This window comes from Rhodococcus sp. As11, from assembly GCF_048957735.1.
GTDB classification, from domain to species: domain Bacteria; phylum Actinomycetota; class Actinomycetes; order Mycobacteriales; family Mycobacteriaceae; genus Rhodococcus; species Rhodococcus gordoniae.
The window spans coordinates 1-115,343 of sequence record NZ_JARDJE010000014.1 but is presented as its reverse complement, the minus strand read 5'-3'; the positions used below and the strand labels follow the sequence as shown (position 1 = coordinate 115,343).

At 66.8% G+C, this 115,343-nt stretch carries 103 protein-coding genes (1 of these 103 running past the window's edge); 50 read left to right on the top strand and 53 right to left on the bottom strand.

Features of this window, described 5'->3' with window-relative positions; all coding sequences use genetic code 11:
- The 3 genes from PV766_RS17095 to PV766_RS17085 form a co-directional block, all read left to right on the top strand.
- Positions 1 to 247 carry the 3' end of an NADP-dependent oxidoreductase gene (locus PV766_RS17095; protein ID WP_255162593.1) on the top strand. It extends 677 nt beyond the left edge of the window, so 247 of the gene's 924 nt are visible here — the last part of the coding sequence; its start codon lies off the left edge, out of view; it ends in the stop codon at positions 245 to 247.
- A gap of 67 nt (positions 248 to 314) precedes the next feature.
- Entirely contained in the window at positions 315 to 1,004 is a 690-nt protein-coding gene (locus PV766_RS17090) for an HNH endonuclease family protein (RefSeq protein WP_245207815.1), read from the top strand.
- Between the two features lie 112 nt (positions 1,005 to 1,116).
- On the top strand, positions 1,117 to 1,935 hold the full coding sequence (locus tag PV766_RS17085; RefSeq protein ID WP_064063645.1) for a shikimate 5-dehydrogenase: 819 nt from the start codon (positions 1,117 to 1,119) through the stop codon (positions 1,933 to 1,935).
- A 122-nt stretch (positions 1,936 to 2,057) separates the two neighbouring features.
- Here PV766_RS17085 and PV766_RS17080 read toward each other — a convergent pair whose 3' ends face one another.
- Positions 2,058 to 2,897, bottom strand: coding sequence for a sulfurtransferase (locus PV766_RS17080; RefSeq protein ID WP_421097498.1), 840 nt, complete (start codon positions 2,895 to 2,897; stop codon positions 2,058 to 2,060).
- 183 nt (positions 2,898 to 3,080) lie between these two features.
- On the opposite strand from PV766_RS17080, the gene PV766_RS17075 reads away from it, so the two are divergent.
- Positions 3,081 to 3,554, top strand: a complete 474-nt coding sequence (locus PV766_RS17075; RefSeq protein WP_026003570.1) for an acyl-CoA thioesterase — start codon at positions 3,081 to 3,083, stop codon at positions 3,552 to 3,554.
- 4 nt (positions 3,555 to 3,558) lie between these two features.
- On the opposite strand, the gene PV766_RS17070 is transcribed toward PV766_RS17075, so the two are convergent.
- The gene (locus PV766_RS17070; protein ID WP_421097497.1) at positions 3,559 to 4,047 is read right to left on the bottom strand and encodes an Lrp/AsnC family transcriptional regulator; all 489 of its coding nucleotides are present in this window, start codon (positions 4,045 to 4,047) and stop codon (positions 3,559 to 3,561) included.
- A 166-nt stretch (positions 4,048 to 4,213) separates the two neighbouring features.
- Between PV766_RS17070 and pdhA the strand changes: the two genes are divergently transcribed.
- Genes pdhA through PV766_RS17050 form a run of 4 tightly spaced genes read left to right on the top strand, consistent with a single transcriptional unit; the run spans position 4,214 to position 8,821 of the window.
- Complete coding sequence (gene pdhA, locus PV766_RS17065) at positions 4,214 to 5,314, top strand: pyruvate dehydrogenase (acetyl-transferring) E1 component subunit alpha (protein ID WP_064063646.1); 1,101 nt, start codon at positions 4,214 to 4,216, stop codon at positions 5,312 to 5,314.
- Positions 5,311 to 6,294 carry an alpha-ketoacid dehydrogenase subunit beta gene (locus PV766_RS17060; RefSeq protein ID WP_421097496.1) on the top strand — a complete coding sequence of 328 codons (984 nt, stop codon included), beginning with the start codon at positions 5,311 to 5,313 and terminating at the stop codon, positions 6,292 to 6,294. The genes pdhA and PV766_RS17060 overlap by 4 nt, the downstream gene beginning before the upstream one ends.
- Before the next feature lie 9 nt (positions 6,295 to 6,303).
- Complete coding sequence (locus PV766_RS17055; protein WP_421097495.1) at positions 6,304 to 7,620, top strand: dihydrolipoamide acetyltransferase family protein; 1,317 nt, start codon at positions 6,304 to 6,306, stop codon at positions 7,618 to 7,620.
- Positions 7,621 to 7,651: 31 nt separating this feature from the next.
- Complete coding sequence (locus PV766_RS17050; protein ID WP_084421633.1) at positions 7,652 to 8,821, top strand: MFS transporter; 1,170 nt, start codon at positions 7,652 to 7,654, stop codon at positions 8,819 to 8,821.
- A gap of 41 nt (positions 8,822 to 8,862) precedes the next feature.
- On the opposite strand, the gene PV766_RS17045 is transcribed toward PV766_RS17050, so the two are convergent.
- The 3 genes from PV766_RS17045 to PV766_RS17035 are packed head-to-tail and all read right to left on the bottom strand — an operon-like array spanning position 8,863 to position 11,744.
- A complete protein-coding gene (locus PV766_RS17045) occupies positions 8,863 to 10,287 on the bottom strand; it encodes an NAD(P)(+) transhydrogenase (Re/Si-specific) subunit beta (RefSeq protein ID WP_064063620.1) in 1,425 nt (474 codons plus the stop codon).
- The gene (locus PV766_RS17040) at positions 10,287 to 10,616 is read right to left on the bottom strand and encodes an NAD(P) transhydrogenase subunit alpha (protein ID WP_006552916.1); all 330 of its coding nucleotides are present in this window, start codon (positions 10,614 to 10,616) and stop codon (positions 10,287 to 10,289) included. Before PV766_RS17040 ends, PV766_RS17045 begins: the two co-directional genes overlap by 1 nt.
- Positions 10,617 to 11,744, bottom strand: a complete 1,128-nt coding sequence (locus PV766_RS17035; RefSeq protein WP_129977839.1) for a Re/Si-specific NAD(P)(+) transhydrogenase subunit alpha — start codon at positions 11,742 to 11,744, stop codon at positions 10,617 to 10,619. It abuts the gene before it with no gap.
- 438 nt (positions 11,745 to 12,182) lie between these two features.
- Between PV766_RS17035 and PV766_RS17030 the strand changes: the two genes are divergently transcribed.
- From PV766_RS17030 to PV766_RS17005, 6 genes are read left to right on the top strand one after another with little or no spacing between them, the layout of a single operon-like run.
- The gene (locus PV766_RS17030) at positions 12,183 to 12,374 is read left to right on the top strand and encodes a hypothetical protein (protein ID WP_064063621.1); all 192 of its coding nucleotides are present in this window, start codon (positions 12,183 to 12,185) and stop codon (positions 12,372 to 12,374) included.
- Between the two features lie 18 nt (positions 12,375 to 12,392).
- The gene (locus tag PV766_RS17025; RefSeq protein WP_255162585.1) at positions 12,393 to 13,157 is read left to right on the top strand and encodes an SIR2 family NAD-dependent protein deacylase; all 765 of its coding nucleotides are present in this window, start codon (positions 12,393 to 12,395) and stop codon (positions 13,155 to 13,157) included.
- Between the two features lie 9 nt (positions 13,158 to 13,166).
- Positions 13,167 to 13,607, top strand: coding sequence for an HIT family protein (locus tag PV766_RS17020; RefSeq protein ID WP_129977842.1), 441 nt, complete (start codon positions 13,167 to 13,169; stop codon positions 13,605 to 13,607).
- Positions 13,604 to 14,458 (top strand): maleylpyruvate isomerase family mycothiol-dependent enzyme, encoded by an 855-nt coding sequence (locus PV766_RS17015; RefSeq protein ID WP_421097494.1) that lies wholly within the window; start codon positions 13,604 to 13,606, stop codon positions 14,456 to 14,458. The genes PV766_RS17020 and PV766_RS17015 overlap by 4 nt, the downstream gene beginning before the upstream one ends.
- 4 nt (positions 14,459 to 14,462) lie before the next feature.
- Positions 14,463 to 15,116: a Type 1 glutamine amidotransferase-like domain-containing protein gene (locus tag PV766_RS17010; RefSeq protein WP_421097493.1), complete on the top strand. Its 654-nt coding sequence runs from the start codon at positions 14,463 to 14,465 to the stop codon at positions 15,114 to 15,116.
- Positions 15,113 to 15,403 (top strand): GNAT family N-acetyltransferase, encoded by a 291-nt coding sequence (locus tag PV766_RS17005; protein ID WP_016932592.1) that lies wholly within the window; start codon positions 15,113 to 15,115, stop codon positions 15,401 to 15,403. The genes PV766_RS17010 and PV766_RS17005 overlap by 4 nt, the downstream gene beginning before the upstream one ends.
- A gap of 25 nt (positions 15,404 to 15,428) precedes the next feature.
- On the opposite strand, the gene PV766_RS17000 is transcribed toward PV766_RS17005, so the two are convergent.
- Both PV766_RS17000 and PV766_RS16995 read right to left on the bottom strand, forming a co-directional pair.
- Positions 15,429 to 16,967, bottom strand: coding sequence for a carboxylesterase/lipase family protein (locus tag PV766_RS17000; RefSeq protein WP_129977845.1), 1,539 nt, complete (start codon positions 16,965 to 16,967; stop codon positions 15,429 to 15,431).
- Between the two features lie 89 nt (positions 16,968 to 17,056).
- Complete coding sequence (locus tag PV766_RS16995; protein WP_421097492.1) at positions 17,057 to 17,455, bottom strand: non-ribosomal peptide synthetase; 399 nt, start codon at positions 17,453 to 17,455, stop codon at positions 17,057 to 17,059.
- Between the two features lie 255 nt (positions 17,456 to 17,710).
- On the opposite strand from PV766_RS16995, the gene PV766_RS16990 reads away from it, so the two are divergent.
- Positions 17,711 to 18,718, top strand: coding sequence for an alpha/beta hydrolase (locus PV766_RS16990; RefSeq protein ID WP_421097491.1), 1,008 nt, complete (start codon positions 17,711 to 17,713; stop codon positions 18,716 to 18,718).
- Between the two features lie 54 nt (positions 18,719 to 18,772).
- Here the strand turns inward: PV766_RS16990 and PV766_RS16985 are convergent, their stop codons facing one another.
- From PV766_RS16985 to PV766_RS16975, 3 genes are read right to left on the bottom strand one after another with little or no spacing between them, the layout of a single operon-like run.
- A complete protein-coding gene (locus tag PV766_RS16985; RefSeq protein ID WP_421097490.1) occupies positions 18,773 to 19,111 on the bottom strand; it encodes a 4Fe-4S dicluster domain-containing protein in 339 nt (112 codons plus the stop codon).
- Positions 19,108 to 20,730 carry an FAD-binding protein gene (locus PV766_RS16980; protein ID WP_421097489.1) on the bottom strand — a complete coding sequence of 541 codons (1,623 nt, stop codon included), beginning with the start codon at positions 20,728 to 20,730 and terminating at the stop codon, positions 19,108 to 19,110. The genes PV766_RS16985 and PV766_RS16980 overlap by 4 nt, the downstream gene beginning before the upstream one ends.
- Positions 20,727 to 20,885 carry a hypothetical protein gene (locus PV766_RS16975; protein WP_242496826.1) on the bottom strand — a complete coding sequence of 53 codons (159 nt, stop codon included), beginning with the start codon at positions 20,883 to 20,885 and terminating at the stop codon, positions 20,727 to 20,729. The genes PV766_RS16980 and PV766_RS16975 overlap by 4 nt, the downstream gene beginning before the upstream one ends.
- Positions 20,886 to 21,082: 197 nt before the next feature.
- On the opposite strand from PV766_RS16975, the gene PV766_RS16970 reads away from it, so the two are divergent.
- Positions 21,083 to 22,516 carry a T3SS (YopN, CesT) and YbjN peptide-binding chaperone 1 gene (locus PV766_RS16970; RefSeq protein ID WP_255162580.1) on the top strand — a complete coding sequence of 478 codons (1,434 nt, stop codon included), beginning with the start codon at positions 21,083 to 21,085 and terminating at the stop codon, positions 22,514 to 22,516.
- Positions 22,517 to 22,521: 5 nt separating this feature from the next.
- Here the strand turns inward: PV766_RS16970 and PV766_RS16965 are convergent, their stop codons facing one another.
- A complete protein-coding gene (locus PV766_RS16965) occupies positions 22,522 to 23,037 on the bottom strand; it encodes an O-acetyl-ADP-ribose deacetylase (RefSeq protein WP_421097488.1) in 516 nt (171 codons plus the stop codon).
- A 61-nt stretch (positions 23,038 to 23,098) separates the two neighbouring features.
- On the opposite strand from PV766_RS16965, the gene malQ reads away from it, so the two are divergent.
- Positions 23,099 to 25,222: a 4-alpha-glucanotransferase gene (malQ, locus tag PV766_RS16960; protein WP_421097487.1), complete on the top strand. Its 2,124-nt coding sequence runs from the start codon at positions 23,099 to 23,101 to the stop codon at positions 25,220 to 25,222.
- A gap of 163 nt (positions 25,223 to 25,385) precedes the next feature.
- Here malQ and PV766_RS16955 read toward each other — a convergent pair whose 3' ends face one another.
- Both PV766_RS16955 and PV766_RS16950 read right to left on the bottom strand, forming a co-directional pair.
- The gene (locus PV766_RS16955) at positions 25,386 to 27,176 is read right to left on the bottom strand and encodes an AMP-dependent synthetase/ligase (RefSeq protein WP_129977904.1); all 1,791 of its coding nucleotides are present in this window, start codon (positions 27,174 to 27,176) and stop codon (positions 25,386 to 25,388) included.
- Positions 27,169 to 27,657: a MarR family winged helix-turn-helix transcriptional regulator gene (locus PV766_RS16950; RefSeq protein WP_016933116.1), complete on the bottom strand. Its 489-nt coding sequence runs from the start codon at positions 27,655 to 27,657 to the stop codon at positions 27,169 to 27,171. Before PV766_RS16950 ends, PV766_RS16955 begins: the two co-directional genes overlap by 8 nt.
- A 174-nt stretch (positions 27,658 to 27,831) precedes the next feature.
- Between PV766_RS16950 and PV766_RS16945 the strand changes: the two genes are divergently transcribed.
- From PV766_RS16945 to PV766_RS16935, 3 genes are read left to right on the top strand one after another with little or no spacing between them, the layout of a single operon-like run.
- Positions 27,832 to 29,391 (top strand): DUF2397 domain-containing protein, encoded by a 1,560-nt coding sequence (locus PV766_RS16945; RefSeq protein ID WP_421097486.1) that lies wholly within the window; start codon positions 27,832 to 27,834, stop codon positions 29,389 to 29,391.
- Complete coding sequence (locus tag PV766_RS16940) at positions 29,388 to 30,518, top strand: TIGR02678 family protein (RefSeq protein WP_421097485.1); 1,131 nt, start codon at positions 29,388 to 29,390, stop codon at positions 30,516 to 30,518. The genes PV766_RS16945 and PV766_RS16940 overlap by 4 nt, the downstream gene beginning before the upstream one ends.
- The gene (locus PV766_RS16935; RefSeq protein ID WP_421097484.1) at positions 30,515 to 34,732 is read left to right on the top strand and encodes a TIGR02680 family protein; all 4,218 of its coding nucleotides are present in this window, start codon (positions 30,515 to 30,517) and stop codon (positions 34,730 to 34,732) included. The genes PV766_RS16940 and PV766_RS16935 overlap by 4 nt, the downstream gene beginning before the upstream one ends.
- A 62-nt stretch (positions 34,733 to 34,794) precedes the next feature.
- Here PV766_RS16935 and PV766_RS16930 read toward each other — a convergent pair whose 3' ends face one another.
- Both PV766_RS16930 and PV766_RS16925 read right to left on the bottom strand, forming a co-directional pair.
- Positions 34,795 to 35,979: a thiolase family protein gene (locus tag PV766_RS16930; protein ID WP_064063634.1), complete on the bottom strand. Its 1,185-nt coding sequence runs from the start codon at positions 35,977 to 35,979 to the stop codon at positions 34,795 to 34,797.
- A 193-nt stretch (positions 35,980 to 36,172) separates the two neighbouring features.
- The gene (locus tag PV766_RS16925; RefSeq protein ID WP_421097483.1) at positions 36,173 to 37,066 is read right to left on the bottom strand and encodes a hypothetical protein; all 894 of its coding nucleotides are present in this window, start codon (positions 37,064 to 37,066) and stop codon (positions 36,173 to 36,175) included.
- Positions 37,067 to 37,385: 319 nt separating this feature from the next.
- Here PV766_RS16925 and PV766_RS16920 point away from each other — a divergent pair, with 319 nt between their 5' ends.
- Complete coding sequence (locus PV766_RS16920; RefSeq protein ID WP_016934680.1) at positions 37,386 to 37,682, top strand: chorismate mutase; 297 nt, start codon at positions 37,386 to 37,388, stop codon at positions 37,680 to 37,682.
- A 233-nt stretch (positions 37,683 to 37,915) separates the two neighbouring features.
- On the opposite strand, the gene PV766_RS16915 is transcribed toward PV766_RS16920, so the two are convergent.
- A complete protein-coding gene (locus tag PV766_RS16915; RefSeq protein WP_421097482.1) occupies positions 37,916 to 39,340 on the bottom strand; it encodes an aldehyde dehydrogenase family protein in 1,425 nt (474 codons plus the stop codon).
- 205 nt (positions 39,341 to 39,545) lie between these two features.
- On the opposite strand from PV766_RS16915, the gene PV766_RS16910 reads away from it, so the two are divergent.
- From PV766_RS16910 to PV766_RS16900, 3 genes are all read left to right on the top strand, one after another.
- On the top strand, positions 39,546 to 41,588 hold the full coding sequence (locus tag PV766_RS16910) for an elongation factor G-like protein EF-G2 (protein WP_064063650.1): 2,043 nt from the start codon (positions 39,546 to 39,548) through the stop codon (positions 41,586 to 41,588).
- Between the two features lie 38 nt (positions 41,589 to 41,626).
- Positions 41,627 to 42,418: a PIG-L deacetylase family protein gene (locus tag PV766_RS16905; RefSeq protein ID WP_064063651.1), complete on the top strand. Its 792-nt coding sequence runs from the start codon at positions 41,627 to 41,629 to the stop codon at positions 42,416 to 42,418.
- A gap of 79 nt (positions 42,419 to 42,497) precedes the next feature.
- Positions 42,498 to 42,692: a hypothetical protein gene (locus PV766_RS16900; protein ID WP_064063637.1), complete on the top strand. Its 195-nt coding sequence runs from the start codon at positions 42,498 to 42,500 to the stop codon at positions 42,690 to 42,692.
- A gap of 7 nt (positions 42,693 to 42,699) precedes the next feature.
- Here the strand turns inward: PV766_RS16900 and PV766_RS16895 are convergent, their stop codons facing one another.
- On the bottom strand, positions 42,700 to 43,830 hold the full coding sequence (locus PV766_RS16895) for an iron-containing alcohol dehydrogenase (protein ID WP_129977905.1): 1,131 nt from the start codon (positions 43,828 to 43,830) through the stop codon (positions 42,700 to 42,702).
- Positions 43,831 to 43,945: 115 nt separating this feature from the next.
- The gene (locus PV766_RS16890; RefSeq protein ID WP_421097481.1) at positions 43,946 to 44,926 is read right to left on the bottom strand and encodes an ADP-ribosylglycohydrolase family protein; all 981 of its coding nucleotides are present in this window, start codon (positions 44,924 to 44,926) and stop codon (positions 43,946 to 43,948) included.
- A 61-nt stretch (positions 44,927 to 44,987) separates the two neighbouring features.
- On the opposite strand from PV766_RS16890, the gene PV766_RS16885 reads away from it, so the two are divergent.
- Positions 44,988 to 45,653 (top strand): NUDIX hydrolase, encoded by a 666-nt coding sequence (locus PV766_RS16885; RefSeq protein ID WP_064063639.1) that lies wholly within the window; start codon positions 44,988 to 44,990, stop codon positions 45,651 to 45,653.
- 4 nt (positions 45,654 to 45,657) lie between these two features.
- Here the strand turns inward: PV766_RS16885 and PV766_RS16880 are convergent, their stop codons facing one another.
- On the bottom strand, positions 45,658 to 46,566 hold the full coding sequence (locus PV766_RS16880) for a pseudouridine-5'-phosphate glycosidase (protein WP_421097480.1): 909 nt from the start codon (positions 46,564 to 46,566) through the stop codon (positions 45,658 to 45,660).
- A 20-nt stretch (positions 46,567 to 46,586) separates the two neighbouring features.
- Positions 46,587 to 47,147, bottom strand: a complete 561-nt coding sequence (locus PV766_RS16875; protein ID WP_064063250.1) for a TIGR03086 family metal-binding protein — start codon at positions 47,145 to 47,147, stop codon at positions 46,587 to 46,589.
- A gap of 36 nt (positions 47,148 to 47,183) precedes the next feature.
- Here PV766_RS16875 and PV766_RS16870 point away from each other — a divergent pair, with 36 nt between their 5' ends.
- Positions 47,184 to 48,089: a helix-turn-helix domain-containing protein gene (locus PV766_RS16870; protein WP_129977863.1), complete on the top strand. Its 906-nt coding sequence runs from the start codon at positions 47,184 to 47,186 to the stop codon at positions 48,087 to 48,089.
- A gap of 106 nt (positions 48,090 to 48,195) precedes the next feature.
- Positions 48,196 to 48,471: a hypothetical protein gene (locus tag PV766_RS16865; RefSeq protein WP_016933472.1), complete on the top strand. Its 276-nt coding sequence runs from the start codon at positions 48,196 to 48,198 to the stop codon at positions 48,469 to 48,471.
- A gap of 60 nt (positions 48,472 to 48,531) precedes the next feature.
- Here the strand turns inward: PV766_RS16865 and PV766_RS16860 are convergent, their stop codons facing one another.
- On the bottom strand, positions 48,532 to 49,317 hold the full coding sequence (locus PV766_RS16860) for a maleylpyruvate isomerase family mycothiol-dependent enzyme (protein WP_255162559.1): 786 nt from the start codon (positions 49,315 to 49,317) through the stop codon (positions 48,532 to 48,534).
- A gap of 201 nt (positions 49,318 to 49,518) precedes the next feature.
- On the opposite strand from PV766_RS16860, the gene PV766_RS16855 reads away from it, so the two are divergent.
- From PV766_RS16855 to PV766_RS16845, 3 genes are all read left to right on the top strand, one after another.
- A complete protein-coding gene (locus tag PV766_RS16855; RefSeq protein ID WP_006552868.1) occupies positions 49,519 to 49,716 on the top strand; it encodes a DUF4177 domain-containing protein in 198 nt (65 codons plus the stop codon).
- 90 nt (positions 49,717 to 49,806) lie between these two features.
- Positions 49,807 to 51,411, top strand: a complete 1,605-nt coding sequence (locus PV766_RS16850; RefSeq protein ID WP_421097479.1) for an MFS transporter — start codon at positions 49,807 to 49,809, stop codon at positions 51,409 to 51,411.
- 311 nt (positions 51,412 to 51,722) lie between these two features.
- On the top strand, positions 51,723 to 52,382 hold the full coding sequence (locus PV766_RS16845) for a DedA family protein (protein ID WP_421097478.1): 660 nt from the start codon (positions 51,723 to 51,725) through the stop codon (positions 52,380 to 52,382).
- Positions 52,383 to 52,386: 4 nt separating this feature from the next.
- Here the strand turns inward: PV766_RS16845 and PV766_RS16840 are convergent, their stop codons facing one another.
- The 13 genes from PV766_RS16840 to PV766_RS16780 form a co-directional block, all read right to left on the bottom strand.
- Positions 52,387 to 53,136, bottom strand: a complete 750-nt coding sequence (locus tag PV766_RS16840) for an energy-coupling factor transporter transmembrane component T family protein (RefSeq protein WP_064063233.1) — start codon at positions 53,134 to 53,136, stop codon at positions 52,387 to 52,389.
- Positions 53,133 to 55,130, bottom strand: coding sequence for an ABC transporter ATP-binding protein (locus PV766_RS16835; RefSeq protein WP_421097477.1), 1,998 nt, complete (start codon positions 55,128 to 55,130; stop codon positions 53,133 to 53,135). The genes PV766_RS16840 and PV766_RS16835 overlap by 4 nt, the downstream gene beginning before the upstream one ends.
- Positions 55,131 to 55,159: 29 nt before the next feature.
- The gene (locus tag PV766_RS16830; protein ID WP_064063231.1) at positions 55,160 to 56,215 is read right to left on the bottom strand and encodes a DNA polymerase IV; all 1,056 of its coding nucleotides are present in this window, start codon (positions 56,213 to 56,215) and stop codon (positions 55,160 to 55,162) included.
- 146 nt (positions 56,216 to 56,361) lie between these two features.
- Positions 56,362 to 57,162 (bottom strand): ABC transporter ATP-binding protein, encoded by an 801-nt coding sequence (locus PV766_RS16825; protein ID WP_421097476.1) that lies wholly within the window; start codon positions 57,160 to 57,162, stop codon positions 56,362 to 56,364.
- Positions 57,159 to 58,211 carry a FecCD family ABC transporter permease gene (locus tag PV766_RS16820; RefSeq protein WP_421097475.1) on the bottom strand — a complete coding sequence of 351 codons (1,053 nt, stop codon included), beginning with the start codon at positions 58,209 to 58,211 and terminating at the stop codon, positions 57,159 to 57,161. The genes PV766_RS16825 and PV766_RS16820 overlap by 4 nt, the downstream gene beginning before the upstream one ends.
- A complete protein-coding gene (locus PV766_RS16815) occupies positions 58,208 to 59,251 on the bottom strand; it encodes a FecCD family ABC transporter permease (protein WP_129977871.1) in 1,044 nt (347 codons plus the stop codon). Before PV766_RS16815 ends, PV766_RS16820 begins: the two co-directional genes overlap by 4 nt.
- The gene (locus PV766_RS16810; protein ID WP_421097474.1) at positions 59,248 to 60,285 is read right to left on the bottom strand and encodes an iron-siderophore ABC transporter substrate-binding protein; all 1,038 of its coding nucleotides are present in this window, start codon (positions 60,283 to 60,285) and stop codon (positions 59,248 to 59,250) included. The genes PV766_RS16815 and PV766_RS16810 overlap by 4 nt, the downstream gene beginning before the upstream one ends.
- Before the next feature lie 141 nt (positions 60,286 to 60,426).
- Positions 60,427 to 61,212, bottom strand: a complete 786-nt coding sequence (locus tag PV766_RS16805) for a helix-turn-helix domain-containing protein (RefSeq protein WP_421097473.1) — start codon at positions 61,210 to 61,212, stop codon at positions 60,427 to 60,429.
- 60 nt (positions 61,213 to 61,272) lie between these two features.
- Positions 61,273 to 63,795, bottom strand: coding sequence for a phosphoenolpyruvate synthase (locus PV766_RS16800; RefSeq protein WP_421097472.1), 2,523 nt, complete (start codon positions 63,793 to 63,795; stop codon positions 61,273 to 61,275).
- 115 nt (positions 63,796 to 63,910) lie between these two features.
- Positions 63,911 to 64,966, bottom strand: coding sequence for an AAA family ATPase (locus PV766_RS16795; protein ID WP_421097471.1), 1,056 nt, complete (start codon positions 64,964 to 64,966; stop codon positions 63,911 to 63,913).
- Complete coding sequence (pnuC, locus tag PV766_RS16790) at positions 64,966 to 65,592, bottom strand: nicotinamide riboside transporter PnuC (RefSeq protein ID WP_421097470.1); 627 nt, start codon at positions 65,590 to 65,592, stop codon at positions 64,966 to 64,968. Before pnuC ends, PV766_RS16795 begins: the two co-directional genes overlap by 1 nt.
- 124 nt (positions 65,593 to 65,716) lie before the next feature.
- Positions 65,717 to 66,595 carry a sulfurtransferase gene (locus PV766_RS16785; protein ID WP_064063223.1) on the bottom strand — a complete coding sequence of 293 codons (879 nt, stop codon included), beginning with the start codon at positions 66,593 to 66,595 and terminating at the stop codon, positions 65,717 to 65,719.
- 132 nt (positions 66,596 to 66,727) lie between these two features.
- The gene (locus tag PV766_RS16780; RefSeq protein WP_421097469.1) at positions 66,728 to 67,948 is read right to left on the bottom strand and encodes an MFS transporter; all 1,221 of its coding nucleotides are present in this window, start codon (positions 67,946 to 67,948) and stop codon (positions 66,728 to 66,730) included.
- 11 nt (positions 67,949 to 67,959) lie between these two features.
- On the opposite strand from PV766_RS16780, the gene PV766_RS16775 reads away from it, so the two are divergent.
- Positions 67,960 to 68,625, top strand: a complete 666-nt coding sequence (locus PV766_RS16775; protein ID WP_421097468.1) for a FadR/GntR family transcriptional regulator — start codon at positions 67,960 to 67,962, stop codon at positions 68,623 to 68,625.
- Between the two features lie 19 nt (positions 68,626 to 68,644).
- Here PV766_RS16775 and PV766_RS16770 read toward each other — a convergent pair whose 3' ends face one another.
- On the bottom strand, positions 68,645 to 69,004 hold the full coding sequence (locus tag PV766_RS16770; RefSeq protein WP_421097467.1) for a hypothetical protein: 360 nt from the start codon (positions 69,002 to 69,004) through the stop codon (positions 68,645 to 68,647).
- A gap of 82 nt (positions 69,005 to 69,086) precedes the next feature.
- On the opposite strand from PV766_RS16770, the gene PV766_RS16765 reads away from it, so the two are divergent.
- Both PV766_RS16765 and PV766_RS16760 read left to right on the top strand, forming a co-directional pair.
- Positions 69,087 to 69,638, top strand: a complete 552-nt coding sequence (locus PV766_RS16765; protein WP_255162552.1) for a helix-turn-helix domain-containing protein — start codon at positions 69,087 to 69,089, stop codon at positions 69,636 to 69,638.
- A gap of 334 nt (positions 69,639 to 69,972) precedes the next feature.
- Positions 69,973 to 70,977 carry a rod shape-determining protein gene (locus tag PV766_RS16760; RefSeq protein ID WP_064063219.1) on the top strand — a complete coding sequence of 335 codons (1,005 nt, stop codon included), beginning with the start codon at positions 69,973 to 69,975 and terminating at the stop codon, positions 70,975 to 70,977.
- A 4-nt stretch (positions 70,978 to 70,981) separates the two neighbouring features.
- Here PV766_RS16760 and PV766_RS16755 read toward each other — a convergent pair whose 3' ends face one another.
- From PV766_RS16755 to PV766_RS16745, 3 genes are all read right to left on the bottom strand, one after another.
- Positions 70,982 to 73,807, bottom strand: a complete 2,826-nt coding sequence (locus tag PV766_RS16755; protein WP_421097466.1) for an FtsW/RodA/SpoVE family cell cycle protein — start codon at positions 73,805 to 73,807, stop codon at positions 70,982 to 70,984.
- Positions 73,794 to 74,909: a hypothetical protein gene (locus PV766_RS16750; protein ID WP_421097465.1), complete on the bottom strand. Its 1,116-nt coding sequence runs from the start codon at positions 74,907 to 74,909 to the stop codon at positions 73,794 to 73,796. The genes PV766_RS16755 and PV766_RS16750 overlap by 14 nt, the downstream gene beginning before the upstream one ends.
- A gap of 333 nt (positions 74,910 to 75,242) precedes the next feature.
- Positions 75,243 to 75,980, bottom strand: a complete 738-nt coding sequence (locus tag PV766_RS16745; protein ID WP_421097464.1) for a hypothetical protein — start codon at positions 75,978 to 75,980, stop codon at positions 75,243 to 75,245.
- Between the two features lie 110 nt (positions 75,981 to 76,090).
- On the opposite strand from PV766_RS16745, the gene PV766_RS16740 reads away from it, so the two are divergent.
- The gene (locus PV766_RS16740; RefSeq protein ID WP_421097463.1) at positions 76,091 to 77,635 is read left to right on the top strand and encodes an HD domain-containing phosphohydrolase; all 1,545 of its coding nucleotides are present in this window, start codon (positions 76,091 to 76,093) and stop codon (positions 77,633 to 77,635) included.
- 33 nt (positions 77,636 to 77,668) lie between these two features.
- On the opposite strand, the gene PV766_RS16735 is transcribed toward PV766_RS16740, so the two are convergent.
- On the bottom strand, positions 77,669 to 79,075 hold the full coding sequence (locus tag PV766_RS16735; RefSeq protein WP_064063215.1) for an FAD-binding oxidoreductase: 1,407 nt from the start codon (positions 79,073 to 79,075) through the stop codon (positions 77,669 to 77,671).
- 383 nt (positions 79,076 to 79,458) lie between these two features.
- Here PV766_RS16735 and PV766_RS16730 point away from each other — a divergent pair, with 383 nt between their 5' ends.
- Positions 79,459 to 80,973, top strand: a complete 1,515-nt coding sequence (locus PV766_RS16730) for an aldehyde dehydrogenase family protein (protein ID WP_421097462.1) — start codon at positions 79,459 to 79,461, stop codon at positions 80,971 to 80,973.
- 49 nt (positions 80,974 to 81,022) lie between these two features.
- On the opposite strand, the gene PV766_RS16725 is transcribed toward PV766_RS16730, so the two are convergent.
- The gene (locus tag PV766_RS16725; protein WP_129977885.1) at positions 81,023 to 81,412 is read right to left on the bottom strand and encodes a PPOX class F420-dependent oxidoreductase; all 390 of its coding nucleotides are present in this window, start codon (positions 81,410 to 81,412) and stop codon (positions 81,023 to 81,025) included.
- 29 nt (positions 81,413 to 81,441) lie between these two features.
- Positions 81,442 to 81,807 (bottom strand): VOC family protein, encoded by a 366-nt coding sequence (locus tag PV766_RS16720; protein WP_016935457.1) that lies wholly within the window; start codon positions 81,805 to 81,807, stop codon positions 81,442 to 81,444.
- Between the two features lie 340 nt (positions 81,808 to 82,147).
- Here PV766_RS16720 and PV766_RS16715 point away from each other — a divergent pair, with 340 nt between their 5' ends.
- From PV766_RS16715 to PV766_RS16705, 3 genes are all read left to right on the top strand, one after another.
- Positions 82,148 to 83,275 (top strand): catalase family protein, encoded by a 1,128-nt coding sequence (locus tag PV766_RS16715; RefSeq protein ID WP_213931720.1) that lies wholly within the window; start codon positions 82,148 to 82,150, stop codon positions 83,273 to 83,275.
- A gap of 64 nt (positions 83,276 to 83,339) precedes the next feature.
- Entirely contained in the window at positions 83,340 to 85,934 is a 2,595-nt protein-coding gene (locus PV766_RS16710; RefSeq protein ID WP_421097461.1) for a LuxR C-terminal-related transcriptional regulator, read from the top strand.
- Positions 85,935 to 86,052: 118 nt separating this feature from the next.
- Positions 86,053 to 87,018 (top strand): endonuclease/exonuclease/phosphatase family protein, encoded by a 966-nt coding sequence (locus PV766_RS16705; protein ID WP_421097460.1) that lies wholly within the window; start codon positions 86,053 to 86,055, stop codon positions 87,016 to 87,018.
- A 9-nt stretch (positions 87,019 to 87,027) separates the two neighbouring features.
- Here PV766_RS16705 and PV766_RS16700 read toward each other — a convergent pair whose 3' ends face one another.
- From PV766_RS16700 to PV766_RS16690, 3 genes are all read right to left on the bottom strand, one after another.
- Positions 87,028 to 88,596 carry a peroxidase family protein gene (locus PV766_RS16700; protein WP_421097459.1) on the bottom strand — a complete coding sequence of 523 codons (1,569 nt, stop codon included), beginning with the start codon at positions 88,594 to 88,596 and terminating at the stop codon, positions 87,028 to 87,030.
- 94 nt (positions 88,597 to 88,690) lie between these two features.
- Positions 88,691 to 89,716: a DUF2235 domain-containing protein gene (locus PV766_RS16695; protein ID WP_421097458.1), complete on the bottom strand. Its 1,026-nt coding sequence runs from the start codon at positions 89,714 to 89,716 to the stop codon at positions 88,691 to 88,693.
- Between the two features lie 107 nt (positions 89,717 to 89,823).
- Complete coding sequence (locus PV766_RS16690) at positions 89,824 to 90,777, bottom strand: hypothetical protein (protein ID WP_421097457.1); 954 nt, start codon at positions 90,775 to 90,777, stop codon at positions 89,824 to 89,826.
- 691 nt (positions 90,778 to 91,468) lie between these two features.
- Between PV766_RS16690 and PV766_RS16685 the strand changes: the two genes are divergently transcribed.
- The 10 genes from PV766_RS16685 to PV766_RS16640 all read left to right on the top strand — a co-directional run bounded on the left by PV766_RS16685 (position 91,469) and on the right by PV766_RS16640 (position 101,738).
- Positions 91,469 to 91,696: a hypothetical protein gene (locus PV766_RS16685; protein ID WP_421097456.1), complete on the top strand. Its 228-nt coding sequence runs from the start codon at positions 91,469 to 91,471 to the stop codon at positions 91,694 to 91,696.
- 3 nt (positions 91,697 to 91,699) lie between these two features.
- Positions 91,700 to 92,047 (top strand): DUF1036 domain-containing protein, encoded by a 348-nt coding sequence (locus PV766_RS16680; protein WP_255162535.1) that lies wholly within the window; start codon positions 91,700 to 91,702, stop codon positions 92,045 to 92,047.
- Between the two features lie 66 nt (positions 92,048 to 92,113).
- Positions 92,114 to 92,968 (top strand): hypothetical protein, encoded by an 855-nt coding sequence (locus PV766_RS16675; RefSeq protein WP_421097455.1) that lies wholly within the window; start codon positions 92,114 to 92,116, stop codon positions 92,966 to 92,968.
- Positions 92,919 to 93,971: a DNA/RNA non-specific endonuclease gene (locus PV766_RS16670; protein WP_421097454.1), complete on the top strand. Its 1,053-nt coding sequence runs from the start codon at positions 92,919 to 92,921 to the stop codon at positions 93,969 to 93,971. The genes PV766_RS16675 and PV766_RS16670 overlap by 50 nt, the downstream gene beginning before the upstream one ends.
- 47 nt (positions 93,972 to 94,018) lie before the next feature.
- The gene (locus PV766_RS16665) at positions 94,019 to 94,336 is read left to right on the top strand and encodes a hypothetical protein (RefSeq protein ID WP_421097453.1); all 318 of its coding nucleotides are present in this window, start codon (positions 94,019 to 94,021) and stop codon (positions 94,334 to 94,336) included.
- A gap of 105 nt (positions 94,337 to 94,441) precedes the next feature.
- The gene (locus PV766_RS16660) at positions 94,442 to 96,313 is read left to right on the top strand and encodes a M12 family metallopeptidase (protein WP_421097452.1); all 1,872 of its coding nucleotides are present in this window, start codon (positions 94,442 to 94,444) and stop codon (positions 96,311 to 96,313) included.
- 402 nt (positions 96,314 to 96,715) lie between these two features.
- A complete protein-coding gene (locus tag PV766_RS16655) occupies positions 96,716 to 97,753 on the top strand; it encodes an HNH endonuclease domain-containing protein (protein ID WP_421097451.1) in 1,038 nt (345 codons plus the stop codon).
- A 125-nt stretch (positions 97,754 to 97,878) separates the two neighbouring features.
- Complete coding sequence (locus tag PV766_RS16650) at positions 97,879 to 99,750, top strand: DNA/RNA helicase domain-containing protein (RefSeq protein ID WP_421097450.1); 1,872 nt, start codon at positions 97,879 to 97,881, stop codon at positions 99,748 to 99,750.
- A 97-nt stretch (positions 99,751 to 99,847) separates the two neighbouring features.
- Complete coding sequence (locus tag PV766_RS16645) at positions 99,848 to 100,741, top strand: HNH endonuclease (protein ID WP_421097449.1); 894 nt, start codon at positions 99,848 to 99,850, stop codon at positions 100,739 to 100,741.
- 226 nt (positions 100,742 to 100,967) lie between these two features.
- A complete protein-coding gene (locus tag PV766_RS16640; protein WP_421097448.1) occupies positions 100,968 to 101,738 on the top strand; it encodes a replication protein in 771 nt (256 codons plus the stop codon).
- Positions 101,739 to 101,754: 16 nt separating this feature from the next.
- Here PV766_RS16640 and PV766_RS16635 read toward each other — a convergent pair whose 3' ends face one another.
- Positions 101,755 to 102,243, bottom strand: a complete 489-nt coding sequence (locus PV766_RS16635; protein WP_421097447.1) for a DUF2510 domain-containing protein — start codon at positions 102,241 to 102,243, stop codon at positions 101,755 to 101,757.
- A gap of 348 nt (positions 102,244 to 102,591) precedes the next feature.
- Here PV766_RS16635 and PV766_RS16630 point away from each other — a divergent pair, with 348 nt between their 5' ends.
- Entirely contained in the window at positions 102,592 to 102,957 is a 366-nt protein-coding gene (locus PV766_RS16630; protein WP_421097446.1) for a DUF4268 domain-containing protein, read from the top strand.
- A 172-nt stretch (positions 102,958 to 103,129) separates the two neighbouring features.
- Here the strand turns inward: PV766_RS16630 and PV766_RS16625 are convergent, their stop codons facing one another.
- A complete protein-coding gene (locus PV766_RS16625) occupies positions 103,130 to 103,492 on the bottom strand; it encodes a transposase (RefSeq protein WP_421097445.1) in 363 nt (120 codons plus the stop codon).
- Between the two features lie 582 nt (positions 103,493 to 104,074).
- Between PV766_RS16625 and PV766_RS16620 the strand changes: the two genes are divergently transcribed.
- The gene (locus tag PV766_RS16620; protein ID WP_421097444.1) at positions 104,075 to 106,201 is read left to right on the top strand and encodes an RNA-binding domain-containing protein; all 2,127 of its coding nucleotides are present in this window, start codon (positions 104,075 to 104,077) and stop codon (positions 106,199 to 106,201) included.
- Between the two features lie 188 nt (positions 106,202 to 106,389).
- Here the strand turns inward: PV766_RS16620 and PV766_RS16615 are convergent, their stop codons facing one another.
- The 7 genes from PV766_RS16615 to PV766_RS16585 all read right to left on the bottom strand — a co-directional run bounded on the left by PV766_RS16615 (position 106,390) and on the right by PV766_RS16585 (position 114,903).
- Positions 106,390 to 107,184 carry a hypothetical protein gene (locus PV766_RS16615; protein WP_421097443.1) on the bottom strand — a complete coding sequence of 265 codons (795 nt, stop codon included), beginning with the start codon at positions 107,182 to 107,184 and terminating at the stop codon, positions 106,390 to 106,392.
- Entirely contained in the window at positions 107,184 to 107,855 is a 672-nt protein-coding gene (locus tag PV766_RS16610; protein WP_421097442.1) for a hypothetical protein, read from the bottom strand. The genes PV766_RS16615 and PV766_RS16610 overlap by 1 nt, the downstream gene beginning before the upstream one ends.
- A gap of 214 nt (positions 107,856 to 108,069) precedes the next feature.
- Positions 108,070 to 109,938, bottom strand: a complete 1,869-nt coding sequence (locus tag PV766_RS16605; protein ID WP_421097441.1) for a hypothetical protein — start codon at positions 109,936 to 109,938, stop codon at positions 108,070 to 108,072.
- Entirely contained in the window at positions 109,935 to 110,930 is a 996-nt protein-coding gene (locus PV766_RS16600; RefSeq protein WP_421097440.1) for a PD-(D/E)XK motif protein, read from the bottom strand. The genes PV766_RS16605 and PV766_RS16600 overlap by 4 nt, the downstream gene beginning before the upstream one ends.
- The gene (locus tag PV766_RS16595) at positions 110,927 to 113,527 is read right to left on the bottom strand and encodes a Z1 domain-containing protein (protein ID WP_421097439.1); all 2,601 of its coding nucleotides are present in this window, start codon (positions 113,525 to 113,527) and stop codon (positions 110,927 to 110,929) included. The genes PV766_RS16600 and PV766_RS16595 overlap by 4 nt, the downstream gene beginning before the upstream one ends.
- A gap of 127 nt (positions 113,528 to 113,654) precedes the next feature.
- Positions 113,655 to 113,798 carry a hypothetical protein gene (locus tag PV766_RS16590; RefSeq protein ID WP_421097438.1) on the bottom strand — a complete coding sequence of 48 codons (144 nt, stop codon included), beginning with the start codon at positions 113,796 to 113,798 and terminating at the stop codon, positions 113,655 to 113,657.
- A gap of 13 nt (positions 113,799 to 113,811) precedes the next feature.
- Positions 113,812 to 114,903, bottom strand: coding sequence for a DNA cytosine methyltransferase (locus PV766_RS16585; RefSeq protein WP_421097437.1), 1,092 nt, complete (start codon positions 114,901 to 114,903; stop codon positions 113,812 to 113,814).
- Positions 114,904 to 115,343: the final 440 nt, after the last annotated feature.

Here is a 115,343-nt window from a genome sequence, read left to right as displayed (position 1 = left end):
CGCGCTGACCCGGGCGCCGGAACGGGTCGTGAGTGTCGCCGATCCTTCCCGCGCACAGGTCCTGGGCGGTTCGGGGATCACCCGGCGACGGACCCGGGCAGTGTTCGAGCAGGTCGCGGAGCTCGTCGAGCGTGGCGTCCTCACGCCTCGCATCGAGCGGACCTTCCCTCTCGGCGAAGCCGGTCGCGCGCTCGAACTCGTCGAATCCGGGCATGCGGACGGGAAGGTCGTCGTCACTGTGCCCTGAATCGCTCTGCCGCGAGCGCCCTGTCGGCGCGGTATGCCAGGATCGCCGCGTGCGTGGGGGGAACGCGATGTGGTGGGTGGTGGCCGTGATCGTCGCGGTGGTGCTGTCCTGGCTGTGGGATCGCACCGGACCGGGATCCGGGACGGTGCCGGGCAGCCCCGCCCGAGCCGAGGTGCACGCCCTGCTGGCGCAGGTGACGGTGGTCGAGGAGCGGCAGAAGGTGCCCGGTTATCAGCGGGGATGCGGCGCCGGGGAGCGATGCGTGTTCGGGCCGGCCTGGTCCGACGACCATCCCGGCGCCGGCGGGCACGACGGATGCGACACTCGCAACAACGTCCTCGCCCGCGACCTCGTCTCACCCACCTTCCGGGCGGGCAGCGACGACTGTGTCGTGATGTCCGGGGTCCTGAACGATCCGTACACCGGGGCGCGCGTGGAGTTCCGGCGTGCCGAGGCGAACGCCGTGCACATCGACCACATCTATCCTCTCGCCGCGGCATGGGATCTCGGTGCCGCCGGATGGCCCGCCGACCGCCGGCGCCAGTTCGCGAACGACATCACCTACAACCTCGTCGCCGTCGACGGGCAGGCGAACCTCGACAAGCGCGACGGCACGCCGGCGCGGTGGTTACCGCCGGCGCCGGGTTACCGCTGCTGGTTCGCGGGACGGTACCTGACCGTGGCGGTGCGCTACGCACTACCGATCACGATCGGCGACCACCGCGCCCTGATGGGCGCGGCGGAATCGTGCCCGTGACCTCTCGCGCGGTTCGCCAGGCCTGTCGGGCAGGAAGGTCGCGCGGGATCCGGTCGGGATGCTCGAGCGAGAACATCGATGTCTTCGTATGCCGTGGGGCTACGGTGAGGAAATGCTCGAGCGCATCTCCAAGGACACCCGGCTGTGCATCTCGATGTCCGGCCGCCCCAGCAACATCGGCACCCGCTTCCACAACTACCTCTACGAGGAACTCGATCTCGACTTCGTCTACAAGGCGTTCGCGCCCGTGAACATCGAGGACGCGGTGGCCGGGATTCGCGGCCTGGGTATTCGCGGAGCCGGTGTATCCATGCCGTTCAAGGAAGCGGTGTTGCCCCTCGTCGACGTGCTGCACGATTCCGCGCGCGCCATCGAGTCCGTGAACACGATCGTCAACGACGACGGAGTCCTGCACGCCTACAACACCGACTACCAGGCGGTGAGCGATCTGCTCGTCGAGCACGGTGCCGATTCCGCCCTGCCGGTCACGGTGGTGGGCAGCGGTGGAATGGCGAAGGCCGTGACAGCGGCGCTGCGCCACAACGGATTCACCGACGGAACGATCGTCGCCCGCAACGAGGACACCGGACGGCCCCTCGCGCGCAAGTACGGCTACGAGTGGCGCGCCGACACACGCGACGTCGCGCCCGGTCTGATCGTCAACGCAACCCCGATCGGGATGGCCGGCGGGGCCGAATCGGGCGACCTGCCCCTCCCCCACGATTTCGTCGCGGCGGCGTCCACGGTCTTCGACGTCGTGGCCGTCCCGCCGGACACCCCGCTCGTCCGGTTCGCCCGCGAGCACGGCATCCCGGTGATCACGGGCGACGAGGTCATCGCGTTGCAGGCCGCGCTCCAGTTCGAGCTCTACACGGGCGTGACCCCGACGCGCGAGCAGGTGCGCCGCGCGTCGGAGTACTCCCGCTCCTGATCGATCGGTGCCCCGGGGACGGCCCGTCGTCGGACGATCCCACCCTGTTCGAGGCCGTCGAGCACGACCGTGGTCTCTTCTCCGGAACACGTCTGCGCGTCCCGTTTCCGGCCGGACACCGGTCAGCCGCCGGTGGCGACCTCCCGTGCCGGATCGGCCGACCACTGCGACCACGAGCCCGGATACAGGGCGGCGTCGATGCCCGCGATCCCGAGTGCGGCGATCTCGTGTGCGGCGTTGATACCCGACCCGCAGTACACGGCGACGTCGGTGCGCTTCACGCCGAGCTTCGAGAAGCGGTGCGCGAGCTGATCCGCGGGCAGGAACGAGCCGTCCTGCCGAAGGTTCTCACCGGTCGGCGCACTGACCGCACCGGGAATGTGGCCCGCGCGGCGGTCCACCGGTTCCTCGGCGCCGCTGTAGCGCGCGTAGGCCCGCGCGTCGAGCAGAACCCCGTGAGTGGCGAAGGCCGCGGCCTCGTCCGGGCCGATCGTCGGCATGTGACCGGGACTCAACGTCACGTGGCCCGGCTTCCGCTCACCGCCCGGGCCCGCGGCGAGCGGGTGTCCGCCGGCGATCCACGCCTGCAGCCCGCCGTCGAGCAACCGCACCTCGGAATGCCCGGCCCAGCGCAACAACCACCACGCGCGGGCAGCGGCGAGACCACCGGTGTCGTCGTACGCGACGACGGGCGTTCCGTCGTCGATCCCCCATCGGCGCGCGGCGGCCTGGAAGCGATCGATGTCGGGCAGCGGATGACGGCCGAGCTCGGGTGCGGGCGGGGCGGCGAGTTCCTCGTCCAGGTCGACGTAGACCGCGCCGCTGATGTGACCTTCGTGGAATCGGTCCCGTCCGTGCTTGTCGCCGAGTGCCCAGCGGACGTCGAGTATCACCGGAGATCGACCCTGCTCGATCATCTCGGCGAGCTCGACGGTGGTGAGGAGAACGGCGGTATCGGACATGACCCGATCCTGACACGAACCGCAGACGGCGTTCCGGCTTTGGGGCGACACGCCGTGCATGCTGCGACGACCCCCTCGGCGAACACGCCCCGTACACGTCCGATTCGAGGGTTTTGCGTCTCGGTTCGGGATTGTCGTGAGGGTTGGTCTGATTTGCCGTGCCGAGAGCACTATCGTCGAGACGTGAGCAACCGCCAACCGACGAGCCCAGCCGCCCCGCCTGAGCCGGAGCAGTTCCCGGTGTTGTGGCCCATGCAGACACGTTGGGCCGACAACGACCATTACGGCCACGTCAACAACGTCACGTACTACTCGTACTTCGACTCGGCGGTCAACGGGTGGCTCATCTCCACCACCGGTGTCGACATCCGCGAACTCGACGCGATCGGGGTCGTGGCCGAGACCTCCTGCCGATATCTCGCCGAACTGTCCTTCCCCGACCGCCTCCAGGTCGGATTGGCGGTCGAACGTCTGGGGACACAGTCGATCACGTATTCGCTCGCAATCTTCCGGGAATCCGACGACGCGCTGATCGCCGCCGCGACCGGCCGTTTCGTCCACGTCTACGTCGATCCGCAGACGCGCCGTCCCGTCCCCGTCCCTGACCAGATCCGCAAGGCCGCCGCTCAGCTGGCCACCCCGAGCGCCGGCCGGTAGCGGTCTAGTCCGTCTCGCCTCCGCTGCGTCCGGCGGCCCGGGCCAGCAGCGGAGCCGTGCGCTGCGGGACGAGTTCCTGCATGACCAGCGACATGTCCGTGCGCTCGACGCCGCGGATCCTCAGGATCCGGCCGGCCAGCCGATACAGGTCGTCGGCGTCGCGAGCGACCACCTTGACCGACAGGTCGATCTGCCCGGTCAAACCGTAGACCTCGGTGACCTCGGGGATCTGGGCGAGCTCGTCGACGACCTCGTCGAGACGGTGCTGATCGACGCGGGTGGCCACGTAGGCGGCGAGCGGGTAGCCCAGGCTCACGGGATCGACCCGCCGCTCGAACGATGCGAGCACACCTTCGGCTTCCCATCGGGCCAGGCGCGCCTGGACGGTGTTGCGCGACAGCCCGAGACGCTGCGCCAACTCCACGCCCGTGGCCCGGGGTGTGCGTACGAGTTCGAGCAGCAGACGCGCGTCGGTCGCATCCAGACTGGTCATTCTTCGCAGTCTGCCAGCATCGGGCACCCGAAAACCGTGCTTTCTGCACGGTCCCGGCCGAATCGATTGCGCATACGCGACGCACCCGGATGATGTGAGGTACGGCACACATCATCCGTTCGTGCCTCACGAGGGCACGCCGGATCCGCACCGACGAGGTGATCCGATGGATGTACCGACCGCCTATCCGGTCCAGTTGATCCAGCCCGACGGGCGACGCGTCCTCGACACCGAGTACGGCCCACTCGTCGCCGACATCGGCCCCGACGAACTGCGCGGGCTCTATCGCGACATGGTCGTCGCACGACGCCTCGACTCGGAGGCGACGGCCCTGCAGCGACAGGGTGAGCTCGGCCTCTGGGCACCGCTCCAGGGCCAGGAAGCCGCGCAGGTCGGCTCCGCCCGGGCCCTCGCGCCCGACGATTACGTCTTCACCAGCTACCGCGAGCACGCCGTCGCGTGGTGTCGCGGCGTCGATCCCGCCGACATGACCCGCCTGTGGCGCGGGTGCGGGTTGTCCGGTTGGGATCCGCACTCGGTGGCCACCACCAACCCGGCCATCGTCGTCGGCGCCCAGGGCCTGCATGCCACCGGGTACGCGATGGGCGCGAAACTCGACGGAGCCGAGATCGCCACCGTCGTGTACTTCGGCGACGGTGCCACGAGCCAGGGCGATCTCTCGGAGGCCCTCGTGTTCTCCGTCAGCTGGGGAGTCGGCGTGGTGTTCATCTGCCAGAACAACCATTGGGCGATCAGCGTGCCCACCCGAGTGCAGAGTCCTGTGCCCCTGGCCCGGCGCGCCGCCGGATTCGGGATGCCGGCCGTGCAGGTCGACGGTAACGACGTCCTTGCAGTCCTCGCGGTGACCCGTCGCGCCGTCCGCCATGCCCGCGACGGAGCCGGACCGTTCTTCGTCGAAGCCCTCACCTACCGCATGGGTCCCCACACGACCTCCGACGACCCCACTCGCTACCGCACGCCCGCCGATCTCGAGGAATGGAAGGCGCGCGACCCCATCGACCGGTTGCGCCGGTTGCTCGAACGCGAAGAGCTCGTCGACGAGACCTTCTTCGACGAGGTCCGGACGGTCGCCGACGAGACCGCTGTGCGGCTGCGGCGGGGAACACTCGGGATGCCCGACCCCGAACCCGCCGCACTGTTCGACCACGTCTACGCGACCGAGCATCCGCTCATCGAGCAGGAACGTGCCGATCACGCCCGGTATCTGGCGAGTTTCGGTACCACGGACGAGGAGGCGCGACGATGACCACCACGACGATGACACTCGGCGGTGCCCTCAACGCCGGACTCCGCCGCGCGCTCGAACACGATCCCAAGGTCGTCGTCATGGGCGAGGACGTCGGCACCCTCGGTGGCGTCTTCCGCATCACCGACACCTTGCAGAAGGATTTCGGTGAGGGACGCGTGATCGACACGCCCCTCGCCGAATCCGGGATCGTGGGAACGGCCTTCGGGATGGCGCTGCGCGGCTACCGGCCGGTGTGCGAGATCCAGTTCGACGGTTTCGTCTACCCCGCCTTCGACCAGATCGTCTCGCAGGTCGCGAAGATCCACTACCGCACGGCGGGCACCGTGACGGCGCCGCTGACCGTCCGTATCCCCTACGGCGGCGGTATCGGTGCGGTCGAACACCACTCGGAGTCACCGGAGGTGTACTTCACCCATACCGCGGGTCTGCGTGTCGTGAGTCCGAGCACTCCGTCCGATGCGTACTGGATGATCCAGCAGGCCGTCGCCCTCGACGACCCGGTGATCTTCCTCGAGCCCAAACACCGTTACTGGGAACGCGGAGAGGTGGATACGAACACCGCACCCGACCTCGCCCTCACCTCCGCGCGGGTCACCCGGTCCGGCACCGAAGCAACGATCGTGACCTTCGGTGCGTTGGTCGCCACCGCGCTCCGTGCGGCGGAGATCGCGGAGACGGAAGGACATTCGCTCGAGGTCGTCGATCTGAGGTCGCTGTCCCCCATCGACTTCGACACGATCGAGGCCTCGGTACGACGGACCGGTCGGCTCGTCGTCGTGCAGGAAGCGCCGGTCTTCTGCGGTATCGGCGCGGAGATCGCCGCCCGCACGAGCGAGCGGTGCTTCTATCAACTCGAGGCGCCGGTGCTGCGGGTCGGCGGATTCGACATCCCCTATCCGCCCGCCAAACTCGAATCCCATCACCGTCCCGATCCGGATCGCATCCTCGACGCGGTCGACCGCGCACTCGCGGCGTGAGGTGCACCGATGACGAATCCCACACGCGTAGTACAGGAATTCCGGCTCCCCGATCTGGGTGAGGGACTCACCGAAGCGGATTGGGTGCAGTGGGCGGTCGAGGTCGGCGACCGGATCGAACTCAACCAGACCATCGGGGAGGTCGAGACCGCCAAGGCCACGGTGGAACTGCCCTCTCCGTATGCGGGCATCGTCACCGAACTGCTGGTCGAACCGGGGCAGACGGTTCCGGTCGGGGCACCGTTGCTGCGGATCGCCACGGAGGACGGACCCGCCGAGGCGTCCGGGGGCGGCAGCGCGTCCCGTCCGTCGGTGCTGGTGGGCTACGGACCCGGCGATGCCCCGCAGAGCAGGCGCGCGGCCCGCCGCGCATCGGCCGACACCGCTCGTGCCCGTGAAGTCGATCCACCGACCGCACGACCCGACGCGAAGCCCGGTGCACGCAAACTCGCAGCCCTTCTCGAGATCGACCTGGACACGGTGACGGGCACCGGACGGGGTGGCGTGATCACGCGTGACGACGTGAGACGCACCGCCGCTCACGGCGAGGGGCCGGCTGCCGGTCCCGGCGACGAACCCGCGGCGGCGTCTCCGCCTCCGCGCACACCCGGGCCCTCCGTCGAGCGGACCACGCGAATACCTGTCGGAGGAGTCCGCAAGCGGACCGCCGAGGCCGTCTCACGCAGCGCCTTCACAGCGCCGCACGCCACGGTATTCCTCACGTGCGACGCGACCGCCACCGTCGCTCTCGTATCCACACTGCGCGCGTCGCCGGCCTTCGAGGGTGTCCACCCGACCGCACTGAGCATCGTCTCGCGCGCACTGCTGTGCGCGATCGCCGACGAACCGTCGCTCAATGCGCACTGGGACGACGACGCGGACGAGATCGTCCTCCACCACGACGTGCACCTCGGCATCGCCACCGCGACGTCCGACGGCCTGAAGGTCCCCGTCGTCCGTGAGGCCCAGCGACTGTCGTTACCGCGATTGGCGAGCTCGATCGCCGAGGTCGCCGACCGTGCGCGGACGGGCCGGGCAACGCCGGCCGAGCTGACCGGTTCGACGGTCTCGGTGACGAACGTGGGGGTGTTCGGGGTGGATGCGGGAACCCCGATCCTCAATCCCGGCGAGTCGGCCATCCTCGCCGTGGGAGCGATCTCCGACCGCCCGTGGGTGGTCGACGGCGCCCTCGCGATCCGGAAGATCGTCACGTTGTCGCTCTCGTTCGACCATCGGCTCGTCGACGGGGAGCAGGCAGGACGGGCCCTCGCGACGATCGGTGCCGTCCTCGGCGATCCCGTGCCCGCACTGCTCGCCGGCATGTGAGAGCTGTGCGGCCTCGGTAGCGTGCATCCACGTGGTGGATACACGACGGACGGCGGACCGGCTCACGCACGCCCGGGCCGCGGTGTTCGCGATCTTCGGGCTCAACGGTTTCCTGCTCGCCCTGTGGGTCGTCCACATCCCGACGATCCGGGAGCGAGTGGGAGTCGATCATGCAGCGCTCGGATCGTTGCTGTTGCTGCTCGCCCTCGGGGCGCTCGGCGGCATGCACGTGACGGGCAGACTCGCCGATCTCCTCGGCAGCCACCGCACCACCGTCGTCTTCGCCGTGGCGCTGGCATTGACGGTGGTGGGGCCGGGTCTGGCCACGGCACCGTGGCAGCTCGGGCTCGCTCTCGCGCTGTTCGGTTTCGCGAACGGCGCCCTGGACGTGTCGATGAACTTCCAGGCGGTGGTGGTCGAACAGCGATACCGGCGACCGATCATGTCGGCTTTCCACGGGTTGTTCTCCGCAGGTGGGATCGCGGGGTCGCTGGTCGGTGCGGCCGTCCTGGCCGCCGATGTCCACCCTGCGATGACGCTCGCGGCGGCCGGGGTCGTGGCGGCTGCGGCGACGTGCTGGGCGGCACCGCGCCTCGTCCGGACGGAAGCGCCGCCCCGCTCGTCGTCACCGGTCTCCCGGGGTGGCTACTCGCGGCGGGTGGTGCTGCTCGGAGGGGTGGCGTTCGCGCTGATGCTGTGCGAAGGGGTCGCGAACGACTGGAGTGCGCTGCAGGTGCAGGAACGTCTCGGCAGTCCGGAGTCTGTGGCCGCGCTCGCGTTCGGCGCGTTCTCGGCGACCATGACGATCGGGCGCTTCGTCGCCGACCGGGTCACCGCCCGATTCGGCAGTGCCGCCGTCATCCGGTACGGAACGCTGGTGGCCGCGGCCGGGATGGGCACGGTGGCACTGTCGCCGTGGCTGGTCCTCACTCTCGCCGGGTGGGCGTTGTTCGGCCTCGGCTTGTCCGGCGCCGTACCACAACTGTTCACCGCCGCGGGCAATCTCGGCACCGGATCCCCCGGGGCGAACATGTCTCGCGTCGTCGGGCTGGGCTATCTGGGTTTCCTGGCCGGCCCGGCGTGCATCGGCTGGATCTCCGAGGCCACCTCGCTCACGACGGCGATGGCGGTCCCGCTCGCGTGTGTGCTCCTCGCTGCGCTTCTCGCCCCCACGCTGACGCCGACGGCGCCCACGCGGTGATCCGCGTGGGCGCCGTGACGGGGAGCGACGGTCCCGAGGGCCTACAGGGCCTTCAGTTCCTCGGTGACCTCCGAGACCATCTTCTTCGCGTCACCGAACAGCATCGACGTGTTGTCGGCGGTGAACAGCGGGTTGTCGATGCCGGCATAGCCGGAGCTCATCGAGCGCTTGAGCACGATGACCGACTTCGACTGGTCGACGTTGAGGATCGGCATGCCGTAGATCGGGCTCGTCGAGTCGAGGCGGGCCGCCGGGTTGGTGACGTCGTTGGCGCCGATGACGATGGTGACATCGGTGCGGCCGAACTCGCCGTTGATGTCGTCCATCTCCTTCATCGCGTCGTACTCGACGTCGGCTTCGGCGAGCAGGACGTTCATATGGCCGGGCATACGACCGGCGACCGGGTGGATCGCGTACTTGACCTCGACGCCGCGGTCCTCGAGCAGTGCCGCCATCTCCTTGACGGCGTGCTGGGCCTGCGCGACGGCCAGGCCGTAGCCGGGCACGACGATGACCTGGTTGGCGTACGCCATCTGGATGGCGGCGTCGGAAGCCGAGGTGGCCTTGACCGTGCCACCGGAGGCCGAGGCCACGCCGCCGGCCGCTTCGCCGCCACCGAAGGCGCCGAAGACGATCGCGGGGATCGACCGGTTCATGGCCTTGGCCATGAGGTTGGTCAGGATCGTGCCGGAGGCACCGACGATCATGCCCGCGACGATCATGGCCTGGTTGTTCAGCGCGAGACCTGCGGCGGCGGCCGACAGACCGGTCAGTGCGTTGAGCAGCGAGATGACGACGGGCATGTCGGCGCCGCCGATCGGGAACACCACGAACAGACCCATCAGGCCGGCCACGACGAGCAGGGCGAGGATCCACCACGAGGCCAGCGGCTCACCGTCGGCACTGATGCCGATGTAGACGGCGATCGCGATCGATGCGAGCACCAGCACGATATTGGCCAGCTGGAAGAGCTTCGCCGACGCGACCAGTTTGCGCTCGAGATTCTTGTTCAGCAGTTCCTGCAGCTTGGCGAAGGCGACGAGCGAACCCCAGAACGAGATCGAACCGATGATCGCGGCGAACAGCGAACCGACGATCATGACCACGGTGGGCTGGTCGTCGAGGGTGGTGAAGCTGGTGGACTCGAGGTATTCGGCCCACGCGATGAGTGCGACGGTGCCACCACCGACGCCGTTGAACAGCGCGACCAGCTGCGGCATGGCCGTCATCTTGGTCTTCAGGGCCGGCGGGACGCCGAGGATGATGCCGACGGCCAGACCGCCGATGATCAGGCCCCAGTTCTCCGTGTCGCGGATGTCGATGAGCACGGCGACGACCGCCAGGGCCATACCGGCCGCAGCGATGTAGTTGCCGCGCACGGCGGTCTTCGGGCCGGTCAGACCCGACAGACCGTAGATGAACATCGCGAAGGCGATGATGTACAGGACCGAGACGAGGTAGCTCATCAGGCGTCAGCCCCCTTCTTCTGAGCAGCCGGGGAGTCCTTGCGCTGCTTGAACATCCCGAGCATGCGGTCGGTGACGACGAAGCCACCGACGACGTTCAGGGTGCCGAAGACCAGAGCGACGAACAGGATGATCTTGATGCCCCAGTGGGCATCGCCGGGGAGGTGACCGAGCACGACGAGCGCGCCGAGCACGACGATGCCGTGGATCGCGTTGGTGCCCGACATCAGCGGCGTGTGCAGCGTGTTCGGCACCTTGGAGATGACGGCGAAACCGACGAATCCGGCCAGGACCAGAATCGCGATGTTCGCGAGTAGTTCGTTGTACATCTAGGAGTTCTCCTTCGACCGCGTCACGCAGGCAGCCGCGAGGATCTCGTCCGAGAAATCCGGGGCCAGGGCACCGGACTCGTCGAGGAGCAGCTCGATCAGCGCGTACACGTTCTTCGAGTAGAGCTCGGAGGCATGCTCCGGCATCGTCGCGGGCAGGTTGAGCGGCGAGCAGATGGTGACGTCGTGCTTGACGACGGTCTGCCCCGGCTCGGTGAGTTCGCAGTTGCCACCGGTCTCGCCGGCGAGGTCGACGATCACCGAACCCGGCTTCATCCCCTCGACTGCGGCGGCGGTCACCAGGCGCGGCGCCGGGCGACCCGGCACGAGCGCGGTGGTGATGACGACGTCGAAGCCCTTGATGGCGTCTTCGAGCGCCTGCTGCTGCTGGGCCCGCTCGGCCTCGGTGAGCTCGCGTGCGTAGCCGCCCTCACCGGCGGCGTCGATGCCGAGGTCGAGCCACTGGGCGCCGACCGAGCGCACCTGGTCGGCGACCTCGGGACGCACGTCGTATCCGGTGGTGCGGCCACCGAGACGCTTCGCCGTGGCCAGCGCCTGCAGACCCGCGACGCCCACGCCGAGCACCAGCACGGTCGCCGGCTTCACGGTGCCGGCGGCGGTGGTGAGCATCGGGAAGAAGCGTGTGGATTCGCTCGCCGCGACCAGCACGGCCTTGTAACCGGCGACGTTCGCCTGCGACGACAGGGCATCCATGACCTGCGCGCGGGAGATGCGCGGAATGGCCTCGACGGCGTACGCCTCGACTCCGGCCTGCGTCAGGGCGCCGATCTGATTGTCGGCGTTGCGCGGGGCGAGGAAGCCGATCAGGCGCTGACCGGAGGTCAGGCGGGCGATCTCGGCGTCGCTCGGCGGGGCGACCTTGACGACGATGTCGGCGGACCAGGCGTCACCGACGGTCGCGCCGGTCTCCTTGTACGCCCCGTCCGGAATCAGCGCGCCCTGACCGGCACCGGATTCGACGATGACGTCGAGACCCTTACCGATCAGCGCGGGCACGATCTTCGGTACGAGCGCGACCCGCCGTTCCCCGTCGTTCGTCTCACGGACCACGCCGACGGTCGGACGGCGGTGCGCTCCGCTCCCCGTGTTCGATCCTTCGGTACTCAATTCTTGACTCCTGCGTCGATGAAAGTGCGCGTCGTGCCGCGGTCGGCGGCGAAAGATGCGTTATCGAAGGCCATGTGACGGCCTGTCATGCACTGAAAGGCTTAAGCAGACCTACCGTGCCCTCCTGTGAGCCCGCAACCTGGTCGGATCATCTGAATCGAGTCCGAACAGCAAGATGACGAAAGTTTGTGAGGCAGCTCACCTCACAAATGCCATTTTCCTCCGGTGAGCAAGACCGTGGAGGACTATCGGGGTCGAGCCCCGGAACAATTCCGGGAACGTCCTTCGGAGCGAAAGGGCACCGATTGCAAAAAGATTCGCTACACGCATACCGAACGGAGCGGTGTACCGATTCAGAATGCCTCGGAATCGATTCAGAACCCCGGTCGCCGGACCTCTGCTTTGCGCTCGTGCGACAGGAAGCGTAGGAGGCCGCGGATGAGTCCCGGACCTGGAAAGAAACCCGCGAACGGGACCGCCGACGAACGCACCACCGACGACACGGGCGGCGACCCGGTCTGCTGGCTCCACCTCCTGTGCCCCGACTGTGGAGCGATGCTCACCGCCACCGACGAGCCGTGCCCGCGGTGTGGCAGAGAGCACCCCGAGCCCGGTCCCTTCCCCACCTGAGCCTTTAGCCTGAGCCCCATGAACGTGCCGGACCCCGTCCTCGACCTCGCCCGCTCGGCCCGCCGCGTCGCCGTCCTGACCGGCGCCGGGATGTCCGCCGAGAGCGGCGTGCCCACCTTCCGCGATGCGCAGACCGGACTGTGGGAGAAATTCGACGCGACCGCCCTCGCCACACCGGAGGCCTGGGCGGACGATCCCGCGACGGTCTGGGCCTGGTACCAGTGGCGGGTCGCGCTCGTCCGGGGCGTGCAACCCAATGCCGGACATCGCGCCCTCGCCGACTGGGCACACTCCGTCCGCCTGCGGATCGTGACGCAGAACGTCGACGACCTCCACGAACGGGCGGGAAGCCGTGACGTCACCCATCTGCACGGAAGCCTGTTCGCCCCACGGTGCAGCCGGTGCGAGCGGGCCGTCGATCTTCCCGATCCGCCGGAGGAGCCCGTCGCCCGTCTCGATCCGCCTGCGTGCCCCGCGTGTGGAGGCCCCGGGCGGCCCGGCGTCGTGTGGTTCGGTGAGATGCTGCCGCAGGAACCGTGGGAGACCGCGACCGAGTCCCTGCGAGACGCCGATCTGCTCCTGGTGGTCGGCACGTCGGGAGTCGTCCATCCGGCCGCCGGCCTGCCGTCGCTCGCGCGCAGCCACGGCGTGCCGGTGGTGGAGATCGATCCGCGCGAGACCGGCCTCAGCGATCAGGTCGACCACACCTGGCGGACGACGGCAGCCGTGGGACTCCCGGCCCTCGTCGACGCGCTGAAGATCCGGACCCGCACACCGCGTTAAGGTGAGCCGGTGAGTTCTTGTGTGTTCTGCGCCATAGCCGACGGCAGCGGCCCGGCAACACGGGTGTACGAGGACGACGAGGTCGTGGCCTTCCTCGACATCCGACCGATCGCGCGCGGACACCTCCTCGTGATCCCGCGCGTGCACGCGGCGCGGCTCGAGGATCTCGATCCGGTGTCGGGTGCGGCCGTCTTCCGCGCCGGACAGCGGATCGCCCGGGCGATGGCCCGTTCCGAACTTGCCACCGACGGAACCAATCTCGTCCTGAACGACGGACGAGCAGCCTTCCAGACCGTCTTCCACACGCATCTGCACGTGCTGCCCCGCTGGGACGGCGACCGTGTCCGGATGGGTATCGGTCTGGTTCGCCGTCGACTCCACGATCCGGAGACCACCGCGGCACTCGTCCGCGCCGGCCTCGAACGCCTGACCGCCGAGGAGCACCAGTGACATCGCAGCCCGACACCTCCCCCGACAGCTCCGCTGCCGAGTTCCCGATCGACACGATCCGGCCGCTGCTGCTCGAGCAGTTCGCCGCGCTCGACGAACTGCTCTCGGGAGCGACCGAGGACGCGTGGAACACCGCCACCTGCCTACCGGGATGGACCGTCAAGGACATCGCCGCGCATCTCATCGGCACCGAGTCGATGCTCGCGGGCGTCGAGGCTCCGCGCGTCGAACGCGACGTGCGGTCGCTTCCCCACGTGCGCAACGACATCGCTGCCTTCAACGAGTTGTGGGTGGAGTCGCTGCGTCCCGTCCCCGGCGCGGACGTGCTCGAGCGTTACCGGCAGATCGTCGCCCGTCGCACGGACCGGCTCGGCGCGATGACGCAGGAGGACTTCGGGAAGCAGTCGAACACCCCGGTCGGACCGGCGCCCTACGGGCGCTTCATGCGGATCCGCGTGTTCGACTGCTGGCTGCACGAACTCGACATCTGCGACGCGCTCGGCAGGACGGGCACCGAGGGCGGTCCGCGCGCCGAACTCGGGTCGGCGGAGGTCTTCGGCGCGGTTCCGTTCATCGTGGGCAAGCGCGGCAAGGCTCCGGAGGGAGCGCGGATCACGATCGAGCTCTCCGGTCCCCTCGCGCGCACCGTCCATATCGAGGTGCACGGCCGGGCCACCGAGGTACCGGCCCTCTCGGCTCCGGCCACGACGACGATCACGATGGACTCGGGACTGTTCGTGCGCCTCGCCGGCGGACGCGTGCGGGCGCAGGACCGGATCGACGAGATCTGCCTCGGCGGCGACGTCGAGGTCGGACGCCGCATCGTCGACAACCTCGCGTTCACGATCTGACGTCGTGCGACTGTTCCTGTCCTCCTACCGGTTCGGTAGCGATCCCGCGCCCTTCGTCCGGCTGGTGGGCGAACCCGGACGCATCGCGGTCGTCGCGAACGCCGCCGACGGGTGGCCGTCCACGGCCCGGGCGGCGGCGGTCACGAGCGAGATGGGGCCGTTGCGCTCGCTCGGCTTCACGCCGGAAGAGGTGGATCTGCGCGACCACCTCGACGACCCCGACTCGTTGCGGGAACGTCTCGCGGGTTTCCCCGCCGTGTGGGTACGCGGCGGCAACACCTTCGTGTTGCGAGCCCGGCTCGCGCGCAGCGGCGGCGACACCGTGCTCACCGAGCTGGTGCGCGACAACCGGCTGGTGTACGGCGGATACAGCGCCGGGGCCTGCGTCGCGACGCCGTCGCTGCGCGGCATCGAGTTCTCCGACGATCCCGGTGAGGTCGCCTCGACGTGCGGCATTCCGGTGATATGGGACGGTCTCGGCTGGGTCGGCCACGCGATCGTGCCGCACGCCGGGGAGTCGGCTCTCGCCGACGAGGGAATCCGGCAGTGCCTGAGCTACCTGCGCGAGCACGGAGTCGAGCATGTGGCACTGACCGACGACGACGCGATCGTCGTCGACACCCCTCCCGGACGGTCCCCGAGTACGGTGACATCATGACGCAGAACATCGACGGCACCGAACCCCGGATCGAGCACGACGCCGACAAGTCCCGGTTCGCGCTCTATCTCGGCGACGATCTCGCGGCGTACGCCGATTACACGCAGCACGGCGACCTGCGGGACTTCGACCACACCGTCACCGATCCGCAGTTCCGCGGCCGGGGTCTGGCCGGGATCGTGGTGAAGTACGCCCTCGACGAGACCGAGAAGCAGGGACTGAAGATCGGCACGTCCTGCTCATACGTCGAGAAATTCGTCTCCGAACATCCCGAATACCGCAACTGAGCCGGGTTCTCCCGAGCCGGGGTCCTCAGGTGAACGCCATCACCTCGGTACCCCAGATCCGGCGCATCTTGCCGTCCGGATCCGATTCCACCCTGTCCGGGGAGTCGATGAGCAGGGTCGAGCGTTCCTCCACCTCGTACTGCGGCCAATGCTTCGAACCGTCCAGCGCCGCAGGCACGCCGTGATGCGCGAACGCCAGCCAGCGCCGCTGCACACGTCCGGAGACCTCGCCGGCAGCCTTACGCCCCCCGAGCCAGAAGCTCGGATCCCGGCCGAGCGTGCCGAAATTACCGAATACATACGGCAACTCGGTCGCGTGACCGGCACCGATCCGGGCGGCCTTCAGCATCGGGGTGGCGTGGTCGAAGCGGTACACCCAGGTCGGCGAATGCGCGCTGTGCGCTTCGGCGACCCAGAGGACCGGCATGCGGAAACCGGCGTCACGCGAGAGCGCCATCGCCCCTGCAGGCTTGGGCAGGTCGGGATACGCCGCGACGATCTCGGCGAGACGCTCGGGAAGCAGATCCGTCCGGTCGTCGGCCAGGGCTGCGAACATCGCCTGCACCGCCGTGTCGTCCACGGGCATCAACGGTGACTTCATGAAACGGAAGATCGACGGTTCGTCCTTGTTCGAGCCGATGATCAGCGGGATCCGATGCGACAGTCCCTTCTGGAAGGCCGCGACCGGATATTTCGGCACGAGGTCGCGGTCGACGACCGGGGTCATGGCGAGTGTGCCCGGCACCTTCGTCGGAGTCTCGGCGACGAGCACCTCCGAGGCCTCGACCAGCCTGTCGGCCGGCATGGTGAGCAGTTCGGCGGCCCGGGACGGCGGCAGGGCGAGGATCTCGAGGAAACGCTCGGCGACCGTCGCGGCGCGTTCGCGGCCGTACACGGACGTCGCGGGCGGCGACTGGGCGATCGCGCGGTGGAACAGACCTTCGGCCCGCGGGACGGTCATGAGCGTGGTGATCGACCCGGCACCCGACGATTCACCGAAGAGCGTCACGCAGTCCGGGTCGCCGCCGAAGTCGGCGATGCAGTCGCGTACCCATTCGAGGGCGGCGATCTGGTCGCGGAGGCCGACATTGGATTCGAAACCGGCTTCGGGGGTGGAGAACGACGACAGGTCGAGGAAGCCGAGCGCACCGAGCCGGTAGTTGATGGTCACTACTACGACATCGCCGCTCTCGCACAGCATTCGGCTGTCGTAGATCTTCTGCCCGGAGTACCCGAGCACGTAGGCGCCGCCGTGTATCCACACCATGACCGGACGTCGGTGCCCGTCCGGCGGTGGTGCCCAGATGTTGAGCGAGAGACAGTCCTCGCTCAACGTCATCTCGGGATCGATTCCGATCGGGCTCTGCCGGCTCTGCGGAGCGATGGGTCCGTACCGCGCGCCGTCGAGGACTCCGTCCCACGGTTCGGGCGGCAGAGGTGACCGGAACCGCCGAGGTCCGGTCGGAGCCGCGTACGGGACGCCCTTCCAGACGTAGACTTCTCCGTCGCGATATCCGCGGACCTCGCCGTACTTGCAGGCGACGGTGAGCGTGTCGTCCTCCACGGGGCCTCCCACCCGAGCCGGTGCCGCGGTGCAGCACAGATCTCGTCGTTCGTCGACCTACCAATGATGAGGGATGGCGAGGCCGTCCGTCAGCCGGCTGCAGAGAGCGGTTCGGGTGCCACACACTCGACGAGATCGATCACGAGAGCGTCGAGCACGTCGCGCAGGTCGCCACGCGCCGTGTCGGCCAGCGCCGGGAAGACGGTCGCGAGCGCGATCGGCACGAGCGAGGCCTGGCCGAGCAGGATCCCCATGGCCGCATCGAGCTTCACGACCTCGCTGTTCAGTCGGGCGTAGGTGGTGGTGTCCGCGCCGTGGGTCACCGCGATCCGGCCGGGTTCGCATGCCGCTGCATCCGCCACCATCCGGGGCAGATCTTCCGCTGTGATCTCGTCGGCACTGGTGCCTGCAACGTCGAATTTCCGCAACATCTCGCCTTCGCTCGTCCCCCGGAGCGGCGCCGGGCCGCGCGCCGCACGTCGAAACATACAGTCAGTGTGGCCCGAAAAGTATGGAATGTGTAGAAGGTCCGGAAAACTTTTTGCACTGCCGGTACCTGACAGAAGGTACATCGCCGAGAACCCGCCTTCGCCCGGAATCATCACCCTGAGATCAGGACCACAACGATTGCTCGACAGACCCTCGCGACCTGGATGAACGGGCGTATCCTCGTAAATCCGGAGTACGTGCAGCCACCGACCGGGTCCGACCACGACTCCGCGCCGACCGAGGAGGTGCCGGTCGTGAGCGTCGCCCGCGCCGCGTTGCTCCCTCCGCCCGCGCATCGCGCACCCACGCGCGAATTCGCGGGTGTGAGCACACAGTCCCGCGCCCTGTCCTTCTCCGTGCGCCGTACCGTACGGCCCTTCATCGAGGCGTGGTCCTACACCCCGGCTCTTCCCTGGCCGACGACCATGATCGACCGCCTGGCGTTCCCGCTCGTCCCGGTGCCCGGCACGCATCGCCGGCACGTCGATCTCCCGACGTGCCCGGCGGAACTGGTGTGGGCGCCGGGTGCCACGGCCCCGGTCGGTCGAGGGGGCCTGCACGGCACCGCACTCCTGTACCTGCACGGCGGCGCGTTCCTGTGCTGCGGTCTCTCCACGCACCGCCATCTGGTCTCGCGCATCTCCGCCGTCACCGGAGCACCGGCCCTGGCGGTCGGTTACCGCATGCTCCCCCGCCATCCGATCCGACGCGCGGTCGAGGACGGACTCGACGGGTTGCGCTGGCTGGTGGCGCACGGCTGCCCGGCCGAGCGTGTCGTGATCGCCGGGGACTCCGCCGGTGGTTTCCTCACCTTCGCCGTCGCCCACGAGGCCGTGCGCCTCGGCATCGGCCGTCCGGCCGGCACCGTCGCGCTCTCACCTCTCACCGATCTCGATCCGCAGGGCAAGCTCGACCATCCCAACTCCCACCGGTGCGCAGTCTTCCCACGACGCGCGGTCGGCGTGCTGTCCACCCTCGTCGAGCGCGCCGAGCGGCTCGGCGGCGAAGGTGCCGAACCGGTCGCCTCCCCCGTCGACCTCGACCTGTCGGAGATGCCCCCGGCGCTCATCCAGACCGGATCCGAAGAGATGACCTATGTCGACGCCGAGCTGATGGCCCGGCGTCTGCAACTCGCCGGTGTGGCCGCGGAGCTCCAAGTATGGGAGAAGCAGGTGCACGTCTTCCAGGCAGCGGCGGGCGTCGTGCCGGAGAGCGGACGCGCGATCGCCGAGATCGGCCGCTTCGTGCGTGAACTACGGTGATCCGCTCCCTCGGCCGCCCTCGAATTCGGCGCTGCACACGCGCAGCACCTGCTCTCAGGGCCGGCCGGTGAACAGGTCGTTACGGTCCTGCCGGGCCCCCGCGCGTCTCCCCCGGCCCCATCCGACGACGGCCCGATAGCGTCCGAACTCGCCGGAGGCAGTGAGCGCATCGACATCGCGGTGTGATGAGTTCTCTTCCACTGCGGTCGAGTACGGAGCCACATAGAGGGCGTCGACGGGGCAGTGGACCTCGCACATGAAGCAGGTCTGGCAGTCCTCCTGATGGGCGACGACGGGAAGCCCGTCGGGTCCACGATCGAAGACGTCGGTCGGACACACTGCGATGCAGATGTCGCACGAGATGCACCGGTCGGCAACGATCACCTCGATCATCGGCTCGCTCCTCGTCGTGCGGACCGGCCCTCGGCACGGCCCGCAGGGTCACTTTCGGCACGGCCCGCAGGGTCACTTTCGGCACGGACGTCCACCCGGTCCAGACCGCTCGTCACCAGGCGGTACCGGAAGCCGGGATCGGTGTCCGCGTGATCGGCGCGCACGTGCATGCCTCTCGTCTCCGCACGGGCGAGGGCGGTGTGGCTCACCCATCGAGCCACGGCGAGAAGCGCGGCACCGGACCGGGCCCGCACCAGTTCGCGGCCCCGGCCGCCCAGCACCACCGGTGCCGCAGTCCACGCGTCGTCGAGTGCGGCGATGCTGTCCTCGAGACTCCGCGCCGTCCGCCGGAAGCTGCGCTCGAGCGGCAGCGTGTGCTCCTGCACCAGACCTATGATCGACCGGGTGGCGGCGCGATCCGGGTCGCCCACGAGGCCGACCCCGCCGATCGGTGGCGCGACGTCGGCGACACCGCGTCGACGGGCGAACCCCGCGGCGGCCGCCCCCGACCACGAGCCCGACGACATCGCCCAGGCCCCGTTGTGACTGCCTCCGCCGCTGCGTCCACCGGTGATCAGCTCGCGCGTGGCCACGTCGCCGGCGGCGAACAGACCCGGCACCGACGTGCCACAGTCCGTGCCGGTGATCCGCAGGCCACCGGTACCGCGCACCGTTCCCTCGAGCACCGCCCGCACCGGGTACATCTCGGTGAACGGATCGATCCCGGCCTTGTCGAGGGGTAGGAAGTAATTGGGTTGGGAGCGTCGCATCAGGTCGCGGTGGTCGGGATGCGCCCGGTCGAGCCGGGCGTGGACCGGGACGCCGTCGAGCAGGTACCGCATGGCGGTCGCGCGGTCGTCCCCGAGCCGCGCACCCTGATCGTCGTAGAACGTCGCGAACTGCATGAACAGGCCCTTCGTGTGCCCGCTCCAGGACGGTGCGAGCGCGTAGGCCGATGAGAACTCCATGCCCGAGAACTCGGCACCGGCCTCGGCGGCCATCAGATGGCCGTCGCCCGTGTCGACGTCGGTACCGAAGCTGCCGGAGAGGAAGGCGCATCCTCCGGTGGCCAGTACGACGGCGCCGGCACGTACCGTCCACGACTCGTATCCCTGCCGGCGGTGAACCCCGGTCGCCCCGGCCACCACCCCGTCGGCGTCGACGAGCAACTGCAGGGCCGGCGACTGGTCCAGGATGCACACCCCGGCGCGGTGGACCATGCGGCGCATCCGCCGCATGTACTCGGGCCCTTGCAGGCTGCTGCCCCGGCGCCGTCCGGTCTCCGGGTCCACGCCGAAGGGATAACGCCCGTTCACGGCCAGGTCGTCGACACGCCGGTAGGTCTCGTCGAGCACCCGGTGCATCCAGGCGGGTTCGGAGAGCAGTCCCCCTTCGGCGTGGCGGCGGTCGACGGCCGCGGCACGCTCGGGTCCGGGTGGCAGGTACCAGAGGTTGTTGCCGCCGGACGCGGTCGGACCACTCGTCCCGCAGTAACCCTTGTCGGCGAGGACCACGCGGCTCCCGGCCCGGGCGGCCGCCAGCGCTGCCCACGTGCCGGCCGGTCCCCCACCGAGCACGAGGACGTCGGTGTCGATCTCCGTCCCGTCCGTACCGTTCATATCGAGACCCGGATCGCGTAGTCCGCCAGCGCATCCGAAGTGCATACCGGCACGCCGATCGGAGCTGCGGCGTCCCACACGGACGGATCCGCCGACCGGACTCCCGGGAGACGGGTCGGCAGTGTCCGCACGAGACGGATGACGGCGTCGATCATGCGTCGATGCTCGACCACCACCGGACGGACCGACACGGTTTCGCTCGCCGAGATCGGAACACTCCGGCGAGCCGTCGCCGGCCGAGAACCACGCGCTCCGGCGAGCCGTCGCTCGTGCGACCGAGCGAAGGAAGGTCTGTCGGTGCCGGCGACTAGTCTTTCTCTCGGCTCGACCGCACAGAGAAGGGGGTCCGATCATGGCCGACGCGCAGACCCGGTTCGACCAGGATGTCGATGCGGCCTGGCGCGAGTTCCGCACGCGCCTGGCCGATCATGTCGCGGCCATGAGCGACGGCGACGGCCTCGTTCTCGAACCCTTCACCGACGAAGCCGGCGGTCCGGCGGGGCCGTGTGTGCAGTTCTACGCGTGGGGAGATCGGCTCGTCCGCTGCGAGGTGCCCTCCAACGCTCACCTCGCGCCCGACCGGCATCTCACGCCGGTCGACGAACAGATGCTCCTCGAACTCGGCCTGGAGGCGCCCTCCCGCGGACCGGACGATCCGGAGGACGGCGGATCCCCGGCCTTCTGGATCGACCGTCCGGGCAGCTGGGCCGATCAGCTCGCCGTGATCGCCGTGCGTGCCCTGCGTTCGGTGTGGGGTGTCCCCCATCCTCTCTTCCTGCGGGCCGAGACGTTCGGGACGGAACGTTCCGTCGCCGATCTCACGTCGTTCCTCGTGCCCGAGACACCGGACGCGGGTCGCACACAGGCTGCGGAGATGCCGCTCGCGGTCGTACCCACCGGAGACGACCACGTGCGCGAACTGATCGAATCCACCCTGCACGAGCGGATCGGCGATCTTCCCGCCTGGGACGAGGACGGCGATCTCGTCCTGCGGATCGGCGGGGTGCTGGTGTTCGTCGGCGTCGGTCCGGGCGGCGGCACCGTCGACCTGTTCGCTCCGATCGTCCATTCCATCACCGGGCGCACGCGGGCCGCCGAGATCTGCGCCGACCTCAACCGTCGATGGCCGCACCTGAAGTTCGTGCTGGTCGACGATCGTCTCGCGATCGTCGACCACGTCCCTGCCGCGCCGTTCGTGCCGGCCCATCTGCTCGGCTCGCTCGAGACGATCACACAGTTCCTCGACACCGTCGACGGTTCGTTCGCCGCCCATATCGGCGGCGCGTTGCTGCGCGATCAAGGATTCGACGGAGCGCAGGCGGGCGCGGACGAGCCGCCCTGGGGAGATGTCTCGCAGTTGCCCGACGCCGAGGACGATCTGCCGGTGGCTCTGCTCGCGGTGCGCGACTTCCATCTCGACGGTTCCACCGATGTCGGAGCGAGCACCGTCGCGGCGATCGGCGATCGCAATCCCGAACAGCTGCGGCGGTTCCTCACCATCAGCACCGAACTGCAGGTCTGGTGGGACGGCGAGTCGCACACCCGCGAAGCGGCGCTCAACACCGACGGCGCTCGCGAGGCCCGAGCGCGAGCCCTCGAATGGGAGGCGACGAGCCGGTCGCTCGCCGAGGCGCTGCAGTTCCTCGAGCAGGGGGACGGTCCCGACCCGGCCGGCCGGCAAGCGTCGAAGTCGGGTTCCGGCCGCGAGGCGGCGCCCGAGCAGCCCGCCCTGTTCGACAATCCCGACGAACCGACCCTCTTCGACGGTTTCGGCGACTACGCCTGAACGGACTACGACCGCGAGACGGCGCGACGGAGCGCGTCGACGGCGGCCGAGTCGAAGCCGACGAGCACGACGGTCTCCACCGCGGTCTGCGTTTCCCGGATCGTCGTGACGGCCTGCCGGGCGGCGTCGTCGAGCGGCCAGCCGTAGATACCGGCCGAGACGAGCGGGAACGACACCGTACGGGCACCGAGATCGTGCGCCACGAGCAGGCTGTTGCGGGACGCCGAGCGCAGTATCCCGGATCGGTCCTCGTGCGCCGACCACACGGGACCGACGGTGTGGATCACCCATCGCGCCGGAAGACGGCCCGCAGGAGTTGCCACCGCACGCCCCGGTTCGAGCCCGTCGGGTAGCGAGGTCGCGCGGAGTTCGCGGCAGGCCGCGAGGATCTCCGGGCCCCCGGCCCGGTGGATCGCACCGTCCACTCCGCCACCTCCGAGCAGGGCGGAGTTCGCGGCGTCGACGATCGCATCCACCGCGATGGTGGTGATGTCGCCGTGCGCGATGTCGAGAGCGCTCACCCTGTCGACCCTATGTTCCGCACGCTGCCCCCGAGCCGTTTTGCTGGCATGATTCAGGACCGTGACGTCCTCGGCGAAACTGCGCGAACTGGCCGGAAAGCACGGTATCTCCACCACCTACACCGGGTGGGGCGGACTCGACCACGATGTCTCCGACGAGACGTTGCGGCGGATACTCGCCGCGCTCGATGTCCCGGCCGGGACGGACGACGACGTCGTGGCGTCGCTCGCCGACTTCGACGACCGCCCGTGGCGCAGCATGCTGCCGCCCGCCCTCGTGGTCGTCGAGGGCGACGACCGGGCGTTCCCGGTCCACGTGCCACACGGCGATCCCGTGTCGGTGTGGGTGGTCTCCGAGGACGGCGCGGAGATCGAGGTCGAACAAGTCGACGTGTGGGTGGATCCGCGGACGGTCGACGGCCGGCTCGTGGGCCGCGCGACGTTCGCCGTTCCGCGACTGCCGCTCGGCTGGCACGTCGTGCATGCGCGCAGCAACGACATCGAGGCCACCGCGCAACTCGTGGTGACCCCACAGCGTCTGTCCACCGCCGACCGGCTGCTCGAGAAGAAGCGGTGGGGGCTTGCGGCACAGGTCTATTCGGTGCGCAGCCGCCGGTCGTGGGGTATCGGAGATTTCGCCGACCTGGCGGATCTGGCGGCGATCACGGCCGGATACGGCGGCGACTTCGTCCTGATCAATCCCGTGCACGCGGCCGAGCCGGTGCCCCCGCACGAACCTTCGCCCTATCTGCCGTCGTCTCGGCGCTTCGTCGACCCGCTGTACCTGCGCATCGAGGATGTTCCGGAGACGGCCTATCTCCCCGCGAAACACCGCAAGGAACTCGACGAGCACGCGCAGCGCGCGGCGAAGGCGAACCGGAAAGCGCGCCGTCTCGACCGCGATGCGACCTTCCGCGCGAAGCTCGACGTCCTCGAACGCGTGTACCGGGTGCCGCTCGGCCCCGCCCGGCGGGCACGGTACGAGGCGTTCTGCGCCGAGGGCGGGCAGGCCCTCGACGACTTCGCGTTGTGGTGCGCCCTGTACGAGAAGTTCGGCGACCGCGCCGACCGGTGGGCGTCGCGCGCGCCGAGCCCGGACGACCCGAAGGTCGACCCGCTGCGCGAGCGGCTCGAATCTCGAATCGACTTCCACCGGTGGCTGCAGTGGCTGTGCGACGAGCAGCTCGCGGCGGCTCACACCGCTTCGCTCGCGGCAGGTTCCGAGATCGGCATCGTGCACGACCTCGCAGTGGGTGTCGGCCCGCACGGCGCCGACGCGTGGACGCTGGGAGACGCGCTGGCCACGGGCGTCACGGTGGGTGCCCCCGCCGACGACTTCAACCGCAACGGCCAGAACTGGAACCAGCCGCCGTGGCGGCCGGATCGTCTCGCGGAGCTGGGATACATCCCCTTTCGGGATGTGGTGCGCTCGGCATTGCGGCACGCGGGTGGCGTCCGGGCCGATCACATCCTGGGGCTCTTCCGCACCTGGTGGGTGCCGGAGGGGATGTCGCCGGCCGACGGCGCGTACGTCCGCAGCGACCACGAGGCACTCGTCGGCATCCTGGCGCTCGAGGCACATCGCGCCGGTGCCGTGGTCGTGGGTGAGGACCTCGGGGTCTTCGAGGAGTGGGTGCAGGAGTATCTCGCCGAGCGCGGCATCGCCGGTACGTCGATCCTGTGGTTCGAACGCGACGAGGACTCCCCTCGCGAGCCCGAGACCTACCGCTCCCTGTGCCTGACCTCGGTGACCACGCACGACCTTGCGCCCACGGCGGGGTATCTGGCGGGCGACCACATCCGGCTGCGTTCGGAGCTCGGTCTGCTCGAGGGCGATCTCGACACCGAACTCGCCGACGCGGCAGCCGAACGCGATTCGGTTCTGGCGCTGGCAGTCGAGCGGGGCCTGCTCGACGAGGGTGAGACCGACGTCGACCGGCAGGTCGAGGCACTGCACCGGGTGATCGCGGCGAGTCCGTCTGCGCTGCTCGGTGTTTCACTGGCCGATGTAACCGGCGAGCGTCGCAGCCAGAACCAGCCGGGCACGGTCGACGAGTATCCGAACTGGCGGGTTCCGCTCGCCGATGCGCGCGGCAAGGTCGTCCTCGTCGAGGACCTCGTCGAACACGACGGATTCGCGAGGCTCGCCCGCGCGGTGTCCGGAGACATCTCACCGGTGGAGTGACACCGTCCCACGAATGCCGCGACGCGGCGGTGATGTCGCCGAATGCCGCGACGCGGCGGTGATGTCGCCGAATGCCGCGACGCGGCGGTGATGTCGCCGAATGCCGCGACCGCCGACCCGGAGTCGGATCGGCGGTCCGGCGGGAGAACACGTCCCTAGGGCGTCACTTCGCGTACAGGGCGTCGATCTCGTGAGCGAAACGTTCGGTGACGACGTTGCGCTTGATCTTCAGCGTCGGGGTGAGCTCACCGGATTCCTCGGTGAGATCGCGGTCGAGGATGACGAACTTCTTGATCGCCTCGGTGTGCGAGACGAGCGTGTTGGCGTCGTCCACGATGGTCTGCATCGCATCCCGCAGCGCGGGATCGTGGCGCAGGTCCGCGATCGTCGCACCGGCCGGCTTGCCGTTCTCGGTCTTCCAGTTCTCGAAGACGTCCGGGTCGACGGTCACGAGAGCGGTGATGAAGCTGCGACCGTCACCGACGACGACGGCCTGGGAGACGAGGGTGTGCGACCGCATGCGGTCCTCGATCGGCCCGGGCGAGACATTCTTGCCGCCGGCGGTGATGATGAGGTCCTTCTTGCGTCCGGTGATGGACAGGTACCCGTCCTCGTCCAGCGAGCCGAGGTCACCGGTGCGGAACCAGCCGTCGTCGAAGGCGCCGGCGGTGGCCTCCTCGTTGCGCCAGTAACCGTCGAAGACGACCATTCCGCGCAGTTCGATCTCGCCGTCGTCGGCGATACGCGCCGAGTTCCCGCCCATGGGGCGTCCGACGGTACCGATCTTCTGCGAGCCGGGCGTGTTCACGCTGTGTGCGGCCGTGGTCTCGGTGAGGCCGTAGCCCTCGTAGATCGGCACGCCGACGCCGCGGAAGAAGTGACCGAGGCGAGGGCTCAGGGCCCCGCCCCCGGAGATCGCGTACCAGCATTCGTTGCCCATGGCCTGGCGCAGCTTGGAGAAGACCAGCTTGTCGGCGACAGTGCGCTCGGCCTTCAACAGCAGAGTCGGTCCGCCCTGGTCGAGCGACTCGCTGTAGGCGATGGCGGTACGCTCCGCGAACTCGAAGATCGCTGCCTTGACCGGGCCGCCGACCGCAGCTTTGGCCGCTGCCGCGTCGCGCACCTTCTCGAAGACGCGGGGCACACCGAGGATGATGTTGGGCGAGTACCGCGCGAACTGCGCGGACACGGTCGAGAAGTCCGACCAGTGCGCCTGCGCGGCTCCGGCTTCGAACAGTGCGAGCGACACGGCGCGGGCGAGAACGTGTGCGAGGGGCAGGAAGGTCAGGCCCCGGTTGCCGGGCTTGGCGACCACACCGATGTCCGAGGTGAGGATCGACCGGACCTCGGCGAGGAAGTTGCGGTGGGTGAGCATGCATCCCTTGGGACGCCCGGTGGTCCCCGAGGTGTAGACGAGGGAGGCCAGTCCGTCGGAGCGGATTCCGGACAGGCGCGCGGTGATCTCGGCGTCGTCGACGTCGGCGCCGTCGGCCGCGAGGGTGTTCACGGCCCCGTCCTCGATCTGCAGGATGCGACGCAGCGTGGTGGGCATGTCGACGAAGAGCTTCTCGTGCCGCGCGGTCTCGACGACGGCGAGGACGGCCTCGGAGTCCTGGAGGATCCAGCGGATCTGTTCGGTGGACGACGAGTCGTAGATCGGCACCGATACCGCACCCGCCGCCCAGATCGCGTAGTCGAACAACGACCATTCGTACCGGGTGGCGGACAGCAACGCGACGCGGTCGCCGGGCTCGACGCCGTTGGCGATCAGGCCCTTGGCGACGGCCTTCACCTGGTCAGCGAACTGCTGCGCGGTGACCGCGACCCAGTCGTCACCCTGCGGCCGGGAGTACATCACTCGATGCGGAGTCTTCTCCGCATGGGTGAACACCGTGTGGACGACCGATTCGTCGTCACCGATGGTGAACGGGGCCGGGGTCGAGTACTCACGCACTGCAATCTCCATCGTTCTGGTCGGGAGTCCGGTCATCGGAATCGATTCCTGCGCGGAAGCGGCGCAGGAGGTCCACGAAGCGGTCGAGGTCGTTCTCGTCCCAGCCCTCGAGGCCGGCGCGCACGTCGTCGAGACGACGCACGACGGCACCTTCGAGAACCGCCGCTCCGTGGTCGGTGAGTCGAAGCGGATGACCGGCGCGTGCCGGACCCGTCCCCGCCTCGACCCAGCCCACATCGACGGCGTGCCGCAATTGGCGCGACACGGTCGAGCGGTGGACACCGAAGACCTCGGATATGTCGGTGGCACGGCAGCCCGGATTTCGCGAGATGAAGCCGAGAAGCGAATGCTGGACCAGCGAGAGACCGTTGTCCTGCGTCCGCGCTCCGGACGTCAGGAAGCGCACGAGGTGTACGAACTCCTCGTATACGCGGGCAACGCCGTCCGCGGACGGCGGCCGGGCCTGCCGATTGTGTTGCACAGGGCAACTATAAACGCGAGTGAGGCAGGGCACGAATCCACTCCGTGTCCGGCCGATCCCGGTCTGCCTCTTCACAGTCCGTGCCCGCGCTCGGCGAACTCGCCCGCCCTGCTCCGCGATCACCGGGCTAGCCTGTCTGACCGTACGGCGTCGGCACGCGGGAGAGGAGGTCGGATGGGCGGACACACCGGTCGCGACCTGTTCCGCTACCTCGTCGCCGACGAAGCGGACGAGTACCTCGCGGTGATGGACAGCTTCACCGGCCTGTTGCTCGCGGATCTGTCCGCGGACGACATCGCAGCCTCGTGCGCGGCGCGGGGCGCGACGCTCGACATCGCGGTCGTCGACGCCCGGTGTCATCGGCTGGTCCGATGGGGGAACCTCGCGCTCACGGGCCGGGCCGGGGAACGCGACGACGCGGGCACCGAGGGTGGGTCCCACCGGCGGAACGTCCGGGGCGCGGTCTCCATCGACGTCGGAGACATGGTGTCCACCGACGTCAGGGATCGTGCCCGGTACCGGCCGACGCCGGCCGGAGTGCGGGTGCACCGTGAGGTCGGCAGGTTGCTCGACCCCTCCGACGGAGTGCGCGAGGTGGCACGCGAGTCGTTCGGGTGTGTGGCCGACGCACTCGGCCGGATCGACGAACTGCTGGTCGGCGACGGGGCCGTGCTCGACCGGGACGAGTTGGCCGCGCATGTCACCGCCGTGTTCGCGCACCACCGGTTGTTCACGGACAGCGTCGCCGACTTCTACTCGCATCTCGCCGGGCTCCTCGGCCGTCTCGAAGACACAGGGGGCGTCGACGACTACACGGAGACCAAGCACCTGCTCCTCGACTACGTCGACGTCATCGGTTCGGACGTCGAGCGTCTCGCCCCACTCGTCACGAGCAGACTGGCTCGGCTGGAACCACGGCTGGACTCCCTGCTCACCGCCCTGCCCGAGTTCGGACTGCCCGGGGCCGAGCAGTCGGACACCGTTCCGGTCCGCTCCCCCGGTCGACGTCGCGCCGACTGGGAGGCACTGGCGCAGTGGTACGCGGAGGACTCCGGCCCGCGACGCATGCGCGACGCGGCGGCGTCGGCGCTGAGCCGGCTGCTCGCGCGCACACGACGGATCACGGCGAGCACGCCGGGCTTCTCGCACCGCGCGGATCTGTTGCGCCTGGCACGGTGGTTCGCCGAGTCCCCCGACGAGCAGGCCCACCGCGTGTTCGCCGCGACCTTCGGCACCTTCCCGAGCCGGCACCTGTTGCTCGGTCCCGACGAGACCGACCCTCGCGTCGGCGCAGGCACATCGTGGTGGCGGGCCGCTCCCGTCGTGGTGCCGGTGTCGCTGCGCGAACGCGGCGACAACTCGTCCCGAGGAGGTATCGGGCGTCTCCCCGATTCGCTGCCCGGTCGGGTCCGAGCGGACGAACTCGCCCGGCACGAGTCACGTCGACGCGCCGACGCCGTCGCCGAGCTGAGTTCGGCGGGCGACCTGCACGGCGCGCACCTGTCGACGCAGGCACGGGACGTAGTCCTCGGCGTCCTCGCCGCAGCACTCGCGGGCTACCGAACCGTCGAGGGGCCGGTGTACGTGGACGATCCCGATCTCGGGCTGTCGCTGACGGCCGAGCCCGGTGCCGACACGGTGGTGCACTGCCCCGACGGCGATCTCACCGTGCACGGTCTGTCACTGCGCGTTGTGGCGACAGAATCGCTCGACCCCGGCGCGGTGACCCCGTGAGCACCTCGCATCCGGGTGCGGCATCGCTGGATGCCTCCGGCCGCCGCGACGCCGCGCGAGCACTGCTGCAGCAGCCGATCGTCACCGCCGCCGGCGACCGTGAGACGTTCGACCTCGTACGACGTCACGCGCCACCCCTGAAGTCGATGTTCGCCGACCGGCTCGGATACCGCCTCGTCGTCGAACCGACTTTCGTCCGTCTCCTCAAGGCACCGCTCGAACCCATGGCACCGCACCGCGCCCTTCGGCACGCCGACGGCACCGAGTTCGGCGCGATCACCTACGCGTGCCTCGCACTCGTGTGCGCGGCACTGCTCGAACCCGGGGCCGGCGACCGAGTGTCCGTCGGTAGTCTGCTCGAACAGGTGCGCGCCGACGCGCGGGAGAACGGCATCGTGTTCGGCGACCCGGTGTCCGAGGAGCGGAACTTCGCTGCCGTCCTGCGCATCCTCGAGGAATGGGGAGTGATCACCGAGTCCGATCGGATCGACGAGGAGAACGGCGACGTTCCCCATCTCCGGATCCATCGCGACCTGCTCCCCCACCTGCTCGACGTTCCTCTGCACGAGATGCCCGGGCCTGCGGCCGCACTCACACGCCACGAGCACGAGCCCGCGGGCCGGCGCCTGTACCGGCGGCTCGTCGAGGATCCGTTCGTCGCGCGCGACGAACTGGACGACGAGTCGGCGGCGATACTCGCCCGCGACCGCCACGAACTCGCCCGGATGCTGGAGGAGGACTTCGGTCTCGTCCTCGAGGTGCGTGCCGAGGGTGCGATCGCATACGACCCGGCCGGCGCACTCACCGACGACGCCTTCCCGGGATCGGGGACCCTGCGGCATGCCTGCCTGTTGCTCGTGTCCGAACTCGTCGGACGGTTCGGGGATCGGGCGGCGGCCACACTGCACATCGACGCGCAGACCCTCGACTCGACCCTCGGCGAGCTCGCCGCCTCGCATTCCCGCACGTGGAAGAGCACCTACGTCCGCGACCTCGCACTCCTGCGCCGCGACGTCGTCGCCCTGCTCACTCGTCTCGGCTTGGCGCGCCCGCACGAGGACGGACTCGAACTGACCGCACCCTCCGCCCGTTACCGTCCCGTCTCCGCCGAAAGCCACTGTCGATGACCCACTTGCCCGACTCGTCCGCCGGCGACGGGAACCCTCCACCCCGCTTCCCGGATCGCTGGCGTCTCCACCGCGCCGGGATCGTGAACGTCTGGCACTACCTGGACGTCGAGTTCGTCCTGTCCGGGGGGCGGATGATCCTGCGCGGCACCAACGGATCCGGCAAGTCCCGCGCCCTCGAGATGTTGTTGCCGTTCCTGCTCGACGGCGACCGCAGACGCATGGACGCGACGGGTGCCGCGAAGGTCGATCTGGACGAACTCATGCGCACCGGAGCCCCGGATACGACGGATCGTGTCGGATATCTGTGGCTCGAACTGGCGCGTCCCAGTGGGCATCTCACCATCGGCGCTCAGATCCGCCATCGCTCCGACGCACGTCGCAGCGAGGCGTACTTCTTCACGACGCCCCTGCGGGTCGGCACCGACCTGCGTCTCGTCGACGACCTTCGCGCCCCCCTCTCGCGCGAGCGGCTCACCGACCTCGTCGGCGCCGACAATCTCACCCGCGACCCGGAGCGGCATCGCGAGACGGTCCGCAGACTGGTGTTCGGGCTGCACGGTGAGAGCGGACGCGACCGCTACGACGGTCTGCTCCAACTTCTGCACACCCTGCGCTCGCCCGACGTCGGCAACCGGATCGACGAGGGTCACCTTCCACAGATCCTGTCGGACGCGCTGCCACCGCTGACGGAGAACATGCTCACCGAGGCCGGAGGTCGCCTCGACCTGCTCGGCGAGACTCGTCGGGAACAGATCCGCCTCGAGACGGCGCACGCGCACGTGCTGCGCTTCCACGAGGTGTACCTACGGTATGCGGCGGATCTGCTTCGCGCCGACGCCGACGCTGCTGTCGAGGCCGCGCGGCGGGTCGTCGAGACCCGAGGCGCACTCGCCGGCGCGGAGGCCGAGGCGACCGACCTCGATGCCCAGGTCGCTGCCGCGGACACCCGTCTCCGGGAGCGCCGCGATCAAGTGGCCGAACTCGACCGCGCGATCCGCGGACTCGAAACCCACGCGCTGTTCCGAGCGGCGGACGATCTCGCGCAGCGGCAGCTCGCCGTCGATGCGCTCCACCGCGCGGCCGAACACTCGGCCGCCGCGGCCGAACGCAGTCGCCTGCGGGAACGCCGCGACGCAGACCGTGCGGCCGGAGTCCTCGACGAACTGACCTGCGTGGTCACGCGCGCCGTGCGGCGTCTCGCGACGGCGGGTCGCGACCTGCCGGCGGTGGGCCTTCCGCACGACACCGTGCCGGCTACGCTGCACTTCTCCGTCGACCACCCCCCAGCCGTGCTCGAACCCGTCCGGACCGGTGTCCACGACACCTCCGAGCAGGTGGTGAGGCCGGTCGTGGCGACGGTGTCCCTCGACCCCGGACAGGTCGGCGACGCCCGGGATGCCGTCCTGCGCGCCGCCGAGGCGACCCGTCGCAGGCGGGACCAGGCCGACCGGCGACTGCTCGAGGCGCGTCGTCTCGACGCCGCCGCGCACGCGGTCCGGGAGGCCGAGGCGGCCGCCGACCGCGCGGCCCACGACGCCGAACACCGTGCGGTCGAAGCCGCCGAGACGGATGCCGGTGTCGGCGCGGTCGCCGCCGGTCTGCAGCACCGGTGGCGCGAGTGGATCACCGCCGACCGCACGACGGCGTTGCTGCCGGAACTCGACCGGGACCGGGTCGTTCTGATGCGCCGACTGTCCACGCAGCTCGACGTGCTGATCGACACGGCGCCGGCCGACACCGGCTCCGATGGTGTCGACCTCGATCCGGCACTCGCGGAGCTGGATTCGCTACCGGCGGCCGCCGCGCGCTCCGCGCTGAGTTACCTCCACAACGCCCCGGACGAGCGGGAGAGTCGAGAACGCGACGCACGGATCGCACGCGAGCACCTCGTCCGGGAGCAGGCGGCGCTCGAAGCAGCAGGCGAGGGACCCGAGCAGGCGCCCTGGCACGTGCGCACCGACGGTGCCCCACTGTGGCAGGCAGTGGAATTCGTCGACACCCTCGGGGACGACGACCGCGCCGGAATCGAAGCCGCGTTGCTCGCCGCGGGTTTCCTCACCGCCACGGTCGACGGGGAGGGCCGATTACGTGCACTCGGCGGCCAGGTCCTCGTCTCGCCGCGCGGCGAACCACCGACGCAGCCCTTGGCGACGGTCCTGCGTCCCGACCTCGACGCCGGCGTACCGCGGCCGGCGATCGACGCCGTCCTGAACACGATCGGTTTCGAGGACGCCACCGCTGTGGCCTCGGTCTCGCGGGACGGCCGCTGGCACAACGGTGTTCTGCGTGGACGGCACACCGCCGAGACCCCGCGCTTCATCGGCAGGCCGGCCCGCGAGGCTGCCACCGCGGCCCGCCGCGTGCGCCTCGACGAGATCCGTGCCGAACTCATCCGGATCGACCTCGCGACGGAACAGCTGCGCGTCGACTTCCCCGACGCGGCGCACCGGCGGGCGGAGATCGACGCCCACCTGTCGACCGCACCGACCTCGCACGCGCTGCGAGCCGCCCTCGAACGACGTCGGCACGCGTACGAGCGCGTGCGTTCCGCGGCGGACACGGCGGTGGAGCTGCGCGATCAGGCGACGGTGCTGCGCGCCCGATGGAGCGCCGACCTCGACGCCCATCGCACCGCATGCGCGCATTTCGGCGTGCCCGGTGAGGTTCCGGAACTCGAGGCGCTGGTCGCCGGATGTGCCTCCGCCGAAGCGCTGTGCGCCGAACTGGCCCGCGCTCTCGGTGACGTCCTCGCCGCACACACCCGGTTCACGGATGTCGCCGAGCGGTGCGCGCAGGCCACGGCCGAGCGGATCGAGGCGGAGGAGATCGCCGAATCGTGCCGCTACGAATGGCACGCGAAGGCCGCGGTGGTCGCAGCCCAGACCGCGGCCGTGGACGTCGACGCAAGCGACCTGGCGCGGGAACTGCGTAACTCGGAGACCGAACGGGCACGTGCCGACGAGCAGTTCCGGCGCACGGTCGCTCATCGCGAGCACCTCGGCCGTGCCGTCGCGGAAGTGCTGCAACGATGCGCGGCAGCGCGCGAGCGGCTCGACCGTGACCGTCGCGAACTCGCCGCGGCCGCCGAACTGCTCGCCGCGCACCTGCAGCTGCCCGAGCTGCGCGCCGCGCTCGAGGAAGATCCCGATCCGGCCGCTGTGTCCTCGCGGACGCTGCTCCCTCCCGTCCACCTCGAGGATCCGGATCATGTGCTCTCGGTGGCCGGGCACCTCTCGGCCACGCTGCCGCCCCGCACCGGAATCGACGAGAACGCGATGCTGGTCGCGCTGCAGCAGTTCGACCGCGACATCACCGCGCGCTTCGACGTCGAGCACACGGTGACGCACGGTGCCCATCGCGTACGGATCGCTGGAGCGGTCGACGACAGCACACCTGCGGGTGTCTCGGCCGCACTCACCCGGCAGGTCGAGGAGGGCCGCCGGGTCCTGTCGCAACGTGAGCACGACGTGTTCACCGGCTTCGTGCTCGGCGGTGTGGCCGACGAACTGCGCCGGCGGATCGACCGGGCACGGCAGCTGATCGCGGCGATGAACGACAGTCTCGCCGACAGCCGCACGACGCACGGGATCGGCGTGCGGATCGAGTGGCGACCCGGCGGTGATGACACCGACGCGGCTCGCATGACGCGACTGCTCACCGACACCGACCGCTCGGCCGAGGATGCGGCCGAACTGGTCGAGATGCTGCGCCGCCGGGTGGAGTCCGCACACGTCGCAGACCCGTCCGCCGGGTACGCGCTGCACCTGTCGCAGGCACTGGACTACCGGCGCTGGCACGAGGTCGAGGTCACGATCGTCGGTCCCGGACCGGACCAGGAGCGGCGGATCTCCGCGCGCGCCAAGATATCCCAGGGCGAGACACGCTTCGTGTCGTACGTCTCGCTGTTCGCCGCGGCGGACGGCTATCTCTCGGGTCTTCCCGACACCGGTACCGCATTGCGGCTGGTGCTGCTCGACGACGCGTTTGCCAAGATCGACGATCCGACGATCGGTGAACTGATGGGCCTGCTCGTACGGCAGGACATCGATTTCGTCATGACCGGGCACGCGCTGTGGGGTTGTGTGCCCGAGGTACCCGAACTCGACGTCTACGAGGTCCGCCGGCTCGGCGACGGAACGGCTGTGACGACCCGGGTGCACTGGGACGGCCGCGTGCGGCACCTGCGGCCGCTCACCGATCTACCGACCTAGCAGCGGCGGGCGCGATACCGATATCACGCCCGCCACCGCCGGGATCCTGAGAAGGTGCCGGATCAGGACACGCGACGCAGCAGCGCTGCGAGTGCCTGTCCGCCACCGATGCACATGGTGACGACGCCGAGCTCGAGGTCGCGTCGGATCAGGTCCTTGGCGACGCGCAGCGTGAGGATCGCGCCGGTCGCGCCGACCGGGTGCCCCAGGGCGATGGCACCGCCGTAGGGGTTGGTCTTCTCCGGGTCGAGCTTGGCGTCGCGCGCCACCGCGAGGGCCTGCGAGGCGAAGGCCTCGTTGAGCTCGACGGTGTCGATGTCGGCCGGGGTCAGACCGTTCTGCTCGAACAGCTTCACCAGGGCGAGAGTGGGTGCGTAGCCCATCAACTCGGGTTCCATCGCCGCGGTGACGACGGACTCGAGCACGACCGAGCCGGCAAGGCCGCGTTCGCGGGCCACCGATTCTCGGGCGAGGACGAGGGCGGCCGCGCCGTCGTTGATGCCGGAGGCGTTACCGGCGGTGACGGTGCCGTCCTTGATGAACGCCGAACGCAGCTTGCCGAGCACCTCGAGGGTGGTGTCGGGCTTGGGATGCTCGTCCTCGGTCACGGTGACCGGCTTGCGGCCACCGATCTCGACCGGGGTGATCTCCTCGGCGAAGACGGCCTTCGCCGCATCGGTGGCGGCGCGCCGCTGCGATTCGAGGGCGAACTCGTCCTGCTGCTCACGGCTGACGCCGTACTCGCGGGCGACGTTCTCGGCGGTGACGCCCATGTGCAGTCCGCTGAACGGATCGGTGAGCATCCCGACGGTGCCGTCGACGAGCTCGCGGTTGCCGAGCTTGTAACCGCTGCGGGCACCGAAGTCGTAGAACGGCATGCGGGACATGCTCTCGTCGCCGCCGGCGACGGTGATCTCGGCAGCACCCCAACGGATCTCCTGGGCGGCGGACCACACGGCCTGCAGTCCGGATCCGCACAACCGGTTGACGGTCAGGGCCGGGGTGGAGACGGGCAGTCCGGCGGCGAGGGTCACGCGACGGGCGTTGTAGGCGTCGGCTCCGACTTGCCCGATGCAGCCCATGACGACCTCATCGATGTCCTCACCCGCGACATCCGCACGCCGCAGCGCCTCGCGCACCGCGGTGGCGCCGAGTTCGTGGGCGGGTACGTCCTTCAGGGCGCCACCGAAGCTGCCGACGGGGGTGCGTGCGCCGTCGACGATGACGATGCGTTCCGGAGCGGTCATTTCTCGTCCAATCTGGTCGAACACCTGGGGTCCACACGCCGGCACCGGCCGAGCGCACGGCTCTTCGAGAGGCTGGCCCTCCCGAAGGGTCCGATTCATGCTACGGCACCGAGTGCCGCAGTCTCGTGGGCTCGAACGCGCGCTGCAGGAACAGGTGCGGAAACGCCATTCTACAGGAGGAGCTACGTTGTTTTCACGCGTCGTCCGCAGCGAACGGGAGACCCGCCGCGAGACGATCCGCGGCCGCCGGCGTGCCCAGCTCGCGGCGGTGCCGGGGGTGCTCCACGTAGAACTCGAGAAAGCGGTACAACTGCACGGGGTCGACGGCCAGATACCGTGAGTCCAGCTCGATCCGGGGCTCCTGCGGCAATCGCTCGAAACGGAACACACGACTGGTCCGCCGGCGCGCCCACGCCGCCGACTCGTGCCCCTCGATCCAGATCACCGGGACCCCCCGGTCGACCGCCCGGAGCCCCCGCACCGACACCCAGGGCAGGTAGGACTCCACGAACCAGCCGCGCAGCCTGATGCCGTCGGGTCCGAGAACGAGCGATCCGGCCCGGATGCGCCCGAGTGCCACCTCGGCGAGGAAGGTCAGGCACACCCCGGCGACGAGTGCCAGCGCCACCGCCACCACGGGAAGCCCGTCGTTCCCCACCACGATCTCCACGGCCGCCCCGAGCGAAAGGAAGGCGCCGCACACCACCATCGCGAGCAGCAGACCGAAGACGACGTGGCGTCCTCCGATCTCGGTACTCCCGCGACCCGCCGCGTCGACATGCCTCACCCCGGGTCTGCGCCCCGGTGGCGACCAGAAGGCAGCGCCGAAGGCCGCCGTCAGCAACATCAGCACCGCCAGGATCGAATAGAAGCGGTCGGCGCCCACCGAGCCGGCGCGCCACACACCTACTCCGCGGGTCGCGGCGAAGACCGACACGAGCACGGCCGCACCGGCCGCTGCGTATACGCGCAGAGTATGCGCGCCGTGCCGCCATTCGCTCGGCGGTTCGGTATCGGATGTCCGTTCGGTGTCCGAAGTCGCAGCCTCCGTGCCGCGCCCACCCCACGGGACAACAGGTCGTTGCATCGGTCTCCCCTCCCGGTGTACCGAGGAGCCTCGACGCTCTCGGCCGTGCCGGTCGGCCGGAACGCTACCTCGAGCGGCCGATCGGATGCGGACCCTCCGGGCGCTCCGCCACGACCGGGCACGCGAGTTGGCACCGGCCGGTGTGACGATTAACATACCCCCCGGTCATCACTGTGTTATTCCAGGTCACGGCTGTTTTTGGAGGGACGGGACGCGTATGGGGGAAGCTGGCGAGAATATTTCCCTACGTGTCGGTAACACCTACAGGCGAGATCGCGACACAATCTGTGACGATTCAGACGAGACCGGAGGAGTCTGCATGACTGTCCAGCTTGATTCGCCTGGCATCGCGTCCGTCGGCGAAGCTTCGTCGGCCGCGGCAGAGCTCGGCGAGCTCTTCGAGCAGATCAGGGAGCTCGACGCCCAGTTGCTCGCGGTGATCAAGCGGCGTTCCGAACTCGTTCAGCGCGTCGGAGCATCGGCCAAGGGCACCGACGCGAGCCGCGAGGCACAGTCCGAGGAAATGGCCGTCCTCGGACGGTTCGACGAACTCGGCGCCGACGGAAGCACGCTCGCCATGACGCTGCTGCGCCTCGGCCGCACCCGCAAGGCCTGAGACCCACCCCGACGGCCCCCGCACCACACGGAGCGGGGGCCGTCGGCGTACCCGCGCCGTCCGCCGATTCGAGTCACGCCGGTCGCAGACGTGGACGCACCCTGCCTGTCGGAGGTCCCGGTATCAGACAGGAGCAGTATGGATCTCGGGCTCACTGCGAAGCGGGCCGTCGACCGGTCCCCGAACGACACAGCACCGGCCGGAGCGACTCCGGCCGGTGCTGTGCACTTCCGTCAGCGCAGGATCGTCTTGATCTCCAGGAACTCCTCGAGCCCGAAGACACCCGCTTCGCGTCCGATACCCGACTGCTTGTAACCACCGAAAGGTGCGTCGGTGTTGAAGGCGCCACCGTTGACGTAGACCTGACCGGTGCGCATGCGGCGGGCCACGGCCTCCGCTCGCGCCGGGTCGGCCGACCACACGCCGCCCGACAGGCCGTAGTCGCTGGCGTTGGCGATGCGCACGGCGTCGTCCTCGTCCCGGTAACCGATGATCGACAGCACCGGACCGAAGATCTCCTCACGGGCGATCGTCATCTCCGGCGCGACGTTCGTGAAGACGGTCGGCCCGACGAAGTAGCCGGTGGAGAACTCGGTTTCGCGCCCGTCGAGCACCAGTTCGGCCCCCTCCTCGACCCCCTTGTCGATGTACGACTTCACCCGTGCCTGCTGCGTGCCGCTGACGAGCGGGCCGAGCTTCGACGACGGATCGTCGGGCAGTCCGACGGTGTAGGCCCGCGCGACCTGCTCGGCGATGGCGGTGGCCTCCGGCAGACGGTCGGCGGGGACGAGCATGCGGGTCAGCGCGGTGCAGGTCTGGCCGGAGTTGAGGAAGCACTTGCCGACACCCTCGGTGACAGCGGCGGTGAGGTCGGCGTCGTCGAGGATGATGTTGGCCGACTTGCCGCCGAGTTCGAGCGCCACCTTCTTCACCGTCTCGGCCGCGACGACCGAGACCCGCTTGCCGGCGCGCGTCGACCCCGTGAACGACACCATGTCGACATCGGGGTGGGCGGCGATGGCCTCGCCGACAACCGGTCCGTAACCACTGACGACGTTGAGCACACCCGACGGCAGCCCGGCCTCGTCGACGATGTCGACGAGGGCGTAGGTCACGAGCGGCGCGACCTCCGTGGGCTTGAGCACCACGGTGCATCCTGCCGCGAGCGCGGCGAACACCTTCAGCACCACTTGGTGCAGCGGATAGTTCCACGGGGTGATCGCCCCGACGACCCCGATGGGTTCGCGGACGACCAGGGCGTTGCCGATCTCCCGGTCGTCGAAGTCGTAGTTTCCGGCCAGCGACGCGTAGGCCGCGATGTTCTTCAGCGGCATCCCGACCTGGATGGCGCGTGCGAAGTGCGCGGGCATCCCCAGGTCCTGCGAGACGACGGCCGTGAGTTCGTCGGCGCGCTCGTTCGCCAGGGAGGAGACCTTCTCCAGGTAGGCGGCGCGTGATGTACCGCTGAGCGCGGACCAGGCCGGGAATGCTTGTTTCGCCGCGGCGACGGCCCGATCGACATCGGAGGCGACACCCTCGGCAACAACAGCGACGACCTCCTCGGTCGCCGGGTTCACGACCTCGATCCGGCCGGTGCCGTCGGAATCGACCCATTGCCCGTCGATGTAGATCTTCGTGCGGTCGAGAATGTCCGTCATCTCGGTCTCCCTGCTCGTAGGACGCCCTTGCGCGAGGGTAACGAAGACCACACCGCAATGCGGGGTCGATCTCGTCGAGCCCGAAGGCGTGCGGCGGCTCGGTCGCCGGTGGCGTGGCGAGCCTCGAGCGCGTGTTGCCAACCTCCCCGGAGGGACGATCGGAATGCCCTAGACTGTGCTGCAGGTCACACGAGGGAGTAGCTCGATGCCCGATCGCTCCGCAGCACGCAGCCGGCAGGCACCGACCGCCGACAGTCCCGACCGGATCCGCAACGTTGCCCTGGTGGGGTGCAGCGGATCCGGGAAGACCACCCTCGCCGAATCCCTCGCCGTGGCAGCGGGCGCCGTCGGGCGTGCCGGGCGCGTGGCCGAGGGCACGACGGTGTCCGACTACGAGGAGATCGAACAGCGGCACCGCCGGTCGGTGCAGCTGTCCGTGGTGCCCCTCGAATGGAACGGCATCAAGATCAACCTGATCGACACGCCCGGCCACCCCGACTTCGACGCGGAGGTCCGCGCGGGTCTGCATGCGGCCGACGCGGCGATCTTCGTCGTCTCCGCCACCGATCCGATCAGCGCCGCGACCCGCGCCCTCTGGCGTGAGTGCGACGACGAGGCCGTTCCTCGCGCGATCGTGGTGAACAAACTCGATGTCGCCCGGCACGGCTACGACGACATGCTCTCGGACTGCCACGATGCCTTCGGGCTGGGGCCCGACACCCTGCGGGCCCTGTTCTATCCCGTCTACGACGGCGACCGCCCTATCGGATCGATGGGGCTGCTGACGGGCCGCAACTACGGCGAACCGGGCCCGTGCCCGGTCTCCACCGAGGCACGGGAAAGCCTGGTGGAGGCCATCTCCGGCCAGGACGACACGCTCATGGAGCGGTTCATCGCCGGCGAGCAACTCGACACCGCCTCCCTGCAGGAAGGGCTCACCCGCGAGATCCTGGCCTGCACCCTGCACCCGGCCGTCCCCGCGGACGAGACGGGTATCGGGTCCGTCGAACTGCTCGAATTGATCACCACCGGCTTCCCTGCCCCGACACACCGCGGTCGCGGGGCACCGCCGTGCGACCCGGAAGGTCCGCTCACAGCGCAGGTCGTGCGCGTGGCCGGCGACTCCTATGTGGGCCGGATCAGCCTGGTGCGCGTGTACTCCGGCACGCTCCGGCCCGACACGATCGTGGCGCTGGCCGACAGCGACCGCGACAGCCGCGAACGCATCCCTGCCCTGACGAGCCCGTTCGGCAAACAGCAACGCCCGGTCGGTGAGGCGGTCGCGGGAGACATCGTCTCCGTCGGGAAACTCGCAACGGCGCAACCCGGAGACGTCCTGCACGACCCCGACCGTCCGGTCTCGCTCGACCGGTGGCCGACCCCGACACCGCTGCTGCCCGTCGCGATCGAAGCGCACACCCGAACCGACGACGACAAACTGTCCCAGGCCCTCTCGCGACTGGCCGCCGAGGATCCGGCGCTGCGCGTCGAGCAGAATCCCGAGACCCACCAGCTCGTGTTGTGGTGCACGGGTGAGGCACACTCGGAGCTGGTCCTCGAACGGCTGCGTACCCGGCACGGTGTGCAGGTCGACACGGTCGAGCATCGGGTGCCGCTGAAGGAAACCTTCGCCGCCTCAGCGAAAGGTCACGGCCGGCTCGTCAAACAGTCCGGCGGACACGGTCAGTACGCCGTCGTCGACGTCGAGGTCGAGCCGCTGCCGGTGGGGAGCGGTGTCGTCTTCGCCGAGCGGGTGGTCGGCGGTGCGGTTCCACGTCAGTTCATCCCGTCCGTGGAGAAGGGCGTGTACGCACAGGCGGAGAAGGGGGTGACGACGGGATATCCGCTCGTCGACGTGCAGGTCACCCTGGTCGACGGTAAAGCCCACTCGGTGGATTCGTCCGACGCGGCCTTCCAGGCGGCAGCGGGACTCGCCCTGCGGGACGCGGCCTCGCACAGCACGGTTCGAGTGCTCGAGCCGGTCGCTGCCGTACGGGTGATCGTGCCCGAGGAGTTCCTCGGAGCCGTCCTGGGCGATCTGTCCGCCCGGCGCGGCCGGGTACTCGGCACCGAATCACCGGCACCGGGAATCGCACTGCTGCGCGCGGAGGTTCCCGAACTCGAACTCGGCCGCTATCCGGTGGAACTGCGGTCCATCACGCAGGGCACCGCCGACTTCGCGCGCCAGTACCTGCGGCACGAGCCGATGCCCGAGAACCTCGCCGCCCGATACGGGGGGTCGGACTAGCCGCCACACCTTCCGGACAACGTGCCAGCATGAACGCCATGAGCGTTCTGCTGTGCTTCCACGCGCACCCCGACGACGAGGTGTTCCTCACCGGCGGCGTGATGCGCCTGGCCGCCGACGCCGGACACCGGGTCGTGCTCGTCGTCGCCACCGACGGAGCCCGCGGTGAGTATCCCGACGGACTGCTCGCACCCGGCGAATCTCTCGCCGCACGGCGCACGAAGGAACTCGAAGAGTCCGCTCGCGCGCTGGGTGCCGCCCGGGTGGTGTCCTTCGGCTACGGCGATTCGGGGATGGCCGGCACGAGCGGCAACCAGGACCCCGACGCCTTCGCGAACGCCGATCCGGGCGAGGCGGGAGCACGGCTGGCCGCGGTGATCGAGCAGGAACGCGCCGATGTCGTCACCATCTACGACGCGCACGGCGGATACGGCCATCCCGACCACATCCAGGTCCACCGCGCCGGGGTCCACGCCGAACGCATGACCGGGCACGACACCGTCTACGAGGCCTCGACGAACCGGGATCACCTGAAGCGGCTGTTCTCGGCGCTGCCGGACGCACCGGACGATGTGCGGCCTCCGGACCTCGAGACCTTCGGTCTGCCGGAGTCGGAACTGACCACCGCGGTGGATGTGTCGACGGCGCTCGACGCCAAACGCGCGGCGATGGTCGGTTACGAGTCGCAGATCGGCGACTTCGGACCGATGCTGACCATGCCCGAGGAACATCTGCGGGCCGCGTTCGGTGTCGAATGGTTCCGGCGACGCGGTGGTGCGCCCGGTCTGCGGGAGACCGGTCTCCCGCTCCGACCGCCGACATCGACGTGAGCAGAACCGTTGCAGCCGTTTGATCGTCCCGGCGCTCGGGTACCGCTCCCCTGCACCTACGAACGAAGGACGGACGTCGATGGACAACGCCCCCAAGCACGGCTCCGGCCGCCCCGAGGACAACGACGACCTCACCGGCCGGAAGATCGAGAACCTCGTCGACAAGCTCGAACAGAAGGTCGAGAACGAACGCGAGGAGGAAGGCGCGGCCGGCAGCATCTCGGACCGGGTGAAGACGGAGAAGGTCGAGCCCGACGATCAGGCCCCCGAGTGAGCCGCGTTCAGCCGTAGATCCGTGCGTAGAGCTCGCGGATCTCGTCGGCCGTCGGGATCCTGGGGTTGTTGTTCGGAGATCCCGACGCCAGTGCCTGCTCGGCCATGACCGGGACCCGCTCGTCCCAGGTCCGCCTGTCGATGCCGTAGGACTTGGGCGTGGGCACCTCCACGTCGCGGCACAGTTCTTTCAGCGCGACGAGCAGATCGGCAGCGGCCGTCGCGTCCGAAGCGTCCGCCGACGTCGCGCCGAGAGCGCGGGCACAGTCGGCGTAACGGGATTCGGCCGCATCCACCGAGAACTCGGTGACCGCCGGGAACAGCATCGCGTTCGACAGGCCGTGCGCGACGTGGAAGTGCGCCCCGATCGGCCGGCTCATGCCGTGCACGAGCGCGACGCTGGAGTTGGAGAATGCGATCCCGGCCTGCGTGGCGGCCAGCATCATCTGCTCGCGCGCCGCGGCATCCTGTCCGTCCGCGTAGACGCGCCGCAGCACCCGTCCGATGGTGCCGATCGCGACGAGCGCGAGACCGTCGGAGAACGGGTTCGCCTTCCTGCTGACGTAGGCCTCGATGGCGTGGGTGAGTGCGTCCACGCCGGTGTCAGCGGTCAGCCGCGGGGGCATCGTCATGGTGAGCCGGTAGTCGACGATCGCCGCGACCGGCAGGAAGGCCAGGCCGGGGCACAGCATCTTCTCGTCGGTCTCGCTGTCGCTGATGACTGTGAACTGCGTTGCCTCGGAGCCACTTCCCGCCGTGGTGGGCACGGCAATCACCGGTAACGCCGGACCGGTGTTGTCGCGCGGCGCCTTGTAGTCGCGCATGTGCCCGCCCTGCCGGGCGAGCAGGCCCAGCGCCTTCGCGGTGTCCATCGGGCTCCCCCCGCCGAACCCGATCACGCAGTCGGCGTCGTGCTCGGCGACCGCCGCGACACCCGCGTCGAGTGAGGCGGTGGTGGGGTCGGGCACGGTGTCGGCGAAGACCGCGGGGTGCAGTCCGGCGGCGTCGAGCTGCGCGACCATCCGATCCACCGCACCCGTACCGACCAGGAACTTGTCGGTCACCACCAGGGGCCGGGCGAGCCCGAGTCCGGCGACGACCTCCCCGATCTCGGCGACGGCACCTCCGCCGACGCGCATGATGCGTGGAAGTGCGATGGAAGCCACGTGCGATCCCCCTCGAATATCCGGCCGACAGGTCGTGTCTACCGCATCACAGTCGCGAGCGGAGGCATCCGGCGGATCTCGGGGAGTCTCAGCTCTCGACGACCCGCAACCGTGCGCCGTGTTCGCCGGAGCCCTTCCGTGCGGTGAGCAGCCCGAGGCGCTCGAGGTCGTCCGCGCGGTAACCGGGCCACCCGTGCAGCATGCGACGCCACCGCTCCGGCACCGCGGACGCACCCCAGCGCGCGCCCAGCAGCCCGCCCGCGATGGCCGCGACCGTGTCGGTGTCGTTGCCGGCGCGCACGGCGAGTTCGAGTGCCTCCGGCAGGTGTCCGGGGCCGTCGGTGCGGGCGTGCGTGATCGCCCACCACGCGGCCTGCAGGGCGTGGACGACCCAGCCGTTGTTGTCGAACACGCGGGGGCTCGGCGCGGCCTCGGCCTCGTCGAGCAACACCGCCCACCGCTGCTCGGCAGGTCGCGGTAGGTGGGACAACGCGATCCGCACCCCGTCGAAGGTGCCGTGGAGGACGGCGTGACGGATCGCGAACGACCACAGGCGGCACGCTTCGGATGCCTGCTCGTCCGCGTGGGTGAGGCTGCTGATCGCATGGGCCGCGGCCAGGCACCGCTCGGCGTCGTCGAGGAAGGCGAGCCCGACGGGTGCGGTGCGCATGAGCGATCCGTTACCGCCGGTGCGTCCCGGAAGGCTGCGGGCGCGCGCCGTCATGCCGGCGGCGGTGGGGCCCGCCTCGCGCAGGACGGCACGCGTCTGGTTGCCGATGTCCTTGGGGTCGGTGGCGTACCAGCGGAGGAACTGCGCCGCGACCGCGTCGAGTCCGGCACCCTGTCCGATGTCGACGCCGGTCGCCGAGACCTCGGCGATGGCGAGGGCCATGGAGGTGTCGTCGGTCCACTCGCCGGGCGCGAACGGCCCGAGTCCGCCGCCGATCATGTCGACGGGTGTGGTGGCCGTCGGATACGTGAATTCGTATCCCGCCCCGAGTGCGTCACCTGCTGCGGTGGCGAGCAGGACTCCGGCGGCCCGGTCGTTCTGTGCTGCGGTCGTTTCCATGAACCCCTCAATTCGATCAAGTCTGCGCTAAAGTTAGCGCATCAATGATTGAATGTCCACCATGGGCACACCGACCGATTCGACCGGCAGGTCGCTCACCGACTACCCGCGCCCCTCGGTGGCCGTGGACGTCGCGGTCCTCACCGTCGACGAAGTCCTGAAGGTACTCGTCGTCGAACGTCCCGAGGGCAGCTTCGCCCTGCCGGGCACCTTCCTGCACCCCGGCGAGCGACTCGCCGAAGCCGCCGAACGCGCCTTGCGCGACAAGGCCGGGCTCACGGGCGTCGACTTCCACCAGCTGGCCATGCTCGACGATCCCGAGCGCGACGACCGCGGATGGGTGCTGTCGATGGCCCACGGCGCCGCAGTGCCGGTCGCCGAAATCCCCGCCGAGGCGCATCTCGTGCCGACGACCGAGACCACCGGCCTCGCCTTCGACCATGCCGAGATCGTCGACCTGGCCGTCGCCGACCTGCGTCGCCGGTACTCCGCCGCAGTCGACCCCGGCAACTTCCTCGGCGAGCAGTTCACCGTGCTCGACCTGCGGATGCTGTACGAAACCGTCTATGCCCGCAGCTATCCCAAGGACACCTTCCGCCGGCACCTGCTGCACGGCCTCGAACCCACCGGCGAACTGCGCAGGGAAGGCACAGGTCGCCCCGCCGAGATCTACCGCCGGCGCGACACTCCCCTGCCGTCGTCCACCGCCGCCTTCCTGCTGCAGTGACGCCTCAGGCCACCAGCGCGAGCGCGATCTCGGCGGCTACAGCGACATTCCCGCGATAGACCGCGACATTCGTCTCGAGCGAGCGCCCCTCGGTGGCCCGATGCATGTGGTCGAGCAGGAACGGGGTGAGCGCCTTACCGCGCATCCCGGTCTCAACGGCCGCGCGCTCGGCCTCCGCGAGCACCCGGTCGTGCAGTTCCGGATCGATCTGCGCCTCGGCCGCCACCGGATTCCCCACGAGCACCGCCGAGCGCAGTCCCAGCCCGTCCCGCGCCCGCGCCACCTCCGCGGCCTGCTGTGCCGACTCCACCGCGTCGACGTCGCACCCGCTGTCGCGCACGTAGAAACCGGGGAAGCGCGGGGTTCGGTAGCCGACCACGATCACCCCGAGCGTCTCGAACCGTTCGAGCGTCGCGGGGATGTCGAGGACGGACTTGACGCCGCCACTCACCACGAGAATCGGAAGTGTCGCCAGCGCAACGAGATCCGCGCTCTCGTCGAATGTCGACGAAGCTCCTCGGTGAACGCCGCCGAGGCCGCCCGTGGCGAAGACGGCGATCCCGGCACGATGCGCGAGCAGCGCCGTCGCCGACACCGTCGTCCCGCCGTGCCACCCCTTGGCCGCTGCGACCGGCAGGTCGCGGAGGCCGAGCTTGACGACCGGGAAATCGTCCGCGCCGAGCATACGGATCTGCTGCTCCGACAGACCGACCGTCGGCGTACCGTCGACGACCCCGATGGTCGCGGGCACCACCCCGGAGTCGCGCAGACGCTGTTCGGCGTCGAGCGCGACCTCGACGTTGCGTGGACGCGTGAGACCGTGCGTGAAGATCGTCGATTCGAGCGCCACGACGGGCCGACGGGCCGCGATCGCCTCGCGCACGAAGTCCGCGACGCGGATCGATTCGCTCATACGACCGACGATAACGCGGCCTATCGAAGCGCCGCGGCCGTGCGCCGGCCCATCTTCGCGAGAATGCGGGTCGTGCGGTCGGCATCGTCGGGAGCGTCCACCGCCGGCGCGCAGACACCGTCCATGTAGAGCGCGTCGCCGAAACTGTCGGCGCCCGCCTCCATCCGATCGAGTTCGGCGTCGGAGAAGACCACATCGGCCCCCGCGCTGCGCGCGATGTCCCAGCGGTGCACGAGCATGTCCCAGATGTAGAACTGTTCGAAGGTCGCGCCCACCGTCGTCGGCCCGAAGTACCCGTCGTAGGTCGTCGAGACGAGTGCGTCGTCGGCGAGGATCTCGGCGATACGCGCCGTGTGTACCTGCCAGGCCTCGGCGGGACGGCCGGTGTCGGGCCGCTCCCCCGTCTCGACACCGCGACCGTCGAAGAACTCCCGCTGCGTGTCGATGATGTGGGCCAGGACGTCGCGCGCCGTCCACCCCTCACACGGCGACGGGGCGTCCCACTCGGCGTCGCGCAGGGACGAGATCACGTCGGTGAGCGGCTTGTCGGCCTCTGCGTGTCGCAGTGCTGTTGTATTCATGACTCGATACTGACGACCACCGAGGGCGAGGTATTGATGAAACCCGACGGCGGCGACCCGGCGGCGCGGCGTCTCGGCGGTCGCGACGACATCGAACGCGCCCACCTGAAGGATCCGCACGACGCCTCGCACACCATCGATCGCTATCCCGCCGGGCCCGACCTCACGGACCTGGTGCAGCGGTACTGGATTCCGGTCTGGTCGGTGCCGCCCGGCCGGGAGGCACCCCAACGGGTGCTGCGGTATCCGGTCTGCCAGATGGTGGTCGGGCACGATTACGCGCGCTTCTACGGTGTCGAGCACGGACTGTCCACCGTCACACTCACCGGCGAGGGCTGGGCGGTCGGGTGCATGCTCAGCCCTGCGGCCGGCGCCCTGCTCACCGGCACCTCGCTCGCGGCGTTCACCGACCGGGCCGTCGACCTCACCGACGTCCTCGACGACCCCGGCACGCGCCTGACCACACGGGTACGCGAGGCGATGGCATCCGACCCCCGTTCACCGGAGTCGCATCGCTCCGCGACGGAGGCGTTCGACGAGGTGCTTCGCGCCCACCTCCCGATCGACGAGGAAGGACGACTCGTCAATCGGCTGGTGGCGTTCGTGGAGGAGAACCCCGACGTCCTGCGCGTCGAGCAGATCCGGGCGGAGTTCGATCTCGGTGAGCGGGCCCTGCAACGCCTCGTCCAGCGGCGGATCGGCCTGACCCCGAAGTGGCTCATCCAGCGACGGCGACTGCAGGAGGCCGCCGGCCGCCTGCGCGAGAGGCCCGGCTCGTTGTCGGAGGTCGCCGCCGTCCTCGGTTATGCCGACCAACCCCACTTCGTGCGAGATTTCGCGAAGGTCGTGGGCATGACCCCCGGTGCGTTCGCTGCTCGCTACGGCGATACACGACCGCCTTCTTCGGATGGGTCCCGCGAGCCCGGCGCGCGTACCACATAGTGGAACCTCCCGAACCCACGACCCTTCGCGATCAGGTAAATGTAACGAAGCACACAGGGAGGACGACCTACCTGTCGAAGCACGACGAAGAACGAAGGGGTTCATCGTGGGACACGACCGCCTACTTTTCATCGGACGTCCGGACGCGGACGAGGTCGCGCACTGGAGCACTCTGCGCGAGCTCGCACCCCAGCGAGGATGGAAGCCCACTCGGACATTCGAGCCCGGCGAAGTCGCCTGGGCCGTCGCCGCCGGCAGCGCCTTCGAGCAGTCCGGACCGACCGCCGAGGTGATCCACTCGCTGCAGGAAGCCCACATTCCCTGCACCAGCGCACTCGACGCGATCCGCCACGCGTACTCGGCCTCACGCCTGTCGCTCTGATTCGCATGCGGGTGGCCGTGCCTCGACGTCGCGGTGCGGCCACCCGCTGTGCGTTCCGACCTACGGCTGGCCGAAGGGACTGACGTCGAGCCAGGTCGCCAGGAACTCGGTGTCACCGAAGACCTTCACGTCGGCCGCGTCCACCGCGCGCCGCCGGTAGAGCACCAGCAGTAGCTCCGTCAGCGGTCCGCGTACCGCGACGGCACTCTTCTCGTGGGCGTGCCGCCACACGAACTCTTCTCCGGTCAGATCCACGACCCACTCCGCCGACGTGTCCGTCGCATGGAAGTGCAGTGTCCGGTCCGGACCGTGCAGCGCACGGTGCCGTTCCGCATCGCGTCGCGGCCAGGTGACCACGGCCAGGTCGAGCCACTCGTCCACGCTGTCGACCGCGAGGTCGTGTGCCACCGTGAATTCCACACCCAGCGCAAGCGCAGCGTCGGCGCGGTGCACGACCGTCTCGTGGGTGAACCGCCGGGCGAAGAACTCCGGGGTTTTCTTGCCACCCGGGATCGGTGTCCACACCCGCATGTTCGGGCCGATCTCCCGCAGCGCGGTCCCGAGCTCGTGCGCCCCTTCCCGCAACCACGGGATCACCTCGTCCGGATCCTCGTCGACGTAATCCGCCAACTCCCGCATCGCGCGGTCGGTGCGGGGCATCGTCCCGTTCCCCCGGACCGCCTCGGCCGCCCACCGGTGCCCGTAGCCGATGTGCCGGGCGAGCTGACCGAGGTTCCATCCCGGGCACGACGGCACCGGTGTGGTCATGTCCTGCCCGGTCAGTGAGTCCACCAGCAGTTCCGTCTGTTCGACGATCTCTCCGCAGTAACGCGCGTAGTCCAGCATGCCTACCCTTCGCACTCGGCCCGATACCCGCCCCGATTCTGCACGGTCGGTGTCCTGTCACGATTTCGGTGTTTCCGACGTCGCCGAGCGCGGTCGGAAACACCGAAGTTCGCGATCGGTCTCGAAAGCGTCGTCTTCCAGTGTCACGTACTGCCGTCGGATTTCGACGAGATTCTCGCGGGGCGACCGTAAGCTGAACGGATGTACTCGTACAAGGTGATCGAGATCCGCGAAGGCATGCTCGGTGGGAAGATGTCCGGCGGCAAGCTCGAGAAGATCCTCAACGATCATGCCCGAGACGGGTGGCGCCTGAAGGCGATCACCTCCGCCGACATCAAGGGACGGATCGGCCCCGGTGGCGTCGAGGGAATGCTCGTGACGTTCGAACGCGAAGAGTAGAAGCGATGTCGCGCCGAATGCCGGTACCTGTCGGTAGCGGCAGTGGATTCTTCCCGCCTCTCCCGGCGACCTGAGCCGAAGGACGGACAGGTGTCGTCGCAGCCGGAGATCCGCTCGGGTTCATCACTGGTGCTCGCAGTACTGGCGTCGGGCCAGTTCCTGATGACGCTCGACAGCTCGGTGATGAACGTGTCGATGGCGACCGTCGCACAGGACGTCGGCACCACGATCACCGGCATCCAGACCGCGATCACCCTCTACACCCTGGTGATGGCATCCCTCATGATCACCGGGGGCAAGGTCGGCACGATCCTCGGTCGACGCCGCGCGTTCGGTATCGGACTGGTGATCTACGGCATCGGCTCGTTCACCACCGGACTCGCCCCGAACCTCGCGGTCCTGCTGGTGGGTTGGTCGTTGCTCGAAGGTATCGGCGCGGCTCTGATCATGCCGGCGATCGTCTCGCTCGTCGCGGCCAACTTCACTCCCGAGCGGCGTTCCGCAGCATACGGTCTGGTCGCGGCGGCCGGTGCATCGGCCGTGGCCGTGGGTCCGTTGCTGGGCGGGGCCGTCACGACGTTCGCGTCGTGGCGTTACGTCTTCTTCGGCGAGGTCGTCCTGGTGGTGCTGATCCTGCTGGTGCTGCGCCGTATCGAGGACGTTCCCCCTCACCGCGTCCACCTCGACCTCGTGGGATCCGCACTGTCCGTACTCGGTCTGGGATCCGTCGTCTACGGCGTCCTGCGTTCGAGCGAATGGGGCTGGGTGCGGGCCGAGCCGGGCGCACCCGCCGTACTGGGCCTGTCCCCGGTCATCTGGCTTCTCGTCGCGGGCTCGCTGGTGCTCTATGCATTCATGCGGTGGCAGAGCGCTCTCGTCAGCAGGGGCCGCGACCCGCTGGTCGATCCGGGGCTGTTCGCCAACCGCCAGCTCGTCGGCGGTTTGACGATGTTCTTCGCGCAGTTCGCGGTGCAGGCCGGAGTCTTCTTCTCCGTCCCTCTCTTCCTGTCGGTCGTACTCGAACTCAGCGCGGTCGAGACCGGTGTCCGAATCCTGCCGTTGTCGGTCGCTCTGGTGCTGGCCGCAACGGTGATCCCGAAAGTGCGACCCCACGCCGACCCCCGGCGTGTGGTGCGCATGGGTCTGGGTTCGATGATCCTGGGGATCCTGATCCTCGTTGCCGGTATGGACCCGGGCGCCGATGCGGCCGTGGTGTCGATACCCATGTTGTTGATGGGTCTCGGTCTGGGGGCGCTGGCTTCCCAGCTCGGCGCGGTCACGGTTTCGTCGGTACCGGATTCCCAGAGCGCCGAAGTCGGCGGTGTGCAGAACACCGCAACCAATCTCGGGGCGTCGCTGGGCACCGCGCTGATCGGGTCGATCCTCATCGCGACCCTCACCACGTCGGTCGTCGCCGGAATCGAGAACAACCCCGACGTCCCGCCTTCGGTACAGCAGCAGGCGACCACCGAGCTGGCCGGCGGGGTGCCGTTCCTGTCCACGACCCAGTTACGGACTGCGCTCGACGAGGCGAATGTCGACCCCTCCACAACGGAAGCGCTCGTCGCGGTCAACTCCGATGCGCGACTCGAAGCACTGCGCGCCGCGTTCGCCGTGACAGCGCTCCTCGCGATCGCGGCGCTGTTCGGAACCGGACGGCTGCCGCGACGATCGGTCGGAACACCACCGCCCTAGAAATTCGCGGGGAATCGGTGCCCGGCGAACAGGACGCGAGCAGTCCCGCACCGAGTGTGACCACGTCCACAACGTGATCGGGCTCTCGTCCGGCGAGAACCGCGGCGAGACGGGCTGCGGCGTCGAGGGGGCGGGATGCGGGCTGCGGGTTGCCCGCGACGCCAACGATCGTCACGGGAGATCGCCTTCCGGATCGGCCCTCCGTGCGGAGAGCGACATACACCGCCGTCCTTCTCGCCGGCCGAGCTGACCGGAACCGTTTCGCTCCGTACGAGCGGAAACCTCGACGCCCCCTCGGTAGGGTCGGGTGGATGAGTGTCGCGGATTCACAGTCAGCCCCCACCGACGGTCTCGCAGGATGGGCACTCGAGTTGATGGACCGCCTCGGCGGTGTCGGTGCCGGCATCGCGATCGCTCTCGAGAACTTCTTTCCGCCGCTCCCCAGCGAGGTCATCCTGCCGCTCGCCGGGTTCGCCGCGAGCCTGGGCAGTTTCACCCTGTTCGGTGCGCTGTTCTGGACGACCCTCGGTTCCGTGCTCGGCGCTCTCGGTCTCTATTCGATCGGCCGTTGGGTGGGTGAGGACAGGATTCGCGCGGTCGTGCGGAAGCTTCCACTCGTCGATGTCGAGGACCTCGACCGTTCGACCGCCTGGTTCCAGCGGCACGGACGCAAGGCCGTCTTCTTCGGCCGGATGGTGCCCGTCTTCCGGAGCCTCATCTCCATCCCCGCCGGTGTCACGCGGATGCCGATCTGGCAGTTCCTCGCGTTCACCACCGCGGGCAGCCTCATCTGGAACTCGATCTTCGTGCTGGCCGGTTATCAGCTCGGCGAGAACTGGAGCGCCGTCGAACCGTACGCCTCGGCACTGCAGTACGTCGTGATCGCCGTCGTCGTCGCGGTGCTCGGCTACGGGATCGTCCGGCGCATCCGCTCGCGTTCGGAGGACACCGCTTCGGACAACCGCAACTGACGGGTCATCCCCACACGGTGATCGCCGTGCACGCGCCCGCCACGACCAGCACCGTCAGGACGTCCCCGAGCCGCAGTCGCAGCGGCGGGCGGGTTGCCGATCGTGGTCCCCGTACCGCCAGCGCGTCGCCGAGATCGCGGACCTGGCGCATGGATACCGACACCACCGCGCCGACGGAGTCGGCCACCTCCTGCCACCATCCCGCCGGAGTGCGGATGCCGGGCCGGCCGCGGACCTTGCGCGCGGCGAACAGCACCCGCATCTCGGCGCGGACGGTCGGCAGCATCCGCAGCGCCAGCGCGCACACCGTCACCCATTCGTCGACGGGCATCCGTAGCAGTCGCAGCGGGGCGAACAGCACCGGCAGGGCGTCGACGAGATCGGACAGTCGCGTCGTCCACCCGACCAGCGACGCGAGCACCAGCAAACCCACGCCGAGCAGCATCGTCCGAACGTAGGCGGTGAGCCCGCCACCCGCAGCGTTGAGGACCAGGCCGACGGCGAGGACCGCAAACACCCACCACGGAATCGTCGGGACCACCCCGCGGGGAATCCGCGCGACGAGCAGACCCACCACCAGCACGGCGAGCAGGATGCCGAGCCCGGTCCAGCTCGGAGCGAAGCTCACCGCCACCGACAGCGCCGCTGCCGACAGGACCTTCGTGCCGGCCCACACCCGGTGCAGGGGTGTCTCCCGAGGCACGGGGCGCAGCAGGATGATCGGGCGTCGCTGGCGCGTGCGTGTGCGACTCATGCGATCACCGCTCCCGTCTGCTCCACGATGCGTCCGTCCTCGAGCACCACGGTGCGCGAACACACCTCTTCCATTCCGTGCAGGTCGTGGGAGATGACGACGACGGTGACGTGCTCGACCGCGCGTAGATGGGCGAGGATCGACACGACCTCGCGGCGGCCCCGCACGTCCAGTCCGGCCAGCGGTTCGTCGAGCACCAGCACCCGCGGGGTGCGGGCGAGTTGGGCGGCGATCGCGACCCGCCGCATCTCGCCGCCGCTGAGCCGGTCGATCGGCCGGTCGATCAGTTCGGGACGCAGACCCACCCGGTGCAGGACGGCGGCGACGTAGCCGCGGTCGGTGTGCGGAAGCCCGGCCACCTCGGAGATCTCCTGGGCCACGGTCGGTCGTTGCAACTGCAGTCGTGCCTGCTGGAAGACCATGCCCACTTCTCCGTGCAGATCGGCCGTCGGGGTGTCGTGCAGCACGGCCGTTCCGCGCGTGGGGCGCATCAGTCCGGCGACGATCCACGCGAGGGTGGACTTGCCCGATCCGTTCTCCCCGACGACCAGCACCCCTTCGCCGCGGCAGATCGTCAGCGACACCTCGCGCAGCGCGGTGTGTGCCCAGGGTGTGCCGGCCGCATAGATGTGCGTGACGTCGCGCAGTTCGAGGACCGGCTGCGGGAACGCGGGCGCGGTCGCCGCGACCGGTGCCGGCAGCGATGGCGCGGCGATCCTCGGGACGATGCGTCCGTCGGCGATGTGCACGATGCGGTCGGCCGCGCGGGCCTCGTCGTCGAGATGAGTGACGAGCACGACCGCGGTGCCCTCCCGCGCGACGTCCGCGAGCAATCGGATCAGTTCCACGCGACTGTCGGCGTCGACCATCGCGGTGATCTCGTCGGCGATGAGCAGTGCAGGGCGCCGGGCGAGTGCGCCCGCCAGCGCCAGCCGCTGCAGTTGCCCGCCCGACAGATCTTCCGTGGCGCGGTCCGCCATCCCGGCCAGGCCGACCCGCGCGAGCAGATCGGCGACGTCGACGTCCTCGAGTCCCCACCGCAGATCCTCGGCGACGGTGCGGCCGAGCACCTGGCTCTCGGGATGCTGCAGGATCATGGCCGTGCCACCGGGGCGTCCCGGACCGACGGATCCGGGCCGGTCGATCAGGCCGACGGTCGGCTCGAGTCCCGCGAGCAACCGTACGAGCGTCGACTTGCCCGAGCCGTTGCCGCCGACGATCGCGACGAACTCCCCCGGCCCGATCGTGAGGTCGATGTCCGAGAGGGCGTCGCGGTCGGTTCCCGGATACCGGTAACCGACGAGGCGCAGTGCGACGGGAAGCGGAGCCGGGTCGGCGGTCGGGTCCTGCTCGGGCCAGTCGACCGACCGGGTCGCCCACGTGCTGCGGAGGGCCACCACGCGGAAGATCCCGAAGCACAACAGCGCGGTCCCCACGGTGCCGACCAGCACCGCACCGCCGATCCACACCCACCACAGCCGCACCATGATCTCGAGGGTCCGTTCCCAGGTGTCGACGAAATGCTGCCCCGCACCGGCCACCTCGAACGCCCGGATCGTGCCGCGCATCGACGCTTCGAGCGCCTCGAGCAGCAGCACCCGGGTCCGGTCGAACAACAGCAGCAGACCGCAGGCGGCGGCCGCGAGCAGCAGCCCGGCGGGGACGGATCCGGCCAGCACCGCGAACACCGCCGCGTGACCCCACCGCCGGTGCGCGAACCCGACGAGCGTTCCGATCCCGGAGAGGACGACGACCGCGGCGACGGAGAACGGGCCTCCGGCCACGAGCGCCACGACACCTGCGGCGACCGTCGCAGCGACGATCGCACGCAGGCGGCCGGTGGCGGCGAGGAAAGCGACGGGGAGCGCGACGAGCACCTGGGCGACACCGACGGGTATCAGCCCGGTGACGACCGACAGCACAGCCGTCAACGTCCCGAAGACCGCCGCTGCGGCGGCCTCCGGTGGTCGAAGAGGTCCCCGTGTCCTGGTCACCGATCGCACCGGCCCCAGTGTGCCAGCTGCTAACGCGACTGCTTCTCCGGTGGCGTCATCTCCACCCGCACGCCGACGAGGCGAACCTCGCGGTCGTGATCGAAGCGGCCGAGCAGTCCGACGGCCGCATCGGTGACGGCTGCGAGATCCGTGGTGGGCGACGGCAGGGCGACACTCGCGGTGTGGGTGACGAACGGCGCGTAGCGGATCTTCAGCGCGACCCGCACTCCCGCTCGTCCCTCACCGCGGACGTCGTCGACCGCCCGCGCCGCGAGATCGCGCACGCACTCCGCGAGTGCATTCCAGTCGCCGACGTTGTGCTGGAAGGTCGTCTCCCGGCTGCGCGACCGGGCCACCCACGGTTCCGCCGACACCTCCGTCGAGCCGGCACCGGCACCCAGGCCGACGAGCCACGGACCGGTCCTGGGCCCGAACCGCGCCGCCATCTCGTCGACGGAAGCCCGGGCGAGTTCGCGGACCGTGCGGATGCCCATGTCGTCGAGTTTCTTCACCGTGCGTGAGCCGATGCCCCACAGCGAATCGGGCGAGAGTTCGCCCATCACCGCGAACCAGTTGTCGCGCGTCAGCCGGAAGACACCGCGGGGTTTTCCGAAACCCGTTGCGATCTTCGCGCGCAGGACGTTGTCGCCGATCCCGATGGAGCAGTGCAGACCGGTCGCGTCGAGCACCGCGGCCTGCACGCGCTGCGCGAACGCCTCCGGATCGTCGGTCTCCACTCCGAGAAACGCTTCGTCCCAGCCGAGTACGTCGACGACCACGCCGAACCCACGGAGTGTGTCCATCACGACCTGTGACACCTCGTTGTAGGTGTCGGCGTCGACGGGCAGGAAGACCGCGTCGGGGATCTTGCGCGCCGCGACCCGCAGCGGCATTCCCGACCCCACCCCGTGCTCGCGCGCTTCGTACGACGCCGTGGAGACGACTCCGCGCTCGGTGGGGTCGCCGCGACCGCCGACCACCACCGGTCGGCCCGCCAACTCCGGGTTGCGCAGCACCTCGACCGCGGCGATGAACTGGTCGAGGTCGACGTGGAGGACCCACTGGTCGATGCCGGGCGCACCCATGCCGACAACCGTAGGACGTTCACCGCGGTGCGGGCACGGATTCCGGGCGAGCGGTTCGGTTCGTGCCTCAAGCATTCGCTACCGCTCTTGCCGTCCGCTATGGCAATTTGCCGTAGCGGACGACCAATGTTTCAGCGGACGGACGGTCACATGACGTGGTGCCGACCTACGGGCAGCACGAGCGGCTTGCCGGAGACCGGATCGGAGATCACGCAGCTGTCCAGACCGAAGACCGCCTTCACCGTCTCACCGGTGAGCACCTCCGCGGGATCCCCCGACGCGTAGATACTGCCGTCGGCCATCGCGACGAGATGATCGGCGTATCGCGCGGCGAGGTTGAGGTCGTGCAGCACCATCACGATGGTCGTCCCGCGGTCGCGGTTGAGATCGGTGAGCAGATCGAGCACCTCCACCTGGTGGCTGACATCGAGGAAGGTGGTGGGTTCGTCGAGCAGCAGCAGGTCGGTCTGCTGCGCGAGCACCATCGCGATCCACACGCGCTGCCGCTGCCCGCCCGACAACTCGTCCACCGACCGCTCCGCGAGTTCGGTGGTGTGGGTGGCGGCGAGTGCGTCGGCAACCGCAGCATCGTCCTCCCGGCTCCAGCGCGACAGCACCCGTTGGTGCGGATGCCGTCCCCGGCCCACGAGGTCGGCGACGACGATGCCCTCCGGGGCGATCGGCGATTGCGGCAGCAACCCGAGGGTGCGGGCGAGTTTCTTCGCGTGCAGCCGGTGGACGTCCTTGCCGTCGAGCAGGACGTGCCCGCCGCGCGGCGACAGCAGTCGTGACATCGACCGCAGCAACGTCGATTTCCCGCACGCATTGGCGCCGACGATGCACGTGATCCGCCCCGGTGGCACCTCGAGATCGAGGCTCTCCACGACGGTGCGGTTGCCGTACCCGAGTTCGAGTTTCTCGGCGATCAGAGTGTGCGACGCGGTCACAGCGAGCCTCCCACGCGGTTGGAACGAATGATGAGGTAGACGAGATAGGGCGCGCCGAGCGCACCCGTCACCACGCCCACCGGGTAGCGCGTGCCGAAGGCGTACTGGCCGACGAAGTCCGCGACCAACACGAGCAGTGCCCCGACGAGTGCCGCCGGAACGAACAGCGACATTCCCCGTCCGACGATGCGGGCGGCGATGGGCCCGGCCAGGAAGGCGACGAACGCGATGGGTCCGGTCGCGGCGGTGGCGAAGGCGATGAGCCCGACCGCCGAAACGATCGCGATCAGACGCGTGCGTTCGACCCGCACACCGAGCGCCTGCGCGGCGTCGTCCCCGAGCTGGATCATCGACAGGTTGCGGATCTGTACGAGCAGCACCGGCCCGAGCACGGCGAGGGCGACGACGACGGGCACCGTCGCTCCCCACGTCGCGCCGTTGAGGCTGCCGGTGAGCCAGCGCATCGTCTCCTGCAGATCCCAGGTCGCCGCAGTGCTCAGGAGATAGGAGGTGACGCTGTCGAGCATGGCGGCGATGCCGATGCCGATGAGGATCAGGCGTGTGCCCGCCACCCCACCGCGATAGGACAGGCCGTAGATCAGCAGGGCCACGGCCAGACCGGCGACGATCGCGAAGATCGATACGCCGGTACCACCGAGACCCAGCACGATGATGGCGAAGGCCGCCGCGGCACCGGCCCCGGAGCTGATGCCGATGATGTCGGGGCTCGCGAGCGGGTTGCGGAGCATCGTCTGGAAGGTGATGCCGCCGAGCCCGAAGCAGATTCCGGCGACCACCGCGAGGACCGCGCGGGGAAGTCTCAGGCGTCCGACGGTGAAGGTCGCGCCGGCCACGTCCTCTCCGAGGACGACACGCAGCACGTCCGCGGGCGGATAGAACGTCTTGCCGAACATCAGATTCGCGGCGAAGGCTGCGGCCACGAGAGTCGTGAGCACGGCGATGACGAGGTGTCGACGCCGTCCGCGCCGCACTCTGCTCGCGGCGAGTTCGTCGATGTCGGGTTCGGTGGTCTCGAGTGTGATTGTCACAGTTCGCGCAGCTTCTGCCGTCGGACGATGTACACGAAGAAGGGCGCCCCGATGAGCGCGGTGATGATACCGACGTCGATTTCGGCGGGTCGCGCCACGATGCGGCCGACGACATCGGCGGCGGTGAGCAGTCCCGCGCCGACGAGAGCCGAGAACGGCAGCAACCACCGGTTGTCGATGCCGATGAGCAACCGGCACAGGTGCGGCACGACGAGACCGACGAACGCGATGGGACCGGCGATCGCGGTCGCCGCCCCGCACAGCAGGACGGCACCGAACGAGGCGACGCCACGGGCGAGAGCGACCCGTTCGCCGAGACCGGCGGCCATGTCGTCGCCGAGTGCGAGGGAGTTGAGGCTGCGCGCCGACAGCAGGCAGACGGCGAAGCCGACGCCGAAGAACGGCAGGGCCTGCGAGATGGCCTCGAAGTTCGCTCCGCCCACCCCGCCGATCTGCCACGACCGCACGCTGCCCGCGATGTCGCCGCGGGGCAGGATGACGGCGGTGACGAACGACGCGAGCGCCGCCGAGGTGGCGGCACCGGCGAGCGCAAGTTTGAGGGGTGTCGCTCCCCCACGGCCGAGCGATCCGATCGTGTAGACGAACAGCGCGGCCGCCGCGGCACCCACGATCGCGACCCAGATCATGGAGGTCTGGCTCCACAATCCGAACCAGGCCATGCCGATCACCACGGCGAGCGAGGCACCCATGTTGACACCGAGAATGCCGGGATCCGCCAAGGGATTACGCGTCACTCCCTGCATCACGGCACCGGCGAGCCCGAGCGCTGCTCCGACGACCAGCGCGAGCACCGTGCGCGGAATGCGTTTGGCGATCGCGCCCTGACCGATGTTGTCGGTCGCGCCTCCGAGAGCCGCGACGATGTCGGCCCAGTCGACGTTGCGCGAGCCGATGGTGATCGACGCGATCACCAGCAGAACGAGCACCCCGAGCAGGGCCAGAAGCCAGACGGAATTGCCGACGGCCGAGCGCCCCCGTTCGTGAGCGCTCGGCGTCGACTGCCGGTGTGGTGCGGTCACTCCGCGTTCGACTTGCCGGCTGCGTCGGCGAGCAGATCGACGTAATCGGAGAGCACCCAGGAGATGGCCAGAGGAGTGGGGTTGGCGGCGGTGCCGAGCGGGCCGGAACCGTCGAGGAAGACGATCGAACCGTTGCGGACCGCGGGCATCTGCGACAGCAGCGGGTCGGCTTCGAGCGCGTCGACGAGCGCCTGGTCACCGTAGGTGACGATGATCTGTACGTCGTCGAAGACGTCGACCTGCTCGGCGCTGACCTTCTTCGAGAACGCGTCGTCGGTGGAGGCATCCGCCACGCTCTTCGGGGTGGCCAGACCGAGATCCTCGAAGAAGGCCGCTCGCGTGTCGTTGGCGGTGTAGAAGCTGACCTGGCTCAGGTCGGCGGTGTCGACGTGGGTGAGGAACATCGTGGCCTTGCCCTCGAGTTCGGGGTGCGCGGCGGCGGCGTCGGCGATCTCCTGTTCCAGGCTTGCGACGAGTTCCTCGCCTTCCTCGGCCATGCCCAGGCCGGCGCTGTTGAGCTCGATCATGTCGCGCCACGAGGTGGCCCAGGGAGCCTCCGGGTACGCGACGACGGGAGCGATCTCGCTGAGGGTCTCGTAGTCCTCCTGCGTCAGACCGGAGTAGGCGGCGAGGATGACGTCGGGGTTCGTGTCGGACACGGCCTCGAAGTCGATTCCGTCGGTCTCGTCGAACAGGACCGGGGTCTCGGCGCCGAGTTCCTCGAGACGTTCCTCGACCCACGGCAGCATGCCGTTGCCGTCGTCGTCACCGAAGTTGGCGGCTGCCATACCCACGGGTACGACGCCGAGCGCGAGCGGCACCTCGTGGTTGGCCCAGTTGACCGTGGCGACGCGTTCGGGTTTCTCGTCGAGGGTGACGGTGCCGAGCGCGTGCTCGATGGTGATCGGGTATTCGCCCGAACCGGCGGAGCCGGAGTCGGCGGTGTCCGAGGAGTCGGAGGATCCACAGGCGGTGAGACCGAGGGCGACCGCGACGGATGCGGCGGCGATCGTCAGGAGGCGCTTCGAACGCATGGAGGCAGAACTCACTCTCGTACGGGGTGGGGGCTCGGCCTTACCACCGGCGGCAGTTAGGCGAGGTTTGCCTAAACCGTAATGTTCGCCCGAATCCGACGCAATCGCTCGATCGGGACATCCCCTGTAGCGATCGGGACATCAGCCCACCCGAAACATTCCCGGTGTCGTGCCGGTGACCCTGCGGAAGGCCGCCCCGAACGCGCTCGCCGATCGGTAGCCCACCTGTTTGGCGACGTCGTCGACATCTGTGCCGTGGCCGAGCAGCATCACCGCTCGCTGCGCACGGACCGCCGCGACCCAGCGTCCGAGACTCAGGCCGGTCTCCGCCCGGAAGGTGCGGGTGATGGTGCGGGTGCTCACCCCGAGTTCGGCCGCCCAATCCGAGAGCGTCCGCGGATCGCTCGGGTCCTCGGCGATCGCCTCGACGATCGGTCGCACGACCGTCGACGACGGCACCTGCACCATCAGTTCGTGCTCGGCGGGGGTGAGCACGTCGAGCACCATGCGCTCGGTCAACGACCGCGACTCGTCGCCGAGACGATCGTCCGCCAGCCGGTCGAGCAGCAGTCGCAGCAGGGGTGCCATCTCCACCGCGACCGGACCGTCGGACAGCGAGGGAGCGGAGTCGATCCCGAAATGCGCGGTGCGGTACCAGGTTCCGGCGGGCATGACACCCCAGTGCAGCAGGCCCGCCGGAATCCACAGTCCCATCGTCGAGGTGATGGTCCATGTGCGCGACCCGATGGTCGCGCTGGACGCGCCCCGGTCGTTCCACAGCAGCTCGTGCGTCGGGTGCGAATGCGGCTCGAAGCGGGTCTCTCGGGAGACGAGTTCGTCCATGCCTGCGATGACGAACGGCACGTCGATCTCGCCGGCCTCGTAGACCGGCAACGTCCTGCTCTCCGCCGCCTCGACACTCTTCACTCGGCCTCCTCCGCTGCACGACGACGACAATCCTCACACGTCGCGCTGCCGAGGCGCCGGTCAGGACAGGATCTCGACGTACCCTTCCGTGCCGTGCACGCGGATGCGTCGCCCGTCGCGGATGATGCGGGTGGCGTCCTCCACGCCCACCACGGCCGGCAGCCCGTACTCGCGCGCGATCACCGCGCCGTGCGTCATCACCCCGCCGACCTCCGTCACCAGCGCGCTCACGGTCACGAACGCCGGGGTCCAGCTCGGGTCGGTGAACGCGGTCACCAGGATGTCGCCCGGTTCGAGGTCGGCTCGGTCCATATCGGCGACCACGCGGGCGCGTCCTTCCACGACACCGGTGGACACCGCGATACCGGGCAGCGCCCCGTCGGGGAGACCGTCGCGGCTGTACGCGCCGGTGAGCGTCTCCCCCGTCGACAGCAGCACTCGCGGCGGAGAGAGCCTGCCGAACGATGCGAACTCCCGCTTCCGGTCGGCGACGAGGTCGCCGACCGGTCGTGGTGTGCGGACCACGTCCTCGAGTTCCTCGAACCGCAGGAAGAAGATGTCCTCCTTCTCGTCGATCACTCCCGCGTGCACGAGATGCTCGGCCTCCCGCAGGAGGGCCTGCTTGTAGAGGAGGTAACGCCCGACCATGCCGTACTTCGGGTACTCCCGATAGCCCGCGAAGGACCGCACACGGTGGACGAGCCTCTCGATCTCTCGGGCCTTCCGCTCTCCGTCCGGCAACGACCGCACGCGTTCGAGGAGTTCGCGCTTCTTCTCCTCGGCCTGCCGCCGACCGTCGTCGAATCGCTGTTTCGCCGCGCCGGGCCCGAAGTTGTCCAGATTGCTCACGATCGTCGGCACCAGCATGGTGGGGCGTTCGGCCCACCGCGGGCGGGTGATGTCGATTTCGGCGACGCATCGCCTGCCATACTTGCCGAGAAAGTCCTCGAACGCCGCTCGTACCTGCGGTCCGCCCGTGTGTGCGCCGAGTTCGTCGAGGAAACGTGCGTCGTCGAAGCCCTCCTCGTCGACCTGCCGGAGGAATGTCACGACGTCGGGATGCGGACGAGCCGCATCGGCGACGTCCAGCAGCGCCAGCCCCATCTCCGAGGTGACGTTGTAGGGCACCGAGCGGGAGATCACGTCCGCAACGTTCTTCTCCCCCAACCATTCACGCCCCAGTTCGTTGAGCCGCTCGGTCGCTTCCATGCCCGCCGCGATCACCTCACCGACTTGCCAGCCGAACAACGCCTCCTGCAGATCGCGGATGTCGGCGCGAATGACATCGAGCAACGCCGAACCGGTCTCGTTCTCGACGCGACGCGCGGACTCGGCGATCGCGGCCTCGCTCTGCGCCACGAGTTCGGGGACGACGGCCGGGTCGATCTCGTCCGGGGCCGGTGGTAGACCGACCCGTGCAACGGCAGGGTCATCCGGGCGCGTCGGGACGAATCCGCGATCGAGCACGGTCTGCAGCGCGTCGCCGAAGAGCGGGTCGGACCTACCGATCATTCCGACGATGCCCGGCCCCTGGGTGGGTGAGGCCAACATGGCCGTGATGTCGACGAACAACCGTCCGCCCGCGTGACGCATGGGCGCACGGCTGGTCGACTGCCACATCGAGATTCCCAGCGGCTTCATCGGATCGGTCATCATCTGCTGGTGACCGACGGAGACGTACACGCGGTTCTCGTCGTCACCGGACTCCGGGACGGGAAACAGCGTGGTGATCGGGCGGCTCTGCACGATGTGGAAAACACCGCCGGCCAGGCACCATTCGATGTCCTGGGGGTGCCCGAAGTGTGCTTCGATGCGCCTGCCCAGCCGCACGAGGTCGGCGAGTTGCGTGTCGGTCAGCACCGGTACCTCCTGCCGCTGTGTCCTGTCCACGACCTCGCCGGCACGCACCGCGTACGCATCGGCGTTCACCAGGCCCGACACCAGGTCGTCCCCGAGGCCGAATCCCGCATCCACCCGGGCCACCGTGCGGTCGGACGTCACCGGATCGGCGGTGAACAGCACACCCGACGCCTGCGGGGACACCATCCGCTGCACGACCACTGCCATGTGCACCTTCCGGTGGTCGACGCCGTTGCCGAACCGGTAGGTCACGGCGCGCTCGGTGAACAGCGACGCCCAGCACATGCGGAGGTGCCGGAGCACCTCTCCCACACCGACGACGTCCAGGTAACTGTCCTGTTGCCCTGCAAAGGAAGCCGTCGGAAGGTCTTCGGCGGTCGCGCTGGAACGCACCGCGACGGGCACGTCCTCCCCGAGTTCGCGGACCCGCGCGGCGATCTCCTCGGCCATGTCGCCGGGGACCGTGCACTCCTCGATCTCCGCGCGGATCTGCGCGCTCAGCTCTGCGATATCGCCGGGGTCGACCTTCGCGAGTCGCTCGAGCAGGTTGTCGACTCGTGGTAAGTCGGAGAGCACCGTTCGATAGGCGTCCGTCGTCACGCAGAACCCGTCGGGCACGTCGACGTCGTCGAGGCGCCACAACTCCCCCAGGCTCGCCCCCTTGCCACCGACGGTCGGCACCGCCGTGCGGTCGATCTCCCGAAAATTCTGTACATATCCCATTCCAGCTCCCCACCTGCGACTTCAATGCTGTGTGGGCGAGTATGAACCGAATCGCCGATCCTCATGAGGGCCGAGGATCCGGTATAACGTGAGAGGGGGAAGACGAATCCTGGCTCTACAGCGGCGCACCGAACTGCGAGCCCAGCAGCAACGCCCGGTCCGCCACCCGTTCCGCCAGGTCCACCCGCTCCTCGAGGCTTCCGGTGAGCAGCACCCAGGAGCGGCCCGTGGCCGTGAGCGCGTCGACGAACCACTCCGTCATCTCCGCTCGGATGTGTTCACCGTCCCGGATGCCGTCCTGCACGAACGGAACACCGTGGTGATCGGTGAGCAGGTACAACGCTCGCCGGCCGCGGACGCCGCGCCAGGCCCGTTCGCTGCTGCCGAGATACCGCCGCTCCCACACGGTCGTCGCGAACGCGTCGGTGTCGCAGACGAGCAGCGGAGACCCTTCCCGTGCCGCGTCCTCCTCGAGGCGCGTCTGTTCGACGGCAATGTTCTCGAAATCGTCTCCGGTCCAGACGATGTCGTTCACGTCTCCGGTGCCGAGCTTGTCGTGGGTGGCCTGTCGTCCGTATTCCGGCACCCACCGGGTTCGTTCCCAGACCCCTCCCCGTTTCCGGTACCGGCGTACCAGTTCGCGGCTGACGGTGGTGGTGCCCGTCGACTCGGCGCCGAGGACGACGATGCGGGTCGTGAGGCCGGCCCGGGCGGGTGCGTCCAGATCGTCCCAGCGCCCGGCGAGGTCGCCGCGACAGGCCGTGCCGGATGCGGGATGGGCGACACGCGACGGATCGACGCACACGTGAGTGGCCGAGAAGCGTCGAGCGAGTTCGTCACCGTACTTCTCGCTCGAGACCACCGCGTCGACCGGAATATCGGTGACGGTACGCGCGGCTGCTTTCATGCAGGCGACCTGCGCGGTCCATACGGTGTCCGATTCGAGGTCCATCGGCGCGTCGCACGGTATTCCCGTCACGGTGACCGTCGCCTCGGCGGCGTGCGATTCCCGCATCCACGACACGCGTGCACCCAGCGGAATCGTCTCCGCCGCAGAGGACATGACGACGACGGTGACGCGCTCGGCGAGCTCCGCGGCACGGCGGACGAGGTGATGGTGACCGACATGGGGTGGATAGAACTTTCCGATGACGAGTGCGTGCCGGTACATCAGCGCACCTCCACCGGTTCCCGCTCGGCCGCCATCGAACGTCGCCAGGCGAGCAGACCCCGGATGCACAGAAGCAGGAAGCCTCCGTACAACAGCGCGGTGAGCGTCAGCCCCTTGTGCAGGTAGAGCGGGATGTAGATCAGGTCGGCCGCGATCCACAACAGCCACGACTCCCACCGCTTCTTCGCCTGCCCCCAGGTCGCGAGCAACGAGAGCACGGTGGTAGTCGCGTCCCAGAACGCGACGGTCGAGTTCGTCGCGACCTCCAACAGCGCCGTCAGCCCGATGACCGCAGCGACACCCACGACGGCAAGTACGCTCCATTCGGTCGCGTTCGTGCTCGTCACCGGCAGGGCATCCCCGTTCCTGCCCCGCGACCAGTTGCTCCACCCCCACACGGCGAGGGCGATGTACACGACCTGCAGTCCGGAATCGGCGTAGAGACCGGCGGTCGCGAAGAGCAGGATCCACACGATGTTGTTGACGATCCCGATCGGCCAGTTGAGGATCGACTGCCGTCCCACCAGGTACACGCACCACGCGCCGCTGACGAAGCCGAACACCTCGGCCCAGGTGGTGGGCGTACCGAGTGCGGTGAATGCTGTCGAGTTCAGAAATGCGATCATCGTCGCCGCCTTTCGCTTGTGACGGCAATTAGATCATATTTGCTCTAAGTGAGGCAACGGTGAAGTGCACTTCGGTGTTCTCGACAGCGATGTGCGACGTCGAGAACACCGAAGTGTCGGAGAATCAGCGGGGTTCGGGACCCTCCACGAGCGGCAGGGACTCGTCGGCGGTCCACGCGTTGAGCGAACCGTCGTACACCGCGACATCCGACCGGCCCGCGACCGCGAGTGCATGCGCGAGTCCCGAGGCTGCGATGCCGCCACCGCAGTAGGTCACCGGCGTGACGTCCGGGTTCAGTGCGCCCGCCTCGTCGAAGATCTCCCGCAGTTCCGCCGCCGGCTTCAGGCGCCCGGTCGACGGATCGACGAGTTCGCCGAAGGAAATGTTGATGCTGCCGGGGATGTGCCCGCGCCGTGGATAGGACGGGCTCTCACCACGGTAGGTCGCAGGATCCAAGGCGTTGATGATCAGCGTGTTCGGGTCGTCGAGCGACGCCGCAACCTCCTCCGTCGACCGCACCAACTCCGGACGATGCCGCGAGGTGAAGGTCGCGCCGTGTGGCACCACCTGCTCGTCGGAGACCGGGTAGCCGGCGGCCTTCCAGGCGGGCAGCCCGCCGTCGAGCACGGCGGCATCGTCGAAACCTTCGAGTCGCAGCTGCCACCACAGCCGCGCCGCCCAGATGCCGTTCTTCTGGTCGTACAGCACGACGCGGCGACCTTCACCGATACCGACGGCGCCCGCGGCTGTGGCGAAGCGCTCCGACGGCGCCGCAGTGAACGGTTGCGGGGCTTGATGATCGGAGAAGTCCGTGAACAGGTCGGCGTAGACCGCACCGGGGATGTGTTCCTCCAGGTAGGTCGCCAAGCCGGGTTCGACGTGCACGGACCCGTCCGGCGGCATGCTCAGGTGCACGGTGGCATCGACGATGACGAGATCTTCGTCGCCCAACTGCTCGTACAACCACTCCGGAGAGACGGTGCTCGGCTTCGTGTCGCTCATCGAGGTCCTCCTCTGCACTCGGTATCTCCCTCCAGTAGAGCAGCCGTACGACCTGGGTGGGCCCGGCCCCGCTCAGCGGGGATCAACCCACCCGAATCGATTCGACTGGGCCGGGACCCCGCCGGGCGGGGTCTACCCCACCGAAATCGGGCGGGCGTTCCAGCTGTCCTCGACCACCCGCGGCTTGCACGCCTGGTAGGCGCCGGTCACCAGCACCGCGACGGCGACCGTCATGAAGATGAACGAGGCGGTCCAGCCCGAAGTGAGGTCGTGGAAGACGCCGAACAGCAGCGGGCCGAGGCACGCGGCGCTGTAGCCCACACCCTGGGTGAAGCCCGACAGAGCGGCGGATCCGGCGGAGGTGCGGGAACGCAGATTGATGAGGGTCAGCGCCATCGGGAAGGTGCTGGGCCCGAGTCCGAGGAGCACGACCCACAGGATCGGCGCACTCATCGGCGCGATCCACAGGCCCGCGAACGCGATGAGGAAACACGCGGCGCACGCCAGGACCACCGGGAACGGGTTCTCCATCCGCGCACACAGCGACGGAGCGCCGAACGCGGAGACCAGCCCCAGCAGGGCGAACAGTCCCACCATCGCACCACCGAAGGCCGGGCCCGCTCCGGCGTCGGCGAGGATGTCGGGAATCCACGTGAACATCGAGTAGGTGACGAGGGACGTCATGCCGAACATTCCGGCCATCCCCCAGCCCACCGGCGAGCGCCACACCCGGCCGGGGGCGTGCTGCTCCGCGGGTACGGCGTCGTCGGCAGCGTCGCCGCGGCGCCGCAGCAGGACCCACGTCCACGGGAGCGCTGCAGCGAATCCGATCAGCGCCCACACTCCGAGCGAGACGCGCCAGCCGAACGCGTCGGCGAGCGGGACCGCGACGAAAGCGGGCACGATGGTGCCGAGCTGCACACCCACGATGTATACCGAGCTGACGAGTGCCAGCGTGTCGGAGAAGTAGCGCTTGACCAGAGGAGGGATGACGACGTTGCCGATGCCCATCCCGCCCAGCGCGACGGCCGACAGGAGCAGCAGCGACCAGGTGTCGGTCATCAGCGCGCGGATCGCCATGCCGGCGCCTGCCATGAGCATCGCGATCAGCGCGGTGCGTTCGAGTCCCCATCGTCGGCCGAGCGCCGGGGTGGCCAGACCGAAGACCGCGAACATCGCGGTCGGGATCATGCCGAACACACCGACGATCGTGGACGAGAAGCCGATCTCCTCACTGATCTGCGCAGCGAGGGGACTGAACGAGGTGACCGCGAGCCTCAGGACGAGTGCCGACATCGCGATCGCACAGAACACCAGCAGACGACCACGAAGAAGACTCACGCCAAAAATCATAGGATGATGGGATGACTTTGGGAAAACCTGTTCAGCGCACGAACCTGATCGAGCAGGTCACCGAACAGTTGCGCAGCGAGATCTGCAGCGGACGCTGGAAGGTCGGTGAGAAGATCCCCACCGAACCGCACCTGTGCGAATTCACCGGCACCGGCCGCAACACCGTCCGCGAAGCCGTGCAGGCCCTCGTCCACACCGGCATGCTCGAACGTCGCCAGGGCTCGGGCACCTACGTCCTCGCGACCTCCCACGTCACCGGCACCCTCGGCAAGTATTTCGCCACGGCCCACGAACGCGACGTGCTCGAACTGCGGCAGGCCCTCGACGTCACCGCCGCCGTCCTGGCCGCGCGCCGGCGCACCCCCGACGACGTGGCCCGGCTCGAACAGTTGCTCGCCGAGCGCAACCGATTGTTCGCCGGATCCGACATCGACGCCGCGGTGGCCGCCGACGTCGCCCTGCACCGCGCCATCGTCGAGGCCAGTCACAACGCGGTGTACCTCGAGTTCTACGACTCGCTGCTTCCGTCGATCCGCCGCACCATCGACCGGCACGTCCGAGCCACGGGCCTGGGTTTCGAACCCGAACACACCACCTTGGTCGCCGCCGTCATCGCCGGCGACGAGGACGCCACCGTGGAGGCGGCGCAGGGGCTGTTCGCGGAGCTCACCGACTGAGAGGTAGGGACTCCGCCGATCATCGAACCCCGGCCGAGCGCAGGGCGTCCGCGAGGGTGTACGCCTCCGGAGAACTCAGGAGAAGCTCGTCGAAGTCGACGCCGGAGCCACCCAGCGCGACGCGCAGCACCGGATGGCCTCGCTTCATGGCGACCAGACGTTTGATGCCGCGCGGGTGCCGGAAGGTGCCTACTTTCAGGTAACCGGAGATCACCAGGCCGGATCTGATGCCGAGGACCTCGGACGTCCATCCCGGAAGGACCTCCACGCCGGTGATCGCCGAGATCGGCACATCCATCGCGGTTCGGCGGACCATGAAGGCTTCCCACCGAGAGAAGGACAGGTGGAGGGTTGCGTTGTCGTATGTCGTTTGGGCCATGACGTCGGACCTTCCGTCGAAGGTAAACTGGCTACAGCACTGAGAACATTATCACGATGATAACAATGACGGGTAGGTACCCATGGCGAAGACGCCGCCGATCGCGAAAGTCGTGCTGCACCCGGTCCGGCTGCGGATCGTCCAGCAACTCGGAGGACGGCAGCTGACCACGAGCGAGCTCCGATCGGCACTCCCCGACATCACCCAGGCCACGCTCTACCGACACGTCGCAGCCTTGATCGACGCCGAGATCGTCACCGTCGTCGACGAACGTCGCGTACGCGGAACCGTCGAACGCACCCTCGCACTCGGCGACCGCATGGCCCACGTCGGCCACGACGATCTCGCCGCCATGAGCGATGCCGAACTACGCAATGCCTTCGTCACATTCCTCGGCGCGCTCGGCGAGAGCTTCGACACGTTCATCCAGGACGACGATCGAAGCCTGCGCGACTATCTGGGTTTCGGGACCACCCCGCTCTACGTCACCACCGACGATCTCGCGGAGATCCAGAGCAGGCTCGCCGACATCCTCGCCCCGTATCGCACGGATACAGGTGACGACCGGATGCGCATCACCCTGACGACCGCGGTGATCCCCGCTCCCCCCACCGCTCCATCCGAAGAGGGGTAGATCTCAGCGGAACCGGCCCACGTTCGCGTCGGCCCACGGCGCGAAGGACGAGAACCGAGCCGTCAGCAAATTTGTGCGTATTTCCGTTGCAGGGCAGACGAACCGGCAGATCCATCGCGGACGAACAGCCGATTCACGGCGAATCGGGGTCACGACCCGGTGGCCCACCGAGCACGTGCGGAGCGCGTAAGTATCATTCCGGCAAACACCGCTCGAAGGGGAATACGGCGGCGGTAACTTTGGTACACCACATTTCCCTCGATGCCCACGTCCCCCAATACCTCTGTCACACATCATCGGAAACATTCCTGCTGCACTCTCCCCGGAGGCCGACGTGCGTGGATTCGGTATCGATCTCGGAACAGCCAACACCGTCGTCGGAACCCCCGACGAGGGCATAGTCCTCAACGAGCCGTCGCTGATGATGGTTCGCATCAAGGAGCCACGCCGAGCGCTCGCAATCGGCCAGGACGCGAGCGACCTCGTCGACCGCACACCTACCGGGATCGTCCCGATCCGCCCGATACGCGACGGGGTGATCGTGGATCTCGACACGGCACGGACATTCGTCACGGCCGTCCTCGCACAGATCTCACCGCGCCGGCACTACGGCATACGGCCGACGGGCGTCATCGCCGCTCCCGCAGGCGCCACGCCGCTCGAACGTCGCGCACTGCTCGAAGTCGGACACGAGGCCGGGCTCCGCAAGGTCGGCCTGATCCCCGAACCGGTCGCGGGCGCCCTCGGCTGCGGGATCGACCCGCTCGAACCCCGCACCCATCTCGTCGTCGACATCGGTGGCGGCACTTCGGAAGTCACCGCCCTCTGCTACGGCGGCGTCCTCTCCCATCGCAGTTGCCGCATCGCCGGCAACGACCTGACGAGCGCGATCCTCCGGTACCTCCGCGCGGAACACCGGATCCTCGTCGGCGAACTCACCGCCGAACGCGCGAAGGTGGGGGCACCCGACACCGCCGACGAGCGGTCGCTCGTCGTGGAGGGTCGCGACGCCGCGACCGGCCGGGCGCGCCTGGTGACGCTCGAGACCGAGGAGATCATGGACGCGGTGCGGCCCACCACGACCAGCATCGTGCAGACGCTGTCGACCTGCCTGGACGACCTGCCTCCACGCGCGATCAGCGACGTGATGGCCGAAGGCATCCTGGCGATCGGCGGAGGATCGATGCTCCGCGGTGTGCCGCAACTGCTCGAGGAGGCCTTCGGTCTCCCGGTGAAGACCGCCGACCGTCCTCTCACCTGCGTCGCCGAAGGCGCGACGGCCTGCATGGAACGGCCCGAGGTGCTCGCCGCCTACGCCGCGTCGTCGACTGCTGCCTGATCACTTACGGATTCGGTGCCCGGGTCTGCGCGAGGTAACGCTCGAGCAGACCCTTCACCACCGGCCCGGAGGTGGCCGAACCGAACCCGCCACCGCGCACCAGTGCCGTCACCACGACCTCCGGTGCCTCGGCCGGTACCACCGCGGAGAACCACGCGTTGAGACCCTTTCCGGGGGCCGACGGATCCTCCGCCGTACCGGTCTTGGCGGCGGCCGAGACCGGCAGGCTCGCAAGCTGACCGGCGGTGCCGGCCGAGGCGGACGCCCGCATGCCCGCCCGCACCGGTTCGAGCTTGTCCGCGAACGACAGCCGGTGCGGCGCCCCGGTGGGAATCGGAACCGCATCACCGGGGCCGTAGGCGGCGGCGAGTTGCGGGGTCACCACCTGACCCGACGCGATACCCGCCGTCCACCGCGCGACCTGGATCGGGGTCGCCGTGACGGTGCCCTGACCGATACCCATCAACAGGGTCGAGCCCGGATACCAGGCACCTCCGATGCTCTCGACGTTGTCCGGGGTGCCGAGGAAACCCGTGGATTCGGCGGGCAGGTCGATCCCCGAGGGAGCGCCCACCCCGAGTTCGGCGGCGGTCTCCGCGATGCGGTAGGGACCGAGGAGGTCGGCCAGTTGGTAGAAGTACACGTTGTCGGACCACTGGATCGCCCCGAGCAGATTGTTCGGGCCCATCGGCTGCCAGTTTGCGAAGGTGTGACCGCCGTAGGTGTAGGCAGCGCCGCCCGCCAGGTACGCGTCCGGTGACAGCACATCGAAAGCTGCGTTCGTCGACGCCGTCACGATCTTGAACGTCGAGCCCGGCGGCACCGCCGTCTGGACGGCGTGGTTCAGCATGCGGCCCGGCCCCGATCCCGCGGTCTGCGCTTCGATCGCGGCCGGATCGGCCGGAGGTCCGTAGACGTTGTTGTCGTAGCCCGGCACGCTCGCCAGCGCCAGCACCGCACCGGTGCGGGCGTCCATCACGACCGCCGCGCCGAGGTCGCCTCCACTGGTGCGCACCGCCTGGGCGAGGGCCTCGGTCGCGGCCTGCTGCATACCGAGGTCGAGGTGCAGCCGCAGGTCGTGGCCGTGTATCGGATCGACCCGCTCCCCCGTGCCCACCGGGCGCCCGGACGGATCGACGTACACGCACTGGCGACCGTCGACGCCGCGCAGCAGCGCGTCGTACTGCCGTTCCAGTCCCGCCTTGCCGACCCGCGATCCGAGCGCGAGGGTCGGCCAGACCTGCATGTCCTGCCGGTCCGCGACCCCGACGTACCCGAGGAGCGACGCGAGCACTTCCCCGTGCGGGTACCGCCTGCGTCCGGTCGGGTAGACCAGCACCCACGGCAGCCGGGCGTCGACGATCGTCCGGGCCTGGTCGGGCCCGACACGTCCGAGCACGACCTGCAGTTCCCCGTCGCTCCGGAGTTCCTCCTCGAGCTGTTCCGGAGTGATGCCGAGCAGCGCGGCGAGTTCGTGGTGCGCCGACGGGTTGCTCTCGGCGAACATCCGGGCGACCACCGCGACGGTGTACTCGGCGACATTGGTCGCGACCGGAACGCCGGCCCGGTCGAGGATCTGCCCGCGTTCGGCGGGTAGACGGATGCAGCGCAACATCTGTGTGTCGCTGGTCGCGCGCAGTTCGGTGCCGTGGTCGGTCTGCAGCTGGTAGGCGAACACCGACATCGCGACGAGCGAGGCCGTCGTCACCACTGCCCCCGCCGTGACACCCCGCGGCAGGCGCCGCTTCGTGGATTCGGTGGCCCACAGCTGCCGGGTCACACCGTCGCGACGTACCGCGAGAACGAGGCCGATGGACACGAATCCGACGATCGAGGCGGTGCCCCCGTAACTGAAGACGGGAATCGGCATGCCGGTGTGCGGCAGCAGCGACAGGCTCTGGGCCACCGACACCGCGGTGTGCAGCCCGAACAGCCCGCCGACGCCCGCGGCGACGAGTGCCGCCTCCCGCGTCCGTGCCGTGCGGGCGGCGACCACCGAACGCCACACGATGATCACGACGGCCAGCACGACGGCGATTCCGGCCGCCAGGCCCCACCCGTACACCAGGCTCGCGAAGGCCAGATCGTGCTGCGATTCGGGCAGGTACTGGGCCCTGAGGTCGTAGTCCGGTTCGCGCCCGAGACCCCACCAGCCCGCACTGCCGATCGCGATGTCCGCCTGCCATGCCGCCCAACCCGACCCCTGGGGGTCGGCGCCGCCGCCCGACAGGAAGACGTGGATCCGCTCGAGCTGGTACGGACGCAGGAACAGCACGGCCAGGGGCAGCGAGGCGAGCCCGAGTGCGAACAACGGGAACAGCGAACGCAGCGGCACCCGCCCCAGGACCAGCATGAGCAGCACGGTGGCCACGAGCACCACGGCTGTCGACAGGTCGGGCTGCAACGCCACCAGCGCGATCGGCAACGCCGACACGATCAGGACCCCCACGAACCTGCCGAGCGTGTATCCGCCGGCCAGTATCGCGGCGGGCACCAGAACCAGGGCGAGCTTGGCGATCTCGGAGGGCTGCAGGGTGAAGACACCCAGGTTCAGCCAGCGCTGGGCGCCTTTGGTCGCGATGCCGATCAACGGCACCGCCGCGAGCAGGACCACCGAGGCTGTGAACAACGCCCAGCCGAAACGACTCAGGGCGGCGATCCGCATGCGGGAAGTCGCCCACATCGCGCCGAGTCCCACTGCGGCGATCGCGGCGTGACGCACGGCGAGCGACGACATGCCGGTCGAGATCATGTTGAGCATGCCGAGTGCGACCAGCGCGACGACCGCCGTGACGAGCCAGGGATCGGATGGGTGCCTAACCGCCGTCACGAGTGCCCCCGGGCACGCAGCCGGCATTTTCGGCGGGAAGGTACAACGGTTCGGACGCGGCCACTGCGGGGACGGTGGTGACCGCGGCGACCGCCAGTGCCGGCCCGGGCGGCAGGTCGACGCTGCCGATGCCGTATGCCTCCGGCGCGCCCGGCGGCACCGGCACCGTGATCTCCCCGCCCGGCTGGGTCACACCCGTGCATCGGTCGTAGACCGTCAGATTCCAGGCCACCGCACCGACATTCGCTGCCGGGTCGAGTCCGACATCGACGCGGACGGTGCACGATCGTCCCGGCTCGCACGGACCGTTCGCGAAGCTTGCGGCGACCTGCGTGACCGGTCCGGCGGCACCCGGAAGTGCGGTGGTGACGGGCCCCGGTTCGACGGCTCCCGGTGCGGCTTCGGGCACCGGCGGAATCGGAGGGGGTGGCGAGACGGGATCGATCCGATCGTCCATCGACGAGTCCACCGGGTCGAGGAGGGTGTGCCAGCCGCGGTTCAGTTCCGACCATGCGGTGGGAGCCACCCACGCCACCGCGACGAGCGCGAGGATCGCGATCAGCGCGATGATCCACCGGCGCGGCGACAGGCGCCTCTTCTTGCGATGCCACACCTTCCCGGCGGGTGGGCGCGGGCGGTTCGGGGTACGAGCCCGCTCCGTCGTCGGGAGCGGCATGTTCGCCCGTTCCGCGATATCGCGCTCCGAACGGGCGTGCCCCTTCACTGCGGAGACGAGCGCGACGATCTGAGACCGCTTCCTTTCCCTCTCGGTCTCGTCGAATTCCGTTGCGGCAGCATAACGGACCCGTCTCGCCAGGCCGACCGGATCCGACGATTCGGCGATCGCCGCGTCCACCCGATCGGCAAGCGCGTCGTTACGGCAGTTCGTCACGATCCGGCGGAGCAGACCTGTCGTCGCATCACGCACCTCGTCCCAGGATCCCGCACTTCCGGCGCTGTCGATGGTGAGCTCTCCGTTCTCGGACACCATCACGGCATCGCCTCGGAGGCGGATCGGATGATGGCCCCGGCCGTGCGCGAGTTCGAGTTGATCGACCGCGTCGGTGACGAGCAGCGCGGCCTGCGCAGACGTCAAAGTCACGACGGCAAGCAGTCTTCCGAGTTCTACGCCGCCGCCCCCTGCGTCGTCGTCCACTCGTGTGTCCGGTCCGGAGCGAACCTCGACGGGCTCGTGGTCTCTCGCATGGATTCCCAAGACTGCTTCGATCATCGCGCATCCCGAAAACGCCAGGCCTCCCGCAAGTGTCAGCCAGACCGGAGCGGGCGGGTGAATTGATCTGGGAGTACCTTTCCCCCTCGACGACGTGCTGCCGAAATTCATTGTGTGTCATTTGCGCACGAGTTGCCTCGGCTTTCGAACGAAACCTTGTGACACATCTGTCCCAAAGCTGTTACCGCCGGGAACATCCACCGATCACTCGCCGCCCGCCTGCACCGTGTGGGGACGTGCCGGGAAGTGGCGCCGGGCGTCGTACGGTTCGAGCCACACCTGCACCGTCGCGAACAGTCCGCGCTGCGGGAGCCGGAAGTCGCCGAGGCGGTCCTGCCGGCTCAGGGGACCTTCCGGACCGAGATCCACTCCACGGACCACGGCGTGCTCGGTATGGGCAACCCACAGTTGTCGCGGGTCGGCCCGGAACCACTGCCCGTTCGGCAGGTGCCCACCGAGCCGCACCCGGCCGGCGCCGAGCACCGGTCCGGCGAGACGCCCCATCGCGGCCAGCACCGTCGGACTGTGCCGGAGCACATCGGGCATCAGACTGCCCGCCGCGGTCATGACGGTGGTCGCCGGCGATGTGGTCATCCGGAGATCCCACTCCAGTTCGGTACCGGCCGTCACATGCAGGGCGGCCGGCCCGGTCCATTCGGCACGCACGTCGGTCTGCTCCGTTCGGTTCAACGCGTGACCGAGATAACGAGGGCAGCTCAGCTCCGGCGGGACGTCGCTGTACACCGTCCACGTGCCCTCCGGGTCGCGGTGCCATACGGACGTGAAGCCGTCGCCGATGCTGGTGGTCGGGAATCTGCGCAGCGCGAGATAATGGCCGCTCGCGAACGGCGCGCCGATCACGGCGTAGCCGGCGAAACGCTCTCCGGAAACCCGGGGCAGTTCGCAGGGCCTCTCGGCGGCTGCGTGCGGGGTGATGGTCATGATCGTCCTCCTGAATTGCGGGTACTTCGATCCTGGGCTCACCGCCCCCGCACGTCATGAGGCCGCTGCCTCATCTTTCGAACCCGGAACTGTGCGAGGACACTGATCCCATGACGTCCACAGGGGACGGTCCGCGACGAGCGGAACTGGTCGCCGCGCTGTCCCTCGCGATCGATCTGGGTCTCGGTCAGCCGATGGAGCACATGCTGCGCTCGGCCGTGATCGCCACGCGTATCGCCGACCGGATGGAGTTGACTGCAGATCAGCGCGACGTGGTGTTCTACGCCGATCTGGTCGCGTGGATCGGATGCCACGCCGATTCGCACGAACTGGCACGGATGTTCGGCGACGACATCACCTTCCGCGCCGACACCTACGCGGTGGACATGACGGGATTACCGTTCCTACGGCTACTGATGAGTCATGTCGGGCGGGGACTGCCTCACACGGAGCGATTCCTCCATGCCACCGCCTTCCTGTTCACCGCGCGGCGGCAGATGTCCGAACTCATCCGGTCCCACTGCGGGTCCGCGAGTGTCCTCTCCGATCGGGTCGGTCTGGATCCGGAGGTGGGATCGATGCTCGCCTTCACCTTCGAGCGCTGGGACGGCGCAGGGCTACCTTCGGGCGCGCGCGGCGACGAGATTCCCGTCGAGATGCAGATCGTGCACCTGGCCGACGTGGCCGAAGTGCACCTACGGCCCGGTGGGCCGGCACAGGCGGGCGCTGTTGCTCGTGCGCGCAGCGGAACCCAGTTCGGACCCCACGTGGTGCAGGTCTTCGTCGACGCTGTCGACGCGATCACCACGGGAGTGCTCGAACAGGACGCGTGGTCGGCGGCGCTGGCCCAGGCATCCGATCGGGATTACACAGTGAGCAAGCCCGAACTGGACGAGATGCTGCGCGCGATGGCAGATTTCGTCGACCTCAAATGTCCGTATCTACTGGGACATTCGCGGCGCGTCGCGGATCTGGCGGCGGCAGCGGGCCGGCATCGCGGGCTTCCGGTCGCCGAGGTCGAACTCCTCTACCGCGCCGGGCTCGTGCACGGACTGGGACGGATGGGTGTGCCCAACCAGATCTGGGAGAAGATCGATCCGCTCACCACGGCGGAATGGGAACGGCTCCGCTTGTACCCGTATCTGACCGGACGGATCCTCAGCCGCGTCGGTGGGTTGGAGTCCGTCGTCGCCGTCGCTGTGACGCACCGAGAGCGACTCGACGGTTCCGGCTATCCCGGTGGGCTCCGGGCCGCCGACCTGGGCGCGACGGCGCGAATCCTCGCCGCCGCGGAAACCTACCAGCGCCTACGAGAACCTCGGCCGCACCGCAGGGCACTGACGGCCGAGACTGCCGCGGCCCGGATGTGCCGTGACGCGGAAGCCGGTCGATTCGACACCGAAGCCGTCGAGGCCGTGCTGGTCGCGGCCGGACATCCGACGAAGCGCCGTGCCCCCTGGCCTGCGGGATTGACGGGGCGTGAGGTGGAAGTCCTCAGACTCGTCGCTCTGGGATACTCGAACCGGCAGATCGCCGACGAGCTGGGCATCGCGCACAAGACGACCCGCAATCACGTCGAGCACCTGTACACCAAGCTCGACGTCCACAACCGTACCCAAGCGGGGCTCGCGGCCATCGACCTCGGCTTGTCCTGAGAGCGGCAGGACGATGGCACCATGGGGCCTCGATCAGGCGTGATCACCACGGGGTTCGATGTTGGCGTTGCGGTGAAAAACGTTGTCCGGATCGTACTTTCTCTTGATCTCGACCAAGCGCGCGTACTTGGTGAGGCCGTAGGTGGCCTGCACCTGCTCCTGCTCGAACTCGCTCATCGCGTTCACGTAGGAACCGATCCCGACCGAATGCGGGCGCAGAGCCTGCCAGAGGGAACGGACCCAGGTGCGCTCGGCCGGCAGCAGGTCGGAAGTGGGACAGACACCGGCCAGGAAGGCGGCGAAGCGAGGGGTGCGTTCCCCACCGAAGGCGGTGTCGTCGTCCCCGGCTTCGCAGTACGCCTCGTCCAGCCGGTAGAACAACATCATCGACAGCGGCGAGTTCTTCCTGGGCAGATGCTCAGTGACCACGGCGATCGCTTCGTCGGTGAGGGCTTCGAGATAGCAGCTCTTGTCGTAGCAGTACAGGCCCCACGCGGTGCTCTCGTCGAGGAGCCGCTGCAAGTCGACGTAAGGCATCGGGGTGACGAACTCGAACAGCGGCGGGAGCGTGTCGCGAATCCGTGCCAGGAGGTCGTGGTGTGTCTGCGGTGTTCCGAAACCGGTCACGACGAGGGCGTAGCCGGGCTGGAAGTGGTACTTCTCGGGCACGAAGGGAGCCGGCGGGGCGTTGAGTCCTGCGATCACGATGTTGAGTTCGCGCGGCAGCGTGTCGATGACCTCCCGGGCGAGTCGCAGCACCTCGGCGCCCTGGTCCAGCCCCCAGAACAGCATCCCGAACTGTACGACCGGTCCTACCTCGTGCAGGCGGAACTCGAACTCGGTCACGACACCGAAGTTTCCTCCGCCTCCGCGGATCGCCCAGAACAGATCCGGGTACTCGTCCGCGGAGGTCCGCAGGATCCGGCCGTCGGCAGTGACTACCTCGGCGGAGACGAGGTTGTCGATGCTCAACCCGGCTTGACGGGTAAGCCAGCCCATCCCCCCGCCGAGGGTCAGTCCCGCAACCCCGGTGTGACTGATCAGCCCGGCCGGGACGGCCAGCCCGTGGGCTTGGGTAGCGGCATCGAGATCACTCAGCAGCGCGCCGGCCCCGACCCGCACCCGCCTGGTATCCGGATCGACAGCTACGTGGTTGATCGGGCCGAGGTCTATCACCAGGCCGTCGTCGAGAACCGAGGAACCCGCGGTGCTGTGCGCTCCCCCGCGTACAGCGATCTCCATCGCGTGCTCGGTCGCGAAGGCAACCGCCGCCACCACGTCGGCGGTGTCACGACATCTCGCGATCATGGCCGGGTGACGATCGATGTCGGCGTTCCACACCCGCCGCGCCTCGTCATAGCCCGCATCGTCGGGACCGAGAACCGGCCCCGCCATCGTGGTTCGCAGGGTCCCGACGTCACCGCCGGTCGTGTAGGTCATGAGCGTCTCCTCCTGCCGGCACTACCTGGCGCTGGGGTGACGACGCGCATTTCGGCGCGAAAACATACTGTTCCATCGTCGAACCCCACTATTACCGACCCAGGGTTGCTTTGGACCCATCAACCGTACGTCCGGCTCTCGGGGTGCCACAAGGGCGGCCGGGTTGATCGTGGCGCGCAAGAAACGGGGCGGTACCGGCCTGACGCGACTTGTGTGGATCCGACCCCGCTATCCGGGGTCGAGGCCACACACATCTGTTTCGGGCACGCCGTCTGGACTGTCTGCGAACTGCGGGGATACGCTTCTTTCGGCGCCCATCGAGAATCCGCTCACCCGACCACGCCGCTCGGTCCGACGTGATCTCGACGAAGGACGCATTCACCATGACTCACGACATCGCTACTTCGGCGCCTCCCGGCGCCACCGATCCCGACCGCCTGTTCACCAGCGTCGACCCGCGCGACGGGACAACCCTGGGCCAGTACCGCATCACCGGCGCCGCAGAGGTAGCCGCCACCGTAGAGCGCGCCCGCTCCGCCGCACGGTGGTGGGACGAGATCGGTTTCCGAGGTCGGCGCGATGTTCTCCTCGATTTCAAGAAAGCCATTGCCGGTGAGGCAGATTCATTGGCTTCACTCATCTCCGCCGAGACCGGAAAACCGCACGACGACGGATTCATCGAAGTGATGCTCACCGTCGAGCACCTCGACTGGGCCGCACGGAACGCCTCGAAAGTTCTGGGGCCCCGGCGCGTTTCCTCCGCCCTGCCGTCGATGAACCAGAAGGCGATCCTCGAGTACCTGCCCCTCGGTGTCGTCGGGGTCATCGGTCCGTGGAACTTTCCTGCGTTCACGCCGATGGGGTCGATCTCGTACGCTCTCGCTGCGGGTAACGCTGTGGTATTCAAGCCGTCCGAACTGACACCGGGTGTCGGCATGTGGTTCGAGAAGACTTGGAACTCCGTCGCTCCCGGCCATCCGGTTCTCCAGGTGATCACAGGTTTCGGCGACACGGGTACTTCGCTTGCGCGGGTAGGCGTCGACAAGATCGCCTTCACCGGTTCCGGTGCCACCGCACGCAAGGTGATGGCCGTATGCGCCGAGACGCTGACGCCCATGGTCGCCGAGTGCGGCGGTAAGGACGCTGTGATCGTCGCCGAGGATGCCGACCTCGACAAGGCAGCGGAAGCCGCTGCGTTCGGCACGGTCCTGAACGCAGGACAGGCATGCGCGAGTGTTGAACGTATCTATGTCGCCGATCCGGTATACCAGCAGTTCGTCGACAAGCTCGCCGCCGCCCTCTCCCGCGCCCGTCCGGGCCCGGAGGACACCGCCACATACGGTCCGATGACCTTGCCGCGGCAGATCGAGGTGGTGCGACGCCACCTCCGCGACGCGCTGGACCACGGTGCAACGGCCGTCATGGGCAGTCTCGATTCGGTCCGGGAGCGATACATCGAACCCGTCATCCTGAAGGACGTGCCGGACGACTCCCCCGCTGTTCAGGAGGAAACGTTCGGGCCGACGGTCGTCGTCGATCCGGTCCGTGACCTCGACGAAGCCGTCGAACGGGCCAACGGCACGCACTACGGTCTCGGCGCGGCGGTGTTCACGCGCAGCAAGAAACGAGGCTTGAAGGCGGCACGCCGGATCCGTAGTGGCGCAGTCGCGGTGAACAGTGTCTTCAGCTTCGGCGCGGTACCCGCCCTCCCCTTCGGCGGTATCGGCGAGTCGGGCTTCGGCAGGATCCACGGCGCCGATGGCCTGCGCGAGTTCAGCCGGCCGCACGCGGTGACGGTGGAACGGTTCCGCGCCCCACTGGCCCTGTTCGCGGTCGACACTCCCGAGCGGGACATGAGGATCGCGAAACGTATGTTCCGGATGCGTCACGCATGGTGATCTCGAACCGGGGCATTCCCTTCGCCCGGACGCTATCGGACGGATGGATCTACAAGTCGGTGATATCTGTCAACTCGTAGTGCAACGCCGCCGTCCGCATCAGGCGATGTGCGAGATGGACGCCGATGTGCTGCACGACCGGGAACTTCTTGTCGATGAGATCGCCGGCATGCTTCGACTCGTCACCGGACAACAGCCGGGCCGTCGCCCGGGCGGGCGCACCTGTCGGTTTGCCCGACCACGTGCAAGGACGGATGCGGACTTCGGGGTAATTACGGAGCCGTTTGTTCTTCGACGCCTTGCCCGGCGTGCGGAAATAGGCGTGATCGGCTTCGACGACGAGGTTGACGGGGGTGTCCACCCACGTGCCGTCGCGCTTACGCGTCTGGAGTTGCACGACCTTCTCGTCGGCGAATCGGTTCGGAGCGTTTCCTGCCATGTCACTGATCCTCGTCTCGACGGGTCCTTCTATTGTGGATCGTCGGAGTGGCTGACGACATTGACGACCGTGCCATCCGGTGCGCGCACGAAGAACCGCCGTACGCCCCACGGCTCCGTGGTCAGCGGATGGACGATCTCGAACCCTCGACGCTGCGCTTCCTCGTAGGCGGCCTCCACCTCGTCGCCGACGTGAACCGAGATGGACGAGTCCACGGGAGCGGTCTCGTCGCCGCTGACCAACTGGACGACGGCACGACCGTCCGGAGTGGTGAACCGCGCGACCCACCCGAGGTTCATCTCTTCGACGCTCAGCCCCAGATAGTCCATGTAGAAACTCCGTGCTTCCCCGATATCCGGGACGTTGATGTTCGTGGTGATGCCGGTCGGACGCATGCAGGTCGCTCCTTCGACGATCTTCGGTGGGATCGACCCCGCTCAGTGGGGCCCAACCCACGCAAATCCGTAATCACAGACGAGGCCGCTCTCCCTGGGCACTACCGCACCGTAACCCCGATTTGGTGTTCTCGACCGATTTACACGCCGTCGAGAACACCAAATCGGGTCATCGCTTCGTCCCACCTCCGGAGGGGGTTCCGCTCATGATGGTCGACGGTCTCGCAGCGAAGTTCTCCAGCAATTCGTGAATTCGAGTACACCACTACTCATGCCCCGCGGGTTCGCCCCCGCCAGACTCGTATCCACGGATCGGCCCGTCCCGACAATCGGAGAACTCATGTCTCTCACCAATTCCACGGCCCACCCGAAACTCGCACCCACCTTCGTCCGCTACAGCGACGACCTGGAACGACGAGACCCCGACGAAGATGCCCTGATCGAGCGGATCGTCGAGTCGCTGCACCGTAACAACGAGTGGGCCGCCGAGAAGTACAAGCATGCGATCCGCGACGCCCACGCCAAAGGGCTCGGTGTCATGCGCGGGGAACTGACCGTGTATCCGAATCTGCCCCGGCCCTATCGGCAGGGACTGTTCGCGAAAGCCCGGACATATCCGGTACTCGTTCGCTTGTCCAGCACGGCAGGCGCGCTTCGCAGCGATCAGGTGGGCGGAGTCCGCGGAATGGCGATCAAGGTTCTGGGTGTGAGCGGTGACCGGATCATCCCGGACGGACACACGAATCAGGATTTCATTCTGGTGAACAGCGATACGTTCCCGTTCGCCGATGTGCGTTCGTACGCCGGCAAGGGAATGCGGTTCGCAAAGATCCTTGCACGCACTCCCGACCCCCTGCTTCGGACAGCCTGCTTTCTCGCCCGAGGCGCTTCGCGGATCTTCACGCCACTGCACCTCACCCTCCCGAACGATGTGCAATTGTTTGCGCGACCGAACGACCACGTCCTCGGTGAGACCTATCATTCGGCGGCGGCGCTTCGTTACGGCGACCATGTCGCCAAAATCTGCATCACTCCCCTCTCGGATTCGGTCAAGAGCCTCACCGGACAACGCATTCCTCGCAGCGCCGGCGACGACGCGCATCGCCTGTCCGTCGAGCAGTTCTTCGCGCACACCAGTGCCGACTACGAGGTCCGCGTCCAGCTCTGCACCGACACCGAGAAGATGCCGATCGAGGATGCCACCGTGCAGTGGGCCACGGGCGAGTCACGGCATGTTCCGGTGGCCCGAATTCGGATTCCCCGACAGGACACCAGCAGCACGGCGCTGCGCACCTACGCCGAAGACGTCGTGTCGTTCAATTCGTGGACCGGTCTCGCAGATCATCGTCCGTTGGGCTCGATCAATCGGCTGAAACTTCGCGTCTACAACGCGTCGAGCGAATTCAGGCACCGCAAGAACGGAATCGACCGCGTGGAACCGACCACAATTTCCGATATTCCCGAATAGTGAGCTGTATTCGCACTGCTCGAACCATATTTTTACGCTCCCGGCCTCCTTATACTGAGTTACCGTGGCCATCAATTGGCAGTTGGTCGATCGTCCCGACGAATTCGATACGATCCGATCCGAGCTGACCGGAGACGGTCAGGGCGCCATCCTGATCGGCGCCGCCGGGGTCGGCAAGACCACGCTCGCGCACCTCGTCGCCGATTCCCTCGGTTCGCCCGTGCAGTGGGTGGCGGGCACCGAGTCGGCACGCAGCATTCCACTCGGTGCGTTCGCCCCGCTCGTCGATCCGTCCACGACCCGCGACGCCGTCGCATTGGTCGGATCCGCTCGACGGTCTCTCCTGCGGCAGGGAGACATCGTGCTCGGTGTCGACGACGCGCATCTGCTCGACCAGCTGTCGGCGACCCTGCTCCAGCAGCTCGCGATCGAACACACGGTGCGGATCATCGCCACGATCCGCTCCGGCGAACCCGTCCCCGACGCCGTCACCTCGCTGTGGAAGGACGACTACCTGCGGCGCATCGAACTACGTCCGTTCACCAAAGAGGAGAGCATCCGTCTCGTCCGGTCCGTCCTCGACGGGCAACTCGAGGAACTGAGCGCCGACGTCATGTGGGAGATGTCCGGCGGCAATGCGCTGTTCCTCCGGCATCTCGTCGAAGGTGCCCTCGATGCGGGACATCTGGTGCAGGTATCCGGTGTGTGGCAGCTCCGCGGGCAGACCGCCGCAACACCCGGGCTCACCGAACTGCTGGAATCGCGCCTCGATCGCGCCGGCCGGGAGGTCCGTACCGCTCTCGGACCGCTCGCCTTGTGCGAGCCGCTCGACCTCGACATTCTGCTCCGTATCGCCGGCGAGGACGCCGTGGACGCGGCCGAGATGCGCGACCTGATCCGCATCGAACCCGACGGCTCCCGGCTCGACGTGCGATTCAGTCATCCCCTGCTCGGCGAGGTCGTGCGGGGACGCATGGGCACCGCATCGGCCCGCAGGCTCCGCGGGCGGCTCGTCGACGAGCTACAGCAACGCGGGACGAGTACCGCTGCGGAACGCATCCGCCTCGCCGAGCTCTACATGGGCAGCAATCGCCCTCCCGACACCGAACTGCTCGTCACCGCGGCGCGCGACGCGGTCTCGTTGTCGAATCATCCGCTCGGTGAACGCATCGCCCGCCGGGCCTGCGAGCGCGGGGGCGGTATCGCCGCCGCCGAACTGCTGGCCCGCGCGCTCCTGTGGCAGGGCCACCCCGGACGCGCCGAGAAGACACTGTCCCGATTCGACCCGGAGGGCATGAACGAACTCGAGCTCATCCAGTGGGGCATGCCGCAGGTATCCATCCTCTTCTGGTCGCTCGGTGAGGTCGAGCGCGCCCACGAGATCCTCGACCTGCTGCGCGAGCGGACCCACCACCCCGCGTTGCGCACGCTCGTCGACGCGGTGACGGCCTCGGTCGCCGTCCACGAGAACAAGCTCGACGAGGGACTCGCGCTTTCCGCCGAAGTCCTGTCCGACCCGGACGCACTGGCCCAGGCGGTCGAATGGGCTGCCTTCAGCGCGGGACTGGCCATGACGGTCGCCGGTCGCGGCAGCGAATTCGAACCCATCGCTCGCCGCTGCTTCGACATGCGCAAATCGACCGACGGCATGATCCGTACGATGATCCGGTACGGCGACGTCGTCGCCCTCGCCCAGATCGGCGACCTCGCGCTGGCGGAAGAGCGGGTCGCCGAGATCTCGCACTTCTCCTCGTCCGGTCAGTACCTCGCATGGGCGATCTCCAAGATCATGGCCGCCGTGATCCACACGAACCGCGGTTGCTTTCCCGAGGTCGTCTCGGAGATCGAACAGGCGCTGGCTGCGCTCACGGCCGAAGTTCCCCTGCCGTGGCGAGTGCCCGCAACCATTCTTCTGGCCAAGGCGTACGCCGTACTCGGGCAACCCCAGCACGCACAGCGTGTCCTCGACGACGCCGACGAACACACCGGACTTCACACGGCGATCCATCGTCCCACCCGGTTGATCGCACAGTCCTGGCTGGCTGCCGCCGAGAACTCCGAGCAGCGCAGCGTCGCCTTCGCCCGCGAAGCCGCCGAGGCCGCCCGCACGTCCGGGCAGTACGCCGTCGAGGCCGACGCCCTTCACGACGCCGCGCGCTTCGGAGACCGCAGTGTCGCGGGCCGCCTGGCCGAACTCGTCGACCACGTCGACGGTCCGGTGGCGTCGCTCCAAGCCCGCCACGCGGCCGCAGTGGCCAAGGCGGATGCGGCCGAACTGGACGCGGTCAGCGACGACTTCGAGCAACATGGGCTGTTCCTTCACGCTGCGGATGCCGCAGCGCTCGCGGCGTCCGCCCACACGCACGACGGCGACAGGCGACAGAGCACCGAATCCGCCGCCCGGGCATTCAAATTCGCCGCTCGCTGCGGTGGGATCACGACACCTGCGATCCAGTCTGCGGCCCACCCTTTGCCGTTGACCGCCCGCGAGCGTGAGATCGCCGCGCTCGTCGCCACGGGTCTGACGAACCGGCAGATCTCCGAGCGACTGTTCGTGTCGGTCCGCACCGTCGAAGGCCATCTCTATCGGGCATGTATCAAGCTCGGTGTTTGCGATCGCGAGCAGCTCGGACGCTTGATGCGCAACGAGGACGAGTGACGCTCGACGAGTAGTGCGCTACTCGCGACATGCCGACGGCAGCCCTCCATGCTGGGGAGAAGAACGCAGCGCCGTCCGGATCCGCATCGTGACGACGCGGAGATCCCGGGAGGAGCGCATGGTCACCGTTGCGACGTGGAACCTGGAGAACCTGTACCGTCCGGGGCACGAATCCGGACCTCCGAACGACGAGGTCTACCAGCGCAAGCTCGACACTCTCGCCGACATCGTGACCGAAGTCGACGCCGACATCCTCGCGGTCCAGGAGGTCGGTGACCCTGCCGCCCTCGACGACCTCGTCGCCCTGCTACCCGACCACTGGCACCGATGCCTGTCCGCCCATCCGAATCCGCGCGGGATCCGGGTGGGTTTCGTGTCCCGACCGGCGTTTCTCGACTCGTCCGAGATCACCGTCTTTCCGGAGCCACTGGGATCCGTGCGGGTGGCCGACGGATCTGCGTCCGGCAGCTTCGCCACGCGAATGGGACGGGGCGCGTTGAGGGTTCGGGTCGCGACGGAGATCGGTGTGCTCGATCTGATCACCGCGCATCTGAAGTCCAAGCTGCTCACCTATCCCGGTAACCGGTTCGCTCCACGCGACGAGGACGAACGTGCCCGCTTCGGTGTCTACGCGCTCTACCGGCGGGCAGCCGAAGCCGCCACCGTGCGAGCAGCGGCGACCGCTCTGCTCGACGGTGCGATCGAGGACCGGCCGCCGCGCGACGATCCCGCCGTCATCGTGCTCGGCGACCTCAACGACACCGCCGACGCCGCCACCACCCGGGTGCTCCACGGGCCGCCCGGCTCCCAGATCGGCACCGCCGGGTTCCCTCGTCCCGACCACGGCGACCGGACCCGCCTGTGGAACGTCGCCTCATTGATTCCCGAGGAGCACCGCTTCTCGCGGATCTTCGAGGGACAACCCGAGCTGATCGACCACATCCTCGTCAGCCATCGGCTGCTCGACCACCTCGAGTCCGCCACAGCGGTCACCGATGCGCTGACCGGAATCACCGCAGACCCCCGCTTGCGGCGGGCCACAGTGAACTCCGATCACGCGCCGGTCGTCGTGCGTCTCCTCTGACAGGCCCGCTCACTCGATGCGGAAGCTCGCGTACGCCTTGTCGCAGGTGCTCGAGTTTCGTTCGACGATCTGCTGCAGGCAGTGCGTCTGCTCGATGATCCCCATACCGACCTCGGAGAAGGTGTCCTCGTGGTAGACGTGGCGCGCCAGCAGCGGGTTCGTGAACGCCTGCGTGAACGCGTCGTGGGCGACCATCGTGGTCAGCAGCTCCCCCATCATGCGGTGCCGGGGATAGTCCTCGGCGAAGATCCCCACGTACCACTCGACCGCGTCGACATCGCCGTAGAGCCGCGCGAGCTTCTGCTGCACCTCGACGTCCCCGGTGAGTTCGGCGAAGCTCGTCAGTCGTCCGAGTCCGAACGCCTCCCGGTAGTCGTTGAACGAACGCAGCCGCGCCTGACGCATCAGCCCGACGGTCCTCTCCTCCACCGACTCACGGTCGGGGCACATCGGATGACGGTCGACCAGGAAGGCCGGGGTGTTCCCGAGGCCGATCCTCGACGCCTTCTGTCGCGAGCACTGGTCGATGATCGACTCGATGCCCCTGTCGATCACCAAGGGATTGTTGTCGACGAATATCCGCGTACTCACCCGCTGCGAATCGAACACCACCGAATCCGGAATCAACGAATGCCACCGGTACAGGAGGTTGAATTCGATTGCACACCAGTTCGTTCTGTTCCACGGCGCTCTGTCCGCCATGAACGGGACGAACTCGATCGGGAAGTCGAACGGTCCGATGTGTTTGATGTACTCCTCGATGACGATCTTCAACAGGATGACGATCATGATGTTGCGGGTGGTCTCGAACAACCGGTCGTCGTCCCACTCCGGGTACGCGCCTTCGAGAATGCCGGCGATCCGGTTGTGTTCGCGGAGGAACAGCACGTTCAGCACGGTGTTGCCGATCGTGCTGTTGCCGTGCTCGAGTCCGACCGCGAACACCGACCCCTTCCGCTCGTCCGGGCACAGTCGGAGAACCGTCTCCAGCAGGTACTTCCGGTTGTGCAGTTTCGCGAACTTCGGAACGAACCGGAGCTCCTCCCCCGGCTTGCGCTCGGCGAACAGGAAGGGCGGATATTCCTCCTCGTCGATGACCTGACTGTCGAGGCGACCCCCGTAGCCTGCCCGCAGCATCGCAGTCTTGTCCTGATTCACCCCGTAGATCTGACACAGGTCGATCTCGTGGTTCGAGTCGTTCTTCCGCGGGTCCTTCCTGTTCGTGCGCAGGAAGCTGTCGGTGAACCACTGCGCGAAGAACGCGAACCACACACTCGTGTCGGTCGAGGGAATCTCACGGGTGCGCCGGAACAGCGCTACCACGTCCCCGACCGCCGGCAATTCCTCCGGCGGTGTGGTGGACGGAGGGAGGTGACGACCGCTGTAGGTGCGGTCGGTCAGACTCGTCCACGTCGTGTAGTCGGCAGCCAGCGTCAGCGGGCGCGGACGCGGCGGCACAGCGTTGGCATACTTCTCGATCGCCAGTCTGCTGGCCTGCCGTCGAGCGACCGGGATCCGCCCGACCACCTCGGCCCCGATCCACGGGAGGCGACCGGAGAGCAGGGGCGACAACTTCATCGTGGAGTGGTGCCGACGTGGACGGCGAGTCGGTAACAGCAAAGGTGTGAACATCGAGGTTCCCGTCGTCGATATCGATGCCGGTGGAGACCGGCTAGATGCGAACCACCGAGGCGAGCCGGTACGACGCCGACAGCCGCCGGGGGTTGTTGTCCATGGTCAGCGGAGGTGAGTACCGGGAGTTCATGGTCACCCGGAAGACCACCGAGTCGGCCACGCGCGCATCGTCCCCCACCGTCCGGCGATGCGGGAAGCCCCACAGGGGATTCCACGACTCGTTGACCGGTCCGAGCGCCGCGGTGCAATCCAGCAGGAGTGCGGGATAGGTCGCCGCGACGGCCGGGTCGATCTCGACGCCGTGCCTTTCGGCGTTCGACAACATCCAGGCGAGGCTGATGTCGGCGAGCGAGGTCGTCGGGAAGCCACCGCCGACGTCGCAATGCACTCCCGCGAACCACACCTGTTCGATGGTCTGTCCGTCCGCCGCCGGGCCTTCCCAGAGAGTCGGTGGGAACTGGCGGCGCCGCTCGTCGAGCGACAGCGCGTGGTAGCCGGCCTTGACGTCCCGATGGAGCCGGGTATCCAGGAAGCCGTAGTCCTTCTGGTCGAGTCGGCCGAAGAGCGCACCCGGGATTCCGAGTGTTCCGACCGTGTCCCACACGCCGATCATCTCGATGTGCCCGTCGACCATGCGGATTCCGTCACGAGGACCGGCCCACTTCGAGTCGTCGCCTGTCCGGTTGCGGTAGGCATGGAAGGCCTGGTCGACGAGGCGATCGGTGGGACGACGGGACGGCAGCCCGCAGTAGGCAATCATGCCGCCGAGGCTCCGCGCGGTGTACGCGCCGCGGCTGAAGCCGACGAGGAAGAGACGGTCACCTTCTTCGAAGACGTCGGCGATACGTCCGTAGCCTTCCCGTACGTTCTCGATCAGACCGTGCCCGAAGGCGCCACCGCGCACGCGGGACAGCAGGTTCCCTTCCGTACCCACTCCGGGGTCGTAGATCTTGTCCTGAGTGGTGGTCGTCGCCAGCGCTTCGTGGAAGCGGTACACATTCGTGCGCGTACGCTCTCCCGAGTTCCAGGTTCCGTCAGCGCAATAGATGATGTTCTTCGGCATGTCGATTCGTCCTTGCCGCATCGGTTCGAAGCTGGTGCAACGATCGTCACGCGGCGGGGTGCGGCAGGCACGAGTAGTGCGCTACGCGAATGTGGTCACGTGGCGTCTCAGAACGGGGCGACCTCCGGGCACGTCCATTCCCCATCCCAGTTCGCCGCGTCGGTCTCGTCGATCCCTTCCAGCCGCGTCATGCTGATGCGCGAGTACTCGTCGACAGGGAGAACCAGGACGTATCCGTACTGGGTCGTCCACCGCGCAGGCAGCAGCACCCAGTAGTTCTGTCCGACCAACAGCGTTCTCAGGCATTGGTACCGATAACCGAATCGTTCCTCCGAACTCGGATCGAGAACCGTCTCGTGGACGAGGTTCGCAGGCGCATACAGGCGATCGGCGGTGTCCAGGACGACGACGGTCTCCTTGTCCCACAGGTCGGCCGCGACGTTCTGCGCCTGACCACGTCCGTACTCGGTGGCGAAGATGTTGGTGCACCAGAACAGCGCCAACACGAGCGCAACACCCGCGAACAACCAGGTCGAGCGCTCCGCCGCCGACACCGTCGAGACGCCGTCCGTCCCCAACGCCGACCGGATGCCGACTCCGACGATGACCAGTACCGCTCCCACCGCCAGGAAGATCGGAACGAGGGTCGCGCTGCGCACCGGGGAGAACCGCGGCACCATCACAGCCGACACCGACAGGGCCACGAGCAGGACTCCCACGCCGATCGCGCTCCATCCGGCGCGCCGAACGACTCGACGTTGCCGGCCTCGCCTAACCAACCGCAGACCGTAGGTGCGGATCCAGAACGCCATACACGCCACCGCGAGGAACGAGACGAGCGTGGGATACAGGACGCTGACGCTGCGCAACACGTAGTCGGCCGTCGTGAAACCGAAGGCGCCCGTGTCGACACCGAAGTACGCGAAATACGCTCGGGCGGAGACGAAACCGAAGTAGTAGCACAGACCCGTCAGCAAGGTCGTCGGCGCGACGATGCCGGCGAGCAGGCCGACCCACATGTGCGTCGGATATCCCGTTGTCCGGGTTATTTCGTCACTCATGAGGGGTCGGCGCATGCCCGGGAGATGGTTCTTCGGCACCCCGCACACCCGGCTGGGGACTCGACGTCATTTCTACCTCTGTCGGCGCTATCGAGGGCGACTCGAATGTTGGGCCGAGAAAAGGGTCTGCCGACGCAGGCTCGGAGCCAACCGAGCGTTCCGGAACTACGTATGGTGTAGCCCCAATTGGCGACGTCGCCTCAAACCAACCGGTGGCCTCGACCGTCGTGGATACGGACTCCGATAAGGTCGGGACCGGACCCCGGGTTACCGACGATGCGGGTATACGAGATTCCTCCGTGGTGCGATCGCACCCGGCAGTACCCGCGGCACACAACACCAACGCCGCGGAAGCAAGCGTCGTGCGGAACCGTGACGTTGTTCTGAAGCCTTCGAGCGTGCGCATCTCGCAACCTCTGTTGGGAGCTCCTGCAATTCTTCGATCCGCGTTGACCGTAGAACCGACGGATACGTCCCGACACGAGTACTCCACTACTCGTTCGCCACACGAGGCACGACCCCGTGCACGGTTCGCAGTGACGGAGGCAATGACCCCATCCCGCAGTGCCGAATGCACTGTCCCACCACGAATCGAGTAGCCGCCTACTCTCCCCGGAGCGCTTGTGCGCTCGTAGCTTTCTTCTCACAGACCGCGGACGGATCCGCGTTCCTCCAGATCGGAGTCTCGAGAATGAGTACACAACCCGGACAGTGGCGGCTGTTGGACGAAGCCGAGGCTGCCGCACTCTCCCTGGCCGACGAATCGATGCCGGTGACACCGACCGTCGACAAACCCGATACCGACTCGCGGGCCTCCACGGCAACCGCCTCGGAGCACTTCCCCGGCTCGAACGAGTCCACCGACGACAACGGGGACGCCGATCTGCCGGCCGACCCACCGCTCACGACACAGGAATAGATCATGGGACTCTTCTTCCGCAATCGGACGGGCGAATCCGTCTGGGTTGCATATGCATACAGTTCACCGGGATGCCCGGACGGCGGCGACTGGGCGAAGAAGGGCTGGTGGCGGCTCACACCGGGTGCCACGGCCAAAGTCCGGTCGGGATTCGTCGGTGGTAGCAAGTTCTTCTTCTACGCGCACGGAGAAGGCGGCAGCCCGGAATGGAGCGGACCGTTCGTCACCAACCTGCCGCAGCAGGCATTCGACTGGTGCTGGAACACCGCCGGCTCGTCGGGAACCGACCGCGGTCTCCAGAAGCTGATCGTTCCCACCACGAGCCTGGATCACACGGTCGTCTTCAGCTGATCGGCTTCCGATTCATCCACCCGACGGCGTCGCGTCATCGTCGCGTCGTACCCACAAGGATCGAACATGGTTACAAAGAATCGCGGAAACGGTCGCACACCCCGCCCCGAGAAGGACGACCTCGCCGTCGCTCTGCGGAAGTTCATCCGCAGCAAGGGCGCCGACTACCTCGACGATCCGAACGTCTCGTCCGTCGGCGTCGGGTACAAACACGTGGACGGCAAACCGACCGACGAGCTCGCCGTGCAGTTCACGGTGAACGAGAAGGTATCGGAGCCCGAGGCTCTCGAAGCACTGGGCACCTCCCCTCTTCCCGAGAGCATCACCGTGAACGGTGTGGAGGTTCCGACCGATGTGATCGAACGATCGTACGAACCCGCATTCCGCCGCGTCCCGGAGGCAGCGACGCCGCCCCGGAAGACGCGGCTGGATCCGATCGTCCCGGGTGTGAGCGTCGGGCACACGAGTGTCAGTGCCGGGACGATCGGATGCATCGTCTACGACGTCGACAACCACACCCCGTACATGCTCAGCAACTGGCACGTGCTGCACAACGCGACCGGTCGGGTGGGTGACACGATCGTCCAACCCGGTCCGCACGACGACAACCGCATCGACGACAACCGGGTAGGACGACTCGTGCGGTCGCATCTGGGGCCGGCCGGGGACTGTGCCGTGGCGACGATCGAGGATCGGCAGTTCGATCCGGAGATCTGCGGGCTCGGCGTCGTGCCGGACGCGATCGGAGAACCCGAGCTCGGTGACACGGTGATCAAGAGCGGTCGCACCACCGGCATCACCCACGGTCTGGTGCGTCGTGTCGACGTGATCGCCAAGATCACGTATCGAGGGTTCGGCACGAAGTCCATCGGTGGGTTCGAGATCGGACCCGACCCGAAGCACCCCGGCAGCCGACGGTGAGATCAGCAGCGGCGGCGACTCGGGTTCCGCGTGGATGTTCCGGTCCGGAACCGGCGCGGCGACCACCGTCCTGGCCGGGCTGCATTTCGCCGGCGAAGCGAACGGCAGCTCCGACGAGCACGCGCTGGCATGCCTGCCGCAGTCCGTCTTCGAGAAGCTGGGCGTGACCCTTACCCCGCCCGTGTCGGAAGAGGCGGTCGCGGCCGTCGGCTACGACCCGAACTTCCTGTCGACGCCCGTCCCGCTTCCCGACGTGACGGCCGAGGTGAAGCCCGACATCGCGAAGGCGAACGACGGGTCCGAGGTACTGCACTACACGCACTTCTCGCTGGCAATGCGCAAGTCGCGCCGGTTCGCGGCATGGGTGGCGTGGAACATCGACGGCGGTTCGATGAAGAAGCTCAGCCGAAAGAACATCGACTTCGTCAAGGATCCACGTCTGGCGGCGGACACCCAGGTCGGCAACGAGCTGTACCGAGCGAACCGACTCGATCGCGGGCACCTCGCACGACGCGCCGACCTGTTATGGGGCAGCACGAGCGAAGCAACGAAGGCGAACACCGATTCGTTCTTCTACACCAACATCACCCCGCAGATGGACGACTTCAACCAGAGTGCCCGCGATGGCGTCTGGGGCAAGCTCGAGGACGCGGTCTTCGCTGATGTGGAGGTCGACGATCTGAAGGTGTCGGCGTTCGGCGGCCCGGTGTTCGCGGACGACGACCGCGAGTTCAGGAGGGTGAAGATCCCGCGTGAGTTCTGGAAAGTGCTCGTGTTCATGGAGAACGGCGAGCTCGAGGCCCGAGGCTTCCTGCTGAGCCAGAACCTCGACCAGCTCGAGGTGCTCGACCTCGACGAGTTCCGGGTCTTCCAGGTTCCGCTGGCCGAGATCGAACAGCGCGCATTGCTGCGGTTCCCGCAGGCGTTGCGTGATGCGGATCTGCAGGTCGCGGCGGAGACGATCGCCGAGCCACTGGATTCGGTGGCCGCCATCCACTGGTGACGGCTCAACCGATGCGAGGACGCGTGAGGCGTGTCCGCGGAGTCGTGATGATTCCGACCGATGCACCCACCACGACGGCGCGGGTCGTGGTGGAGGTCAGGGACGTGTCGTACGCGGACGGGACTGCGCCTGTGCTGGCGAGTGTCGAGATGGAAGGCATTCCAGTGCGGCCCGGGGGGCGTATCCCCTTCGTACTCGACGCACCGGAAGTGTCTGCTGCTACGGCACTGTCGTTGCGTTGCCACGTCAACCTCGTCGGTGACGGTGTGGTCGCGGTCGGCGACCTGCTGTCGACCCGGTCGATACCGGTGCCGGTGACCGGTGACGCCGGTCCGCTCACAGTGCCGGTCGGCGTGGTCACCTGACGACTCTGCGATCACAACCTCTACGGGAGAAGGTCATCGGATCCCGTACCGAACGAATCGACTCCCGACCGGGACGGTTCGCACCCCACGGAAGGAACACATCCCATGTCCATCTACGAAGCACCACTCACCCACGCCGAGGACTACGGCGACACCGGCGAGTATCAATCGGGACCGGTCGCCGGCACGGCCGTCGTCCACACCGCCGACGGTGATCGGGAAGTCCGGTACGCCGACGTGGACGGCCTGGCCGTGTTCGAAGGCGACATCGTGCTGGGTACGGTCGAGGAGGTCGCAGCACAGGCCGATCCCGAAGGGATCGGCGTCACGGGAGCTCACCTGCGCTGGCCGAACGCGACCGTCCCGTTCGAGGTCGACCCCTCATTCCCCAACGCCCAGCGCATCACGGATGCGGTAGCGCACTGGAATGTCAACACCCGAATACGGTTCATCGCGCGTGCGGGGCACGCGAACTTCGTTCGGTTCCGCCCGAGCACAGCGAGCCGGTCACCGGTCGGTATGCGCGGTGGTCGTCAGGACATCGAGATCACCGCCAATGCCCCTGTCGGCACCGTCGTCCACGAGATGGCCCACGCGCTGGGATTGTGGCACGAACAGAGCCGCGAGGACCGCAACACTCTGGTCGAGATCCGGTTCGCGAACATCGATCCCGCCAGTGCGCACAATTTCGACCAGCACATCACCGACGGCGACGATATCGGCGCATACGACTTCGCTTCCGTCATGCACTATTCGGCGACGGCCTTCAGCACCAACGGGCAACCCACCATCGTGCCGAGAGTTCCGCTACCTCCCGGTGTGGTGATGGGGCAACGGAACGGACTGTCGCGCGGCGACATCACCGCGGTGCACGCGCTGTATCCCGACTGGTCGGGCATCGGTGACCGATGGCGCAACATCGGCGGCGTCTTCCCACCGGGGGCACCGCTGTCCGTCACTTCACGTGGCGCCGGCAACCTCGATGCGTTCATTACGGGCAACGACGGTCGCGTCTACACGTCCTGGTGGTACCAGGGCAACGACTGGTCGGGTATCGGCGATCGATGGCGGAACATCGGTGGTGTCTTCCCCAAGGGCGCGCCGGTCACCGCGATCGCCAAGTCGTCGAACAGCATCGACCTGTTCATCACCGGCAACGACGGCCGTGTCTACACCTCCTGGTGGTACTACGGCAGCGACTGGTCGGGCCTGGGCGACCGCTGGCGCTCCATCGGCGGGTTCTTCCCTCCCGGCGCACCCATCTCGGTCACTTCACGGAGCCCTGGGAATCTCGATCTGTTCGTCACCGGAAACGACGGCCGCGTCTACACCTCCTGGTGGTACCAGGGCGGCGATTGGTCCGGCATCAACAACAACTGGCGCAACATCGGTGGCGTGTTCCCGAAGGGCGCACCGGTCACCGCGATCGCCAAGTCGCCGAACAGCATCGACCTGTTCATCACCGGCAACGACGGTCGCGTGTACACGTCCTGGTGGTATCAGGGCGGCGACTGGTCCGGCATCGGCGACCGCTGGCGTTCGATCGGCGGTTTCTTCCCACCGGGCGCACCCGTCGCGGTCACCTCACGCAGTGCCGGAAACCTCGATGCGTTCATCACCGGCAACGACGCCCGCGTCTACACCTCCTGGTGGTACCAGGGTGGCGACTGGTCGGGCGTGAACAACACGTGGCGGAACATCGGCGGCGTCTTCCCGAGAGGCGCGCCGGTAAGCGCGGTTGCCAAGTCCCGCGACAGCATCGACCTGTTCATCTGTGGCAACGACGGCCGCGTCTACACGTCGTGGTGGTACCAGGGCGGCGATTGGTCCGGCATCGGCGACCGATGGCGCAACATCGGCGGGGTGTTCCCGGCAGGTCGCAAGGTGACGGCGATCGCGCGGGGCCCGAAGAACCTCGACGCTGTCATCTGCGGCAACGACGGTCGCGTGTACACGTCGTGGTGGAAGGGGTCGTAATCAGAACCCCCATGCCGTCCGAGTCGCCTGCGCCCGTCTATCTCTCACGCGCTGAACCGAGACTCGCCCCGCGCGTAACGCGAGCTAACCTCGGCTCAGGGCGCGAGGAAGCCCACTGCGCTCCCCTATGTCTACGTATCGAATTCGGGTTCGATCATTGCCGGCCGCTCGTTGTCCCTATCTCCATTCGGATCCGCCCCACAAACAGTGGCCAAATGTCACGATGCTGCTCGTCCCATGCTTGAGCCGAGCAATAGATGGCTCTCACGTCGCAGGACATCTTCGATGAGCGATTCGGATTGACAGGAGAACCGCATCGGCCGAACGCTCTCACCGCACGACCTGCAGTTCAGAATTCGTAGCGCGAAAGCCTCAGGCTCGAGCGGCGGATATTGTGCCGGGATGAGCTACGCGGCACTTGATCCCCTCGACGTCGCCGGCCGCGTCGTGCAACTCCTCGAAGCCGGCCGCCGCAACTCGACGTACAAACTCGCGACCGTCATGGCGCTCGTCGATATCTGTGTCGAGAACACCGCTGCTCCCGACGGGAGTCTCACCGTTCCGATCGACGAGATCGCGCACCGGATCATCGGCTATTACTGGAATCAGGTTCGGTCGTTCCACCGCCACGGACGACTCGTTCAGGTCCGGCGCGGACGTTCGATCCCAGATCGTATCGCAGAGGTCAGAGACATCCTGATAGCCGATGGGCTTCGCACCGCGGAGGCAGCGCGAGAGTCCGCCCATCCGGTCTATCGACGACTCGTTCGCTCCGTACGGCTGACGATCGCGCAACAACCTCTCACGCATCTTCAGACCGTCCCCCATAGCGCTACCCGCGACGAGTTCCTGTACAACGCGGCGGGCTTTCACAAGAAGATGACCATGAGTGACGTCGACCGGATCGCCGTCATCGTGCTGTGCCCAGGAGTGCCCGAGGGGCTGCGCCGCACCTCCGTGCTGCTCAGAACCTTCGTCCGCTCCGTATGGGCGCACGATGTCATCGACCTCAACCGCGCCGAACTCGATGCCGAGGACGTCAACGGCTTTCTCTTCGGCACCGACCGCACAGCGCTGCGTGCTCTCGTCGACCCGCTCCGTGACCTGCAGTCGGGTCGCTGCTTCTACTGCGACGGTCGTCTGCAATCCGAAGTCCACATCGATCACGTGGTGCCGTGGTCGATGATCCCCATCGACGGTGTTGCCAACCTGGTGGCAACCGACGCGCGATGCAACCTCGACAAGTCGGCGAGCATCCCGGTGCAGGACCATGTGACGCGAGCCCTGGAACGGCAATTCCTGGCCGACGTTTCCAGCCTCACCCGGATCCCGGTTCTGCACAAGCGGACGGCGGCGGCTGCTCACGGTGTCTATGCGGCGTTGCCTTCCGGCTCGTTGCTGTGGAGATCGTCCGGTACGTACCAGCCGCACGCGCCCTGAACGATCCGCGACCACTCCCACCGATATAGTTCTGTCTGCGGCCCGACGGACTTCCGCTGCGACGAGCAGCCACGGACATGCCCCCACCCGCACGAGTGGATTCGTGCTGCCTTGGGGACCTGACTGTGACGCTGCTTCGTACTACCGCCCGCCGGATCGTCGACCTCGATCGTCCCGAATCACTTGCGGAGCAGTTGTTGGAACAGATGCTGTTTCGCACGGGACGACGCGCCGGAGAATCCGAGCAGAAGTCCTGGGCACGGAGCCTGCCCGTTCTCGCTCGCGACCTCGTCGACGCCGGGTTGGACGACGTCGAGATGCTGCTCGAATATCACCTTCCTCTGACGTCCCAGCGTGCCGACGTCGTCCTGGCGGGGACGCATCCGCAGACCGGTGCGGCTTCGTATGTGGTCGTCGAGTTGAAGCAATGGTCGGCTGCGCGGCGGTACGAGGACAACCCCGAACTTGTCGAGGTAGCCGGGATGCCCGGAGGACCGAAGCTGCACCCGGCCGCGCAGGTGAAGGGGTACTGCGACTATCTCGTGGACTTCGCCCGTACAGTGTCCGATCAACCCGACGCTCTTGCCGGTATCGCTTACCTTCACAACGCCACCGACCAGAGTGCCGTCGCCGATTTGCGTTCCTATCCGATGAGCGTCACGGGGCGCATGTTCACCGCTGCCGAGCGCGGAGACATGATCGCGTTCCTTCGGAGCCGTCTCGCCCCTGCGCCTGGCTATTCCGCCGGCGACGCTCTGATGAAGTCGGCGATCGCCCCCTCCCGGCAACTCCTCGAGGTTGCCGCCGCAGAAGTACGCGACCGCCCCCAGTTCCATCTGCTCGGAAACCAACAGCTCGCCGTCGACCTCGTACTCCACGAGGTCGAACAGTCACGTGCCGCCGATCGCAAGCGCGTCATCATCGTCACCGGCGGTCCCGGCAGCGGCAAGAGCGTGGTGGCGTTGTCACTACTCGGCGAGCTCGCCCGGCGTGGACGAACCGTCCTACACGCGACCGGGTCTCGATCGTTCACGCAAACCCTCCGGAAAGTTGCGGGGCACCGTGCGCCGCGCGTGCAGAAGATGTTCAAGTACTTCAACCAGTTCATGACGGCAGATCGCAATGGATTGGACGTCCTCATCCTGGACGAGGCCCACCGCATTCGCGAAACTTCTGTAGACCGCTACACCCGAGCCGAACTCCGCACAGACCGACCGCAGGTCGACGAACTCATTGCGGCCGCGCGCGTCCCTGTCTTCCTTCTCGACGAGCACCAGGTGGTACGCCCCGGAGAGATGGGGTCTTTCGCCCAGATCGAACGTTATGCAGCCTCACTCGGGCTCGAGACGCAGCACATCCACCTGGGAGAACAGTTCCGCTGCGGGGGTAGCGAAGAGTATCTGCTGTGGGTGAAGCGGCTGCTCGATCTGGAGGACGGACGGCCGTTCGAGTGGAAGGGCGATCCGCAGTTCACCGTTCGTGTTGCGGACAGCCCCGAGGAGATGGAACTTTTCCTCTCTCAGCAGCGGGAGCGCGGATACTCGGCGCGGATGACGGCAGGCTACTGCTGGCCGTGGAGTAATGCGGACAAGGCCGGAAATCTGGTTCCCGACGTTCGGATCGGCAGCTGGGCGCGTCCGTGGAACAGCAAGAGCGACCGCCGGGTCGGCGACGCTCCCCCAGCTGCGTTGTGGGCTACCGAGGACGGAGGCTTCGGCCAGGTCGGTTGCGTCTACACCGCCCAGGGTTTCGAATACGACTGGAATGGAGTCATCCTCGGACCTGATCTGGTCTGGCGTAACGGACGATTCACCACGGTCCGCGAGGCCAACCGCGATCCGGACTTCAAGAACCGCACGCGAATTTCCGACGTGCGCTTCGACCGGTTGGTCCGCAACGTCTACAAGGTGCTGCTCACCCGCGGAATGATCGGCACCGTCATCTACTCGACCGACGCCGAAACGCGCGATGCGCTCCGTGCACTGATCGCAGACTGACACCTCACGACGAGTATCGAACACCGAGCACGGCCCGACGGGCTTCCGCAGCAGGACATGCCCCCACCCGATGCGAACCTGAGAAGGCGCATGGGCAATGACCAGCTGGATCGTCAAGATCAACGAGAAGACGCCACAACACTGGGATTACGCGCGGGACGATGGCTTCTGGGATGTGCGTAGCCCGTCGTACTTCAAGAAGATTGTGCCCGGTGACGACATCTACTTCTGGATAACGGGTCCGGGCAACGGGTTCGTCGCGTATGCACGAGCAACTTCCGGCCTCTACGAAATCACTCCCGGCGCGCCGCCCGCACACTGGAGCGACGTTCGGACCGGCGGTTACACCCACCGATTCGAGTTCGACGCAATCAGTGAGGACGTGGTTTTATCGCCCACCTGGGCTCAGTTGCAGAAGTTGCTCGGGAGGAATCTCGCGGCGCAGGCCGGAGCCAACCAAGTGTCCGACCCGTCTGCCGAGACTCGCTTGCGCTCTCTGTTCGGCCCGGAAGCCGATCTTGCTTTCGCCCACTTCCCCGTCGTCGATATAGAGCTGCCCGCCAGCCTTCCCACCTATGAGAAGGGCGACGACGTCCGTAAACGCGCTCAACGAGCCATTGCTGTGCGATACGGTCAGCCCAAGTTCCGTCGCGCACTGCTGGCAGCGTATGAACGTCGTTGCGCAGTCACGGGATGCGACGTCGAGGCAGTCCTGGAAGCAGCCCATATCGACCGCTACTTCGGAGAGCACAGCAACCATGTGACCAATGGTCTGCTCCTCCGCGCCGACCTCCACACCTTGTTCGACCTGCAACTGTGGACAGTGCGCAGCGACCTCACAGTCGCGGTGGCTCCCCAGCTCGAGAGCAGCGAGTATGCAGCCTTCGCGGGCAAGCGGATTCGAGTACCGAAAAGCTCCGCTCATCACCCTGACGCTGCGGCGCTCGCTCGGCATCGAGACGCGTGCGACTGGGTCCGATCGGCTTCATAACTCTGGCAGAAGAGCATTATGGCGATCGCCGCAGAGATGTCGCGGCCCGCGTGGTCATGTAAACCGTTGCGCTGAAGCGACTTAGAAGGTTCTCCTTGCGCGCACGACCGAAGGAGTGCCAAGATTTCAAGATCGTCACCGATCCGCGTGGCGTCACAAGTGAAGAAGGCCCGCCAGGAGCGGCAACTCCCGACGGGCCGGATGTCCGACTAATTGGGAGTCGAACGTGGGCCAGAATACCCTGGCTGGCGGCGTGCGTCGTGGACCGCGCCTTGCCAGCAACTTCACCATCCTCAGCAACGCCGTCATCAACGACGAGCGTCTGTCCTTCCGAGCACGAGGCGTGCTCATCTGGTTGCTGTCCAAGCCGGACGACTGGCGTACCCGATCCGACTCGATCGCCGGCCAGTCGCCGAAGGAAGGTCGCGACGCCATTCGCTCCGCTCTCCGAGAGCTTGCCGAACTCGGCTATCTGATCCGCGAGAAGATTCAGAACGAGCGCGGTCAGTGGATTACCATTCAGACGATCTACGAGGAGCCGCACGTCCAGCCGGGGCCTGAGAATCCGACCCGCGGCAACGCGGACGTCGGAGAGCCAGGCAGTCTTTTAAGTACTGATTCACCAAGGACGGAAACCAACCGCACGTCCCAGGTCTCGAACGTATCGCAAAGTCCCGAGGTCGCCCGTCTGGCGGCGGCATGTAAGCAATCCGGACTGACAGCCACATTCGCGTACCTCAGGCCGGATGCCGTAGCAGCAATCGAAGCATTGATCGCGACGCACGGCGTCCCGACGCTGGTGACGGCAGCGAAGGCAGCGCACCGCCCCAGCGACCCGATGCGCTACGCACACGCGTGGCTACCGTTGTGGCAGGGACTGTCCGTTCCACGGATCCCACCGGCGAAGTGCGGTGAGTGTGACGAGTACAGGTGGCTACCGGACGACGAGCACGGCAGGGCGGTGAGGTGTCCCTGCCGAACTGCTCAGGCAGCGTGAAGAGCCGCAACTGCGGCTACTCGCACAGGTTCATTTCGTCGAGATTCTCTGCCTCATTGATGCAATCGCTGTAATCCTGCAGGTCGGTTCCGATCTGGTCGAGATCGTTTCCGAGCTGGTCGACGGCGGTGAAGAACATGACGATGCCAACGATGCCGAAGATCACGGCAAGGGCACTGAGAATGGTGCCCGAGATCGCGGTCTTCTTGTTCGTCGCCTTGTTCTTACGACAACGGCTGATACCCGCTAGACCCAGAGCGAGCCCGATGATGCCGAGAATGAAGCCGATGAACCCGGTGATCGGCATCAAACAGAACAGGAGACCCACGATCCCCAGAATCAGCGAGGCCAGGCCCATCCCGTTCTTCTCCGGATTCACGGGAGCCGGCGCTCCGAATCCCGGCCCCGTCATCGGACGAGTCTGCTCTGTCCATTGATTTCCGTCCCACCACCGCTCGACGCCCGGGCTATTGCCGTCTGCGTACCATCCCGCTTGCGTGCTCATGTCTTGTCCATTCTTGACGGGGATTTGCTGGACTAATCGACATGGGAGCGGGCATTGTTAACACTTCCGTCCAGCTGAGCGCTTATGTCGCGGCGCGGCTTTCCTCAGTTTCCGAACAGCGACCACCAGCGCTTTTCACCCTGCGTTCGGTAGTGCTCGGCGAGTAGCTCTTCGGTGCGTATCCACGGCACCCGTCAACGAAAGGCAGCGCACGGAGAGGACGGATTGGACCCGGAGGCTCGGACATCGGCGACCGCGCCGCGCAGCACCTGCGGGTTCTCCCCAAGCGCTTTGGCAAGGCAGATCAATCTGGCTACGCACCGGAAGCGTTGGTAGAAATCACGAGCCGTGCCCGTGTGTGTTTCGCGGTTGTACGCGCCTGGACCATTGTATTCGGCCAGCCATTTCTGCAGGTGTTCCTTCTGCGATTATTTCGACTCGCGCGACGCCGAGCTCAATCAAGCACGATTCAACTGGGTCTATGAGCATCGCGCCGCCTTCGAAGCCGCGTTGGGCCGAGCTCCCTCTTGGGATGAGATGGCGGGCAGAATAGGCGCCCGCATCGTTGTGACTTCGGAGTTCGACGATATCGCTATGACGGAGCGTTGGCCGGAGATGGTCTCTTGGCTCGTCGAGCAACAGATCCGTTTCCGTGAGGCGCTTGCTGCCGTCGGCGGCATCGCAGCCTTACGCGGTCTCGACCACCAGGAGTGAGCAGACGGCGACCGATTCTCTGGTCGCACGCGCTGCTGTGTCGGCGGCACGGAGGGCTCTACCCGCGCGCTCGGAAGCGGAGGGGAGCGCTTCGACGGATAGTGCCCCGTGGAGTGGTGGACTTCGGATCGACTCAGCAATACACGTAGCGATCAACGAGTCGCGTTGAATACTATGCTGTTTCGCTTGAGCAAGCCAACGACAACGCCGGTTCGGTAGCGTGTTCCTTGGCGGCGATCACCGCCCGGAGTTCGTCCATGCTCACATCCGAGACATACCGGCGGGTGACCTGCCATTCGTCGTACTGCTCGATGACCACCGCGGTCGCCAACCGCAGGAACGCCGCCGGGTTCGGGAAGATCTCCACCACGTCCGCTCGACGCTTGATTTCCTTGTTGAGCCGATCGGTTAACCGGCCCCCCGCGACACGATCATGAGTGCGGTATGAGGTCCGAGGCCGACGGCGATGCGGGGCGCATGCTGGCGGTGTCGGCTCGATCGAGAAGGGGCAGGCGATGACCGTTCGGGTGCGCACCAGCAGCGACGGCTATGCGATCGACGGCCAGTGGGAGGGTTGCGCCGCGGACCTGGCCGGATGCCTTCAGCCGATTCCCACCACTCCCCGGGACTTACCCCCACGGCACCGCGAATCTGGTCGCAGCAACCAAGGCAGTCCATCGTCCGGAAAGCCCCATGAAGCTCGCACAAGCGTGGGTGCGGATGTAGCAAGAACCGAACCTCCCGCGCAGCATCGCGGAGAAGTGCAACGACTGCGATAAGTTCGGATCGCTACCGGATGAGCAAGTATGGGCGAGCCGTACCGTGCCCGTGCCAGACTCCACTGAGGACAAAGGTCGTAACAGAAGGCCTCTCCGCGAGCCAACAATGAACCGGTCTCGCCAGCATTCGACATCAACCGTCCATGAGCACGTTCGTCGTTCTGCCGAAGCACCCCTCCATACTCCATCGGCAGGGACCCGGTCACGCACGTACTCGCCGATCCTCGTATAACCGAAATACCTGACGGCAGCGGGATCTACGCTTGCCCTATGAGCGGAGTTTGGGTAGACCTTTACCTACGTTCTGTGACCTACATCTCAAACGCAGGGGGTAAATCGTGACCGTTGAGCCCGGTAAGAGGCGTACGACCCGCAACCCCGTGGTCCTTCAAAAGCTTGAGGAACTGGCAATCCGATATCCCGAGTCACGCTCTCACCGGAACGCCCTGCGCGACTTGAACTCAGACTTTGTCTACGCCGCACCAGTGCGGGACGATAAGAGATTTCATGATGTATGGATTGTCCTAGTTCGACTTGCGCCTGAACTAGAAGATCGTTTCGGAATTCATCGCGAAATTCTTGGCATCTACACGCCCCACGCTGATTTGCAGGGCCGGACCATTCGTAGAATCCCGGAACTATTTGCAATGCTTCCCATTGAACGACGAGGCATCGCGCGACACATATCTTTTGTATGGTCGTCCGACTCCCGCCTCCATACCAAGTTGGACCAGCTTTCCCAAACCGAGCTCGTACTAATTCCATTTGTTGGATATGATGGGGATTCCCTGCTTCACGCACTCGCGGGTCGTCTGTATGCCCAGGATCTCTACCAAGAGAGAAAGTATGTAACCGGCGACCAGTTTTTTGGACGACGGCCCATCTTACAAGCACTTAGAGCAGATCTTCGGAATCAACAGATTTCAGGACTTTTCGGCACTCGAAAAACAGGAAAGACGTCGATATTGAAGGAGCTCGTCGCGACAAGTAAAGCAAATTCCGACGAGACACTACGAGAGGTTTACGTATATATTGACCTCGAAGATCTGTCTTCAGTTCGTACAGGCGACCCGATCGCCGAGTTAATCGAGGATGTTTCCGAGAAAATTCGGATAGAATTGAAGGAAGCAGGGGCGCGAACGAAAGAAATATCGGAAGTATCGTTCGATACAACCATTCGGGAGTTTCGAACCGCGTTAGCCGCTACGCTTCAACACCGTGACAACTCGGATATAAGTCTCGTCATTATTCTCGATGAGATCGAGCATCTTTGCCCTCCTGATCATGCAAACGGTGAACCTGGACGACATGCACACAAAATTCCCCAGTTTTTCGGGGTATTACGAAAGCTTGTGCAGGAACTCGACAATTTCAATTTTGCAATAGCCGGCCTGGCGCCAGCAATAATAGAAATAGGCGAGTTGTATGGGAGACCCAATCCGTTGTACTCGGTCGCAACGCCATACTATCTTTCTCCGTTCGATAGAGGAGAAGCTGCTGAACTGCTGAATGGAATTGGGGCGCGTATTGGTTTGATCTGGAACGAGGAAGCGATCAACGCGGCGTTTAATGAGACCGGTGGGCAGGTGATCCTTCTCCGCGAACTCGGATCACGCGTCTGGAGAACACGTGCGCAAGGAAGAACAGAAGCATGTGTGATTACATCTGACGATATACGAGTCCTGCTTAGAGATTACCGGCGGTCTGTTCGATCCCAGATCGACGAGACTATGAAGTACATCCAGCAGTACTATCCCAATGAGTATGCGTTAGCGCAAGAACTAATCGAGAATAGAGATTCATTCAATGAACTCGTTGAACAATACGAAGCTGAATCAGATCGATTAATCAATTTGGGTCTTGCCACCTGCATTGCGGGTGTTTGGGAGCCCAGCCGACTACTTGAGGTTGGGTTAACTGGCCAATCCTACTCAGCAGGAAACACGAACCCGCAAGACCAAACCGAGATCCTAGATGAAATACGCAAGGGCGAGGGGTCTACTATCGAATTCAAGTCGTCGATCCGCGTTCCACTTGGGAAGCAGGTTGAAGAGGTAGCGATCGTAGAGTCCTTTATTAAGACAATCGCCGGATTCTTGAATTCGAACGGCGGAACTTTATACCTTGGCATAGGTGATTCCGGTGAAATAATTGGCTTGGAAGAAGACGTGAATAAATGCGGAAACGAGGATGCTCTACTACGTTTTACCGTCGACAAAATTAATTCTTACCTTGGGAACGTAGCAGGTTCCATTATCCGGCCTCGATATGCAGATCTCCTCTGTAAGAGGATCTTGATAGTTGATGTACCGAGGTCAGACACATTAGTATTCCCTAAGAAGCAGATTTCCGGAAAAACGCATCAGCTCTACGTACGCCAAGGGGCGAACACAAAACTTCTGGAAGGACAGGATATTGTAGAGTTTAGCGGAGCGCGGACATCCTCTGACTCCAGCCTAATATAGGACTCTGTCAGCAAGCACACTGCGACAATCCGACAAGTGCGCAAGTATAATACCATGCCCGGTCGATTCCGCAATGCCCAATCTTTACTTTGCAGCGTCGGTTCAGGAATAAGCCACAAACAGTGGATCCAAAGATTTTCGCTTTCTCCATTCGCACTACAGTTCGCCAAACTCCGCCTGCTCGCCACCTACACTTCATGAATTGCGTCGCTACTAAGTGCTAAAACGGACGCCCTCAGCACGCGATCCGACCAAGCTACGAGGTCCGCTTCAGACAGGAGGGAATCATCAATGAAGTACATCTCCCGAAGTAGTCGCTGCGAAGCATCTCGGAGTAGGTCACGGCGTGAGACTCCACTTTTCGTCGCGTGTCCCAGGAACTGCTTTGCAAAGGCCGTTACGAGCTGAGGGTTGGCACCGATCGTGTCGGCGCGCTCCGTGATCTGATTGAATTCCGCTTCCTTGATGAGCGCGGCAAGTTCAGGTGCTCCCTCAAGTTGGACGGCGCGCCACCACTGACGCGCCCAGGTGTGACGGGTCAGATCGGACCCTATGAAACGTTCGGGATTCCACCGGCCCGACTGCCTCCGCTGCTTCCAACGCCAGTGTGTGACATCTGGGAGTAGTGCCAACGCGCACCACGACCACAGGTCACGGGAGCCCGCCTCGGACCAGTTCATTGGCATGAGCTCAGGTAGTGCGGCGAAGACCTCAACGTCAAACCGACTTCGGGCTTCGTCTCCGGGGTCACCTTCTTGGTCGTATCCGTATCGGACGTTGAAACCGTAGTTGCCGGCGATCGAGACTATCCGGTTTCGCAGAGCCTCGATCTCTTTTCCACTGGCGCGTCGACCGACTCCACTAAACGAGAAGTAATCTGTCGTCAGTTCAACTTCAGGTCCAGAGTTCTCACCGAGACTCTCGAGTCTTTTTTCCGCCATCGAACGATCCATCCGCGGCCAGAGCAGTGCATTGTCAGTCATCAGAACACCCTTCCTGCCGCAATGCCACGTGCCATCGCCTGGAACTGTGCCTGCCGCCGAGCAATCTGTGACGGATCACGGAGATCCCCGAGATCCAGGTCTCCGGTCTGATCAACCAGTCCCCGAAGCACCTGCCCCACGCTGCCGTCCGCGTACTCTTCGACCCCGAACTCCCCGTTTGCCTTCAGCGCATATGCCAACTCCAGCACTACCTGCATAACCCCGGAACTGAGCTCATCGAGCAACGCTTGTTGCTCGCGCGTGGGCTTCTCCGACTCGATGGCCTTGATCAGCGACTTGTCACGTTCGTTGATCATCACCTGGAACACCGAACTGAAGTTCGCTTCGAGGTCCGTCGATGTCTCGACAAACCAGGAGGCACGATCGTCATAAGTTCGTCCGGCGAAATCGATCACTGCCATCGGAAACATCGATCCTTCGCCCTCGAGCGTCACGGAGTACATATCTCGTAAAAGGATCGAGCCACGGCGGTGCGGTGAACCCGGATCAGGTTCGGCGATGTCTTCAGACAGAACCACAGATGTCGAAATCCGAACAGTTCCACCGATCTCCGTGCCCGGTAATATTACTTGGACTTCATTCCTCGAATCATCCAATAAACGCTTGAGAACACGGCGCTGGATCTTCGTCGCATCGCTACGCCAGCTCACGACCAACTCCAACGGGCATCCATCAGGGAGTCGACATTGTTTCCGCACGGACTGCAGATCGACTACGACACCCCTGGACAGCGAAAGGTCCGTACCAGTCACCCAGTCTTCCACCGGAGAGACCAGTGGCACGGACTCACCTTGCCGGCGCAGCATCCAGGGCTGCATGTCGACGCTATCGTCAGACGGTGTCAGATACGGCGGTGTGAAGGCTCTAGCCATCTTGGCTCTCCTGGCTGAAAGCCAACCTAACCGAAACATCGTCCAGCGCGCGAGCACGCACAGTCCACGCCCCCGGGCGAAGGTCATCACCGCCGAGCCATGCGCCTGTGACGCGATCAGCTGGATCCCCATTAAAGTACCAATAGAGGACCTCGGTGTCCGCAGCGCCCGCGGGTGCATCTTCCGCTCTTTCACTACGCCCACCAGCCAAGACCACCGACGCAGTCGCGATCAGCGAGTCACCTTTTCCAATCCCGTTCGGAACTTCGACCACCAATTCGATATACGGGATGTCACCCTCGACGACGAGATGCGAGGACTTGACAACTTTGACTCGCGATCTCGAAGTCCCACTGCCAGCGCCCGAACTCGAGGCACTGTTGGGCCCTGCCCCAGACTTTCCGCCCCCGACAGGCCTCGTCCCGCTAGCGCCCTGCACGAGCGCACCCAGCGAATTCGACAGGCGACCCAGACCCTGGACGGCCTTCGACTTGGCACCCGTACGAGCCTGAACATGGTCGCGACACTGATCACTGAGGAATCGCTTGGCGCCCTGCACAATTCCCTTTGCCGGACCCGACAGCGTACCGCTATGCCACGAGTCGTGCGTAGGCGGTTCAGCCTGAGCGAAAAACTCGTCCACTGTTTCCGAAGTGACGAAAGCTCCGACATAACCGATATCACTCGTAGGCATCGGCTCACCTTCGAAATAGTCAACGACCAGTTCTGCTTGGCGCATCCGAACAATATGTCGATACGGCGGACTGAGGGGTGCTACTTCGTTGATCGTGCTCCAGACTCTGTTATCTCCCGTAAACAGCGCCGGCATCGTGTACTCGATCGACAAGTGGCCCAACCTGCCGAACCCCTTGGCATGGGTGGGCATCATGAAATTGGTACCTGCGAGCGAGTGCACGTTGTCCAAGGACTTGGCAAAGTCTGAGAGCACCGGAATCTCATCCAGCGCCGGAAACTCCAGTTCTTCGCCATCGACGCTCACGGTGAAGCGCATACCTTGGCGACGACCCAACGATCCCATCTTTGGCCACAGATACCAATACAGATACGCGCGCAATCGATTTGCTAGAAGTCGTGGATCCCCGTCTATATCGTCGAGGTCGAGGTTCGGTAGGATCACCGTCACATCGGTACCGGTCCGTCCGTCGGCGAAGCCGGGGAGTCCCAGTTTCTCGGCAACACTTTCAGCCGTCGCACCCATCAACGGATCGGGAATACCATCGTTGATCTCACCCCACCAATGTCGGCCAGTGAGCCTCCGGCCATCCGTCGTCGTCTCAACTCCGCCCAGCGCGGCACCCATCAAGCGACGTGAATTCTCATTGTCCTCCACGTTCAACGTGTCAACGAGAATTGCACCCGCCTGACTGATCCGGTAGAAGATCCCCTTCCCGAAGCCGTACGTTCCTCCACCCAAGTGCTTGTCGCGGGGTTCACCGACGTTGCGTATGAATTGGACGAAGTCAGCACTGGCCCCAGCGTTGTGGGGCTCGTCTGAACGAATCGGTCCGCCGAGACCATTGGTCTCACGGTCGGAGATGATGAGGATCCACGAATTAGAGTGCAGTCCCGCAAGGATGCCCCGATCTCCCGACACATCACGATCCGTGCCGAGTTCGCGCCTCCATGCGACTGCGTGCACGCCGAGTCGTCGGAGCTCGATACGAAATTCGACGGGCCCCTCGCGATCGTCTCGCCGAGCATCCCAACTGTTCTGGACCGCCTCCCGCACAAGCACCGCGTACTCGGCAAGACCGGGACGACCTAACTGCCGCTTGATACCCTCCGCTGTCTGTCCGCCTTCCGGCGGGAAAAGCTGTGACCACCATCGAATTTCACTCATCGCACGTCGTTCCGGATTGCCTCCACAGAGCCCGTAGCAAGCCTCCAGCGAATATCCTTGAGTCGCAGTTCGTAACCGACTCGGGTTACCGTCTCTGCCAAATCGGCGCCGAGTGTCTCTGCTGTGATACGAGGAAAGTCTCCGGCGACCTCGCCGATCAGACTCTCGGTGACAGCGAAACGAGTAGTGTCCTCCATCGCTTCGTGCACGCCGAGTCGGGCCGCTCGCTCTCGTAGGAGCGTCGGATCGTCACAGGTTGCCAAGATCTCGCCGAGTAGCTCCGAAACTGTTCGCCCGCTTGAATCCTCGGTCACCTGACGAACGATCAGGAAGAGGCGTTTCTCCTCAACCTCATCCAGCTGTGCTAGGCCGTGCACTCGGATCGTGTCCGATTCGACGCCGACCGATTTGACCTCGATACTTGCGTCCTTGAGCTCGAAGTCGTGTGGCTCCTGCTCCGGGCCAGTCCACGAAACGACTCGAAAATCCGCATCGTCGTCGACGAGCTCCCGCAACACGGACAGTTCACCGAATGCAGCCAACTTCTCCTGATGTGTCAGGACGCGTGCATCCGCCAGTGTCGAGAACAACCGTCTCCACGATGCAAGGACAGCGGCGGCTGCCCCGACTGGGCGTGTCGCTCCATCGACTGCGCCAACGATCTCGCCGATCACTTTATCGAACTGCTTGTTCAACGCAGGCAGCTGGCAATGGATGTCCAAGTACCTGCCCTCGACGTACGCGCCGGACCCCGGACCGAACCGGAAGTCCCGGAAGGACATCGCGAGCGGACTCCGTGTGTTCTCCGGATGTGAGCTTGTATCGGCCGGAATCAAGAGGTGATGTTGACCTTCGTTGTCGACCGCCTGAACCACCTCTCGACCGTTAGCGACGACAGGAACGGTCATCGACCGCCAGCCTCCGAGCGACCGCTCACCGCAGCTCTCGATTTGGTCCCACCGGCCCGCAACGAAATCCTGGTAGCCGCTCAATTCGTGGCCCCGTATACATCGGCATCGGTATCGACTTCTTCAGGGTATTCGGAAAGCTCGACGGCGACATGAGTCATTTGAACCGCATCACGCTCGCTATCCGAGTACGACGTCTTCGGGAACACGACTGCCAGACCGACCGGACTCGAGACTGCGTTCATCTCTTCGCGAACAGCTGCACTGCTGTCCGATCGGGGCTTGCTCACTCTATCCAGCGGATACAGCACCAGGAGGCCCTTGTCACGAAGCTCGGGTTCATTGATACGACGCTCCTTCAACTCTGCCTCTCGCATGCCCCGAGCAGTGGCCGGTGTAAGATCCTCCACATCTACGACGAGATCTGCCTTGCTCATCAACGTCTTGATGTCCGCGACTTCTCCGCCGCCCTTGTAGGGTGCACGGACCGACGCCGCCACTTTGATCCCGGCGATCTCCACTGTTTCGCCCTCACCGCCGACAATCGCGACGTTCCAGCGGGTTAGCTTCGGCTCGTCCTCCGCATTTTGGTGTTCGATGTATTGCAGCATCTGATCAGCGCTCATGTCGGCTTGGTCCGACGCGATGTCGTAATCCTCGAGAAAGGTCCTGACATCGTTCACCGAAACATTGCGGAAGAGAGCACCTCCGTTTGGGAGAGGCTGCTGTTGACTGTGCCGCATCGCCGCAGCAATCAACCGCTCGCTCGCTTGCCAGTTTTTCTCCAACCACGTGCGATTCCACCGTTTGTAGAAGCGCGTCTGAAGACGTGCTCCCGAGTACGAGATGCGGGACGGCCGCGCTGCACCCATCTTCGCTGTTACTCGAAGCGCCGGGTGCGTCCGGATACGCACTGCGGCCTCCATCGGAGTGATTCCCTGAAGCTCATAGACAGCCATGTCTTGCCGCATTTCGTGCTCGACGAGCGCAAGATGCCGGAATGCACGGCGGAGAAAGTCCGTCATCCAGATCCGCGGAAGGTCTTCGTAACCCTCGCGGAAACCGAACCACCGTCCCATCTGCAGCAAGGTGTCATAGGTGTTCGTCGGCCGAAGGAAGACGCTCGAAACCAGCCCCTCCAGCGTGATGCCACGAGAGAGAGTATTACCACCGATGGCGATGATCGTGTTCGACTCATCCTCCTCGTATTCGAGCCGCTCATCACTCCTTGAGTTGTCGATGATGATCCGGCAGTCTCCGACAACGTCGGAGAGAATAGGCGCGATCTCGTCGAAGGTCAGCGGAGTCAGTCCGAACTGTGTCGCATCGACTCGTGTGGTCTCGTCGACCCATTGCTTGCGCAATGAGCTGATGAGAGTCGGATCGTTCGATTTGAGCGCCTCCGATAGCTTCTCCAATTCATCCTGGATCATCGGCTTATACTTTTCGTGCACCGAGGTCTGGAACGATGTGTGGATCAGCATCGACGAATTGTTCTTGTCCTCGCGCAGCCACCGCGCCGCGGTCGCCAGGAAGAACCAATGGATAGCCGCGCGCAGTTCGTCGGTCACTACGGGCTGGAAGTCATCTAGATCGGCTTTGCCTCGGGGCCGGAGCCGGAACTCGTCGTCGTCCGGGATAATCCGGATCATGTCCAGGCCCTGTTCGTCGTCCCTGTCCAGGTCCGGAACATCTCGCCCGAAGAGCATCTCAGGCCCGAAGTACTTCTCGGGCTGAGGAAGTGGGTAGATGAAATCCCTCGGGTACAGATCATCCGAGTCGGACGGATCGATGAAAACATTCGCAAAAGGCGTTGCGGTGTAACCGATGTATGTTCCGCGCGGGAAGAGGCGCAAAATCTTTCGAATCAACGGGTTGATCGTATTCGTCTCCACCGATGCCTGATCGGCTTCATCGTCGATCACGAGCACCTGCGCTGTCTGCAGAGCAGGCTTCGCAGACGGCTTGTTCAGCCATTGAAAAAGCTTCTGTAGGACAGTCGCGTTCTTCTTCACAACCAACAGGGAAGTCTTGTCCTGCGACGTCAGGTAACCCACGGCATCGTGCTTTGCCGGCCCCCGCGTCTCACGGCCGAGACGAGTCAGGTCGAAATCGCCGTCGACATCCGTAATCGGATGCCATCGACCGGGGACCTTGGCCGTCAGATCGATAATCAACCGGTCCTGAGTCTGCCGACGGAGAGAGTTATGGATCCCTGCCAAGACAATGACCATCCGATACTTGCGATCGGCCAGCTTGGCTGCCACCGCAGTGAAATTCGTTGTCTTACCGCTTTGGATGTAGCCCACAACCAACCCGCGCGCTGATCGTGGCTCCCCACTTGGGTTCGGTGTGAGACGAACGATGGTATCTGAAGCATCGTTCAATGCGTCGATCTGGTCTTCGCGCCCCTTCTCTTTGAGCCGCTCGCAGAACGCACCCCAGCAATGGTCGGTCTCGAGCGCTCCGGGGTACCAGGACTCTTCATGCCTAGGCTTGATGACAGGACCCCCGGTCATCACCTTCTGGACCCGTTCCTCATAACGCTTGACTAGCTCCTTGGCCTGATCCTCGTCGATCATCCCAACGTTCAGGAAGTAGTCCGCCGCGACGGAAGGGCCACCGTGGCCCATCGCCCACTCTGCAAACACGTTGTAGAACTGCTCCAGGTCCAGCGCCATGTCTCCCCGTCTAACTTCTCTACGACCAACACGTGGTCTTGCAGCCGACACCCTGACCGAGCGTCATCTGCCGTGAAGCTACCAGAGCACTTAGTGACGTTCAGAAAGCACGGAATCGCGCGGGACGTCACTCGATACGAGGGGGCACGCCTTCCGGCGGCACCGCCCTTTTCGCGATAGCACCCAGCCACTTCAGCTCGGTGAGGACGGTGATCGCGGCGAGGCCGATCACTCGGATGGTGACAACATTGGTGGCACGCCCGATCGCCACCGAGGTTGTGCAGCTATGCGGAAACCGGCACCCTAGCGCCAGACCGCTGTGTCTTCCAGCTCCCCTTTACTGCCTGGTTCAGAAAGTCTTCCTCCAATCGACCGGCACCAAGAGCTGCAGCGAGCACATGCGCGGCCAGCCTGGGAGGTATTGCGTTCCCGATTTGCTGGGCGGTGTCCCTTTCGGACCATGGGTAGTCCGCCGGAAAGGTTTGCAGTTGACCCGCCTCCGCTATTGCGAACCGACCAACCGTCCCGTTCCCCTCGACAACTCTGTTACGGGAGATCTTCCCTGTAACGGTAAACGCCGGTTGGTCCGCAGTTCGGCGCCCACGCGCGGACGGAATGCCGCCCGTACCATAGTTTGAGATCACCTCGAAGTTACCGCGACCAAGCGCATCCTTCATGGTCACCCAAGGCAGCTTGGATTCGTCGCCTTCGCCTCGAGCAGCGCCCTTTCGATACTCACGATGAGTGGCTTCTGGCAAGCTGACCTCCGCGCCCAATCGTGCAATCAAGATCGCTCGACGTCGGGTTTGGGGGACTCCAAATTGTTCTGTGCGGACCACATTCACACATACCCTGTACCCGCGTGATTCCAGCACCGGCTTGAATGCCTTCCATACGAGCTCTACGGCCGGAACCTGTTCAAGGACAATCGCCTGGTACGGCTGTTCGTCATCCCATGCTTGTAACGCCCATCGAAGCGGTTCCAACACCAACCCCGTACGCTCATCCCCCATACGCGACAGAACGTCCTTGACCTCGGTATACTTCTTGTCGCCCAGCATCTCAACAAGCGTCAGAACGACGGCTAGGGCACGCCTACCACTTCCGGAGCCAGCAACGGTGAACGTTTGACACGGCGGACCGCCAGCAAGAACATTTGCCGAGGGGAAGTTCCAATGCCCGAGATCTCTAACATCCCGAGACAGTGTCTGCAACCCTGCCCGCTCCCTAGTCGCACAAGCATTCGCATCCCACTCAACACCTACTACGGGAACACCGAGCCAGTGAGCAGCCACATCCAACCCACCCGGACCGGCAAACAGGTCGACGATGCATGGATCCTCGATGTCGAAGGTCAGTGCGGGTACAGAACTCATAGTCGGGGAGTCTATCGTCGGGTGGTGACAACCGAGTCCGCCCTGAGTGCCCAGGGTGAGCGAGCCCACTGAGTTCAGTGTAGATCTGCCGCATCAAATGAGGTATGCGGCCCGCATGCCTCTTCACTCCCCACCTATCGGTTCATAGCCGTCAACAAGGCGAAGGGGAAACCTACGTGAGGATCACCCGATCTGTATGGTCGACGGCAATAGCCGGACTTTCTTCCAACCCTCCCTCGAACGACTCCGACCACAAATTGTGGAATACACAGGTGGCAAGGCGTGCCGGGCTCCTTCTATTCGTAGCTGGCCAGCGTGTGGGGTCGGTCGTCAGCGATGGCAAGGCCCTGACAAAGTGGCGACTGGACCGTTCCCGTCTTGGTGGACACTCCGAGATGAGCGGTGAGTTCCCCCGAGATGGAGGGAGCGGATTATGGGAT

Coding starts and splice junctions, on each gene's coding strand:
- PV766_RS16880 (WP_421097480.1), bottom strand. CDS start 46,566: ATGAGCGAATCGATCCGCGTCGCGGACTTCGTGCGCGAGGCGATCGCG.
- PV766_RS16720 (WP_016935457.1), bottom strand. CDS start 81,807: ATGCGTCCGACCGGCATCACCACGAACATCAACGTCCCGGATATCGGG.
- PV766_RS17040 (WP_006552916.1), bottom strand. CDS start 10,616: ATGTACAACGAACTACTCGCGAACATCGCGATTCTGGTCCTGGCCGGA.
- pdhA (WP_064063646.1), top strand. CDS start 4,214: ATGGATGTACCGACCGCCTATCCGGTCCAGTTGATCCAGCCCGACGGG.
- PV766_RS16975 (WP_242496826.1), bottom strand. CDS start 20,885: ATGATCGACGCCGTCATCCGTCTCGTGCGGACACTGCCGACCCGTCTC.
- PV766_RS16855 (WP_006552868.1), top strand. CDS start 49,519: ATGTACTCGTACAAGGTGATCGAGATCCGCGAAGGCATGCTCGGTGGG.
- PV766_RS16655 (WP_421097451.1), top strand. CDS start 96,716: ATGAGCTACGCGGCACTTGATCCCCTCGACGTCGCCGGCCGCGTCGTG.
- PV766_RS16920 (WP_016934680.1), top strand. CDS start 37,386: ATGACTGTCCAGCTTGATTCGCCTGGCATCGCGTCCGTCGGCGAAGCT.
- PV766_RS16735 (WP_064063215.1), bottom strand. CDS start 79,075: ATGACCTACACGACCGGCGGTGACGTCGGGACCCTGCGAACCACGATG.
- PV766_RS16595 (WP_421097439.1), bottom strand. CDS start 113,527: ATGGCGCTGGACCTGGAGCAGTTCTACAACGTGTTTGCAGAGTGGGCG.
- PV766_RS17055 (WP_421097495.1), top strand. CDS start 6,304: ATGACGAATCCCACACGCGTAGTACAGGAATTCCGGCTCCCCGATCTG.
- PV766_RS16875 (WP_064063250.1), bottom strand. CDS start 47,147: ATGAATACAACAGCACTGCGACACGCAGAGGCCGACAAGCCGCTCACC.
- PV766_RS16970 (WP_255162580.1), top strand. CDS start 21,083: ATGGCCGACGCGCAGACCCGGTTCGACCAGGATGTCGATGCGGCCTGG.
- PV766_RS16785 (WP_064063223.1), bottom strand. CDS start 66,595: ATGAGCGACACGAAGCCGAGCACCGTCTCTCCGGAGTGGTTGTACGAG.
- PV766_RS16995 (WP_421097492.1), bottom strand. CDS start 17,455: ATGTTTCGACGTGCGGCGCGCGGCCCGGCGCCGCTCCGGGGGACGAGC.
- PV766_RS16900 (WP_064063637.1), top strand. CDS start 42,498: ATGGACAACGCCCCCAAGCACGGCTCCGGCCGCCCCGAGGACAACGAC.
- PV766_RS16695 (WP_421097458.1), bottom strand. CDS start 89,716: ATGCCGAAGAACATCATCTATTGCGCTGACGGAACCTGGAACTCGGGA.
- PV766_RS16700 (WP_421097459.1), bottom strand. CDS start 88,596: ATGAAGTTGTCGCCCCTGCTCTCCGGTCGCCTCCCGTGGATCGGGGCC.
- PV766_RS16705 (WP_421097460.1), top strand. CDS start 86,053: ATGGTCACCGTTGCGACGTGGAACCTGGAGAACCTGTACCGTCCGGGG.
- PV766_RS16910 (WP_064063650.1), top strand. CDS start 39,546: ATGCCCGATCGCTCCGCAGCACGCAGCCGGCAGGCACCGACCGCCGAC.
- PV766_RS16830 (WP_064063231.1), bottom strand. CDS start 56,215: ATGGGTGCGCCCGGCATCGACCAGTGGGTCCTCCACGTCGACCTCGAC.
- PV766_RS16660 (WP_421097452.1), top strand. CDS start 94,442: ATGTCCATCTACGAAGCACCACTCACCCACGCCGAGGACTACGGCGAC.
- PV766_RS17005 (WP_016932592.1), top strand. CDS start 15,113: ATGACGCAGAACATCGACGGCACCGAACCCCGGATCGAGCACGACGCC.
- PV766_RS16905 (WP_064063651.1), top strand. CDS start 41,627: ATGAGCGTTCTGCTGTGCTTCCACGCGCACCCCGACGACGAGGTGTTC.
- PV766_RS16740 (WP_421097463.1), top strand. CDS start 76,091: ATGACGTCCACAGGGGACGGTCCGCGACGAGCGGAACTGGTCGCCGCG.
- PV766_RS16840 (WP_064063233.1), bottom strand. CDS start 53,136: ATGAGTCGCACACGCACGCGCCAGCGACGCCCGATCATCCTGCTGCGC.
- pnuC (WP_421097470.1), bottom strand. CDS start 65,592: ATGATCGCATTTCTGAACTCGACAGCATTCACCGCACTCGGTACGCCC.
- PV766_RS16675 (WP_421097455.1), top strand. CDS start 92,114: ATGGTTACAAAGAATCGCGGAAACGGTCGCACACCCCGCCCCGAGAAG.
- PV766_RS17025 (WP_255162585.1), top strand. CDS start 12,393: ATGAACGTGCCGGACCCCGTCCTCGACCTCGCCCGCTCGGCCCGCCGC.
- PV766_RS16730 (WP_421097462.1), top strand. CDS start 79,459: ATGACTCACGACATCGCTACTTCGGCGCCTCCCGGCGCCACCGATCCC.
- PV766_RS16685 (WP_421097456.1), top strand. CDS start 91,469: ATGAGTACACAACCCGGACAGTGGCGGCTGTTGGACGAAGCCGAGGCT.
- PV766_RS16635 (WP_421097447.1), bottom strand. CDS start 102,243: ATGAGCACGCAAGCGGGATGGTACGCAGACGGCAATAGCCCGGGCGTC.
- PV766_RS16665 (WP_421097453.1), top strand. CDS start 94,019: ATGATTCCGACCGATGCACCCACCACGACGGCGCGGGTCGTGGTGGAG.
- PV766_RS16885 (WP_064063639.1), top strand. CDS start 44,988: ATGGGCACACCGACCGATTCGACCGGCAGGTCGCTCACCGACTACCCG.
- PV766_RS16765 (WP_255162552.1), top strand. CDS start 69,087: ATGGCGAAGACGCCGCCGATCGCGAAAGTCGTGCTGCACCCGGTCCGG.
- PV766_RS16925 (WP_421097483.1), bottom strand. CDS start 37,066: ATGCAACGACCTGTTGTCCCGTGGGGTGGGCGCGGCACGGAGGCTGCG.
- PV766_RS16725 (WP_129977885.1), bottom strand. CDS start 81,412: ATGGCAGGAAACGCTCCGAACCGATTCGCCGACGAGAAGGTCGTGCAA.
- PV766_RS16645 (WP_421097449.1), top strand. CDS start 99,848: ATGACCAGCTGGATCGTCAAGATCAACGAGAAGACGCCACAACACTGG.
- PV766_RS16745 (WP_421097464.1), bottom strand. CDS start 75,980: ATGACCATCACCCCGCACGCAGCCGCCGAGAGGCCCTGCGAACTGCCC.
- PV766_RS16915 (WP_421097482.1), bottom strand. CDS start 39,340: ATGACGGACATTCTCGACCGCACGAAGATCTACATCGACGGGCAATGG.
- PV766_RS16985 (WP_421097490.1), bottom strand. CDS start 19,111: ATGATCGAGGTGATCGTTGCCGACCGGTGCATCTCGTGCGACATCTGC.
- PV766_RS16870 (WP_129977863.1), top strand. CDS start 47,184: ATGAAACCCGACGGCGGCGACCCGGCGGCGCGGCGTCTCGGCGGTCGC.
- PV766_RS16980 (WP_421097489.1), bottom strand. CDS start 20,730: ATGAACGGTACGGACGGGACGGAGATCGACACCGACGTCCTCGTGCTC.
- PV766_RS16895 (WP_129977905.1), bottom strand. CDS start 43,830: ATGCGCGTCGGCGGAGGTGCCGTCGCCGAGATCGGGGAGGTCGTCGCC.
- PV766_RS16810 (WP_421097474.1), bottom strand. CDS start 60,285: ATGCGTTCGAAGCGCCTCCTGACGATCGCCGCCGCATCCGTCGCGGTC.
- PV766_RS17060 (WP_421097496.1), top strand. CDS start 5,311: ATGACCACCACGACGATGACACTCGGCGGTGCCCTCAACGCCGGACTC.
- PV766_RS16795 (WP_421097471.1), bottom strand. CDS start 64,966: ATGTACCGGCACGCACTCGTCATCGGAAAGTTCTATCCACCCCATGTC.
- PV766_RS16585 (WP_421097437.1), bottom strand. CDS start 114,903: ATGAGTTCTGTACCCGCACTGACCTTCGACATCGAGGATCCATGCATC.
- PV766_RS17045 (WP_064063620.1), bottom strand. CDS start 10,287: ATGAGCTACCTCGTCTCGGTCCTGTACATCATCGCCTTCGCGATGTTC.
- PV766_RS17090 (WP_245207815.1), top strand. CDS start 315: ATGTGGTGGGTGGTGGCCGTGATCGTCGCGGTGGTGCTGTCCTGGCTG.
- PV766_RS16605 (WP_421097441.1), bottom strand. CDS start 109,938: ATGAGTGAAATTCGATGGTGGTCACAGCTTTTCCCGCCGGAAGGCGGA.
- PV766_RS16615 (WP_421097443.1), bottom strand. CDS start 107,184: ATGACTGACAATGCACTGCTCTGGCCGCGGATGGATCGTTCGATGGCG.
- PV766_RS16890 (WP_421097481.1), bottom strand. CDS start 44,926: ATGGAAACGACCGCAGCACAGAACGACCGGGCCGCCGGAGTCCTGCTC.
- PV766_RS16770 (WP_421097467.1), bottom strand. CDS start 69,004: ATGGCCCAAACGACATACGACAACGCAACCCTCCACCTGTCCTTCTCT.
- PV766_RS16845 (WP_421097478.1), top strand. CDS start 51,723: ATGAGTGTCGCGGATTCACAGTCAGCCCCCACCGACGGTCTCGCAGGA.
- PV766_RS16680 (WP_255162535.1), top strand. CDS start 91,700: ATGGGACTCTTCTTCCGCAATCGGACGGGCGAATCCGTCTGGGTTGCA.
- PV766_RS16775 (WP_421097468.1), top strand. CDS start 67,960: ATGACTTTGGGAAAACCTGTTCAGCGCACGAACCTGATCGAGCAGGTC.
- PV766_RS17030 (WP_064063621.1), top strand. CDS start 12,183: ATGAGTCCCGGACCTGGAAAGAAACCCGCGAACGGGACCGCCGACGAA.
- PV766_RS17085 (WP_064063645.1), top strand. CDS start 1,117: ATGCTCGAGCGCATCTCCAAGGACACCCGGCTGTGCATCTCGATGTCC.
- PV766_RS16800 (WP_421097472.1), bottom strand. CDS start 63,795: ATGGGATATGTACAGAATTTTCGGGAGATCGACCGCACGGCGGTGCCG.
- PV766_RS16930 (WP_064063634.1), bottom strand. CDS start 35,979: ATGACCGCTCCGGAACGCATCGTCATCGTCGACGGCGCACGCACCCCC.
- PV766_RS16935 (WP_421097484.1), top strand. CDS start 30,515: ATGACCCACTTGCCCGACTCGTCCGCCGGCGACGGGAACCCTCCACCC.
- PV766_RS16780 (WP_421097469.1), bottom strand. CDS start 67,948: ATGATTTTTGGCGTGAGTCTTCTTCGTGGTCGTCTGCTGGTGTTCTGT.
- PV766_RS17080 (WP_421097498.1), bottom strand. CDS start 2,897: ATGTCCGATACCGCCGTTCTCCTCACCACCGTCGAGCTCGCCGAGATG.
- PV766_RS16715 (WP_213931720.1), top strand. CDS start 82,148: ATGTCTCTCACCAATTCCACGGCCCACCCGAAACTCGCACCCACCTTC.
- PV766_RS16860 (WP_255162559.1), bottom strand. CDS start 49,317: ATGCTGGACTACGCGCGTTACTGCGGAGAGATCGTCGAACAGACGGAA.
- PV766_RS17070 (WP_421097497.1), bottom strand. CDS start 4,047: ATGACCAGTCTGGATGCGACCGACGCGCGTCTGCTGCTCGAACTCGTA.
- PV766_RS16945 (WP_421097486.1), top strand. CDS start 27,832: ATGGGCGGACACACCGGTCGCGACCTGTTCCGCTACCTCGTCGCCGAC.
- PV766_RS16690 (WP_421097457.1), bottom strand. CDS start 90,777: ATGAGTGACGAAATAACCCGGACAACGGGATATCCGACGCACATGTGG.